Source organism: Myxacorys sp., assembly GCF_059501405.1.
The window spans coordinates 90,160-205,502 of the sequence record NZ_JCACCM010000087.1 but is presented as its reverse complement, the minus strand read 5'-3'; the positions used below and the strand labels follow the sequence as shown (position 1 = coordinate 205,502).

At 48.9% G+C, this 115,343-nt stretch carries 104 protein-coding genes, 1 other RNA gene and 3 pseudogenes (1 of these 108 running past the window's edge); 59 read left to right on the top strand and 49 right to left on the bottom strand.

Annotated elements, in window-relative coordinates; genetic code table 11:
• Together AC5I6P_RS10220 and AC5I6P_RS10215 are read right to left on the bottom strand one after the other, a co-directional pair.
• Window positions 1-1,249: the 5' portion of a hypothetical protein gene (locus AC5I6P_RS10220; protein WP_495693645.1), read on the bottom strand. Its footprint begins 137 nt before the window's first position; the window shows 1,249 of its 1,386 coding nt (coding positions 1-1,249); it begins with the start codon at window positions 1,247-1,249; its stop codon lies off the left edge, out of view.
• 78 nt (window positions 1,250-1,327) lie between these two features.
• A complete protein-coding gene (locus AC5I6P_RS10215; protein ID WP_495693644.1) occupies window positions 1,328-2,560 on the bottom strand; it encodes a glycosyltransferase family 4 protein in 1,233 nt (410 codons plus the stop codon).
• A 128-nt stretch (window positions 2,561-2,688) separates the two neighbouring features.
• Between AC5I6P_RS10215 and AC5I6P_RS10210 the strand changes: the two genes are divergently transcribed.
• The 3 genes from AC5I6P_RS10210 to AC5I6P_RS10200 all read left to right on the top strand — a co-directional run bounded on the left by AC5I6P_RS10210 (window position 2,689) and on the right by AC5I6P_RS10200 (window position 5,490).
• Window positions 2,689-3,711 carry an Npun_R2821/Npun_R2822 family protein gene (locus AC5I6P_RS10210; protein ID WP_495693643.1) on the top strand — a complete coding sequence of 341 codons (1,023 nt, stop codon included), beginning with the start codon at window positions 2,689-2,691 and terminating at the stop codon, window positions 3,709-3,711.
• 9 nt (window positions 3,712-3,720) lie between these two features.
• Window positions 3,721-4,692, top strand: coding sequence for a glycosyltransferase family 2 protein (locus tag AC5I6P_RS10205; protein WP_495693642.1), 972 nt, complete (start codon window positions 3,721-3,723; stop codon window positions 4,690-4,692).
• Window positions 4,693-4,932: 240 nt separating this feature from the next.
• Complete coding sequence (locus AC5I6P_RS10200) at window positions 4,933-5,490, top strand: HPP family protein (RefSeq protein ID WP_495693641.1); 558 nt, start codon at window positions 4,933-4,935, stop codon at window positions 5,488-5,490.
• Between the two features lie 59 nt (window positions 5,491-5,549).
• On the opposite strand, the gene AC5I6P_RS10195 is transcribed toward AC5I6P_RS10200, so the two are convergent.
• The gene (locus AC5I6P_RS10195; RefSeq protein ID WP_495693640.1) at window positions 5,550-6,014 is read right to left on the bottom strand and encodes a hypothetical protein; all 465 of its coding nucleotides are present in this window, start codon (window positions 6,012-6,014) and stop codon (window positions 5,550-5,552) included.
• 162 nt (window positions 6,015-6,176) lie between these two features.
• Between AC5I6P_RS10195 and AC5I6P_RS10190 the strand changes: the two genes are divergently transcribed.
• Window positions 6,177-8,012 (top strand): S8 family peptidase, encoded by a 1,836-nt coding sequence (locus AC5I6P_RS10190; RefSeq protein ID WP_495693639.1) that lies wholly within the window; start codon window positions 6,177-6,179, stop codon window positions 8,010-8,012.
• A complete protein-coding gene (locus AC5I6P_RS10185) occupies window positions 8,009-8,224 on the top strand; it encodes a hypothetical protein (RefSeq protein ID WP_495693638.1) in 216 nt (71 codons plus the stop codon). Before AC5I6P_RS10190 ends, AC5I6P_RS10185 begins: the two co-directional genes overlap by 4 nt.
• 70 nt (window positions 8,225-8,294) lie before the next feature.
• Here the strand turns inward: AC5I6P_RS10185 and AC5I6P_RS10180 are convergent, their stop codons facing one another.
• A complete protein-coding gene (locus AC5I6P_RS10180; RefSeq protein ID WP_495693637.1) occupies window positions 8,295-8,606 on the bottom strand; it encodes a thioredoxin family protein in 312 nt (103 codons plus the stop codon).
• 159 nt (window positions 8,607-8,765) lie between these two features.
• On the opposite strand from AC5I6P_RS10180, the gene AC5I6P_RS10175 reads away from it, so the two are divergent.
• Entirely contained in the window at window positions 8,766-9,359 is a 594-nt protein-coding gene (locus tag AC5I6P_RS10175) for a DUF2854 domain-containing protein (protein ID WP_495693636.1), read from the top strand.
• Window positions 9,360-9,410: 51 nt separating this feature from the next.
• Here AC5I6P_RS10175 and AC5I6P_RS10170 read toward each other — a convergent pair whose 3' ends face one another.
• Window positions 9,411-9,668, bottom strand: coding sequence for a CRR7 family NDH-1 assembly protein (locus tag AC5I6P_RS10170; protein ID WP_495693635.1), 258 nt, complete (start codon window positions 9,666-9,668; stop codon window positions 9,411-9,413).
• A gap of 143 nt (window positions 9,669-9,811) precedes the next feature.
• On the opposite strand from AC5I6P_RS10170, the gene AC5I6P_RS10165 reads away from it, so the two are divergent.
• The 5 genes from AC5I6P_RS10165 to AC5I6P_RS10145 all read left to right on the top strand — a co-directional run bounded on the left by AC5I6P_RS10165 (window position 9,812) and on the right by AC5I6P_RS10145 (window position 17,482).
• Complete coding sequence (locus tag AC5I6P_RS10165; RefSeq protein WP_495693634.1) at window positions 9,812-10,771, top strand: YegS/Rv2252/BmrU family lipid kinase; 960 nt, start codon at window positions 9,812-9,814, stop codon at window positions 10,769-10,771.
• A 178-nt stretch (window positions 10,772-10,949) separates the two neighbouring features.
• Entirely contained in the window at window positions 10,950-14,168 is a 3,219-nt protein-coding gene (locus AC5I6P_RS10160) for a PAS domain S-box protein (protein ID WP_495693633.1), read from the top strand.
• Window positions 14,156-15,106 (top strand): diguanylate cyclase domain-containing protein, encoded by a 951-nt coding sequence (locus tag AC5I6P_RS10155; protein WP_495693632.1) that lies wholly within the window; start codon window positions 14,156-14,158, stop codon window positions 15,104-15,106. The genes AC5I6P_RS10160 and AC5I6P_RS10155 overlap by 13 nt, the downstream gene beginning before the upstream one ends.
• Window positions 15,107-15,758: 652 nt before the next feature.
• Window positions 15,759-16,289 (top strand): outer membrane beta-barrel protein, encoded by a 531-nt coding sequence (locus AC5I6P_RS10150; protein ID WP_495693631.1) that lies wholly within the window; start codon window positions 15,759-15,761, stop codon window positions 16,287-16,289.
• Between the two features lie 281 nt (window positions 16,290-16,570).
• Window positions 16,571-17,482: a histidine kinase gene (locus tag AC5I6P_RS10145; RefSeq protein ID WP_495693630.1), complete on the top strand. Its 912-nt coding sequence runs from the start codon at window positions 16,571-16,573 to the stop codon at window positions 17,480-17,482.
• Window positions 17,483-17,532: 50 nt separating this feature from the next.
• Here the strand turns inward: AC5I6P_RS10145 and AC5I6P_RS10140 are convergent, their stop codons facing one another.
• The 6 genes from AC5I6P_RS10140 to AC5I6P_RS10115 all read right to left on the bottom strand — a co-directional run bounded on the left by AC5I6P_RS10140 (window position 17,533) and on the right by AC5I6P_RS10115 (window position 23,739).
• Entirely contained in the window at window positions 17,533-19,374 is a 1,842-nt protein-coding gene (locus AC5I6P_RS10140; protein WP_495693629.1) for a M61 family metallopeptidase, read from the bottom strand.
• Between the two features lie 74 nt (window positions 19,375-19,448).
• Window positions 19,449-20,138, bottom strand: a complete 690-nt coding sequence (locus tag AC5I6P_RS10135; protein WP_495693628.1) for a Crp/Fnr family transcriptional regulator — start codon at window positions 20,136-20,138, stop codon at window positions 19,449-19,451.
• A 182-nt stretch (window positions 20,139-20,320) separates the two neighbouring features.
• Complete coding sequence (locus tag AC5I6P_RS10130) at window positions 20,321-21,187, bottom strand: 3'(2'),5'-bisphosphate nucleotidase CysQ family protein (RefSeq protein WP_495693627.1); 867 nt, start codon at window positions 21,185-21,187, stop codon at window positions 20,321-20,323.
• An 85-nt stretch (window positions 21,188-21,272) separates the two neighbouring features.
• Window positions 21,273-21,626: a DUF1257 domain-containing protein gene (locus AC5I6P_RS10125; protein ID WP_495693626.1), complete on the bottom strand. Its 354-nt coding sequence runs from the start codon at window positions 21,624-21,626 to the stop codon at window positions 21,273-21,275.
• A 154-nt stretch (window positions 21,627-21,780) separates the two neighbouring features.
• Window positions 21,781-23,289 (bottom strand): stress-responsive protein Ycf46, encoded by a 1,509-nt coding sequence (gene ycf46 / locus AC5I6P_RS10120; RefSeq protein ID WP_495693625.1) that lies wholly within the window; start codon window positions 23,287-23,289, stop codon window positions 21,781-21,783.
• A gap of 102 nt (window positions 23,290-23,391) precedes the next feature.
• Entirely contained in the window at window positions 23,392-23,739 is a 348-nt protein-coding gene (locus AC5I6P_RS10115) for a slr0373 family blue light stress response protein (protein ID WP_495693624.1), read from the bottom strand.
• A gap of 157 nt (window positions 23,740-23,896) precedes the next feature.
• Here AC5I6P_RS10115 and AC5I6P_RS10110 point away from each other — a divergent pair, with 157 nt between their 5' ends.
• The 5 genes from AC5I6P_RS10110 (at window position 23,897) to AC5I6P_RS10090 (ending at window position 27,854) form a co-directional block, all read left to right on the top strand.
• Window positions 23,897-24,469, top strand: a complete 573-nt coding sequence (locus AC5I6P_RS10110) for a hypothetical protein (protein WP_495693623.1) — start codon at window positions 23,897-23,899, stop codon at window positions 24,467-24,469.
• Window positions 24,470-24,611: 142 nt separating this feature from the next.
• On the top strand, window positions 24,612-25,382 hold the full coding sequence (gene hisF, locus AC5I6P_RS10105) for an imidazole glycerol phosphate synthase subunit HisF (RefSeq protein ID WP_495693622.1): 771 nt from the start codon (window positions 24,612-24,614) through the stop codon (window positions 25,380-25,382).
• Between the two features lie 131 nt (window positions 25,383-25,513).
• Entirely contained in the window at window positions 25,514-25,849 is a 336-nt protein-coding gene (locus AC5I6P_RS10100) for a hypothetical protein (RefSeq protein WP_495693621.1), read from the top strand.
• An 86-nt stretch (window positions 25,850-25,935) separates the two neighbouring features.
• A complete protein-coding gene (locus AC5I6P_RS10095; protein ID WP_495693620.1) occupies window positions 25,936-27,234 on the top strand; it encodes a RuBisCO small subunit-like domain-containing protein in 1,299 nt (432 codons plus the stop codon).
• Window positions 27,235-27,275: 41 nt separating this feature from the next.
• Window positions 27,276-27,854 carry a Uma2 family endonuclease gene (locus tag AC5I6P_RS10090; protein WP_495693619.1) on the top strand — a complete coding sequence of 193 codons (579 nt, stop codon included), beginning with the start codon at window positions 27,276-27,278 and terminating at the stop codon, window positions 27,852-27,854.
• Here AC5I6P_RS10090 and AC5I6P_RS10085 read toward each other — a convergent pair whose 3' ends face one another.
• Both AC5I6P_RS10085 and AC5I6P_RS10080 read right to left on the bottom strand, forming a co-directional pair.
• The gene (locus AC5I6P_RS10085; protein ID WP_495693618.1) at window positions 27,855-28,772 is read right to left on the bottom strand and encodes an alpha/beta fold hydrolase; all 918 of its coding nucleotides are present in this window, start codon (window positions 28,770-28,772) and stop codon (window positions 27,855-27,857) included.
• A gap of 16 nt (window positions 28,773-28,788) precedes the next feature.
• Entirely contained in the window at window positions 28,789-29,349 is a 561-nt protein-coding gene (locus AC5I6P_RS10080) for a 2'-5' RNA ligase family protein (protein WP_495693617.1), read from the bottom strand.
• Between the two features lie 127 nt (window positions 29,350-29,476).
• On the opposite strand from AC5I6P_RS10080, the gene AC5I6P_RS10075 reads away from it, so the two are divergent.
• From AC5I6P_RS10075 to AC5I6P_RS10065, 3 genes are all read left to right on the top strand, one after another.
• Window positions 29,477-29,743, top strand: a complete 267-nt coding sequence (locus AC5I6P_RS10075) for a YciI family protein (RefSeq protein WP_495693616.1) — start codon at window positions 29,477-29,479, stop codon at window positions 29,741-29,743.
• A 36-nt stretch (window positions 29,744-29,779) separates the two neighbouring features.
• Window positions 29,780-29,876, top strand: an RNA gene (gene ffs, locus AC5I6P_RS10070) — signal recognition particle sRNA small type.
• A gap of 126 nt (window positions 29,877-30,002) precedes the next feature.
• On the top strand, window positions 30,003-30,365 hold the full coding sequence (locus tag AC5I6P_RS10065) for a phasin family protein (RefSeq protein WP_495693615.1): 363 nt from the start codon (window positions 30,003-30,005) through the stop codon (window positions 30,363-30,365).
• Window positions 30,366-30,845: 480 nt separating this feature from the next.
• On the opposite strand, the gene AC5I6P_RS10060 is transcribed toward AC5I6P_RS10065, so the two are convergent.
• On the bottom strand, window positions 30,846-31,166 hold the full coding sequence (locus tag AC5I6P_RS10060; RefSeq protein WP_495693614.1) for a hypothetical protein: 321 nt from the start codon (window positions 31,164-31,166) through the stop codon (window positions 30,846-30,848).
• 289 nt (window positions 31,167-31,455) lie between these two features.
• On the opposite strand from AC5I6P_RS10060, the gene AC5I6P_RS10055 reads away from it, so the two are divergent.
• A complete protein-coding gene (locus tag AC5I6P_RS10055; protein WP_495693613.1) occupies window positions 31,456-37,320 on the top strand; it encodes a HAMP domain-containing protein in 5,865 nt (1,954 codons plus the stop codon).
• A gap of 202 nt (window positions 37,321-37,522) precedes the next feature.
• Window positions 37,523-39,229 carry a response regulator gene (locus AC5I6P_RS10050; RefSeq protein WP_495693612.1) on the top strand — a complete coding sequence of 569 codons (1,707 nt, stop codon included), beginning with the start codon at window positions 37,523-37,525 and terminating at the stop codon, window positions 39,227-39,229.
• Between the two features lie 122 nt (window positions 39,230-39,351).
• On the opposite strand, the gene folE is transcribed toward AC5I6P_RS10050, so the two are convergent.
• From folE to AC5I6P_RS10035, 3 genes are all read right to left on the bottom strand, one after another.
• On the bottom strand, window positions 39,352-40,041 hold the full coding sequence (gene folE, locus AC5I6P_RS10045) for a GTP cyclohydrolase I FolE (RefSeq protein WP_495693611.1): 690 nt from the start codon (window positions 40,039-40,041) through the stop codon (window positions 39,352-39,354).
• A 70-nt stretch (window positions 40,042-40,111) separates the two neighbouring features.
• Entirely contained in the window at window positions 40,112-40,837 is a 726-nt protein-coding gene (locus AC5I6P_RS10040) for an SDR family oxidoreductase (RefSeq protein WP_495693610.1), read from the bottom strand.
• 263 nt (window positions 40,838-41,100) lie between these two features.
• Window positions 41,101-42,096, bottom strand: coding sequence for an acetyl-CoA carboxylase carboxyltransferase subunit alpha (locus AC5I6P_RS10035; protein WP_495693609.1), 996 nt, complete (start codon window positions 42,094-42,096; stop codon window positions 41,101-41,103).
• Between the two features lie 292 nt (window positions 42,097-42,388).
• On the opposite strand from AC5I6P_RS10035, the gene AC5I6P_RS10030 reads away from it, so the two are divergent.
• Complete coding sequence (locus tag AC5I6P_RS10030; RefSeq protein ID WP_495693608.1) at window positions 42,389-43,348, top strand: M48 family metallopeptidase; 960 nt, start codon at window positions 42,389-42,391, stop codon at window positions 43,346-43,348.
• A gap of 10 nt (window positions 43,349-43,358) precedes the next feature.
• On the opposite strand, the gene AC5I6P_RS10025 is transcribed toward AC5I6P_RS10030, so the two are convergent.
• Window positions 43,359-44,975, bottom strand: coding sequence for a serine/threonine-protein kinase (locus AC5I6P_RS10025; protein WP_495693607.1), 1,617 nt, complete (start codon window positions 44,973-44,975; stop codon window positions 43,359-43,361).
• Window positions 44,976-45,396: 421 nt separating this feature from the next.
• Here AC5I6P_RS10025 and pheT point away from each other — a divergent pair, with 421 nt between their 5' ends.
• Complete coding sequence (gene pheT / locus AC5I6P_RS10020) at window positions 45,397-47,838, top strand: phenylalanine--tRNA ligase subunit beta (protein ID WP_495693606.1); 2,442 nt, start codon at window positions 45,397-45,399, stop codon at window positions 47,836-47,838.
• Window positions 47,839-47,867: 29 nt separating this feature from the next.
• Here the strand turns inward: pheT and AC5I6P_RS10015 are convergent, their stop codons facing one another.
• Window positions 47,868-48,605 carry a dienelactone hydrolase family protein gene (locus AC5I6P_RS10015; RefSeq protein ID WP_495693605.1) on the bottom strand — a complete coding sequence of 246 codons (738 nt, stop codon included), beginning with the start codon at window positions 48,603-48,605 and terminating at the stop codon, window positions 47,868-47,870.
• A 451-nt stretch (window positions 48,606-49,056) separates the two neighbouring features.
• Here AC5I6P_RS10015 and AC5I6P_RS10010 point away from each other — a divergent pair, with 451 nt between their 5' ends.
• Window positions 49,057-50,043 carry a GntR family transcriptional regulator gene (locus tag AC5I6P_RS10010; RefSeq protein WP_495693604.1) on the top strand — a complete coding sequence of 329 codons (987 nt, stop codon included), beginning with the start codon at window positions 49,057-49,059 and terminating at the stop codon, window positions 50,041-50,043.
• Window positions 50,044-50,260: 217 nt separating this feature from the next.
• Here AC5I6P_RS10010 and AC5I6P_RS10005 read toward each other — a convergent pair whose 3' ends face one another.
• The 7 genes from AC5I6P_RS10005 to AC5I6P_RS09975 form a co-directional block, all read right to left on the bottom strand.
• Entirely contained in the window at window positions 50,261-50,935 is a 675-nt protein-coding gene (locus AC5I6P_RS10005) for a hypothetical protein (protein WP_495693603.1), read from the bottom strand.
• A 269-nt stretch (window positions 50,936-51,204) separates the two neighbouring features.
• Window positions 51,205-52,065, bottom strand: coding sequence for an SDR family oxidoreductase (locus AC5I6P_RS10000; protein WP_495693602.1), 861 nt, complete (start codon window positions 52,063-52,065; stop codon window positions 51,205-51,207).
• Window positions 52,066-52,170: 105 nt separating this feature from the next.
• Window positions 52,171-52,527: a hypothetical protein gene (locus tag AC5I6P_RS09995; RefSeq protein ID WP_495693601.1), complete on the bottom strand. Its 357-nt coding sequence runs from the start codon at window positions 52,525-52,527 to the stop codon at window positions 52,171-52,173.
• Between the two features lie 147 nt (window positions 52,528-52,674).
• Window positions 52,675-53,205, bottom strand: a complete 531-nt coding sequence (locus AC5I6P_RS09990) for a DUF2231 domain-containing protein (RefSeq protein ID WP_495693600.1) — start codon at window positions 53,203-53,205, stop codon at window positions 52,675-52,677.
• Window positions 53,206-53,240: 35 nt separating this feature from the next.
• Window positions 53,241-53,972, bottom strand: coding sequence for an LmeA family phospholipid-binding protein (locus tag AC5I6P_RS09985; RefSeq protein ID WP_495693599.1), 732 nt, complete (start codon window positions 53,970-53,972; stop codon window positions 53,241-53,243).
• A gap of 328 nt (window positions 53,973-54,300) precedes the next feature.
• Entirely contained in the window at window positions 54,301-54,744 is a 444-nt protein-coding gene (locus AC5I6P_RS09980) for a single-stranded DNA-binding protein (RefSeq protein WP_495693598.1), read from the bottom strand.
• A 105-nt stretch (window positions 54,745-54,849) separates the two neighbouring features.
• The gene (locus tag AC5I6P_RS09975) at window positions 54,850-57,390 is read right to left on the bottom strand and encodes a sugar phosphate nucleotidyltransferase (protein ID WP_495693597.1); all 2,541 of its coding nucleotides are present in this window, start codon (window positions 57,388-57,390) and stop codon (window positions 54,850-54,852) included.
• 494 nt (window positions 57,391-57,884) lie between these two features.
• Between AC5I6P_RS09975 and AC5I6P_RS09970 the strand changes: the two genes are divergently transcribed.
• Genes AC5I6P_RS09970 through AC5I6P_RS09960 form a run of 3 tightly spaced genes read left to right on the top strand, consistent with a single transcriptional unit; the run spans window position 57,885 to window position 59,534 of the window.
• Entirely contained in the window at window positions 57,885-58,061 is a 177-nt protein-coding gene (locus AC5I6P_RS09970; protein WP_202925177.1) for a hypothetical protein, read from the top strand.
• A gap of 4 nt (window positions 58,062-58,065) precedes the next feature.
• The gene (locus tag AC5I6P_RS09965) at window positions 58,066-58,746 is read left to right on the top strand and encodes a class I SAM-dependent methyltransferase (protein ID WP_495693596.1); all 681 of its coding nucleotides are present in this window, start codon (window positions 58,066-58,068) and stop codon (window positions 58,744-58,746) included.
• Window positions 58,743-59,534, top strand: coding sequence for a cobalt-precorrin-6A reductase (locus AC5I6P_RS09960; protein WP_495693595.1), 792 nt, complete (start codon window positions 58,743-58,745; stop codon window positions 59,532-59,534). Before AC5I6P_RS09965 ends, AC5I6P_RS09960 begins: the two co-directional genes overlap by 4 nt.
• On the opposite strand, the gene AC5I6P_RS09955 is transcribed toward AC5I6P_RS09960, so the two are convergent.
• Together AC5I6P_RS09955 and AC5I6P_RS09950 are read right to left on the bottom strand one after the other, a co-directional pair.
• Complete coding sequence (locus AC5I6P_RS09955; protein WP_495693594.1) at window positions 59,531-59,800, bottom strand: YciI family protein; 270 nt, start codon at window positions 59,798-59,800, stop codon at window positions 59,531-59,533. The genes AC5I6P_RS09960 and AC5I6P_RS09955 overlap by 4 nt on opposite strands.
• 357 nt (window positions 59,801-60,157) lie before the next feature.
• Complete coding sequence (locus AC5I6P_RS09950; protein WP_495693593.1) at window positions 60,158-60,421, bottom strand: hypothetical protein; 264 nt, start codon at window positions 60,419-60,421, stop codon at window positions 60,158-60,160.
• A 202-nt stretch (window positions 60,422-60,623) separates the two neighbouring features.
• Between AC5I6P_RS09950 and AC5I6P_RS09945 the strand changes: the two are divergent.
• Window positions 60,624-61,205 (top strand): annotated as a pseudogene (locus AC5I6P_RS09945) (DUF547 domain-containing protein).
• On the opposite strand, the gene AC5I6P_RS09940 reads toward AC5I6P_RS09945, so the two are convergent.
• Both AC5I6P_RS09940 and AC5I6P_RS09935 read right to left on the bottom strand, forming a co-directional pair.
• Window positions 61,187-61,987 (bottom strand): TIGR04283 family arsenosugar biosynthesis glycosyltransferase, encoded by an 801-nt coding sequence (locus tag AC5I6P_RS09940; protein ID WP_495693673.1) that lies wholly within the window; start codon window positions 61,985-61,987, stop codon window positions 61,187-61,189. The pseudogene AC5I6P_RS09945 and the gene AC5I6P_RS09940 sit on opposite strands and share 19 nt — an antisense overlap.
• 114 nt (window positions 61,988-62,101) lie before the next feature.
• Window positions 62,102-62,563: a rhodanese-like domain-containing protein gene (locus AC5I6P_RS09935; RefSeq protein ID WP_495693592.1), complete on the bottom strand. Its 462-nt coding sequence runs from the start codon at window positions 62,561-62,563 to the stop codon at window positions 62,102-62,104.
• Window positions 62,564-62,726: 163 nt separating this feature from the next.
• Between AC5I6P_RS09935 and AC5I6P_RS09930 the strand changes: the two genes are divergently transcribed.
• From AC5I6P_RS09930 to AC5I6P_RS09920, 3 genes are all read left to right on the top strand, one after another.
• Window positions 62,727-63,014 (top strand): fertility inhibition FinO-like protein, encoded by a 288-nt coding sequence (locus AC5I6P_RS09930; protein ID WP_495693591.1) that lies wholly within the window; start codon window positions 62,727-62,729, stop codon window positions 63,012-63,014.
• Between the two features lie 349 nt (window positions 63,015-63,363).
• Window positions 63,364-64,812: an efflux RND transporter periplasmic adaptor subunit gene (locus tag AC5I6P_RS09925; RefSeq protein WP_495693590.1), complete on the top strand. Its 1,449-nt coding sequence runs from the start codon at window positions 63,364-63,366 to the stop codon at window positions 64,810-64,812.
• Window positions 64,813-64,826: 14 nt separating this feature from the next.
• The gene (locus AC5I6P_RS09920; RefSeq protein ID WP_495693589.1) at window positions 64,827-68,216 is read left to right on the top strand and encodes an efflux RND transporter permease subunit; all 3,390 of its coding nucleotides are present in this window, start codon (window positions 64,827-64,829) and stop codon (window positions 68,214-68,216) included.
• A gap of 175 nt (window positions 68,217-68,391) precedes the next feature.
• On the opposite strand, the gene AC5I6P_RS09915 is transcribed toward AC5I6P_RS09920, so the two are convergent.
• Complete coding sequence (locus AC5I6P_RS09915; RefSeq protein ID WP_495693588.1) at window positions 68,392-69,873, bottom strand: alpha-amylase; 1,482 nt, start codon at window positions 69,871-69,873, stop codon at window positions 68,392-68,394.
• A gap of 287 nt (window positions 69,874-70,160) precedes the next feature.
• Here AC5I6P_RS09915 and AC5I6P_RS09910 point away from each other — a divergent pair, with 287 nt between their 5' ends.
• From AC5I6P_RS09910 to AC5I6P_RS09895, 4 genes are all read left to right on the top strand, one after another.
• Window positions 70,161-71,396, top strand: a complete 1,236-nt coding sequence (locus AC5I6P_RS09910; protein WP_495693587.1) for an MFS transporter — start codon at window positions 70,161-70,163, stop codon at window positions 71,394-71,396.
• A gap of 94 nt (window positions 71,397-71,490) precedes the next feature.
• Entirely contained in the window at window positions 71,491-72,237 is a 747-nt protein-coding gene (locus tag AC5I6P_RS09905; protein WP_495693586.1) for a DUF3891 family protein, read from the top strand.
• Window positions 72,234-72,797, top strand: coding sequence for a GAF domain-containing protein (locus tag AC5I6P_RS09900; RefSeq protein ID WP_495693585.1), 564 nt, complete (start codon window positions 72,234-72,236; stop codon window positions 72,795-72,797). The genes AC5I6P_RS09905 and AC5I6P_RS09900 overlap by 4 nt, the downstream gene beginning before the upstream one ends.
• Window positions 72,798-72,874: 77 nt before the next feature.
• Entirely contained in the window at window positions 72,875-73,987 is a 1,113-nt protein-coding gene (locus AC5I6P_RS09895) for a hybrid sensor histidine kinase/response regulator (protein WP_495693584.1), read from the top strand.
• A 75-nt stretch (window positions 73,988-74,062) separates the two neighbouring features.
• Here the strand turns inward: AC5I6P_RS09895 and AC5I6P_RS09890 are convergent, their stop codons facing one another.
• From AC5I6P_RS09890 to AC5I6P_RS09880, 3 genes are all read right to left on the bottom strand, one after another.
• The gene (locus AC5I6P_RS09890; RefSeq protein WP_495693583.1) at window positions 74,063-74,659 is read right to left on the bottom strand and encodes a sulfite oxidase-like oxidoreductase; all 597 of its coding nucleotides are present in this window, start codon (window positions 74,657-74,659) and stop codon (window positions 74,063-74,065) included.
• 77 nt (window positions 74,660-74,736) lie between these two features.
• Complete coding sequence (rpmF, locus tag AC5I6P_RS09885; RefSeq protein WP_495693582.1) at window positions 74,737-74,907, bottom strand: 50S ribosomal protein L32; 171 nt, start codon at window positions 74,905-74,907, stop codon at window positions 74,737-74,739.
• Between the two features lie 73 nt (window positions 74,908-74,980).
• Window positions 74,981-75,730 (bottom strand): phosphoadenylyl-sulfate reductase, encoded by a 750-nt coding sequence (locus tag AC5I6P_RS09880; RefSeq protein ID WP_495693581.1) that lies wholly within the window; start codon window positions 75,728-75,730, stop codon window positions 74,981-74,983.
• Window positions 75,731-76,044: 314 nt separating this feature from the next.
• Between AC5I6P_RS09880 and AC5I6P_RS09875 the strand changes: the two genes are divergently transcribed.
• The 9 genes from AC5I6P_RS09875 (at window position 76,045) to AC5I6P_RS09835 (ending at window position 85,105) form a co-directional block, all read left to right on the top strand.
• Window positions 76,045-76,524: a M67 family metallopeptidase gene (locus tag AC5I6P_RS09875; RefSeq protein ID WP_495693580.1), complete on the top strand. Its 480-nt coding sequence runs from the start codon at window positions 76,045-76,047 to the stop codon at window positions 76,522-76,524.
• A 27-nt stretch (window positions 76,525-76,551) separates the two neighbouring features.
• Window positions 76,552-77,730 carry a molybdopterin-synthase adenylyltransferase MoeB gene (gene moeB / locus AC5I6P_RS09870; protein ID WP_495693579.1) on the top strand — a complete coding sequence of 393 codons (1,179 nt, stop codon included), beginning with the start codon at window positions 76,552-76,554 and terminating at the stop codon, window positions 77,728-77,730.
• Between the two features lie 104 nt (window positions 77,731-77,834).
• Window positions 77,835-78,458: an urease accessory protein UreG gene (gene ureG, locus AC5I6P_RS09865; protein WP_495693578.1), complete on the top strand. Its 624-nt coding sequence runs from the start codon at window positions 77,835-77,837 to the stop codon at window positions 78,456-78,458.
• Window positions 78,459-78,765: 307 nt separating this feature from the next.
• The gene (gene urtA / locus AC5I6P_RS09860) at window positions 78,766-80,085 is read left to right on the top strand and encodes an urea ABC transporter substrate-binding protein (RefSeq protein WP_495693577.1); all 1,320 of its coding nucleotides are present in this window, start codon (window positions 78,766-78,768) and stop codon (window positions 80,083-80,085) included.
• 49 nt (window positions 80,086-80,134) lie between these two features.
• On the top strand, window positions 80,135-81,289 hold the full coding sequence (gene urtB / locus AC5I6P_RS09855) for an urea ABC transporter permease subunit UrtB (RefSeq protein WP_495693576.1): 1,155 nt from the start codon (window positions 80,135-80,137) through the stop codon (window positions 81,287-81,289).
• 124 nt (window positions 81,290-81,413) lie between these two features.
• Entirely contained in the window at window positions 81,414-82,595 is a 1,182-nt protein-coding gene (gene urtC, locus AC5I6P_RS09850; protein ID WP_495693575.1) for an urea ABC transporter permease subunit UrtC, read from the top strand.
• Complete coding sequence (urtD, locus tag AC5I6P_RS09845) at window positions 82,555-83,316, top strand: urea ABC transporter ATP-binding protein UrtD (RefSeq protein WP_495693574.1); 762 nt, start codon at window positions 82,555-82,557, stop codon at window positions 83,314-83,316. Before urtC ends, urtD begins: the two co-directional genes overlap by 41 nt.
• 48 nt (window positions 83,317-83,364) lie before the next feature.
• Window positions 83,365-84,117 (top strand): urea ABC transporter ATP-binding subunit UrtE, encoded by a 753-nt coding sequence (gene urtE, locus AC5I6P_RS09840; RefSeq protein WP_495693573.1) that lies wholly within the window; start codon window positions 83,365-83,367, stop codon window positions 84,115-84,117.
• Between the two features lie 40 nt (window positions 84,118-84,157).
• Complete coding sequence (locus tag AC5I6P_RS09835; RefSeq protein WP_495693572.1) at window positions 84,158-85,105, top strand: 50S ribosomal protein L11 methyltransferase; 948 nt, start codon at window positions 84,158-84,160, stop codon at window positions 85,103-85,105.
• Window positions 85,106-85,214: 109 nt separating this feature from the next.
• Here the strand turns inward: AC5I6P_RS09835 and lipA are convergent, their stop codons facing one another.
• Window positions 85,215-86,153, bottom strand: coding sequence for a lipoyl synthase (lipA, locus tag AC5I6P_RS09830; protein WP_495693571.1), 939 nt, complete (start codon window positions 86,151-86,153; stop codon window positions 85,215-85,217).
• A 369-nt stretch (window positions 86,154-86,522) separates the two neighbouring features.
• Here lipA and AC5I6P_RS09825 point away from each other — a divergent pair, with 369 nt between their 5' ends.
• On the top strand, window positions 86,523-87,059 hold the full coding sequence (locus AC5I6P_RS09825) for a response regulator (RefSeq protein ID WP_495693570.1): 537 nt from the start codon (window positions 86,523-86,525) through the stop codon (window positions 87,057-87,059).
• A gap of 70 nt (window positions 87,060-87,129) precedes the next feature.
• Here the strand turns inward: AC5I6P_RS09825 and recR are convergent.
• The 4 genes and pseudogenes from recR to AC5I6P_RS09805 form a co-directional block, all read right to left on the bottom strand.
• A pseudogene (recR, locus tag AC5I6P_RS09820) lies at window positions 87,130-87,711 on the bottom strand (recombination mediator RecR); the annotation flags it as partial.
• An 89-nt stretch (window positions 87,712-87,800) separates the two neighbouring features.
• Entirely contained in the window at window positions 87,801-88,151 is a 351-nt protein-coding gene (locus tag AC5I6P_RS09815; protein ID WP_495693569.1) for a histidine triad nucleotide-binding protein, read from the bottom strand.
• A gap of 98 nt (window positions 88,152-88,249) precedes the next feature.
• Window positions 88,250-88,921 (bottom strand): annotated as a pseudogene (locus AC5I6P_RS09810) (response regulator transcription factor).
• Entirely contained in the window at window positions 88,899-90,350 is a 1,452-nt protein-coding gene (locus tag AC5I6P_RS09805) for a sensor histidine kinase (protein ID WP_495693568.1), read from the bottom strand. Before AC5I6P_RS09805 ends, AC5I6P_RS09810 begins: the two are co-directional and overlap by 23 nt.
• A gap of 427 nt (window positions 90,351-90,777) precedes the next feature.
• On the opposite strand from AC5I6P_RS09805, the gene AC5I6P_RS09800 reads away from it, so the two are divergent.
• The 4 genes from AC5I6P_RS09800 (at window position 90,778) to purB (ending at window position 97,394) form a co-directional block, all read left to right on the top strand.
• Entirely contained in the window at window positions 90,778-92,334 is a 1,557-nt protein-coding gene (locus AC5I6P_RS09800) for a SulP family inorganic anion transporter (protein ID WP_495693567.1), read from the top strand.
• Window positions 92,335-92,652: 318 nt separating this feature from the next.
• The gene (locus AC5I6P_RS09795) at window positions 92,653-94,179 is read left to right on the top strand and encodes a YifB family Mg chelatase-like AAA ATPase (protein WP_495693566.1); all 1,527 of its coding nucleotides are present in this window, start codon (window positions 92,653-92,655) and stop codon (window positions 94,177-94,179) included.
• Between the two features lie 117 nt (window positions 94,180-94,296).
• Window positions 94,297-95,742: a C1 family peptidase gene (locus AC5I6P_RS09790; RefSeq protein WP_495693565.1), complete on the top strand. Its 1,446-nt coding sequence runs from the start codon at window positions 94,297-94,299 to the stop codon at window positions 95,740-95,742.
• 356 nt (window positions 95,743-96,098) lie between these two features.
• Window positions 96,099-97,394 carry an adenylosuccinate lyase gene (gene purB / locus AC5I6P_RS09785; RefSeq protein ID WP_495693564.1) on the top strand — a complete coding sequence of 432 codons (1,296 nt, stop codon included), beginning with the start codon at window positions 96,099-96,101 and terminating at the stop codon, window positions 97,392-97,394.
• A gap of 189 nt (window positions 97,395-97,583) precedes the next feature.
• Here the strand turns inward: purB and AC5I6P_RS09780 are convergent, their stop codons facing one another.
• Entirely contained in the window at window positions 97,584-98,342 is a 759-nt protein-coding gene (locus AC5I6P_RS09780; RefSeq protein ID WP_495693563.1) for an SH3 domain-containing protein, read from the bottom strand.
• A 216-nt stretch (window positions 98,343-98,558) separates the two neighbouring features.
• On the opposite strand from AC5I6P_RS09780, the gene petP reads away from it, so the two are divergent.
• The 5 genes from petP to psb35 all read left to right on the top strand — a co-directional run bounded on the left by petP (window position 98,559) and on the right by psb35 (window position 104,248).
• Entirely contained in the window at window positions 98,559-98,843 is a 285-nt protein-coding gene (gene petP / locus AC5I6P_RS09775) for a cytochrome b6f subunit PetP (RefSeq protein WP_495693562.1), read from the top strand.
• A 125-nt stretch (window positions 98,844-98,968) separates the two neighbouring features.
• On the top strand, window positions 98,969-100,063 hold the full coding sequence (locus AC5I6P_RS09770) for a Get3/ArsA fold putative tail anchor-mediating ATPase NosAFP (RefSeq protein WP_495693561.1): 1,095 nt from the start codon (window positions 98,969-98,971) through the stop codon (window positions 100,061-100,063).
• A 16-nt stretch (window positions 100,064-100,079) separates the two neighbouring features.
• Window positions 100,080-101,120, top strand: coding sequence for a chlorophyll synthase ChlG (chlG, locus tag AC5I6P_RS09765; protein ID WP_495693560.1), 1,041 nt, complete (start codon window positions 100,080-100,082; stop codon window positions 101,118-101,120).
• A 309-nt stretch (window positions 101,121-101,429) separates the two neighbouring features.
• Complete coding sequence (locus tag AC5I6P_RS09760; RefSeq protein ID WP_495693559.1) at window positions 101,430-103,793, top strand: transglycosylase domain-containing protein; 2,364 nt, start codon at window positions 101,430-101,432, stop codon at window positions 103,791-103,793.
• Between the two features lie 236 nt (window positions 103,794-104,029).
• Window positions 104,030-104,248, top strand: coding sequence for a photosystem II assembly protein Psb35 (psb35, locus tag AC5I6P_RS09755; RefSeq protein ID WP_495693558.1), 219 nt, complete (start codon window positions 104,030-104,032; stop codon window positions 104,246-104,248).
• 73 nt (window positions 104,249-104,321) lie between these two features.
• On the opposite strand, the gene AC5I6P_RS09750 is transcribed toward psb35, so the two are convergent.
• The 8 genes from AC5I6P_RS09750 to AC5I6P_RS09715 all read right to left on the bottom strand — a co-directional run bounded on the left by AC5I6P_RS09750 (window position 104,322) and on the right by AC5I6P_RS09715 (window position 111,518).
• On the bottom strand, window positions 104,322-104,738 hold the full coding sequence (locus AC5I6P_RS09750; RefSeq protein WP_495693557.1) for a tellurite resistance TerB family protein: 417 nt from the start codon (window positions 104,736-104,738) through the stop codon (window positions 104,322-104,324).
• Window positions 104,735-106,078 carry a 16S rRNA (cytosine(967)-C(5))-methyltransferase gene (locus AC5I6P_RS09745; RefSeq protein WP_495693556.1) on the bottom strand — a complete coding sequence of 448 codons (1,344 nt, stop codon included), beginning with the start codon at window positions 106,076-106,078 and terminating at the stop codon, window positions 104,735-104,737. The genes AC5I6P_RS09750 and AC5I6P_RS09745 overlap by 4 nt, the downstream gene beginning before the upstream one ends.
• Window positions 106,079-106,175: 97 nt before the next feature.
• On the bottom strand, window positions 106,176-107,336 hold the full coding sequence (dprA, locus tag AC5I6P_RS09740; RefSeq protein ID WP_495693555.1) for a DNA-processing protein DprA: 1,161 nt from the start codon (window positions 107,334-107,336) through the stop codon (window positions 106,176-106,178).
• A gap of 101 nt (window positions 107,337-107,437) precedes the next feature.
• The gene (hemJ, locus tag AC5I6P_RS09735; protein WP_495693554.1) at window positions 107,438-108,016 is read right to left on the bottom strand and encodes a protoporphyrinogen oxidase HemJ; all 579 of its coding nucleotides are present in this window, start codon (window positions 108,014-108,016) and stop codon (window positions 107,438-107,440) included.
• 152 nt (window positions 108,017-108,168) lie between these two features.
• Window positions 108,169-108,375, bottom strand: a complete 207-nt coding sequence (locus AC5I6P_RS09730; RefSeq protein ID WP_495693553.1) for a DUF2811 domain-containing protein — start codon at window positions 108,373-108,375, stop codon at window positions 108,169-108,171.
• A 659-nt stretch (window positions 108,376-109,034) separates the two neighbouring features.
• Window positions 109,035-109,352 (bottom strand): DUF3082 domain-containing protein, encoded by a 318-nt coding sequence (locus tag AC5I6P_RS09725; RefSeq protein WP_495693552.1) that lies wholly within the window; start codon window positions 109,350-109,352, stop codon window positions 109,035-109,037.
• Between the two features lie 28 nt (window positions 109,353-109,380).
• A complete protein-coding gene (ispE, locus tag AC5I6P_RS09720) occupies window positions 109,381-110,355 on the bottom strand; it encodes a 4-(cytidine 5'-diphospho)-2-C-methyl-D-erythritol kinase (protein ID WP_495693551.1) in 975 nt (324 codons plus the stop codon).
• Window positions 110,356-110,774: 419 nt separating this feature from the next.
• Window positions 110,775-111,518 (bottom strand): hypothetical protein, encoded by a 744-nt coding sequence (locus tag AC5I6P_RS09715; RefSeq protein WP_495693550.1) that lies wholly within the window; start codon window positions 111,516-111,518, stop codon window positions 110,775-110,777.
• A gap of 164 nt (window positions 111,519-111,682) precedes the next feature.
• On the opposite strand from AC5I6P_RS09715, the gene nblD reads away from it, so the two are divergent.
• From nblD to AC5I6P_RS09690, 5 genes are all read left to right on the top strand, one after another.
• Complete coding sequence (gene nblD, locus AC5I6P_RS09710) at window positions 111,683-111,871, top strand: NblD family protein (RefSeq protein ID WP_495693549.1); 189 nt, start codon at window positions 111,683-111,685, stop codon at window positions 111,869-111,871.
• Between the two features lie 80 nt (window positions 111,872-111,951).
• On the top strand, window positions 111,952-112,902 hold the full coding sequence (locus tag AC5I6P_RS09705) for an AAA family ATPase (protein WP_495693548.1): 951 nt from the start codon (window positions 111,952-111,954) through the stop codon (window positions 112,900-112,902).
• A gap of 9 nt (window positions 112,903-112,911) precedes the next feature.
• The gene (locus AC5I6P_RS09700) at window positions 112,912-114,222 is read left to right on the top strand and encodes a DUF58 domain-containing protein (RefSeq protein ID WP_495693547.1); all 1,311 of its coding nucleotides are present in this window, start codon (window positions 112,912-112,914) and stop codon (window positions 114,220-114,222) included.
• A gap of 225 nt (window positions 114,223-114,447) precedes the next feature.
• Window positions 114,448-114,669: a hypothetical protein gene (locus AC5I6P_RS09695; RefSeq protein ID WP_495693546.1), complete on the top strand. Its 222-nt coding sequence runs from the start codon at window positions 114,448-114,450 to the stop codon at window positions 114,667-114,669.
• Window positions 114,670-114,743: 74 nt separating this feature from the next.
• Window positions 114,744-115,109, top strand: coding sequence for a hypothetical protein (locus AC5I6P_RS09690; RefSeq protein ID WP_495693545.1), 366 nt, complete (start codon window positions 114,744-114,746; stop codon window positions 115,107-115,109).
• A 49-nt stretch (window positions 115,110-115,158) separates the two neighbouring features.
• Here AC5I6P_RS09690 and AC5I6P_RS09685 read toward each other — a convergent pair.
• The coding region (locus tag AC5I6P_RS09685; RefSeq protein WP_495693544.1) for a hypothetical protein at window positions 115,159-115,343 on the bottom strand (185 nt) is incomplete at its 5' end.

Genomic DNA, 115,343 nt, shown 5'->3' with positions numbered 1-115,343 from the left:
TTCTCAGGGCAGCCCATGTCTGCACCTCGGTTCGGGCAGGATTAATTTGCAGCGCCGCGTTAATCCGCTTTTGAATGCGCCCTGAATCGAATTTCAGCAGATCTAGCACTTCGTTCCGATCTGCTGCCGACAGTTGAATCACCTGAGTTGACTTTGCCCAACGCCCATCAATCAGATTGGCAAGAACCTGCTGACTGACGCTCGCCCAAGGCTGATCCGCTTGCGTTTTGGTGACCTTGGCATGGCGAGCGACTAAATCGAGTTGAGCTTGGGCCGTGTCTGTCCATTCGTCGATGCGTTGCTTTCGCACAGATTGCATGACGGCTAACGCAGGTGACCACAACCCGTTGCGGGCTAACAGCAACGCATCGGTAAATGCGCCACTGTCGATCGCAGCTTTATTTAATGAAATCGGTCGGAGTTGGAATGGGGTGGACTTAGAACCAGTTTGAAGCTGATAAACCTGAAAGTCTGGCTCTAGGGCAACCGTTCGGTTGACTAGCAGTTCGGGTGCTCGACCTTTAGAGACTTTCTGCCAAGATGGAGATTGACCAGCGGGACTTGTCCAACTGATCAAGCCGTTGATTGTAGTGGAGACAGGGCTGTAGTAAACCACCGATCCATAGGCAACAGTAGAATCCCCTTGGCGGAGAGTCCCCATCAAGTCGAGCCAAATGCCTTGAGTGTTGTCGTAGCGCTCAACAGTAGTGTAAGGAAGCTTACGATCGCTGCTGCTTGCCTCTATGACTCGTGCATTGGCTAACGGCTCTAAGACAAACGATTCTTCGACTTCATTGATCTCTAAAATATTGATAAATTGAAGCGCTTCCTTTTTTTGAGGAGTGGGGTTGAGAATTTTGCGATAGACGCGCAGTTCGCTCAGGCGATCAGCACAGTTGTCCGAACATTTTGTCTCAAGGCGAAAAACAGGTAACAGCAGATCAACTGTACGCTTTGCAGATTTTGCGCCGCTTTCTACTCGAATCGGATCGCCTGCCCGTAACCCTTTCTTTCTCAGGTCAGCCTGAACCTCTGCCATCGTTTTTGGGTCATCCCACGCAGACAAAGGAATTCTCGCGCCTTCAGGTAGGTAGTGATTCATCCAAGCCACAGATTTCGGATCTTTGATGAACTGAAAGCTCATCCAGGCGCTAGTCGCTACCAATCCCGCCGCACTGGCAATCGTAAGAAACACTCCTAACGAGCCGAGGTGAGGGATAGAAGAGACCTTGGGAAAACGTAATCTCATGACTGAATCGGATCAACAGTATGGGCGGAGCATCGGTTCAGTACACCCCTGCTTGAATGGTATATGGGGCGAGAAGAATTAAAACGTTTTTTCTCTAAGACTTTTTTGCTCTAGGACGCTCAAGTATCGATGACCCGCACGTTCCCAAGTGTACTCCGACTGAACGAGCGATCGCGCATTTTGAGAAAGCTGCGATCGCAGATCATCATCTTCAAACACTCGTGAAATAGCATCAACATACTCCGAAACAGAATTCGCTCTGAGCGCTCGCTGTGGATTCTTGCCGTCTACCGCCAGACCTTCTAAACCGCGATCGCTGGCAATGACTGGAGTTCCAGCTGCCATTGCTTCTAGCGTTTTATTTTTGATTCCGTATCCGGTTCGCATTGAAATCACACAGGCGGTTGCTTGGTGCAAATACTCAGCCATTGAGGGCACGCGTCCGGTGACGGTAATTCCGGGTTGCTGACTGAGTTCTTGCACCTCTGCGGTCGGGCGGGAACCTACGATCGCTAAAGTCGCATCGGGATAGCGGTTTTGAACAGCAGGCAAAATTTCTAAACTTAGAAATCGGGCGGCGTCGATGTTGGCGAGGTTATCCATTGCGCCGATGAACACGAGATGGTGTCCCCCCGGATCAGACGTTCGATAGGGAAAGGTCGAAAAATCAACTCCGTTAGGAATCACATCGATCGCGGCGGTCGGGTTGAATTGGGAGAGTTGATTGCGATCGTCATCAGTTGTAACAACGATATTGAGAAATTTTTTGCAGTAGCGTTGTTCGTACCGTTTGAGGAGCGGCAGATTTAAGCGATCGCGCCATGCATTCTCAGATGTTTGAGTATGCAGTTGATTCTTGCACGAGCCGTACACAGAACTATGCACATTCACGACGGTTTGAATATGCTGACGAAATTCGGGGCGGATATAAGATTCATTGACGCTATGTTCGCAGGTGATCACATCAAACTTCTGATCTTGCATCGCGCGGTCAATCCACGCCTGCATTTCAACAGAATAACTAGATAAGACGCTAGGCGGCGTTCCTTGCTGCAAGAAGGTTGCAAACCGAGCGGCTTTTCCGGCTAGTCCTGAGGATGCAGTGGGCTGAGGACGCGGAAAAACAACTAGTTCTGTTACATGCTCACGCAGAGCGGCAACATCGGCGTCGGTGACATCGTCAGTTCGTTGAGTGAGAACGGTGACATCGTGGGTCTGTTGTAAGTAATTCAACAGGTGAAAGGTTCGGACTTGAGTTCCGCCTTTAGTCGGGGGGTAAGGAAAGGTAGAGGACAACATCAAAATATTCATGGGGACATTTCCTTGAGAATTCCGTGAGACGAATCGTTATTCACGGGAATACTGACGATATCCAGGGTTCCCAATAATTTGTCGTTTTTTGAGTCGTGACTTGATTTCAACCTGATAGGAGATTTGATATGCCTTCGTTTGGGCTGTATACGCTGGCTAATGATACTGTATTTGATCAATTTGTCGCTTTACTCAATAGCATTGAGCAAAATGTTGGTTCAGATATTCCTATCTGTGTAATTCCCTACAATCGCAATATTGAGAAAACACAACGCGAAATCAATACTCGTAAGAACGTAACGCTGTTTGATAATTGGTTGGCGATCGAGCGATGGGATAACTTTTTTAATAGCGTTTGGCAGTTTCATCCCCGCGCAACCGGCTCAAAGTCAAGTCGTCCGGGCTGGTATGGCGGATTTGTGCATCGCAAATTTGCCGCGTTTGATGGCGGATTTGATCAATTTATCTTCTACGATGCGGATACATTAGCGATGAAGCCGATCGACGATGTGGTAGGTCAGCTTCAACATTACGACCTGATTTTTAACGATTGGGAACACGCAAAACGTCGTGATCTGACAGAACTCAATCTCGATGTGATCGAACCCGGGATTAGATTTCAAGAAGCAGAAATTCGTCCGTTATTGCACTGTGATAGTTTTTTTGCAGCGCGGCGCGGCATGTTTAACGATGCAACGCTGATGCAGTTAAAAAAACGCTTGGTGGACGATCAAGAACTCAACTGGATTCGCGATCGCTCGTGGTGGTCAAGTTCAGCCATGTTTAACTATCTGACCTTGGCTCAAGAGTGCACGATGTTTAACTTTACGCTTAGCCCTAACGGCTCCGATCGGACGGGCAACTGTGCTAACGCTGATCCATTTATCAATCGAGACAACATTCTCTACAACAAAGATGGATTAAAGCCGATTCACCGCATTCACTATATGAGCTACGCTTCGAGAGATTTTGCTCGGTTGTGTGGGGGCGAAGATGTGGATATTCCGCACAAAGATGTCTTTCTGCACTATCGCTTTCTCAAGTCGCCAGAGCAGAAACCGAAGGCACTGATTGCTCCGACTGCAACAACTAAAATGATGCGATCGCTGCACACCAACGTTTCTAAACTCAAAAAACTCGTTCAGGCATAATATTCTCCGATGCCCAAAATTAGCGTTTGCATTCCAACCTTTAACCGTGCCCATCTGCTGCCATTTGCGATCGAGAGTGTTCTCCAGCAAACGGAGCAAGATTGGCAACTGATCGTCTGTGACGATGGCTCGACAGACCACACATCGGAATTAATGACAACGTATCAGGATTCTCGCATTCGATATCTGCGTCATGCTCAAAATGTGGGCAAAAGTAACAACATGCGCTCTGGATTTGAGGCCGCGATCGGGAAGTATTTTATTAAATTTGACGATGACGATCGCCTAACGCCCGATTTTTTGTCTAAGACGAGTCAAATTCTAGATCGCTCGCCGAACGTCGATTTTGTTGGAACCGATCATTGGATCATCGATTCAAACAATCAGCGCGACTCATCGGCAACCGAACAAAATTCTCACAACTGGGGCAGAACGAACTTACCTGCGGGTCTAGTTTCTAACTTGCTAGATGTTGTGTTTGTGAAACAGAGTTTTCAGATTGGAGCAACGCTATTTCGGCGACAAGCATTGCTTGATGTGGGTTATATGCGTCCCAATATTCAAAACTGCGAAGATAACGATTTATTCGTTCGGCTAGCGTTGCGAAGCAATTTCCCCTCTGGGGTAAACGCGCATAAACAAGCTTACTATTTGCCCGAACGCCTGATGGAATACCGCGTTCACCCGGAGCAACAAGGCATCGATCGCGCCATTCCTTATCTAAAAGACAAATTAACGTACTTACAGAACTTCCAATTTGAGCAGCAAGAATTAGAAAAAGTGCGGCGATCGCGCTTAGCCGAAACTCAATTGTTGCTCGGACTAAGATTAGTCGAAAAAGGCGAAATGCAAGTTGGCAGAGAACTTGTACAGGCGGGAAGATCTGCTTCATCTGCTAAAGCGTATGCAGGAATGGCGCTTTCTGTGCTGCCACGTGGGGTGCGATCGTACGCCTTTAACTTAATTCGTCAGACCAAGTAGGTTTAATACGCGTAAATTTAATACGGCAGGACGCAGAAATAAGCAGCCCGTTGGACACTTCTTGCAAGGTGTGTTCTCGTTTAAACACGTCTTCAGTCACTAAACCGAAGCAATGAAATAAGGAAAATCTGTGTATTTGAATACTTTTTGGAGCGTTTTTTAAGAAATGTCATGGTAGTATAACTTTTAGTAAAGCCTTTCATTCAACTTAAGAAGCAGGGTTATCGGGCGGTTCATTTTATGATCGAGTATAAAAAAATTCGGTTGAAATGGGAAAGCTATTGGTTCAAAACCTTGGGAAGATGGCGAGCCTGTCCTTTAACCTGTCCTGTTGATCGACCTCATCATCGGCATGTTTTTTGGAGTTGGTTCGGTAGTTTCTTAGCCATTACCGCAACGTCTTACCTGGCTTTGAAAACGAATTCTCCTCTGCTGATGGCTCCCTTTGGTGCTACAAGCGTATTAATCTTTGGTGTCCCTGAAAGCCCTTTGGCTCAACCTCGTAATGTCATTGGGGGCAACCTCTTAGCAGCTCTCGTGAGTCTGATTATTCTGCATCTTCTCGGCTCTTCTCCCTGGGCAATGGGAATGGCTGTTTCTAGTGCGATCGGAATTATGCAGCTTACCGGAACTTTACATCCTCCCTCAGGAGCCGTTGCATTAGTCGTAATGATGACAAGACCGGACTGGCAATTCCTGCTGGCACCTGCCTTGGAGGGATCGCTGATCTTGGTGCTATGCGCTGTGGTTTTTAATAACCTAGCTGAAGAAAGGACGTATCCAAAACACTGGCTATAGCAATTGCACTAAGCCAAGACACAAGTGGGCCAAGATACGAGCGATGCTGTTGTGCAGCATTACGACCCGTTAGAACCAGACAGAGACGATTCTTCAGAACTTGGCGGAACCAATTGCAGCTTCCCCCAATCTTTCAACAAAACTTCCCCCCACTTCGCCGCCAAATTTATCTGCGTGAACGGCACTCGCACCGACGCGTTAGACATTTCAAACTCTAATTCGATCGCTTTCCCGCGTTCTGGTGGGGCTTGCAAGTCCACGGCTTGACCATCCACCAGCAATCGAATCGCTTGCACATCGTTTAGCGAAAACGTTTGAGGCTGCACGATTCCTTTACGAGTTGCCTTTCCCCACGTCAACTGATCGCCCTTCTGAGCTAATACTGAGTAGATGTCAAACTTGGCGCGATCGTAACTATCTGCCCACTGACGATATGTTTCTAGCTTTTGATATTCGTTCCAGCCTGCCCACGCTAGCCCAATAAAGACGGCAAGCAAAGGGAGCCATAGAAGACCGTGGATCATAGGAATGAAGGATGAGGGTGAGCGATGAAAAAGATAAGCCTCTATACGATCATGGTATCGCGTTGAAACATTTAGTTTTGCTTCATCCCTCCTCCCTCATCCTTACATCCCTCTAGCACCTGCGTTATCTTGGAGTTCAACTCCGACTTTTGATAGAGGGCTATGAGAAAGTTTCTGATCATTGGCTTGTTTTTGCTCGGTTTGGGATGGGCGGTTTCTAACTTTTCAGGACTCGCCGCAAAGGGCACATACGACAGCATTGTGCTGGATTTTAGAGAAGACAGGGGAACCGCTGAGATCGAGAATCAAGTCAATGCGATCGCGGCTCAGTTCAACGTTCGTCCTCAGCTCAATAGTCGCTTTTCAGAAGCCGATCATCTCTATGTCGTAAAGGGCGATCGTCAGTTGCTTAACGCGCTCAAACGCTCCAACATTTCTAAATACACTGAATATATCGAGCCTGACTACATCTACAGCATTCCAGAAGCGTCTCTATCAGGAGTCGTTGATGCGTCATCGGCACAGCCAAGCGGCGGACAAGCCCCAAACGATCCGCTCTACAGCAAACAGTGGAACCTCCACAATATCAGCATTGAATCTGGCTGGGCAGAAACGAAAGGAAGCGGCGTCACCGTTGCCGTGATTGACACGGGTATTTCTCAAGTGCCAGATCTCAAGGAAACCAAGTTTGTCGCTGGCTATGACTTTGTAGGCGAGCAAGAGGATGCCAAAGACGATAACGGACACGGAACCCATGTCGCAGGGACGATCGCGCAATCAACCAACAATGGCATTGGCGTCGCCGGAATTGCCTATGAAGCCTCTCTCATGCCGCTCAAAGTCCTCAGCGCCAGCGGCGGTGGAACGGTTGCTGACATTGCCGAAGCGATTCGATTCGCGGCAGATCATAACGCCACTGTGATTAACATGAGCTTGGGTGGCGGCGGTGAAAGTAGTGCAATGCAAGAAGCGATCGCGTACGCTCACAAAAAAGGAGTGGTTGTGATTGCGGCGGCTGGAAACTCCGGTCAAAACGCGGCTAATTATCCGGCTCGCTATCCGCATGTGATCGGCGTTGCAGCCTTGGGTGCTTCTGGCGAGAAAACGCCCTACTCCAACTTTGGTGCAGGCGTAGATATTTCGGCTCCAGGAGGAGACACATCGAACGGAGAAGCAGGCGGCATTCTGCAAAATACGCTCAACCCCCAGACCGGAGAATCAATTTTCGCAGCGTTTCAAGGCACAAGTATGGCAGCTCCTCACGTGGCAGGAGTTGCGGCTCTCGTACAGTCTGCTGGCGTTAAAGATCCAGACGAAGTGGAAACTGTTCTAACTGAATCGGCTCGTAAAGTTCAAGACGACACCTTAAACCAGTTTGGCTCAGGGAAACTTGATGCCGCTGCTGCCGTTAATTTGGCACTTAGAGGCAAAATTACATTCAACGATTTCTTCCGGTGGTTGCGAGACAATGGCTACCTCAACCCGCGCTTCTGGATTGATGGCGGAGCGGTTGCCCTACTGCCTAAACTGGCGATGGTACTTGGCTCTTATCTTCTTGCCTGGTTCTTACGCAGCTACTTTCCATTTACGTGGAGTTGGTCACTGGCAACCGGATTAATTAGCGGCAGTTCTGGTTTCTTTTTCCTGAAAGGACTCTACCTATTTGATGTGCCTCAATATCCCTTCCGCCTTTTGGGAAGTTCGCTGCCTGAGCTAGGTAGTGCCGTGCAGGGCAGTAGTGCGCTCAATCCAATTTCTGCCAGTGTTCTGATTCCAGGTCTTCTGCTTGCGCTACTGTTGGGACATCAGCAGTGGAAGTGGTTTGCGATCGGGTCATCCATTGGTGTTTCAGTGTGTCTAGCCACCAGTGCTGCGATCGATCCGACCTTAATGTGGATTGGCGGCGGCGCGATCGCTCGCATCTACCTGATCGTCAACGCTCTGCTCTGCTTCGGCTTGGCTCGTCTTGCTATGAAACCAGAGGACAAAATCGTATGACTGTAACGGGTGTTATTCAACACAAAGGCTTTGGAACCGGAACTTGGGCACTCGACGCCGAGGATGGCAAATCTTATGAACTCCACAAGCCGCCGAGTGAGCTTCAGAAAAAAGGTCTCAAGGTTGAAATTGATGGTGAAATTCGAGACGATGTGATGACGATCGCAATGATTGGCCCGGTTTTAGAAGTGAAAACATTTAAAGTTCTTTGAACTCACTCTAAATCAAGAACGCTCCAGAAAGTTCAACCTTCTGGAGCGTTCTTGATTCAACCTTCTCCAATTACGCCTGATTCAACACGTTCTGCATCTTCGTCCGAAATTCTCCTTTCGGATGTCCGCCTTTTACCTCACCAATAATCCTGAAATCTCCTTCGGGTGAGTCGCATACGATATAGGTGGGCCATCCCATCTCTGCCTTATCCGGATATTGGGCTAGAAGAACCTTTCGATATTTCCGATAGGTTGCCGTATCTTGCATCTTCACATCGATAAACTGTAGCCCCAGCTCCTCTGAAACCTTCTGGTCATAAAATGCCATTTTGTGGCAAATGCCACAATCTTCCGAAGAAAATTTAATCACTGCACGAGTCATAACTGTCATGCCAACACGTCTGCATTAACCAGCGTAGAGGATTACAGAGCGTTCAAAACGGTTTTAGCAAGATTTTTTAGGGTTGTCCGCTCCGTGCCACAACAATGTCCGGAAACAGGGATAATAAGCCTAATTACGTTTGCCTTACCAATACCGCTTATGTTCCGTAAACTCCCGTTCGGACTGCTATTACTTTCTGCCGGTGGTGTCGTCACCGTGATCGGGATCGCTGCTTATCTGCTCGATTATGCCGCGCTCAACATGATCGGCTTTTTCTACGGCATTCCGTTGTTCTTAGGTGGAATTGCGCTCAAGATTACTGAGTTAAAACCTGTTCCATTCATGACGCAGACGACGCCAGAGGTGCTAGCGCTGCGAGAAACGCAAGCGACTAAGACTCAGACCCAAATTCTTAATGATGTAACTCGCTTTCGGTATGGGCAAAAAGCACATTTCGATAGCGCCTTAAGCTACTTAGGACTCAGCCCAATCGAGAAACAACGTCCTGAACTGATGGCAGTCCGCGAAGAAAGCACCTATGGAGCTTATACGTTGGTTCTCCTGTTTGATTCCTCCTATTTGCCATTTGAAGTGTGGACGCAACGACAGGAGAAGATGACCAACTTTTTTGGCCCAGGGGTGAAAGTGAAGTTGGCACAGCCTGAGGAAGACGAGGTGGAAGTGTCCATCATTGCAACTCCCGATTCGCCTGTGGCAACTCCCGATCCGGCTGTGGCGACTTTAGAGCAATAGCTTGGGATCAATAGAGATCGCTAGCTTGCCAGAATAATCTAAAAAATTGTCTCACTTCTCTAGACGGACAGCGTACCATTGCAAGTACTGTCCTGGAGCCAAATCAAATTCACAGGTTGTATTAATTAAGTAAGCGACTTGCTGCTCAACAGAGGCGAACTGCTGCAAATCTTTGGGCAACGCATCTTGTTGAGCGGCAAGGAGCGATCGCAGCTTCTGCGTCAGTTCCTCGGCAGTCAAAATCTGCTCTGGCTGATTGGTTTCTAGCACCACAAAGTGGTCTTCTTGATACATTAACGAATCTGGCATCGTTTAATCTCATTTCAATACGTTCTATTGTGACGCTTTCTCTTCCACTCAAATCTCCCGTAGGTGAGAACTAGAAGCTGCTTCAGATATGTTATCTAAGGCATATCATTTCTTTGATACCCATTTTAAGGAATCGTGCCCCTATGTCGCGTTCTGTCCGTCTGATTTTCAATCCTGTGGCGGGTCAGGGCGATTCCGAACAAGAATTAGCCTTGATTAAGAGTTTGCTGGCTGATCTCAATTTAGACGTTTGTTTGACCTCTGAAGACGTAGGAGCCGATGTCCTAGCTCAAGAAGCGGTCGAACACGGGGTTGATGCGGTCATTGTGTCTGGAGGCGATGGTACTGTGTCGGCGGCGGCAAAAGCGCTTATGCAGACGGAGGTTCCGTTAGGCGTGATCGCACGGGGTACAGCAAACGCATTTGCTAATGCCCTAGAAATTCCCACCACGATTGAGGGAGCCTGTCAAACCATCTTAAAGAACTACACCCAAAAAATCGATATTGCGTCCTGTAATGGACACCCGATGGTATTGCTTGCCGGAATTGGGTTTGAAGCAGAAACCGTTGCAAAAGCAAATCGGGAGGCGAAAAATCGATTTGGGATTTTGGCATACGTTCTAGCAGGCTTACGACAGTTGCGCGACTTAGAACACTTTGAAACCGAAGTCGAAACCGATGACAAGATTATCTCTTTCACAGCATCTGCTCTCACCGTTGCAAACGCGGCTCCCCCCACGTCTGTGTTAGCCCAAGGCCCATCCGGGCTCGTGGTAGATGATGGACTATTAGATTTAACGATCGTTGCTCCCGCCAATCGCGCCAGTGCCATCACCGCAACGTATCATTTATTTCAATCAGCGCTGAGTGGCAATCCCGCCGATCGCGACGATATTGGCTACCTGCGATCGCGCCGGTTCAAAATCACGACCAATCCACCCCAGAAAGTTGTTCTCGATGGCGAGATGAGCGGCACAACTCCCCTCGATATCTACTGCATTCCCGCAGGCTTAACGGTCTTCTTACCGCCGCCCAACGAAGAAGCTGCCGCAACCGAAAAGCTGGAAGGACTGCCAGATTTAGTAATTGAATCTAAAGATTAGATAGAGTCCTGACCATTGTGCTGATGCGATGGAATATATAAACAGTAGGAGCTGCTATTTTAAGTGAGATCTAAAATGCATCAACTGGGATAGCATTTCGGAGATGACTAGGATTTGGACATTACTCCCAGAGGGAACTGCAAGGCAACCGCAGGTTTGGTCAACGATAGGATAGCGAATGTCAGTGAGCGTAGAGTGGATTCCTTTAGGTACGAATGCAGTTGCGATCGCAGGCAGTATTGCTTTAACCGTCTTTCTGCATCGCCTTAAGCAGAAATCAGCCGTGGGCAAGCTGTTAATCGAGGTCCCTGAATCTCTGTCAGATCAACAGATGCAGGAAGCTCTATGGCGACAGTCGATCGTCGTGGAAGCGGCGCTTGATGGAATTGCAATTTTAGATGAACATGGGCAGTTTCTCTACCTCAACGACGCTCACTTACGCATGTTTGGCTACCGTCCAGGAGAGTTAGTCGGCAAAAGTTGGCGAGAACTCTACTATCCCGAAGAAATTAGCCGCATTGAGCGTGAAATTATTCCACTGCTAAAGCAAAATGGACAGTGGCGTGGCGCAGCGGTTGCCAAACGCCGAGACAGCAGCACATTCTTTGAGGAAATGTCGCTCACGTTAACTGAAAAAGGATTTATTAACGTCTGTCGCGATGTGACCGAAACAAAGCAAGCCGAAATTCGCCTCCGAATTTTGGAACGGGCCATGCGGGCAAGCAGCAACGGCATTATCATCACTGACTCCACTCGTGCTGACAACCCGATAGTGTATGTCAATCCTGGATTTGAGCGGATGACAGGCTATTCGGCAGATGAGGTGTTGGGTAAAAATAGCCGCCTTCTGCAAGGAGGAGAGACCGAGCAACCTGCATTAGAGCAGTTGCGCCGAGCTTTTCAAGACGGAGAAGACTGCACGGTCACGCTGCGGAACTATCGCAAAGACGGCTCTCTCTTTTGGAATGAGCTGTCCATTTCTCCGGTGCTCGATGCAGAAGGACGGATCACGCATTACGTTGGTATTCAAACCGATATTAGCGATCGCAAGCACACAGAAGAAGCGCTGAAACGACAATATCAACGGGCGCTGCTGCTCAAACAACTCACTCAAGAGATCCGGCAAAGTTTAGATACGCAACAAATTTTTCAGACAGCAGCGACTCAAGTTGGGCGTGCCTTTAACGTCAATCGCTGCCTGATTCATGCCTACGTATCGATTGCAGATCCGATTCTGTCAGAATTTGAGTCTTTGCAGAACGAAGCTGAGTTTCCTCAAATTCCGATCGTCGCGGAGTATTTAGAGCCGGGTTGGAGCGCCTTAACCGGATTGAAAATTCCGATCAGCGGCAATCGGCATATGGAAACCGTGCTCAGAACAGATAGCGCGATCGCATCTCCCAATGTCTACACTGACCCCCTCCTGCGATCTCATCACTCGATCTGCCAGCAGGTTTCGCTCCGATCAATGCTGGTGGTGCGAACGTCGTACCAAGGAGAACCAAACGGGGTCATTTGTCTGCATCAGTGCGATCGCGATCGCCACTGGAGCCAAGATGAAATTGAACTGCTAGAAGCTGTTGCCGATCAAGTCGGAATTGCTCTCGCTCAAGCTCGGCTCCTAAAGCAAGAAACCTTGCAACGCGAAACGCTCACCAACCAAAATGTTGCTCTAGAACAGGCAAAACATGCTGCAGAAGCCGCAAATCGAGCGAAAAGCGAATTTCTAGCCACCATGAGCCATGAAATCCGCACTCCCATGAACGCTGTAATTGGTTTAACAGAATCGCTGCTTGCGATGGCTTCTACTCCTCAACAGAGGGACTTTCTAGAAACTATTCGCAGTAGCGGAGATACTCTACTGACCCTCATCAATGACATTCTAGACTTCTCAAAAATTGAATCAGGCAAGCTAGACGTTGAGCAACAGCCGTTTGATGTGCAAACCTGCCTCCATGAGTCTATTGAGTTGATAACGGTCAACGCAGCAGAAAAAGGCATCCATATTTCCTATAACATCTCTCCGCACATCCCAGCTGCGATCGTGGGCGATGGAACTCGGCTGAGGCAGATTCTAGTGAATTTACTCAGTAATGCGGTCAAGTTTACGGAGCAGGGGCAGATCGAGTTGACGGTTAGCATCAAGACTGAAAACGAGATACCTATACCTTGTCCGCCGTTCTCTGAATACTGTTCTAACCTCACCTCTAAGCTCAACCCTACGTCGGGCTTCCATCTGCTATTTGCCGTACACGACACAGGCATTGGCATTCCCCTGTGCCGCATGGAGCGCTTGTTCAAATCATTTAGCCAAGGAGATTCCTCGACCAGCCGGCAGTATGGAGGAACAGGACTTGGACTCGCGATCAGCAAACGCTTGAGCGAGATCATGGGCGGACAAATGTGGGTCGAAAGTGAAGGTAGACTGGGCGGCGACCCACCTCAGGGCTTCAAACCAGTCAGATCAACTCACGCTAAGGGTTCAACGTTCTACTTCACAATCTGTGCTGTCGCTGCGGAATCGGGTCTTACCCGAATTGCTGATCAAAACTTCACTCCAACAAAGACCAAATCGCCGATTGATTCGTCTAACGTCAAGACCAGTCTCACCAATCAATCTGCTTCAGCAAACGGATCTATTGAGCCGCGATCGCTACGTGTTTTATTGGCAGAAGATAATGTTGTCAATCAGAAAGTCGCGCTGCACCTCCTGCAACGATTAGGGTATCGTGCGGATGTTGCCTGTAACGGGTTTGAAGTATTAGATGCGCTGCGGCGTCAGCCTTATGACGCTGTCCTTATGGATGTTCAGATGCCAGAGATGGATGGGCTGGAGGCAACTCAGACCATTTGTGCAGAATGGGCGATTGAGCAACGTCCACGAATAATTGCAATGACTGCCAACGCTATGCGAGGCGATCGCCAACTCTGCCTTGAGGCCGGGATGGACGATTATCTCAGCAAGCCAATCCGTCTGGAGGCACTGATGCGTGCGTTAAGTAAATGTCAGCCCCGCTTTCCGAGCCTCACGCCTGCTGAAGCCACCCTCAATGGGCGGACTTTAGCAGGGAGATCTGTTTTGGCAGCCGATCAGGGCACAGAAGCGTTGCTCGACACTATTTCTAACTATCTCCACGATGCGCCCCAGCTCGTGCAAACAATTCAATGCGCGATCGCTCAAAGAGATGCCCTTTTGTTGCAACAAGCGGCTCATACTCTCAAGTCCACCAGCGCTGCTGTCGGAGCAACGGGGTTGGCAGACTTGTGCCAAGAGTTAGAAACCTGCGCCCGCATGGGAAACCTAGATCCAGTAGTCCCCCGCATCTGCCAACTGGAGGCTGAATACGATCGCGTTCAAGCCTCGCTACACACGGAACTTCAGCAATGCCAGAGATAATTCCCTCAAATCACAATCCTCCTCTGATTCTGGTCGCTGATGATGACAAGATTACCCGGATTGGGTTGCGGCAAGCAATGGAGCAAGAAGGCTACCAAGTGGTCGAAGCGAATGATGGTGAGGCTTGTCTAGCAATCTACGCCCGAATGCGTCCAGATATCGTATTGCTCGATGCCATCATGCCTGGAAAAGATGGATTTACCTGCTGTGTGCAGATTCAGCGGATGAACGGTGGAGGACGGACCCCGGTTCTGATGATCACCGGCTTAGAAGATCAAGAGTCTGTCGATCAAGCGTTTGCAGCCGGGGCTGTAGATTACATCACAAAACCAATTCATTGGGCAGTGCTACGCCAACGGGTTCGGCGCTTGATTCAGCAAGTCAGGCTCTATCAGCAGCTAGAGCAGGCGAATCATGAATTGCAACGCCTCGCGTCGTTTGATGGCTTAACACAAGTAGCAAATCGGCGGCGGTTTGATGAGTATTTGCAGCAAGAATGGAAACGGATGCTGCGCGATCAGACCTCGCTCTCGCTGATTATGTGTGACATCGACTGCTTCAAGCGGTTTAATGACACCTACGGGCACCAAGCAGGCGATAACTGTTTACGACAGGTAGCCAATGTGATTCAGAATGCGGCGAAGCGATCGCTCGATTTACCTGCTCGTTATGGGGGAGAAGAATTTGCGGTAATTCTGCCCAGCACTGACCAAGAAGGGGCAATTCAAGTTGCACAAGCCATTCAGATCGGTGTAAGAGAGCTTGCCATCGCTCACTCTAGCTCGACAGCCAATGCGATCGTCACAGTGAGCTTAGGCATTGCTACTACCATTCCCAGTCCAATCACATCGCCAGGACTATTGATTACCGCTGCAGACAAGGCGTTGTATCAGGCGAAGCATGAAGGGCGCGATCGTTACTCCGCCTGCGTCAGTTAGTCAGGAACAAATCTTTGTCATTTGGCATCATTAGAGCTACTCAGCATGATATGGCCGACAAGTCCATATGAGAGATCAGCTAGCTAATCAGGCGTGCAGGCAGCCAGTTCATCCTTCTGTAGAAATAATACGTTCTTCTGAACAAGCTTAGGCGGAAAAGGCGAATAAATTGTTTTAATAGGTTTCGGAATTAGCAGCAATTAACGTGTATTCCTAACAATAGGCCTCTATCCATAGACCAATGTCAGCTTAAAAATCACTCAAATTTATTATCAAAAATAAAATCTAGAAGTACTGTTTTAGCGAACTAAGCTAACAGCAACTCCTAGATTTTATTTGTTTTATTTAAGACAGCAAATATCTGGCACAAATAAACTGTGACACTTATGGAAGAGACCATTATCGAAAGAAACTCAACTGCAAATTAGATATACCTAAGTTATGAGAAGTCACAAATGTTTTTCGGTGATAACTCTAGAACTCTCCAGTTAGTTCAACGGCTTCTAATATCAAGTAGAGACTCTTTCGGTTCATCCAAAAATCCCTTGATTAACTAGAACATTTGTTGAGAAACTCTGGAACTTTTCCAACCCATCTTACGACTAATAAGTAAGAGAACAACAATCAATCTTAATCTCCTAGGGACACAACAATGAAACTCTCTCTTAAGTCTTTCGCAACTCTTTCTGCTGTTTCTGCACTCGTTGTCGCTCCTCTTGTTATGGGTGCAGGTTCTGCTTCTGCGCAACCCGTTCGCTTCGACGGCAGCTACGTGGGTGCTGGTGTTTCGGCTGGTGTGACCAATGGCGGCAGAGACAATGATGCTGCAAATATCGGTGGTACCATCCAAGGCCGTTTTGCTGTTCCTACCGCTCCCGTTTCTGTTCGTGGTGCAGTAAGTTTCAACGGCAATAATAGTGCAGTGATTCCTACTCTGTCTTATGATCTTCCTGTTAACAAAAACACGAACGTCTATGCAGGAGCAGGTTACTCATTTGTGCAGAAAGATGGTCAAGCATCTCCGCTTGGAAACAAGGATGCAGCCGTACTGCAACTAGGTGTAGAATCTGAAGTCACTAAAGGCGTAGTGCTTTTTGGCGATGCGAAGTACGGCATTAATGCCTACCAAGGTAGCAAAGCAGGTGCAGTTGGTTTGCAGGCAGGTGCTGGTATTCGCTTCTAATGCAATATCCGCTTCTAATTAGCAATTCATACTGATCTCTACGTTGGTGATTTGAGTTAAACAGCGATTAAGTTGAAAATGGTTCCTGACTTAACTAAAGTCAGGAACCATCTTTTTTTGAGCTTCCTATCTTAAGAAAGAGGTTATTCAGAAATAATTTTTGTAAGCATAGAGATGGTAACGAATTGAAATTTCTATTTCAATCTTGAGAAGCCGTATCAATTGCTCTTTTGATGACAATCCCTAATTAAGTTAAAAAGAATCTAAGGTAGAGGTCAATTATGGCTAATTCGGTCAAAGAAAAAATTTCATCCGATTTGAAGCAGGTTAAAGAAGTCGGACAGCTTCGCCGCGATCGCATTCGTGACATCATTCAAGGGGCAATCTCTCAGGTGATGTCGGAAGTGAAGGGCGGATCGGGCGAGGTGCGATCGATTGTCAAAGATGCGTTCTCATCGGCAATTGAGAGTATTCAAGAAAATAGTTCACATGTCAAAGAAGAAGTATCTGCCTCGGTTGAAGGGGTGATCGAGGGCATTAGCCATGCCCGTCACAAGCGGATTTCAGAGACAGAATCGGAAGTCAACCGCTTGCAAGCTCAGCTTGATCAGCAAGAAGGAGAACTGGAGAAGGACGTAGAAGAAGGACTGGCAGGGCTGAAAGAGGCGGGTAAGGATTTGTCGGCAGAGATGCGGGAACAGATTGACCACGCGATCGAGTCTATCCGCAACAGCGAAGAAGCATCTCTGCTGAAACAGCGATACGCGCAGTTGCAAGCACAGATGTCAATCCTTCGTGCTAATCTGGCGGCTCGCAGCGAAGTTTACTACGATCGTGCTCAAGGACATCTAGAAGACGCGAAACGCTGGTATGACCAAGCTCGTCCGCAGGCAGAAGTTGCAAAAGCCAAAGCCGATCAAAAAGCAGAAGAGTTTGATGCCAGATTAGGCGAGGCCGGAACGGCATTGGCACGGCGGGAGCGGAAAGTTCGTCAATTGCTGCGGGACTTGCTCAAGCAGGCAAGTGAAATGCTGAAAGACGATCATTCAGAAACGAAGGACGACCGTCCCCTCGCAGAACTTCCTAGCTCTAATCAAAAATTCTCTAGCCCTAGCCAGGATCTGTCTAGCGATCGCAATTTAGGAACATTGCCGCCTAGCGAAGCTGAAATAGAAGACAGCAATATTCGCTAAGGCGTTTGGGACGGTTGAAGCTAACCGTCTCATTAAAGAAGCATTGATTTTTAGTGGACTGTTGCTAAAGAAACGCCAAGCCACCCTTCAAAGTTCTGTTGTTGAAGGGTGGACGGGTGTTCTATAGCTTCAAGATGATATTGAGTGGCGCGAGGCGGAGCAAGAGTGAGCGATCGCGTCTTTAATTCATCGCTGTGGAACACCGTAACTTCAATAGTGTCGCCCGCTTGATAGTCCTTCAGACGCTCATCTAACTGCCCTGACCCGACTCGCAACCCATCGATTGCCACTAATTCATCGCCTGCATCGATCGCGGCTCGCTGTGCGGGTGAATCTGTCTCGACAAACTTCACGATTTCGCGCCCGCCTTCAGTTCTGAGTGTCATACCGATCGCGGGTACTCCTGTCTCTCTGTTGGATACAACACGTAAGCCAAAGCCAACAAGATACTCATCAAACGGCAGTTCTTCTGTACCGTCAATGTAGCGATCGTAGAAATCTGTCAGATCAAATCCTGCAACTGCTTCCAACACAAGTTTCAGTTGTTCTTTGGTAAACCCAACTTCAGCTTTACCAAACTGCTCCCACATCTGGCGCATCACATCGTCAAGCGATCGCTGATTCTGATGCTTAATCCGAATTGCTAAATCAAGCAACAGCGATACCATTTCGCCTTTCAGATAGTAGGAAATTTGAGAATTGGCGCTATTTGCATCAGGACGGTAAAGCTTAATCCAAGCATCAAAGCTCGATTCACTCAGGGGTTGTACGAGCCGTCCTGGAGTGGTCAGATAGCGAGAAATTTCTCGACTCAGAGCCGTTAAATAGGTTTTTGCGTCGTAAATGCCTGCTCGCAGCGGAATGAGCAAATCGTAGAAACTGGTCGTCCCTTCGCTAAACCATAGGGAAGGTGTGTAATTCTCGTGTTCATAATCGAACACTTCTAATCCTTTAGGACGAATTCGCTTCACGTTCCACAGATGGAAGAATTCGTGAGCTACAAGCTGCATAAATCGCTCATACTTGTCTTTTGTCCGAAATCCAAGGCGAGAATAAATTAGCGAACAGCTATCTTTATGTTCTAACCCACCAAAGGCTTGAGAGGCTAAATGAAGGAAAAAAATATAGCGATCGTAGGGCAGCCCACCAAATAGCTCCGCTTCGACTTCTATAATTTTTTGGGTATCACGAATGATGCGATCGACCTCTAAATTTCCTCGTCCCCAAATTGCAAACTCGTGCGGCTTACTCAGTACCTCAAAAGGATGAATCTGGTGCTGTCCAATCTCAAACGGACTATCAACCAACGCATCAAAGTTCTGCGCTTCAAAGGTGTTCACTCCCACACGGGGTAAAGCCGTTGTCACAACCCAATCGGCTGGCGGCAAAATCTGGATGCGAATGGGAACCTGTTGAAACCCTGGTACAAAGAAGAACAGCGCTGCTCCATTGAAGTAGCCATGAGTTTCATCAAGATGGTTTGTCCGAACCGTCAACTCATTTGCAAATACTCGGTAGCAAACTGCAATTTCCGACCTACCCTGCGTCTCAATCTGCCAATGATTTTTGCCCAGCTTTCGCCAATTGAGCGACGTTTCAGCACCATAAAACGCTTCAAAATCCTGCAAATGCCGTGAATATTCCCGTACCAAGTATGACCCTGGCGTCCACACGGGCATCTTTAAATCAAGGGTCTTCGCCTGCCAATTCTGAATCCGCAAAGTCACCTCAAACAGATGCGACTCGGGATGAGACATCGCGACTTGATAAAACAGAGCGAGATCTTGTGAGAGTGGGGTGTCAATCAAGGCGGCTGAGGATGTTCCGATCGGTTGTGACTCGCAAGGCAACTCTTCAATCGATTGGGTCAATTCAAAATCCTCACGGTTCATAAATTTACCCCACAGTAGTAGAGAACAACAATAGAGAGTTCTATCCCCTATCATGCCTCATTTCAATTTCTCTATCACCGCTTAGTCCGCAGTTGATTTAACTGTTTGAGATTCATTAGGGAGATAATCTGTTGCTCTGTATTTACTTTGAGCCACCCTTTGTCACTCAGCTTTTCTAGAATCTTCGTCGCTTCCTCAACGGTGATATCTGTAACATCCGCTAAATCCTTGGCTGGAATATTAAAGATGTCTGCTCCCTCACCAATCTTATCGCCGTAGTTTTCTCCGAGCAAAGATAAGGTGTTGACTAACTTCACAGCAGGCGGTTGATTGCGAAGCTGAAAGCGGATATTAGTTTGCCGCAAGCGTCTCACCATCAATTGCAGCATCCGGTGATGAAGTTGAGGATCTTTAAACAGGGTTTGAATGAATCGTTGAGCGGAAATACTAAGTAAATGTACATCAGAGAGCGCAATCACATCTGTTGAGCGAGGCGATTCATCTAGAATTGCCATTTCTCCAAAGAAATCACCCCGACCTAGAATAGCCAGTGTGGAAACGTCTTCCCCGGTGCCAGAGTGCCGTCGAACTTTTACCCAGCCCGATACAACAAAATAAACTGCATTTCCCCAGGCATCTTCCATCAAAACGGCTCTGCCAGTTGGGTACTCGTGCTCAGTCGCAACGGATAGTAGCCAATCCAGCGTTTCTGGATTGGCCGCTGCCAATAATGGAAATAACTCACTGAAAGCTTCAGTCTGCATGACAGATCTTCAGAGATGGACGTGTATGGTAGAGGGTCACTCGTCAAACATGTCTATGTAGACACTATATCTATATGCCAAAACGCCCACCAATTTACCAAATGGCAAATTGAGTCCGTTCTGATGGTCCAGAGATTGACGGATCAGCCGAACTGCTCAGAAATTGGAGAGAACACAGGCAACTAGGGAGCAGCCGATAACATCGCACTCCTCAAGCGAGGAAGTAGTAACTCTACATAGGATGCCCATCCAATTACGATGGATTGATGATGAGCTAAAGTTTCTAAATTAATCTGATCAGATGCATAGCTGATCGGTTGCCCCTCTAAATCGCAGCAAACCAGTCCAGCGGCCTGCGCGATTGCAATGGAGGCGACTGTGTCCCAAACCTTCACTCGCTTGTTGAAATACACATACAAATCTGCTTCTCCTAGGGCGGCACTCACGACTTTTAATCCGAAGCTACCCGGAGCGCGCACAAATTCAATTTCTGGAATTGCTTGACTAAGCGCACTTCCAAAGTTGGCAAAATCGATTTCTCCAATCATTACTTTAGGACGATCGAACCGAGAGGATGCCACAGGGTTCAGCAACTTAGGATCAGCATCCCCTTGAGTACGCCAAATTCCTGATTCTGGCGTACTGTGATACATCAGGTCATACTCCGGAGCATAAATCCATCCAGCGCTTGGCATTGCTGACCCCGGAGAACCCGCATTCTTCTCTAGAACGCCAACTAAAACTGAATAGTTGCGATCGCCCTGAATAAAATCCTTGGTTCCGTCTAACGGATCAATACACCAAAGGCGCTGATCCTGCTGAAAGTGAGGTCTTGAGGTGGGATTCTCCTCTGAAACAATGTAGTCTTGAGGAAAAAGGGTAGTGAATTGCTCGGTGAGTTTACGATCAAGAGCCTGATCGACGCTCGTGACAAAATCATCAGGACCCTTTTCAGAAACGTCAAACCTTTGGGTTGCAAGATACTTTGCGTGTTGTCCGCAAGCTCGAATAATGCGGCGGATCTCAGTATCTAACAATAAGTCAACCATAGCGAATCCTCACAGCAGTGCCATTTTGACACAAAAAACGGGCTAACTCTAAGTTAACCCGCCAGCTTGGGAACGCGCAGAGAAACTACTTTTGAACAACCAACTTGACGTTAGCGTTTTGCAATCCGGGGCGCTTCACTTCAGCCAAGGTCTTGTTCACAGCATACTTCTGGTTGATCGAGTTGATCAATTCAGTCTGGTTGTGCTTCTTGGCAACACCCCAGAGATCAGCAATCAAGTCGAAGGAACCATCTGCGTTGCGAGACCAGCCCAAATCGTATTCGCCTTCGAGGACAGCAACAATGTCAGCGCGAACACGCTGTCCGTTGTAGCCACGAACATCAGCGTCGGTCTTGGTCGAAATACCCAAATCACGCAGAGAGGACGTGAGGATTTCGGATTCAGTAATCTTGGTGCGTAGAGTGCTAAAGTGAGACATTAGGGTTTCCTCCGTGGAAAGTTGAATACAACGACAACGTTTTGCTTGTTGAGAATCGCAATCAGCGTTCAGTGGAAACCTGAAGCCTAATTGCTTGTTTGGCTGCTGGCGCATGGAACCAGCCTTTCCTCCTGTTGGGAGCAGGAGAAAGCTTTTAGAACTCAAGTCGCTGATACTCAGCAACTGAGGACGCTGCAGGTCGCGCTCGCTGCCTAGCCCAGTCCCGTAGGGCTGTTACCTGCTCGGTCATTGTCTTGGATAGCGGCATCGTGGCTCGACATGCCGCAATAATATCCAGTTGGGTAAACTCGCGGTCTTGAGCAAAAGCGTCATACATTGCAGCGACTAACGCTTGCTCAATTTCTGCCCCCGAGAAGCCGTCACATACATTGGCTAGCTGATCTAAATCAAAGCGAGTAATGTCTCGACGACGCTTCACGAGGTGAATATTGAAAATTTCTTTGCGCTCTTCGGCGGTTGGCAAGTCAACGAAGAAGATTTCATCAAAGCGTCCCTTCCGCAGAAACTCACCCGGAAGCCGCTCGACTCGGTTTGCGGTCGCCATCACGAAAACAGGAGAGGTTTTCTCTTGCATCCAGGTGAGGAAGGAACCGAAGATCCGGCTAGACGTTCCACCATCTGAGTCGGATGACCCAGTACTGCCTGCAAACGCTTTATCCATCTCATCAATAAAGAGGATAGCTGGAGAGATCGACTCGGCAGTTTTCAGAGCGTTCCGTAAGTTCGCTTCGGAGCGACCCACCATCGACCCGTCGTACACCCGACCCATATCGAGTCGAATTAATGGCAGTCCCCACAGACGAGAAGTGGTTTTCGCAATCAAGGATTTACCGCACCCTGGAACCCCTAAAATCAGCATTCCTTTTGGTTGAGGCAACCCATACTCGCGTGCTCGCTCTGTAAAGGCGTTAGAGCGCTGCTTTAGCCAACGCTTTAGCTCTTCCAAACCACCGACCGACTCGATCGTCTCATCCTCCTCCATGAACTCTAGGATGCCGTTGCGACGAATAAGCTGCTTCTTCTCAGAAAGAACAATATCAACCTCTTCTTCGGTCAAGCGCCCCGTAGTGACATACGCCTTGCGATAAACTTTCTCCGCTTCGTCACGAGTTAAACCTAGTGCCGCTTTCAAAAGCTTTTCGCGAGTCTCCGTTGTGATTCGCCGGGCGCGGGTCAGATCGAGTTGGCTTGTCAGGACTTGATCGAGTTCTGACATATTAGGCATCGCAAAATCGATGACCACTACCTCTTTCTCAAGCTCAATAGGAACTTCTTGAACCGGAGACATCAACAGGATCGACTTCTGAGTGCCTTTGAAGCTTGCGATCGCGTCACGCAACCATCGCTTCACCGCAGGAGAGTCAATGAAAGGGTGCAAATCTTTGAAAACAAAGAGTCCAGGCTCTCTTTGTCTCATCACCCATTCAATCGCAGCTTCAGGAGAAACCGTATTGTGCTGAGTGACATTGCGAGGCTGCCCGTACTCAACGATGCCGTGAGTGACAGTCCACAAAAAGACTCGACGGTGGGGCTTGGCTTGTGCGATCGCGGCGATCGTTTGCTCTGCCCGCTCCTCTTCGGAGGTCACTAGATAAATTAGAGGATATTGAGCCTGTACGAGAATATTTAGCTCTTCTTGCATAGCCACTGACCTACCTGAAACGGCGCAGAAAAATAACCAGCTTCCCAATCCAACATTGTAGAAGACTTTAGCTAATCACTTAATCAATCCAAGTTAGCAACCTTAACAGGGAACTAGCGTCTCCTGATTGGAGGATTCGCTTGCCGCACCAACCTGAACTTTCGCAACAGGAAAACTTTCCTCTACTAAGACTTCAGATGGCTGACCAAGCGGTGCCAACTCACCATCCCGCAAGACAACAGGGGTCGTGCATCCGGGACAGTTGTAAACTCGATGCGCTTGTCCATGAGCCTCTTCCACTTGCTCCACTACATCGGGATGAGTTAGATAGAAGATGAGCGCCTTCTCCGCAAGGGTTGACATCGCTTCGGAGGCAACTGCCGCTCCAATTTTTAGTTGGCGGTGCAGTTCTGGTGGAAGATACAACGTAACTTTCTGCTTGTCTTGCATATCTCTTTCAGTCGTTTTACCCGGGTATGTAAGAACAATATCTAGGGAATCTCGGACTGTCAAGCCAGAAAACCAGCATGACGGCAATATTGTTACAATTCTTTACAACATGAATCGATTTAATTGGAATTGGAGCCTGAAACACGACGTTAGACAGATGTCAAGAAGAACAGCGTGGGGAGCATGTTTAGCGATCGCGCTGTTTAGCTGCGGCTCCTCGGATGGTTTACCAGACCGATGGGAAACGTATCGAAATCCTCGTTATGGATTTGAGTTCCCTTACCCTGCAGGATGGCAAGCGGCTGATTTGCCAGAGAATCGAGATGGTGCTGCCTTTAGAAACCCTCAAAATCAACAAGTTGAGATTCGTGGATGGGCAAGCTTTCTTCGAGTCCCGAAAAATTCTGGAACAGCAGCGCCTAAATTGGCCTCATCACCGACTCCATCGGTTCGTCTAGCGAAACCCTTTTCTTCTAAAGCTCCTCCGACTCAGGTTCCTTCTCAACGTTCGAGCAGTCTACCTCCTGCAAATTTCACAACTGAACAAGGCATTCAAGGGAGGCTCCAAGCTAATATTGAAGCCCAAACAAGTTCTCTTACGCTTGTTCTAACTCACGAAAATGTCCAATACTATTTGCGGGGAAGCGCTCCAAGCCAGCAGTTTGATGCGTACTATCAGTTCTTCAATTACGTAGCGCGTCGCTATCGAATTCCAATAAGCCGAAATTAAGCTCAACCGTCTTAAAAATTTCAAAAATAAAAAATTTCAAAAATAGAGCATCTAATAGAGCATAGAAATATTTCCTTGCTAGACTCCATTCAATGTTAGAGGTAGGATTCTGACTCATACTTTTCTCAAGGGTTAGACTGCAATGCTGGCAAAAAGAATCTTGCCTTGCCTGGATGTGAAAGCAGGACGGGTTGTGAAGGGCATAAATTTTGTTGATTTACGCGATGCTGGCGACCCAGTTGAGCTTGCTCAGGTTTATAACGAGGCGGGGGCAGATGAATTAGTTTTCTTAGATATCACCGCAACTCATGAAGACCGCGACGTGATTTACGATGTGGTTTATAAAACGGCAGAACAAGTCTTTATTCCACTAACTGTCGGGGGTGGAGTTTACAGCTTAGACGTGATTAAAAAATTGCTGCGGGCTGGAGCCGATAAGGTGAGCATTAATTCGGCGGCAGTGCGTGACCCCGATTTTATCAATCAAGCAAGTCGGCGGTTTGGTAATCAGTGTATTGTGGTCGCGATTGATGCGAGACGACGCCCAGATCCGACTAATCCGGGTTGGGATGTCTATGTACGAGGTGGACGAGAGAATACGGGAATTGATGCGATCGCGTGGGCGAAAACCGTAGAACAACGGGGAGCTGGAGAACTACTCGTGACGAGTATGGATGCAGACGGAACGAAAGCAGGATATGACCTTAGTTTGACGCGTGCGATCGCTCAAGAAGTGCAAATTCCTGTCATTGCGTCGGGAGGCGCAGGAACCTGTGAACATATTTACGATGCTTTAACGGACGGGAAAGCTGAAGCGGCCCTGTTGGCATCACTGCTTCATTACGGTGAACTAACGGTTTCTCAGATTAAGACATTCTTAACGGAGCGTAACGTTTTGATTCGCGATATTTAGCTGAAAACTCTACTTCTAGAGTCGTTTAATCACTTCATGCAGTTTTCGGCAAGTACTATGATAGGGACTTGTGCTGTTTACATAGCTAGACAGAGACAATTTGTCTAATTATCTGTTAAGATATGTAAATTATGATGATACCCATTCTAATTATTGCGATCGGTCTTGTTGCTTGGTCACTGCATCTGATGCAAGAAGCAGTTGAGCAGCGACAATTCTCTCTGATGCTAGCTGGCACACTAGTTGCAACAGCGGCAGCGGCAATGGTTAGTGTTTATTTTCTGATGGGAAATTGTATGGGATATCTCACTCGGATTCCCCATGACATCGCATATAACCAGGAAACCTACGAATCGGTTGTACAGTACTTGCGAGAGCAGGAATTAGCAGACGCTAAGATTTATCTAAGTGACTCTTCAACTCCGTCAATGCCTTCTATTAAAAAGCTTGATCAGTCTGTCCACTAAGATTGGTTATTATCAGATTTAGCCTTTGTTGAAGCAGGGTAAGGACGGCTTACCCTGCTTTGCTTTGTTCTTCTTAAATGGTTCCTATGAGTTATTACATCGCTCCTCGCTTTTTAGATAAATTGTCGATTCATATCACAAAGAATTATTTGAATTTGCCTAATGTAAAAGTGCCGCTCCTTTTGGGAATCCACGGGCGCAAAGGTGAGGGAAAGTCTTTTCAATGCGACCTGGTGTTTGAGCAGATGGGCATAGAAGCGGTTTACATGTCGGCAGGGGAGTTAGAAAGTCCTGATGCTGGCGATCCGGCGCGTTTAGTGCGACTGCGATATATAGAAGCGGGTGAACTGGTGAAGGTGCGCGGCAAGATGGCGGTTCTAATCATCAACGATATTGACGCTGGCATGGGACGAGTGGATCAATTCACGCAATATACCGTGAACACTCAACTGATTCATGGCACGTTAATGAACATTGCCGACAATCCAACCAACGTCCAGCTTCCTGGAAGTTACAACACCGATCCAACGCAGCGCATTCCAATCATCGTGACGGGAAATGACTTAGCGACGTTGTACGCTCCACTCGTTCGAGATGGGCGAATGGACAAGTTTTATTGGGAACCCGATCGCGCCGATCGCATTGGAATTGTGAGTGGCATTTTTGAGGTTGATCAGGTCGCTCACAGAGACATTGAGAAGCTGGTCGATACATTTCCTGAGCAAGCGATCGACTTCTATGGTGCACTGCGATCGCGGCTCTACGATGAGCAAATTCAACAGCTAATTCAGGAAGTTGGCGTGAATCGAATTTCTCAGCGCGTGGTCAACAGCAAGCAAGCGCCGCCAGAATTCCGTAAACCCGATTTTAGTTTGCCTCACTTGATCGAAGTCGGTCAGGCATTGGTACGCGAACAGAAGCGTCTGCAAGAATTGCGCCTGGTTGAGGAATACAATCAAACGATCGGTAATCGCGGATTAGGTGAGATTAACATGGTGGCGCATCGTTCTGAACCGACCCAACCTCCAACGAATTCATCACCAAAACCAGCGGCTCCTCCGACCAATCGTACTCCGACTGCGAGTTATAACGGACAGTCTTCTGGTACTCGTCTAAGCCCAGAGCTTGTCAGCCAGGTGAATCAAATTTTAGGACAAGGGCTACGACTAGGCATTGAGTATGTTGATGAACGCCGATTTCGGATGAATTCGTGGAACTGTTACGGCATGTTTCAAGATGATGGAGCGGGCGCATTATCGGCTCTCGAAGCGTGTCTTGGCGAACACGAAGCCAATTACGTGCGTTTGGTCGGCATCAACTTTAGCGATCGGCGTAGAGTGGTAGAAACGATTGTTCATCGTCCGATGGGTAAAGCAGCCCACTAGGAAACTTGTCAAAGCTGATTCTTAGAACTTGGAGATGAGTTATGACTCAAGCCAAACCTCGATTTTCAACGTTTGAGGAATATTTAACTTACGATGATGCAGACAACAGTCGCTATGAACTGATTGACGGGGAGCTAGTTGAATTGCCGCCAGAATCTGAACCAAACGATTGGATTGCTTTAAACCTGCGCGATGTTTTAATTCAACTCATAAACCGTCGATTGGTTCGACTTCATAATTGTGAGATTCAAGTTCCCGTATTAAAAAAGGGTGATGCTCAAAATCGCTATCCTGATTTGGTTGTTCTTCGAGAAGAGCATTTAGCGCTGACGCAAAAACGACTCACGATCAAACTTGACATGCCGCCACCACAGCTAGTTGTAGAAGTTGTGAGTCCAGGGCAACGCAACCGAGAACGCGATTATAAGCGTAAGCGCGACCAATATTGCCGAGTCGGGATTCCTGAATATTGGATTATTGATCCTGAGCAGAAAACCGTTCTGGTCTTGATGTTAGAGGGCGACGTTTATGTTGAAGTCGGTCAGTTTCAAGGAAGCAGCCCGATCATTTCACCACTGTTCTCCAATTTAGCGATCGCGCCTGAACAGGTCTTTCAGTAATTATTGCAAGGCTTGAATGAACGGCGCAATTGCAGTTACAAATGCCCCAGTTGATTCGTAAGGCAACACATTTCGTCCCTCAATTTTTACGCCTTGAGCATTTGGAAATGCTTCTAAGTATTCTTCTAGTCGCTGATCCAAGCTTTCAGGCTTGCCTTCTTGACTAATGCTAGTTGCTTGGTTGCCTAACACAATCAGGGTGGGCTGGTGAGCTTGCGCAACTCGAGCAGTGTAATCTTGCCGCCAAAAGCTAGAGAGAAACGAGAAAACCGCATGACGGCTATCGAGATTGCTCGCTCCAGCCTGCAATATGTTGAGCCAATTAGAATCGACTTGAGTTTCGCGAGCAAAGAGTTGACTAACTGAGAATTGTTTCAGAAACTGCGATCGCCGTGCATACCGATAAAATGCACTGCCCAACGGTGAATCGAACAAGTTCCAGGCGATGCGATGTTGCAGATCAGAAGTATTTCGCGCAACCAACGTCCACGCGGGCGGACCGCTTAAGATCAAACCTTTCACTAAATCGGGTTGCAGCGTTACTAGATCAACGGCAACGGGAAACAATGCACCTTGCGCCACTACGACACACGGCGTTTTTACAACCGTTTGCAGAAAGAATTGTAGTTGTTTTGCCCAATCGATCGGATGATACGCGACACGCGGCATATCGCTTTCGCCACACCCCAGTAAATCGGGATTGTAAATTGGGTTGCGGTGTCCTGACTCAATCCAAGCTTGGTTAAAGCGTTGCCAAAAGCCGCGAGACAGCCCAACCCCGATTGGATGGATTAACACTAATGGAACGCCTTGTCCTTCGTTCAGCACATCGTAGGCACAGCGATATCCATTCCAGGTGTAAAACTGTGTTGCGGTTCCGTCGGGGTGGCGCGTTGCGTCCATCGCAAACTGTTGCATACTTTGCCTCATCACTTCATCTATTCACCATGCTAAACGGAAATTCTTTGTGAACCTCCCACCTTTGACCTGTATGAATGAGGAGAGCTAGGTGAGATGCGGTGAACTCAAAATGCAGCGACTTTTCTTTAAAGTCGTTCCATGCCAGTTTGAAATTTTGCTTGGTTAAGTCTCGGAAAGCCACCGTCATGTGAGGTGCATACGAGCGCGACTTTTCTTTTGGATCAACTAACCCTATTGTCACTTCCAAATGTTCAATGAAAGCTTGATGCAAGGTTAGGAGAGGTTGGGTGCGATCGACATGGATGTAAATGACTCGTGGTGGAAAGGCTGAAAATCCGTCTAGCGTGATGGAAATCGGAGATTGAGACTGAGCAAATGATGAAAGCGAGTGGTGCAATTCATCTAGTCGTTCTGGCACCCACTTAAACGGTGGTTGCAACGTAATATGCGGAGGAGATTTAAGCGCATGACGGCTGTTGTATCGTTCGGCGATGTAGTGCTTAATCTCTGTGGCATATTCTTGAATCGATTGCGGCGGCAGAAGCGCAACGAAAAACAGCGTTTCTTTACTCATGTAATGCCGTAGTAACAAAAAATTGATTTTTGAATCTTAGATGGGTCAAAGCCTTATTCTAATGGCGTATCTCTAGCGTTTAAGCTACAGAATAGATCCTGATTGATAATGAAGGAAGAATGCAGTAATGCCTTGGTTTGTCAAAATCGAAGAAGGAGTCGTTGATAGGCCGACCTTCGATCGGTATGTTCCTGCTCATAAAGCGTTTGTCAAAGAGTTGATCACAAAAGGTCATGAAGCCCGAACGGGATATTGGAGTTGTTTCGGTGGCGGGATGTTGCTATTTAAGGCGTCGTCGATGGAAGAAGCGAAAAATATCGTCGCTCAAGATCCGCTCGTGCGGAATGGGTGCGTGCATTATCAACTTTATGAATGGAAGATTGTAGTTGAATGAGCTTGAACTGAGCAGGAAAGTGTTATCTTAGTAAGTGACTCGGATCTATGCGATCGCGACGCCCAAACTTTGTCAGGACCGGAAGGTAGCAGCAATACGGGATGCTCACGATAGGCGTAGTCTCCGGGTCACCTTGTTTTAAACCACTTTTGTTTCCAAGGTGTAGACGGTTTTCTCTACAGCAAATCAACCGTTCTCTACTGGGCAACCCGATCAATTCTGCGTATCTTGGAATTATTCAACATGGAGCTTGAAAACTATGGGTTTGGGAGATCTGGTTCAAAAAGCGGTTTATTTAGGAATTGGCGTTGCCTCTTATGCGGGCGAGAAGGCAGGAGAGAAGTTGACTGAACTGCGATCGCAGGTTCAGAAATTAGCCGATGAAATGGTTGAGCGTGGCGAGATGAATGCAGAAGAAGCTCGTCGGTTTGTGGATGACATGGTTCAGAAGGCGCAACAGCAGCAGCCGACGGTAACGTCTGATCCATCCCGTCCGGCAGAGCCTCGTAAGATTGAAATTCTAGATGACGACGAACCAACCCCAGCTTCAACGAGCGTGGATGAGATGCGTCAGCAGGTTACGGATCTGCAAGAGGAATTGCGACGGCTCAGACGCGACTGATTCGGGCAATTTAGGGTTTAGTAGCTAGTAGGGGCGTTCTGACAGACGCCCCTATGTTGTTTTAGCGATGTTGAAGTTTTGGCAGAGTCACAAGGTTTGATCAAGACTCACGCATTGGCAGCAAATTTCATAGCGGCGGATTTGGTAGTAGAGGATCAACTCTTTATCAGTGAAGGCTAAGCCTGAGTTAGTTCACCTCAAACATTCACGAGTGATGGTTAGACATTCAACGCTGAACCTTCAACATTCACTCGTGATGCTCAGACCTTCACGAGTGATGCTTAGACATTCGTTCATCTAGCTTAAACATTCACGCACGATGCTCAAACATTCAGCGCTGAACCTCCAACATTCACGCGTGATGCTCAGACATTCGTTTACCTAGTTTAAACATTCATGCCCGATGCTCAAACATTCACGCGCGATGCTCAAACTATCATCGACAACGCTTTGAGATTCAACGAGACAGGTAAAAGGCAATCATTGCAACTCTGCCATCATCACATTGATTCGCTCTGCTACATCTGCCCTGCCTTCTGGATCGGCATCTCGCAGAAAGACATCCACAATAAACCAGCGACACAAGGTTGGATCAATCTGCACCAGTTCTAGCATGACCTGATTCAGAACCTCGGTCATTACCTGATCTGGAAGACGATGTAACTCATCTCGAATAACTAGAGCCTCGTCAGGATTCTGTGTCTGCTTTGCCTTCAGCACGACTTTTACCACAGCCTTCACCAACTGACTGAGATCGATCGCTGGCTCACTGCCGCTGTTATTAGGTGATTGATCTTGCAAGAGAACGTCCTGTAGAGGTTAATTAGGTCAAGCTATTCGAGAAACTGATCAAAAAAGCATTTAGAGCATTCTAGCTCTGCTAAGAAGAACCTTCAATCTACTGAAGTGACGTAATTCAAAATCTATCTAAGGGCAGGAGATTTAGTGGTAGCAGTTAGTTCTGAAGATAAAATTGTAGCAATGACCAAATTCTAGACAATCTTGCAGGCTTCAATCTCTAGGTAATTCATTACACTATAGATGTATCCCGAGATGTATCTCACGCTCGCTCTTCCGTCAGAAATACATTATGCCAACTGCACCTGCTACCAGCGATACCGATAGCTTGGATCTCAAGCAAATTCTCAGGACCCTCGTCGAGGTGAAAAAAGGTAACTTTTCTGTGCGAATGCCCACCGATCAAATTGGCGTCGCAGGCAAAGTTGCCGATACCCTCAACGAAATCATCGAGATGAACCAACAGATGGCAACGGAGCTAGAGCGAATTAGCACCGTCGTTGGTAAAGAAGGCAAAATTTACGAACGGGGGTCAGTTGGAGGTGCGAAAGGCGCTTGGAAGGCGAGTGTTGAATCGGTCAATACGCTAATTACAGACCTCGTGCAACCGATGGCAGAGACGACTCGGGTGATTCGAGCGGTTGCCAATGGTGACTTGTCTCATACGATCGCTACTGAAATCGAAGGCAAACCATTGCAGGGTGAGTTTCTACAAACGGCTCAAATCGTGAACACGATGGTAGAGCAGTTGAACTCTTTCGCTTCAGAGGTAACGCGGGTCGCGCGGGAAGTGGGAACCGAAGGAAAACTCGGTGTACAAGCGGATGTACAAGGCGTTGCTGGAACCTGGAAAGACCTCACCGACAGCGTGAACTCAATGGCAGGTAACCTCACCGCTCAGGTGAGAAACATTGCCGAAGTGACAACCGCTGTAGCAAACGGTGATCTTTCTAAAAAAATCACGGTCGATGTTAAAGGCGAGATTCTCGAACTGAAAAACACGATCAATACGATGGTGGATCAGTTGAACTCCTTCGCTTCAGAAGTAACGCGGGTGGCGCGCGAGGTGGGAAACGAAGGGAAGCTCGGTGTACAAGCGGATGTACAAGGCGTTGCTGGAACTTGGAAAGACCTTACCGACAGCGTGAACTCGATGGCAGGTAACCTCACCGCTCAGGTGAGAAACATTGCCGAAGTGACAACCGCTGTAGCAAACGGTGACCTGTCCAAAAAGATCACCGTTAATGTTAAAGGCGAGATTCTCGAACTGAAAAACACAGTCAACACGATGGTGGATCAGTTGAACTCCTTCGCCTCAGAAGTAACGCGGGTGGCGCGCGAGGTGGGTGCAGAAGGAAAACTGGGTGGTCAGGCAGAAGTGCGCGGAGTTGCGGGAACCTGGAAAGACCTCACCGACAGCGTGAACTTCATGGCAGGTAGCTTAACGGATCAAGTGAGAAACATTGCTGAAGTAACGACGGCTGTAGCAAATGGCGATCTTTCTAAAAAAATTGCAGTTGATGTTAAAGGCGAGATTCTCGAACTGAAGAACACCATCAATATCATGGTGGACCAGTTGAACTCGTTTGCCTCAGAAGTAACGCGGGTGGCGCGGGAAGTGGGAAACGAAGGAAAACTCGGCGTACAAGCAGAAGTGCGCGGAGTTGCCGGAACCTGGAAAGACCTCACCGACAGCGTGAACTCGATGGCAGGTAACCTCACCGCCCAAGTGAGAAACATTGCCGAAGTGACAACGGCTGTGGCAAACGGTGATTTGTCGAAGAAAATCACGGTCGATGTTAAAGGCGAGATTCTTGAACTGAAAAACACGATCAATACGATGGTGGATCAGCTCAGTTCCTTCGGCTCAGAGGTAACGCGGGTGGCGCGGGAAGTGGGGTCTGAAGGAAAACTGGGTGTACAGGCCGAAGTGCGCGGAGTTGCCGGAACCTGGAAAGACCTCACCGACAGCGTGAACTTCATGGCAGGTAGTCTGACCGCCCAGGTGAGAAACATTGCTGCTGTGACAACGGCAGTAGCAAACGGTGACCTGTCCAAAAAAATCACGGTCGATGTTAAAGGCGAGATTCTCGAACTGAAAAACACAGTCAACACGATGGTGGATCAGTTGAACTCGTTCGCTTCAGAGGTAACGCGGGTGGCGCGAGAGGTAGGGTCTGAAGGAAAACTCGGTGTACAAGCAGAAGTGCGCGGAGTGGCTGGAACCTGGAAAGACCTCACCGACAGCGTCAACTTCATGGCAGGTAGTTTGACTGCCCAAGTGAGAAACATTGCCGAAGTGACGACCGCTGTAGCAAACGGTGACCTGTCCAAAAAAATCACGGTGGATGTTAAAGGCGAGATTCTCGAACTGAAAAACACGATCAACACGATGGTGGATCAGTTGAACTCGTTTGCCTCAGAGGTAACGCGGGTCGCGAGAGAGGTGGGAACCGAAGGAAAACTCGGTGTACAAGCCTATGTCAGAGGGGTAGGCGGAACTTGGAAAGACCTCACCGATAACGTCAACCTGATGGCAGGTAACCTTACCGCCCAGGTGAGGAACATTGCTGAAGTGGCAACCGCGATCGCAAACGGCAACCTGTCCAAAAAAATCACGGTGGATGTCAAAGGCGAGATTTTGGATCTGAAAAACACCATCAATACGATGGTGGATCAACTCAGTTCCTTCGCCTCTGAAGTAACGCGGGTCGCACGCGAGGTGGGAACTGAAGGCAAATTAGGAGGTCAAGCCCAAGTCACAGGCGTTGCCGGAACTTGGAAAGACCTCACCGACAACGTGAACTCGATGGCAAGTAACCTCACTGCCCAAGTGCGAGGCATTGCTAGAGTTGTAACGGCCGTTGCAAATGGCGACTTGAAGCGCAAGCTCATGCTCGATGCAAAAGGTGAGATCGAAACGTTGGCAGATACGATTAACGAAATGATCGACACCCTGGCCACGTTTGCCGATCAGGTGACGACTGTAGCGCGCGAAGTGGGTATTGAAGGCAAGCTGGGAGGTCAAGCGAAAGTTCCGGGTGCATCAGGAACCTGGCGGGACTTAACCGATAACGTAAACGAACTGGCGGCCAATCTCACGACTCAGGTAAGAGCGATCGCAGAAGTCGCAACGGCGGTGACGAAGGGAGACTTAACCCGCTCGATCTCGGTTGAAACCCAGGGTGAGGTCGCGATTCTCAAAGACAACATCAACCAGATGATTGCCAACTTGCGCGAAACCACCCAAAAGAACACTGAGCAAGATTGGCTCAAAACGAATCTGGCGAAGTTTACGCGCATGTTGCAAGGTCAGCGCGATCTCGAAACCGTTTCCAAACTGATTCTGTCGGAACTTGCTCCTCTAGTTTCCGCGCAACACGGAGTCTTTTACCTCATGGAAACGGGCGACGCCCATCCTGGTTACCTGAAATTACTCAGCACCTACGCCTATCGGGAGCGCAAAAATCTCGCAAACCGGTTTGCCTTGGGCGAAGGACTCGTAGGACAATGCGCCTTAGAAAAAGAGCGGATTCTGATTACAGAAGTACCGCACGATTACATCAAGATCAGTTCAGGGCTAGGCGAAGCAGCGCCGCTCAATGCGGTCGTTCTACCCGTTTTATTTGAGGGACAAGTGACGGCGGTGATCGAACTTGCCTCCTTCCGCCGCTTTAGCGAAATTCACCTGACCTTCTTTGACCAGCTGACCGAAAGTATTGCGATCGTGCTCAATACGATCGCCGCGAGTATGCGAACGGAAGAATTGCTGAAGCAATCGCAATCGTTAGCAGAAGAACTACAAACTCAGCAAAAAGAACTCACCGGAACCAATCAACGGCTAGAGCAGCAAGCGCGATCTCTAACAGCATCAGAAGAATTGCTCAAAAATCAGCAGGAGCAATTGCAGCAAACCAATGAAGAACTACAGGAGAAAGCAGAACTACTAGCCGTACAAAATCGCGAAGTGGAACGCAAGAACCAAGAAATTGAGCAAGCAAGGCAATCGCTAGAGGAGAAAGCCGAACAACTTGCTCTCAGTTCTAAATACAAGTCCGAATTTTTGGCAAACATGTCCCACGAATTGCGGACGCCGCTCAACAGCTTGCTGATTCTATCGCGGCTTTTGTCTGACAACAGCGAGAACAATCTAACGCTAAAGCAAGTGGAGTATGCCCACACCATTTACACATCAGGTAATGATCTATTAGGGCTAATTAACGACATTCTCGATCTAGCAAAAATCGAATCGGGAACGATGTCGATCGAGATTGAGCCAACGTCCTTTGCTGACCTACGGCATCACCTTGATCGCACCTTTAGCCAAGTTGCACAAGACCGCAAACTCGACTTTCAAATTCATCTAGACGATTCTCTGCCTCGCACGCTCTATACCGACTCAAAACGCTTACAGCAAGTGTTGAAGAACTTGCTATCGAATGCGTTTAAGTTCACCGAGCAAGGGCGAGTGGCACTGGATATTAGTCTAGTGACTCACGGTTGGAGCTATGACCATGAAGCCTTGAATCAGGCTGACGGGGTGCTGGCGTTTGCTGTCTCGGATACCGGAATTGGCATTGCCCCCGACAAACAACATGTGATTTTTGAAGCCTTCCAGCAAGCTGATGGCACTACGTCTCGTCGCTACGGCGGAACGGGGTTAGGCTTATCGATTAGTCGCGAAATTGCTCGTCTACTAAAAGGTGAGATTCGCCTCACGAGTGAACCCGGACGGGGAAGCACCTTCACGCTGTATCTACCCCAGACGTATTTAGTGCGTCGAGAAGTTGGGGTGGAAAACGCAGATAGGAGAGAGAGAATGCAAGCGCTATTCTCCTCTGGGACAGGAGCTACGGCTCAACACGTCCCGCCTGCTGCGACTTCTACAACGACCCTACCTTCTGACCCTACGCAATCGGCATCTATGCTTGACATCGCCCTACCAATCGTGATCGAGGACGATCGCGAAATCCTGCAACCCGGCGATCGCACCTTGCTGATCATTGAGGACGACCTCAACTTTGCCCGAATCTTGCTCGATATGGCACGGCAAGAAGGCTTTAAAGGGTTAGTGGCAACCCGTGGCAATGTCGGACTGGCAATGGCGCAGCAGTTCAGACCCACAGCGATCATGCTCGATATTCGGCTACCCGTTCTCGATGGCTGGACGGTGTTAGATCGCCTCAAGCACGATCCCAATACCCGCCACATTCCAGTTCACATCATGTCGGTCGAAGAAGGGCTACAACGCTGTCTGCGACAAGGCGCGATCGCCTGTCTGCAAAAACCTATCAGCAGCGATGTTCTCTTAAATGCCCTCGCCCGCATTCGAGAGTTTGTCGATCGCCCCGTCAAGGCACTGCTAATTGTTGAAGACGACGAAGTTCAGCGTGACAGCATTACAGAACTCATCGGTCACGATGATGTGGATAGCACAACTGTGGGAACTGGCACAGCAGCACTAGAAATGCTTATGTCCAACCACTTCGACTGCCTCGTTCTGGATCTGAATCTGCCCGATATGAACGGATTTGAGCTAATCGAGCAAATTAAACATAGACCCAGCCTTGGTTACTTGCCCATCATCGTCTACACCGGTCGAGAGCTAACCTCCCAAGAGGAAACGGAACTGCGCTGCATCTCTGACACCATCATCATCAAAGATGCGCGATCGCCAGAACATTTGCTCGACGAAACCGCCCTGTTTCTCCATCGCGTTCAGGCAGATTTACCTCCTGCCCAGCGACAGATGCTAGAGAACCTCCAGCAAAACGATCCGATCTTGCTCGGCAAGAAAGTGCTGATTGTGGATGACGATGTGCGAAATATCTTTGCCCTCACGAGTCTGCTGGAGCGCTATCAAATTCAGGTTCTCTATGCTGAAAACGGTCGCGATGGCATTGCTAGACTAAACGACAATCCAGACATCAACCTGGTGCTGATGGATGTGATGATGCCAGAGATGGATGGCTACGAAACGACACAATCGATTCGCCAAATTGACCGGTTCGCGACGTTACCGATTATTGCGCTGACGGCGAAAGCGATGCTGGGCGATCGCGAAAAGTGTCTCGAATCGGGAGCTTCGGACTACATCACAAAGCCAGTCGATACCGAGCAACTGCTCTCGCTGATTCGAGTGTGGCTGCATAAGTGAGAACGGCATGATGCGATCGACCTGAACGCAACTCTGAAGGAATTGGCCTTGCCAAGCTCCAATCAGGTTCTCAAAACTCAGGTTCTCAAAACAAAGTCTAAAGGATCGCCAAAGGCGATCCTTGACCCAATAAACTTATCGTCAAGGAGGAAGGGAACTCGCCCCTCAAGCTGCTCCTTCAACCCTCTAGCTCTACGTGCGTATGCAAGCTGAACCCAAAGCAACTGTCCTTCTAGTGGACGACCATCCTGAAAATCTGATTGCCCTAGAAGCCACCCTCGACGGATTGGGGCAAGACTTGGTGAAAGCTCATTCAGGGGCACAAGCTTTAAAGTGTTTGCTCGACCAAGACTTTGCACTCATTCTGCTAGATGTGCAGATGCCTGGAATGGATGGGTTTGAAACCGCAGCGCTGATCCGGCAACGATCGCGATCGCGCTCCACACCAATCATTTTTCTCACTGCATTCAGTGACGCGGATGCTCTTCGATCAAAGGGATATGCGCTCGGCGCAGTGGATTACTTGCTCAAACCTATTGATCCGGTGATTTTGACCGCAAAAGTGGCTGTATTTGTTGATTTGTTCAAAAAAAATGTTGAGGTTCAGCAACAAGCCCAGCAACTTGTTGCCAAAAACCTTGAGATTCTGCGGGTAGAAGCCGCTCGCAAGCAAGCGGAAGACGCGAACCGGATCAAAGATGATTTCTTAGCCGTCGTTTCTCATGAACTCCGTACGCCCTTGAATTCGATCCTGGGGTGGTCGCAATTGCTGCTGAGCAAAAAATTTGATGAGGCTAAAACGGTGCGGGCGTTAGAAACGATCGCCCGTAACGCGAAATCGCAAGCCCAACTGATCGAAGACATTTTAGATGTTTCCAAGCTGATGCGGGGCAAAGTCCGACTGTCGCTCCAGCCTATCAACGCGATCGCGATTATTGAATCGGTGATTGAATCGGTGCGCCCATTAGCTGACGAGAAAGCGATTGAGCTAGTTGCTCAACTAGATGAGACAGGACAACTGATTTCTGCTGATCCAGAACGGCTGCGGCAAATCATCTGGAATTTGCTCACGAACGCCATCAAGTTCACCTCTAAAGGCGGACAGGTTACCGTTAAGTGGTCGATCGCACATGAACAGAATTCTGCTCACCTGCACGTGATCGATACCGGAATTGGCATTTCTCCCGATTTTCTTCCCCACATCTTTGAGCATTTCCGTCAAGCCGACAGTTCCTCGACGCGATCGCATGGTGGACTAGGATTAGGATTGGCAATTGTAGATCAGCTAGTGAATCTTCACCAAGGCAAAATTTTTGCTTACAGTGAGGGTGAGGACAAAGGAACCACTTTCACGGTTCACTTACCCTTAGCAACAACTCAAATTAGCAATGAGCTGGACTCCACCCTAGCGGCTAAGACCGAGAATAGAGGAGAGATGTCTCTCGATCATATACAGGTGTTAGTGGTTGAAGACGTTGCTGATAGTCGCGACTTTATTAAAGCAGTGCTAGAACAAGCCGGGGCCGATGTGATCGCAGTTGCTTCAGCGAACGAAGCGATCAAGTGTCTGAAACATACCACTCCACATATCTTAGTTAGCGATATCGCGATGCCTGGAGAAGATGGCTATTACCTAATTCGCCAAATTCGTGAACAGGAACAACAGCGCGACGTACCCAATTCGGCAATTTTCAAAAAAGCGCGCCATATTCCAGCGCTCGCGCTTACCGCAAGCACAAAACCCGAAGATCGAGCACAAGCGCTATCGGCTGGATTTCAAAACCACATTTCTAAACCTGTTGACCCACAAGTACTGGTGGCCGCGATCGCAAAACTGGTTCGCGATCGCGAACCAGTTTTGCCCCTTCGCTTTTCAGATGGCGATGTCTTAGACAGAGGAGCTTGTTAAACCACCCGCCTAAACCCAAGATGTGATGTAGCTAGCATCTTCTTCTTTAGACTTCACGAAGCCATTCAGGATTCAAGGCGCGATCGCACAACTATCTCACCCATTCAGTCTTTAAGCCCCAACTACCAGAACGACGGCTGGTGACGAATCAAATTGAGATACTCCTCACGCGTCTTCTGATCGTCTTGAAACACTCCAACCATTGCACTTGTCACTGTCCAAGACCCTGGCTTTTGAACGCCCCGCATTGTCATACACGTATGTGTCGCCTCCATCACCACTGCGACGCCCCTCGGCTCCAAAATTTCTTGAATTGCTTCTGCCACTTGGCGCGTCAAACGCTCTTGCACCTGCAATCGACGGGAGTACATCTCCACAATCCGAGCCAGTTTGCTCAACCCGACCACTTTCTGATTTGGAATGTAGGCTACATGAGCTTTTCCCATAAATGGCAGCATGTGATGCTCGCACAAGCTAAAGAAAGTGATGTCGCGCACCAACACCATTTCGTTATGTCCCTCATCAAAAATAGCGCCATTCACGAGGTCATCCAACGACTGAGTATAGCCACTGGTCAAAAAGCGCATTGCTTCTGCTACACGCTTCGGCGTTTTTAGGAGACCTTCACGTTCTGGGTCTTCGCCCACACCAACTAACATGGTTCGCACGGCATCTTTCATATCCTCAAGATGCTCGTCGGTGGGAGGTGTGATTTTGACCTCTTGCCCGTTTTGAGTGTTGCGATCGGGTCTCGCTTCTAAATTTTTCTTAGGACTGGAAGCATCTGAACTATTTGGGGAAGTAATTGCCATAGTAGATCGAAGTGAATGTGTGCAAAAAGTCAAAACACGAACATAAAGTCAAACACGAAAATGACGCCCGCTAAAACGTACCTGCGTTGGGCATCAGGATTAACTCCTCTACCACAGCGTGAGTGGGCAAAGTTGCGGCATGAAGGATCGACTGAGCCACCACGTCAGGCGTCAGCATTTGGCTGCGATCGAAGTCAGCTTGCACAGTGTCTGTATCCCAAATCGGGGTATTGACCGATCCAGGGGAAACCGTCACCACACGAATGCCGTTGGCGCGTTCTTCCGCCGCCAAAGTTTTAGACAGCGCCAGCAAGCCAAACTTACTCACACTGTATGCGCCCCAGTTGGGAAACGCTTGATGGGCCGCAATAGAGGCGACATTGATGATCGTGCTGCTCTGCTGCCGTCGTAGGGCGGGTAGACTGCCTTGGATGACCTGAAAAACGCTGGTGAGGTTTAGATCAATTACGCGCTGCCAGTCTGCTAAAGACGTCTCCATCACGGTTCCGGTGTAGCCCATGCCAGCGTTGTTCACGAGGATATCAATCGCGCCAACCTTCGATGTAATGGCTTCGATGCGCGATCGCACCTGATCCACCTCCGCTAAATCGATCGCATCTGTGCGAACCTCGACACCGAATTGACGAGCGGCATCTGCCACCGATTCCAACTTAGCCGCAGAACGGCTAACCAATGCTAAATGTATACCTGCTTTGGCAAAGGCAAGGGCAGTCGCCTCACCGATTCCACTGCTTGCCCCTGTGATCAGAGCGTAGTGTCCTTTGGAAGCAGTCATGAAATACTCATCCGGAAAAAACAATGAGGTGAACCGATCAAACAGTGAGATGAAAGCTGTGAGTGAATGGATTGCGCTACAAACTGAAACTCAAATCCAACTCATCGATCTAACAACGGTAACGTCAGTAGAACGAATCTCCTCTCTAGGGCTGAACTGACTTGATAAGCCAAAAGAGCTGCCTCAACAGTAGCGACAGCAGAAAAATAAGAAACTGTTAACAATTGTTAATTATATCGCGAAGAAGTTCATTTCAGCAGCACTCAACCTACATGCGTCATGCCAGCTTCGACGAAGACGCCAAAATTGCGAAACTTTCGATAGCGGAGGTCGCACCGTTGCTCAGGCGTGAGCTGATCTAGCTCAGATAAATGTCTTAGAATCGCTTTCTTTAAGGTTTCTGCGGTGGTCAACGGGTCAGAATGAGCGCCGCCAATAGGTTCTGGCAAAATTTCATCTAAAATCCCCAAACTCATCAGATCCTGGGCCGTGATTTTCAGGGCTTCTGCGGCTTGCGGCGCTTTAGCGGCATCTCTCCACAAAATAGAGGCACATCCTTCCGGGCTGATGACGGTGTAGACCGAATGTTCAAACATCATCAGGCGATCGCCAACCCCAATTCCCAGCGCACCACCCGATCCTCCTTCACCAATCACCGTACAGATAATCGGCACTTCTAAGCGAAACATTTCGCGCAGATTATATGCGATCGCTTCTCCCTGTCCCTGTTGCTCGCCTTCTAATCCCGGAAAGGCTCCTGCTGTATCAATAAACGTGATGATTGGCATTCCAAAACGGCTCGCGTGATCCATCAGCCGCATCGCCTTGCGGTAGCCACTTGGAGACGCCATGCCAAAGTTCCGAAACACGTTGTCTTTCGTATCTCGTCCTTTTTGCTGCCCCAGAATCATCACCGGGCGTCCATCGATTTGCGCTACCCCGCCCACCATCGCCGCATCATCTCGCCCGCCGCGATCGCCGTGTAACTCCATCCAGTCGTCACTGATCGCCTGAACATAGTCCAGCGTGCTAGGGCGGCGCGGGTGGCGGGCAACCTGTAGCCGTTGCAAGGGCGTCAAGCTGCTAAAAATTTCCTGGCGAAGCTGCACCGCCCGATCCTCAAGCAAACGAATCTGATCAGAAACATCGACCTCGTTTTCTTCGGCAAGTTCCCGAATTTGGGCAATGCGAGTCTCTAGCTCTGCTAAGGGCTTTTCAAAATCAAGCAGGATGGGGCGACGATCGGAGGAATTAGCCATGCTGAGAAATGCTCTACTTTAGGGAGACTAGATAGACAAATCTTTGGTCTAGATTACTGGGATCGAGGAGAGATCACAAGGGCATCTCCCTAGCCTAGCAATTATGATTGTCGGGATATCTATACGGTTTAGCATTTTTTACTTTGGTTAAGCTGACGCAAGTTCACCTACGATCGTGCAGCTTAATCAAGCCAAGAAGATTCTTCTTTGCAAAGCACTGTCAACAGCGTCTCTCTTTAATCGAAGCAACTGACCTGTTACCTTAGAATCACCGCCCTACCATTGTTCATCCATGCCCTCCTATCCCGGAATTTCTAGCGCTGCCTTTCGTCACCCGTTAGATTACCAAGCCGAACAAGCCCTCCGCAGCGTCCCTGGCTTTGATCTTGTCGCCCGAAAGGTTATCGAGTTTGTCTATGAGCGTCCGCGCCTAGTGTATTTAACGGGAAACAGCATTCAAGTCGGCGTCCGCCAATATTCAAGCGTTTATCAAATCTTTCGCGAATGCTTGCAGTCACTCGACATCGCCTCAGAACCTGCTCTCTTTGTGTCTCAAGCGCCGCTTGTCAACGCTTATGCTCTAGGACAAGAGCGCCCCTGCGTCGTTTTAAACACCGCGCTATTAGACTTACTGAGCGAAGTAGAACTAAAATCTGTGATTGCTCACGAACTCGGACACCTCAAATGTGGTCATACTACGCTGACTCAGATGGCAACGTGGGTCAACATGGCGATCGCAGGCTTAGCTGACCTGACCTTTGGACTGAGCAATTTGATCAGCACCGGATTGCTACTCTCGTTCTATGAATGGCTCCGCAAAGCTGAATTGTCTGCCGACCGGGCAGCGCTATTGGTCATGGATGACCTCAATCCCGTGATGCACAGCATGATGCGTTTAGCAGGCGGAAGCCATAAATATGCTCATGAATTAAGCGTCGAAGAATTTGCAAAGCAGAGCGATCGCTATCAAAATCTTGACCAAGACAATCTCAATCAGGTCTATAAATTCTTCCTCTATAACGACGTGTCGAGCGGCATCTTCCTCACTCATCCGTTCACCGTCGAGCGCGTCCGCTACCTGCAAGAGTGGTCTACTTCATCTGACTTTCAACACATTCGTCAAGGCAATTACACTCGAACTGGGTCAGAAGGTGCGGTCAACGTAGACGCCCAAGCTGAAGATGCCGACCATCTCCGACAACAGATCGAAGCCTTACAGCAAGAGATCGATCGACTCAAACGCGATCAGTAAGCGCTACGAACTACCAATTTCCACGCTTTCCACTCGGACGAACCGTTAACCAGTTCGTCCGAGCTAATGCCAGTTGTTCCTCACTCAGTTTCGCTCCAGTCAAATTTGCCCCACACAAATTTGTGCCACGAAGATTGGCATTTAGCAAATAAGCGTGACTCAAATCTGCTCCGCGCAAGTCTGCCCCTTCTAGATCGGCATTGCTTAGATATGCTCGTACCAAGTTTGCGTCTCGAAGATTGGCATGATTAAGACTCGATCGCCCAAAATCGGCATTAGACAAATTTGCACCTTGAAGATTGATCTGGCGGAGATTAGATTGATGGAATACTGCGCCTGACAAATCGGCTTTGGGCAACTTTAGCATCGCCAGATCATGTGCTGCAAAGTCTCGCTTGCCTTTGGCGTAATAGCTTTGCAGCCCTTGAGCATCTAGCTTTTGCTCAGATGCAACTGATCGCTGCCCCGTCAGGTCGGTTTGTCCAATTGTACCTTTGGTTCGTAGCGTCGTCGTGGTTGGCTTCGCGGCAATTACGCGACTACGTGCCAAACCGGGCTGTAAACTTGTGGCATCGGAGCGCTGTTGCTGCCGTGCCCGAATCGCCATCGCCGCCCGGGCGGCAGGAGATGAAGAATCTTGAGAATCGTACCCCCGCTCTTTAGCATCGCCTTTGGCACCGTCCGTCCTTGCAGCTACGCTGTTCATGCTGCCAGCTAGACTGTCGAGATAGGGTTCTAAATCTAGCGCTCGAAGAATCTCACTAGATGATTGATAGCGATGGCGCACAGATACTTCCAGCATTTTCTTCAGAACGCTGGCGAAGTGGTCGCTAATGTGGACATGCTTTTCCCACAGCAGTTCACCCGTTGCTGGATCGTAATCGAGGTCTTTTGGAGATTTGCCAGTGAGCAAATAGATGCATGTTACTCCCAACGCATAAATATCACTGGCGTAGACCGGACGCATTGCCATTTGCTCAGGTGGTGCAAATCCTGGAGTTCCGATCGCATAAGCAGTCAGTGCGGTTTGCTCGGTGACACTGTTAGCAACGGCACTGACTTGATTTTTAACGGCTCCAAAATCAATCAGCACCAATTTGCAGTCGTGCGATCGCCGAATCATGTTCGCGGGTTTAATGTCCCGGTGAATCACTTGATTGCTGTGAATATATTGCAGCACAGGCAGCAGTTCGCTCAAGAATTGCTTGGTGCTAGCTTCACTGAGCGGACCCGATCGCTTGATTTCTTGCTGAAGCGTTGAGCCGCTGACATATTCTTGAATCAAATAAAATTCTTGATTTGCCTCAAAATAATCTAACAATCGTGGCACTTGAGGGTGATTGCCAATCTTGCCCAACGTCTGTGCCTCTCGCTGAAACAGTTCTCGCGCCATCTGCATTACATGCGGAGCCGTGGCGGTCGGACGCAATTGTTTGATCACACAGTTGGGCTGACCGGGCAGCACCTCATCGCGGGATAAAAAGGTCGCCCCAAACCCTCCTTGACCCAACGCCTGAAGAACTCGATAGCGATCGCGCAACAAGAGCTTAGAGCCGCACGCCTGACACAGTTCTGTGTTGGCTAAATTTTCGGGATGAGGACAAACCGGATTCAAGCAGTAGCTCATTCAGCATCACCCGCTTCGATCGAAATGTGGACAAATGTGCCCCTACCGTTTGAGTGGCATGGGCAAGTCGTGAGGCTAGAGGCAGGGAATTTTGGCAAGACATTGAAGCTGTACATTAAAGTTGGCGTTTGTCTCACGTCCTGATAGACGACCTAAAATTGACCCTCCCTTAGCCTCCCAATTGAGAGTACCCAGAGAGAAAGCTGAAAAAAACAATGGAGTGTATCCCCCACCGTTTCTAATCAGTTACCAGAATTATTTATGAGCGACGAATGATTTAGCGAAGCGATCCTTCGGAGTTTGGCGGAGCCAATCGTAAGTGCTCATTTCACTACTTTCTATCTTCCAAATGACCAGTTAAGAATTGTCAATACGAATTAGGTAGAATGATTCAGATTGGCGTCGCTTAGGATTGGGCTGAATGCGGATTTCTCTGAACTGGTTGCAAGAGCTTGTTGATATATCCCTGTCACCGGAAGCCTTAGCCGACATGTTGACGATGGCAGGGTTTGAGGTCGAAGAGATTGAAGATCGGCGCACGTGGGCAGATGGCGTCGTTGTCGGAAAAGTGTTAGACCGCCAACAGCACCCAAATGCCGATCGTCTGAGTGTGTGTCAGGTGGATATTGGCGGTGAAGCTCCGTCTCAAATTGTTTGCGGCGCGGCAAATGTCCGAGCCGACATTTACGTTGCTGTGGCGACGTTAGGAACGTACTTGCCCAAAGTAGATCTAAAAATTAAGTCTGCCAAACTGAGAGGTGTACCGTCTGAAGGCATGATCTGTTCGCTCTCAGAGGTCGGGTTAACAAAAGAATCGGACGGCATCCACATTTTCGATTCGTCTACAGTCGGGTCAGTCAAACCTGGAAGTGACGCCCGATCGCTGCTAGGACTTGATGATGTAATTCTCGACCTGACCTCTACCGCCAATCGAGCCGATGCCCTGAGCATGGTTGGCATTGCGCGGGAGATTGTCGCTCTGACTGGCAGCCCCCTACGGTTACCTGACGCTCCCTCTGTTAAACCGACCAAGAGCGGCTCGTTAGCACTCAAGATTTCTGAACCGCAAGCTTGCCCAGCCTATATTGGAACAGTCATTGAGGGATTGACGGTTGCGCCGTCTCCTGCTTGGCTACAGCAGCGATTGCAGTCTGCTGGGGTTCGCTCAATTAACAACGTGGTGGATGTTACCAACTACATCATGTTGGAATGGGGACAGCCGCTGCATGCGTTCGATCGCGATCGCTTGGTCACCGTAGCCGGGAGTGAACCGTTGACGATGGGCGTCCGGTTTGCGCAGCCAGGAGAAGTGGTAAAAACCTTGGATGGCAACGATCGCAAACTGCTAGAGCAAGCGCTTTTGATTACGGCTAATGATCGGCCGACGATGCTAGCAGGCATTATGGGCGGCGAGGAAACCGAAGTGTATGACGGAACGCAGAACGTGATGCTGGAATCAGCCATTTTTGATTCGGCGGCGATTCGGCGTTCGGCTCGCGCTCAGGGCTTACGAACGGAGGCCTCTGCCCGCTATGAGCGAGGCATTAATTTAGCCGAACTCGAAACAGCATGTCGTCGGGCGGTGAAACTCATCACCGAGCTGGCGGGAGGACAAGTTGTTGCCCAAGAAATGGTAGATACCCGTCCGAGTGGGGGGGCCTTAACCCGATCGATTGAGTTGCGCTTGGAGCGAATCAATCAAGTTTTGGGCATGGTCGAAGTGGAAGACGATTTGGCCGAACTTCAATCGACTGATGTTGAACGGACGTTGAGTGCTTTAGGTTGTCAATTGGAGATCAGCGCTCCCGGAACCTGGACAGTCACCGTTCCGCCCTACCGCTACCGCGATTTAGAACGGGAAATTGATCTAATTGAAGAAGTGGCGCGGTTGTACGGGTACAACAACTTCTACGATAGTTTGCCAACTAAAACGGAGGCAGGATATCTCTCGATCGAGCAGTACGTGACGCGGCATCTGCGGGAAGCGTTTCGAGGAGCAGGATTGACCGAGTTAATTCACTATTCACTCGGCAAACCCAGTAGCGAGCGTCAAATCATTCTGGCAAATCCTCTTTTTACCGAATATTCTGCACTGCGAACAGATTTGATTGACGGCTTGATCGATGCCTTCCAATACAATCAGGAACAAGGCAACGGCGCACTCAACGGATTCGAGTTTGGGCATGTGTTCTGGAACGAAGAAGAAGGGCTGACCGAATCGGAGTATTTAGGAGGCATTTTGGGCGGCGATCCGAGCCAAGGCAAGTGGATTCGGGGCGGCAAAGACCAACCCCTCACCTGGTTTGAGGCAAAAGGTTTGCTTGACGGCGTGTTTGAGCGAGTCGGGTTGCCCGTCGAGTATCAGCCCGATCGCCGGGATGAGCGATTGCATCCAGGACGGACAGCCTCGCTCTGGGTTAGAGGCGATCGCTTGGGCACCTTTGGACAACTCCATCCGCAACTCCGTCAAGAACGCAGTCTACCCGATGAAGTGTATCTCTTTCAACTCGATTTGGGAATTGCGATTCGGCATCTAGAAACGGATGAAGCCCTCGTGCCAGTGTTTAAGCCTTACTCCACGTATCCGGCATCTGATCGCGATATTGCCTTCTACGTTTCGACTAAGGTTGCGGTTGCAGACCTCCAACGCACGATCACAAAAGCGGGCGGCACATTGTTAGAGTCTGTGGAGTTGTTTGACCAATATCGAGGAGACCGAGTGCCAGAGGGGCAGCGTAGTTTAGCGTTTCGATTGGTGTATCGAGCCATCGATCGCACGCTGACCGATGAGGATGTTGATCCAGTTCACCAAAAAGTCCGGGATGCGTTGGCGGAGAAGTTCCAAGTCGAACTTAGAAGCTGAAGATTGAGGGCTGATGGCACGTCTTTAAATCACGATCGCTTGAGTTGTCCAAACAGCTCTTTGACCTGCTCCCAAGCATTCGTTGCTGCGATCGCGCTATAGCTATCACGCTGATCGCAAAAGAATCCGTGTCCCGCAGGATACCGGAATAGTCGGTGACGAATGCCGTGAGCTTGCAGAGCAGCCTCGATTTGATCGATCTGTTCGGCTGGAATGAGGGGATCTTGAGTACCAAAAAATCCGTAAACCGTTCCTTTGATGTCAGGAGTCCGAGCAATTGTTGGAACTCCTCCTCCCGGCGTCATCACAGGAATGCCAGCGCCATAAAAACAAGCTGTCACCTTCACATCTGGTAAAGTGGCGGCTAGATAAGCAACGTGTCCACCAAAACAAAACCCGATCACCCCGATCGCATCTTGCTGAACCGAGGGTAAGGCTCTGAGATGGGCGATTGCGCTTTGGACATCGCTCAATAACTGCTCTGCTGTCGTTTGGTCTTTGTGAGAGCGACCAAGCTTTAGCTCTTCATCGCTATAGCCGACCTCAAATCCGGGGGCGGTACGCTGATAGATCGCAGGCGCGATCGCGACATACCCTTCTCTGGCGATGCGCTCCGTGACCTCTCGAATGTGAGCATTGACGCCAAACACTTCTTGAATCACGACGATCGCAGGGTACTGTCCTGCCTCAGTCGGTTCTGCAAGATAGGCATCGATTTGCAGGGAACCGTTAGAAATTTTGGGATGAGTTGAGCGAATTTCAATCATTGTGCCTTGAACCGAGCGTAAATTAAAGGGTGCTGACGCAAGATTAGCTTCATGATAGTAGCGAGCGTCAGTTTAGAAGCTTGCCATACTCTGAGGATGAGTAAACTGAGATGAGTAAACAAAACTTTTTGTTTCTAAAAAACTCTATGAACTTGAAAATTTCTTCTCCGTACTTTAGCGCTAAAGGTAACCGTAAATCACCGTATAGAAACACCTTGGATTTATAGTGATATCCCTCGAAACATCTAACCCTGCTTAACTTGTAGGGAACATTTCATACGTTTAACCAAAGTCAGAAAAAATACCGACTAGAGGTGGTAAAGCGGGTTAGAGACCAGAGAAAACACTTAACTTCACAATCAGTCTGTCACCTAAGATGGTAGGAATATTAAGCGAATTCCAACGTCGGAATTCCCTGATAAATTAGGTGAGCAAGTCTTGAGGCGCTGGCATGGTGCAATTTCAAATTCAGCCAGATAGCGATATCCCGGCATCCAATCAACTTTACAATCAGATTTTGTTTGCGATCGCCTCACGGCAGTTTCCGCCTGGACATCGCTTACCGAGTACCCGTCAACTCGCGATGCAAACCGGACTGCATCGCAACACCATTAGTAAGGTTTATCGGCAGTTAGAAGATGCTGGTGTCGTTGATGCCCATGCTGGATCAGGAATATATGTTCGAGATCAAGGACATGATGCGGCGATTCACATCAAATCTCCCTTACTTGACCAGTATCCCTTAGCTCACAAAATTATTCAAAATAGCCTTGATGATTTGTTGAAGCAGGGCTGTTCTCTCGGTCAAGCACGGGAACTGTTTCTAGCAGAAATTGATTGGCGATTGCGCTGTAGCGCTCAAGTGTTAGTCACAGCGCCGATGCACGACATTGGTAATGGTGAAGTGCTACTGCGCGAACTAGAACGGGCGCTCAATATTCCGATGCAGCTTGTGCCGATGGAAGAACTGAGTCAAGTTCTTGATCAGACTCGTTCTAGCACCGTTGTGACGAGCCGCTACTTTATTGCTCAGGCAGAAGCGATCGCAACGCCAAGAGCGGCTCGTGTGATTCCGATTGATATTTATGATTTTGAAAAAGAAATCAAAATTGTCAAGGCAATGCAGAAAGGAACCTGCCTTGGTATCGTCAGCCTCAGTTCCGGCACAGTCGGCGTTGCGGAGGTGATCATTCACAGTTTGCGGGGTGATGACTTGCTAGTCATGACGGCACAAGTCAACGACAAATATAAGCTCAATGCGATCGTTCGTAGTGCCCAAACCATCTTTAGTTTCGATGAGATGAGTTGTGCGATGGTCAAGGCTACGGTGTCGGCAGCACGAGAAGATATTATTCGCCCACCTCAAGTGATTTGTTGTGAGAACTTTGTAGTCAGCAAGTCGGTGAGTCTGCTTAAACGAGAACTCGGACTAGAGTAGCGCTAACCTGCTGATGAGCGCAAAAAAAAGGTGGCACAGTATTTCGTGCCACCTAGTCACCTTCACCTACAAATTTGGCGTCACCTCATTCTGCTTAACTATTAGCGTTTTCTTCGCCAACGGTTACAGCTTGATCAGCTTCAGAATTTGATTGGCATTATGTATACTACTTTACCGTTTTAGCTCGTAAACGAGCATAAGAAAGATTAAGACTGTGCTAGTTAGATGACTGAACTAATAGATGGGCACAGATGTCATGAGAATCCCATTGCAGTTCTGCAAGCAGTAGTGCACTAAATCCAATCAGAACGCCGGTCACAACGAATTGCCATACTCCGACATAGGGAAGGACTGCAATTCCAGCAAGGTGCATTAGGCCCATCAGGCTGAAGGCGCGCGATCGCATCTTCCAGCTACTGTAGAAATACCCGATCGCGTTCAGCACCAGCCACATTGCACAAAGAGAAGCGAGAACCTGTCCCCAACCCAAGAAAATACTTAAATCTGTGATGACGATACCGAGCGTCATTAGCCGAGCCCAAGCACTCACCACTTGACTGATGGGTTCAACGGTTCGCCAAACGTACGATCGCTCTACCATAACGATCGTGCCTGCTAACGTCAGCACCGACCAGAGAATCGCCTGAGTACTCCAGTCAATCAAGGCAAACTGAGCCGTAAAGAAAATAATCGCAGAAATGATGCCCCACAAGAAGCACGCCTGATCAATGCGTGTGTAAAAGGTTGAAATGATAACAGTGTCGCCTAGCTGCCAATGAATGCGCCGCAGTCCAGGTGAATCTTCGATTTCATAGGCAGATTGCTTTCGTCGTAAAAGGGGAAGGTCGTCACTAAAAAAGTTGTTTCTATTAAAAGGCAGGTCTTGAACCATTTGCTTAACATTACTTAGCAATTATTCTAAGCATACGACACGATCGCTTCGCTGAGGTGCTAAGTAGAGCAAATGTGCCTGAAGGAATTGTTGAGAACCTAACTAAATTGCCTGAAAAATCGCGTTTTTACTTTTTATTTCTACTGTCGCCATTTCTACTGTCGTCGCAAGCCGTATTTCGCCCAATAATACCGATTTCATTCACTGCTAGACGAAAGCACGTAAGTAAGGGCACATTGCGGTGCCCTTACCGACTGCGCCCAATCGCGTTATCCATTTACAACGTTGCCGCCATTAGGATGTAAGATTTGACCCGTCATGTAGCTAGAATCATCAGACGCAAGAAACACATAAGAGGGAGCTACTTCTTCGGGTTGCCCCGCCCGCTGCATAGGCACTTGCTGACCAAAGCTTTTCACTTTGTCTTCGGGGAAAGTTGAAGGAATCAGAGGCGTCCAAATCGGACCTGGCGCGACTCCATTTACACGAATACCCTTCTCGACTAGGGATTGAGAGAGAGACCGAGTAAAAGCAACGATCGCACCCTTTGTTGAAGAATAGTCCAGTAGCGTCGAGCTGCCTTGATACGCAGTAACAGACGTGGTGTTGATGATCTTGCTACCTGGTTGCAAATGAGGCATTGCCGCTTTGGTCATGAAAAACATGCCAAAGATATTGGTGCGGAAGGTACGCTCTAGCTGCTCTGCCGTAATATCTTCAATGTTGTTCTGAGGATGCTGCTCTGCAGCGTTGTTCACAAGAATATCTAGATGCCCAAACTGATCGATGGTTTTCTGAACAGCTTGCTTACAGAACTCTTCGTCACCGACATCACCTGCGATCGCAAGACACTGACGCCCTTCCTGCTCAACGAGTCGAACGGTTTCCTTAGCGTCGTCATGCTCGTTGAGATACACGATCGCTACATCTGCCCCTTCTTTGGCAAAGAAAATAGAAACTGCGCGACCAATTCCGCTATCGCCGCCTGTAATAAGGGCAACGTTATTGAGTAATTTGTTGCTTCCAGCGTACTTAGAATCTGTACTACGTGGCGTTGGATCCATTTCTGATTCCAATCCAGGTCGCTGGTCTTGGTGTTGCTTTGGCTGAAGTTGTTCTGATTGTGTCATTGCTTTTTCCTAGTATCGCTACAACTTTTTTATTCTTGAAATGAGACTATAAAGACGGGCCACATCGTAGATGTTCTACAATATGGCCCGTCCTAAAATCACGCTCTATCGCCAAATCTGATTGCCATTTTCATCAATTCGCGCTTGACGAATCACATCAGAAATCTCTTCTGCATCTTTGACATGGTGGAGGGCTTTCTTCTCCCCATCCGGTTCATCAACCACAAAATATTCCGGTACAACGATGTGGTCACCAGTAATGTCCGGAGCGTCAACTGCGACCTGTTTCGCCTTCTCTTCTACCGATTGACTTGAATCGATGCGATCGCCAGGGTTAGACGCTAGAGTTTCTTTATCCAACTCTCGTTTTTGGTCAAGCTTCTGTTTAGGATCAACCTCTTCAGCCGTCATCGGTTGATTAATACCCGGTTCGTTATAAGCAGGTTTTGCATCTTGATTCATAATTTTTACCCTTTAAACATCAATACGGTAAATGCTAAAAAAAAAGAGGCTTTAAAGCCTCTTTCATATGAAGTAATCTTGAATAGGTCAAAAGCATGAAGATAACCACGCCTACAGCCTACTCATTTTAGCCAATGACTTTGAGAACTACCGTAGCGTCGGCTTGCCGTTAGGGCCGTTACCAATAACAGCAACTTTGTGACGGTAAACGAGTTCTGCACCATACCAGCCAGTCACTCCTATCAGCGTCGCTACAAACAGTGAAATCAGAAGCCCAGTTGGCACAACGCGACCAATCGGATCGTCCCAGCGTAACCAAAGATTCGCAGAGGTTAACGCTAATGCGGCAATATTGCCTACCATGTGTGCCCAGCCTGCACTATGCTCTCGCACCCGACCGATTCTAAGAAAGTCACTCATGCCAGTAGCTGCTGCCACTAGACCTACAATGAGACCCGCTAGAAGCAACCAGAAAGAGGCTCTTGCCCAGAATTCATCGCGTAGAAAGAAATAGGCAGCATCGGTAAATAAAGCTCCCGTGAGAAACGCGATCGGAAACGTCACAATTAAAGGATGCAAGGGATGTTTCACAACATGAACGGTGCTGGGTACACCGCTATCGAGATATTCCGCTTCATCACTTTCAACTAACAAGGGAATGTCGGGAGTCTCAGGCATTTTTTTCTCCTAAAGAGCTTATGCGTCGTTCACCCTTAGGATGAAGGAAACTGCTCAATATGCGCCTCTGACTGAAGAACGAGTTTGCCGGTTTGCACATCTAATTTCTTTAGCCGAAGGGACATGCCTTCAAGCTCAAAGTTTCGCAGATCTAATAATTCGCTGGCTTGCTGTAGCAAGGCATCAGTCAACTCGGGCGATAATTCTTGTCCGTCAGCGTATTGCACATCTCCTAAGACAACTTTCTGACCCGCTTCCCCAATAGTAGGAATGGCGGTGAAAGAAACCTGCTTCTTCTCGTTAGAATTCTGCAAGATCACGTCTGTGCTAAGAGCGACTTTGCCTTCGCCCGGCAATCCAAACTTAAGGCTTCGAGTGTCGACTGTGGCTAGTTCTCCATTCACATGCACATCGAGATTTTGCATCTTAGCTCCCACAAAATCGGAACTAAAAGCGCGATTGATGTCTGACTCTAGTAGGGTCACAATGGTCTCTGCGTCTGTCGGCTGAGTTAACTCAACCTTACCAAAGGCAATACTGAGCGGATTGATCGAAACACTTCCGGTTTCTAGCTCCATTTGCTCAATTCGAAGGTCTTGCTGCATGACCATGCCTTCTCCTTTGACAGAGACCTGATCAACGTTGCCAGACATTGCCTTTAAAGGGTCAGTCTTGATTTCAACTTCTACATCTTCAACTTCGTCAAGCTGGCTCTTAATTCCAATTTCTGCGGCTTTGTTGATCGCCTGCTCACCTAAATCCGGCATACCTGTCCTCTCGTAGTGTCCTATGGCGCTACTTTAGGTCATACCTAGAAGAATTGTATCTGTACGGTGAGAGAGAGGCCCTGCGATCGCGCTCTACCTTTGCGTAGAAAACGTTACTTTGCAGAAGATAGAAGCCCAAAGCCTTTCACTGCAACAATTACGAAGACTAAGACGAGTGGGGAACGACTTGACAAGTTCATCATTTTGCTAGATGAGATCACTGAGGGCTTCGCTGTTGCTCTTATGCATCCGAGCGAGTTTCTGCTCCTTACTACCCGATCTCATGAGTTCATCTCCAATTCTCGCCACAATACAGGATTCCACAGCTTTAGAAGGGAATGTCATCAAGTTCGGGTTGATCGACTGGAGCAGGTGCAGCAGGTGCTTTTGTGGCTTTGGGCTTAGCAGTGGGAGGAGCGCTTGGAGCAGGTGCAGGAGCAGATGCACTGGAAACCGATCCGATTGATGCCCCATCTAAACTGTAGATTTTCTGAATCGTCAACTCTGCCCGCTTCTCCTTAAAGCCTTCAGGACGATCGACCGTGTTCATACCAAGCCGACCTTCAAGAATGACGCGATCGCCTTGGTGATAGTTACCTTGAATCTCTTGCGCCATGTTGCCCCACCCTACCGCTTTTACCGTAGCGGGCGGATCTTCAGGGCGCAGCCCCGCAAATTGCACCTGCATTTCCGTGATCGGGGTTTGGTTGTCGGAGGTGTAGCGCAGTTGGGGTGCTTCAATAATTTCGGCGAGAAGAATGCAGCTATTCATAGAACAATACGGGGATGGGTGAATGGAGTCAAAATCGCAAGCGTTTATTCTACTGCCTATTGCGTAGTTCTATTCTACAAATTTCAGCTCCAAACCCGGAAGAAACTAGTACACTTTTTCTACTCGAATCTCTTCCACACCCTGCTCGTGATAGACAAATTCTTGCACCCGCAGCCGATATTCTCTCAACGTTTCATCCACCCAACCGCGATCGCTACTATTGGCGTAAATGTGAACTATGGGTTCACCTGCATCGGGCAAAATCAAGACCCAACTATCGCGCTGATGATTGAAAATCTTCACTCCATCAATCAATTCCAAATCTTCAGTCGCATGAGTTTCGACCAAGTGTCGCATCAGCGCACCTTTGACCGTCCAAGGACAGCGCACTGAGTAGGCTTTGTGAGAGACACGGGGACACTCAGAGCGAATTTCGGCGAGGGTGCGTTCTTGCAATGTCAGCGTTTCTATCAGCTTGGCAATGCAAAACATGGCATCAAAACCGGGATGCAGCTGCGGAAAGATAAAGCCCATTTCTCCACTACCTCCCAACACCGTGTTGGAGTTGGAGTAGCAGGTTTCCATCAAGGAGGTGGGATTCGCCTTTGTACGGATAACTTTGGCATCGTGGCGACGAGCAATCATTTCGACTGCACTAGAGGCATGAACTGGAACGACAACCGTACCACGCGGATTTGAGGTGAGAATCATATCAACCATGAGTGCCGTCAACGTCTCTCCGCGAATCGGACTGCCCGTTTCATCCACCAGAATTAACTGCTCTCCGTTTGCCGACACTTGAACGCCAAAGGTAGCTTTTAGGGCTTCCACCACATGTCCTAACTGATTCAGCAGACTTTCTCGGTCGGCCATCGTTGGAGCCGTTTGGGTCAAGCTGGCATTCAGCACCACCGCATCACAGCCAAACTTGGCGAGGAGTTGCGGCAACACGGCTCCTGACACAGCGTAGGCATAGTCGATCACAACTTTTGAGCTGCTGTGCTGAACGGCTTTGAGATTGAGATGCTTCTCAAAGCCGCGACTGTAAAGCTCGATCGCGTGAGTCACAGTCGCGACGTTGCCAATTTCTTGAATCGGGGCACGCCGGAAATCTTCCTTAAAAAATGCGCCCTCAATTTTCTTTTCTGCCCCTTTGGATAAATTAATGCCTTTTGGGTTGAAAAATTCGATCAAAATGTGATCAGATTTGTCGGGATGAACGCGGACATGAATGCCGCCCGCAACGCCCAACGTCGGAGCGACAGAACGGGCGACGGGAATGGAAGTCGCTTCTAGATTCTGAACATGGATGCCGACCGACATTAATCCGGCAATCAGCGATCGCGACACCATCCGCGAAATCGTGCGTTGATCCCGCGACACTGATACCTGTGATCTGGGCTTTAAGGTTGAGCCATACGCCGCACCTAACTTGACTGCAAACTCTGGAATCACATCGACGTTTGCCAATCCTGAAACGCCACGTTGCCCAAACAAATTGCGATGCGCCGTGTATCCCCAAATCAGGTTGGTGTTTAAGGTTGCACCTGATTCAACGCTTTTACTGGGCCACACGCGCACTTGGGGACTGATGAGCGCTTCTTCTCCCACACTGGAAAGCGATCCGACGACCGCACCCTCTAGCACATGTGCCCGACGATCAATTCTCGCCCCACGTGCTACGACACAGGCCCGCAGATTGACCTCATCGCCAATCATTGCGCCATTCCAAATGATCGGACGCTTTAGATCGGCGTCTGCTCCGATCGTCACGTTGTCGCCGATCGTAGTTCCGGCATCAATGGTAACTCTTGACCCAATCCGGCAATTATTGCCAATAATGGCGGGCGTTTCGATCTTGGCCGTGGAATCGATAAAAGTGTTTTCGCCCACCCATAATCCGGGAGATCGCTCGGTGTAGACAAAGTTCAAATTCACTTTGCGCAATAATCCGTCATACTGCGCTTCCCGGTAGGCATCTAAATGTCCAACGTCACACCAGTACCCATCTGCAATGTAGCCAAACATAGGTTCGTTTTTCGCAAGCAAAATGGGAAACAAGTCCTTGGAAAAATCAGCTTCTTGATTGGGGGGCAGATACTCCAACACTTCAGGCTCAAGAATGTAAATGCCTGTATTTACGGTGTCCGAGAACACTTCGCTGGTGGACGGTTTTTCTAAGAAGCGGCTAATCCGATAATTTTCATCAGTGATTACGACACCGAATTCGATTGGGTTGGGAACACGCGTGAGAACGATGGTGGCTTTTGATCCTTTGCGCTGGTGAAACTCGATCGCGGCACTGAGATCAAAATCGGTGATGCTATCGCCACTGATGACCAGAAAGGTTCCATCTAGTAATTCAATAATGTTTCTGACACAGCCTGCGGTTCCAAGAGGCTGGTCTTCTTCAACCGCATAGGTTATCTGTACCCCAAAGTCGCTTCCATCCTGGAAGTAATCGCGCATGACATCGGGCAGGTAATGTAGCGTCGCAATCACCTCTCGAATTCGATGTCGTTTTAATAGATTGATAATATGCTCTGCAATGGGGCGATTGAGGATCGGAACCATTGGTTTTGGCAGATCACACGTTAGCGGTCGAAGTCGCGTTCCTGAACCACCTGCCATTAGCACTGCTCGCATATCATCTCCTTGTAGGTGCGCGTTTAACTTATAGAGAGGTAAAGATCTAAAGATCTATAGAGTAAAGAAACAGAGATCAATCAAAGAGAGGTAGAGATTAAGGTGAAGGTCAACAGGTTGGAGGCAAATTCCTGCGGTAGCTTCTCTCACCTGCTCCAATCCGTGGTTTTATGTGACAGGGTTTTAATAGTGTCCTACTAAACTCAAAAGTCTGATATCTGCCAAGAGACAAAACCTGGCGTGTTCTTAACCTTATTTGACCCTGCCTGACGGTATCTAGTCTTGAATCTAACAATTTTTATTAAAAGTTTGATTGGTTTACGGTGTATAACCCTTGATTAGCAACGTGTGATTTGTCATCCTCTACCAGTATGCAAATTAGGATTGCTAAAATTTAAAGAACGTTCTGCGCTAATCGCACATTGAAGAACGTTGTGCGATTAGCGCACAGTGCAAAACAGTGCAAATTCCGAAGGAACCGCGAGGGTTAGAAGATGAACTTTCTTGTTTTTTCATTACTGGTCGTGTATGTGGTGGGTGCGTTCAAGTTCTGGTCGGGCTTTCGACGCACTAATTTTAGTCAAGGAAAGCTGTATTTGACGGCATTGTGGCCCGTTCTGGTGTTGAATAAATCTTACCGTCAGAATTTTACCAAAGCACTGAAGGGCTAAGACGTTGCAACATTCACTAGACTGGCAAACGCAAATTAGTGCGGTTGCCGATCGCTTCAATCGAGAATATCGAGGTGAGTCAGCTGATCTGCCGGATGAGGTTCAGGCGATGCCTATCTTTCGAGAACGGGTGTCAGGGTTGCTGCAAGCAAAGCTCACCTCTCCGTTTTGGCAGCTTGCTCAGCCGCAGAAGAATCAGCATTGTCTCGACATTGGCTGCGGGGTTAGTTTTCTGATTTATGATTGGCGGGACTGGAACGCTTTTTTCTATGGTCAGGAAGTTAGCACCGTGGCTCGTGAGGCATTGAATGCTCGCGCCCCGCAGCTCAACTCAAAGTTGTTCAAAGGCGTCAAACTTGGCGCAGCTCACGATTTGCAGTACGAGGCAAAGCAGTTTGATCTGGCGATCTCGACCGGATTCAGTTGCTATTACCCTCTTGACTATTGGAAGTTAGTATTATCTGAGGTTCGACGAGTCCTCAAACCGGGCGGCGTTTTCGTGTTCGATGTATTGAACCCGGATGCCGAACTTGCCGAAAGTTGGGCAATTTTGGAAACCTATTCCAACGCAGAAGTCTTTCTAGAGCCGCTAGACGAGTGGCGGAAAATGATTGGCTCTGAAGGCGGAAAGATTTTGAAAACGCACTCGGGTGAACTGTTTGAACTCTACAAAGTCTCGTTTTGAAACGGATTTGGCTCATTGGCGGAACTGGGGAAAGCGTGATTTTGGCACAAGCGATCGCTCATGCTCGTCTTCCCTGTATCGTTTCCGTGACAACTCAATCCGCAACCGCACTTTATGACTTTGCTCCAGAAATTCAAGTTCATATTGGTAAACTTGATTCTGAAGAATTATCTAATTTTCTAACGAAATATAATATTGGTGTTGTATTAGATGCTTCTCATCCGTTCGCGGTTGACATCTCAAAGAATGCCATTAGCGCTGTGCATGATTTAGGAGGGGTAAATTCTCAGACCATTGCTTATCTGCGATTTGAACGTCCCGCTTTAGAGAGTGAGAAAACCAGCGATGAAACTACGGTTTGGTTCGTAGACACGGTTGAAAACCTGCTAGAAACGGATTGGCTGCAAGGGCAACGAGTACTACTCACGATCGGGTATCGGTTCTTATCGTTGTTCAAAGCATGGCAGGATAGAGCAACACTGTTCACTCGAATTTTGCCGTCTCCGGTTGCTTTAGAAGCCGCGTTGGAATCAGGATTTAGCAGCGATCGCATCATTGCCCTGCGTCCGCCGATCACGTATGAACTGGAGCGATCGCTCTGGCAACAGTGGCAAATTTCAACCGTTGTCACCAAAGCTTCTGGCACACCGGGCGGCGAAGATATTAAGCGCAAGCTTGCTGGGCAGCTAGGCATCCGGTTGATCATCATTGATCGTCCAATCATTACTTATCCCCAGCAGACAAGCGATGTTGAGCAAGCCTTACAATTCTGTCGGCAATTTCTCTAGAATGCTTGAATCCACTCTTTGACCTCGTACTCTGTCCAAATTCCGTTTTGCCAAAACGGATCAGCCTCAACAAGAGATCGCACTGCCGATTCACTTTCAGCTTCGTAAATACCAAAGACCTTTGTAACATCTTTAGTTGGGCCGATTGTAATCAAAACGCCATCATCTTTCTGTTTGGCTAACCCATCTAAATGCGCTTGGCGATAAGGCTCTCTTTTTTCGAGAACATTCTCACAATAGCTGCCCCACATCACATATTTCGTCATTATTCGTTCTCCCACCAATGCTTATCAATCTGTCAGGACTATCTGTCAGGACTAGATTAAGACAAATAGCGGGGATAATGCTAGTTCTGATCCTTTCTTCCTTGTCAAAACGAGAAAAATTTCGGAGGCGATAAAATAATTTCTCGAATCCGCTCAGAACTGATTCGCAACGAATCAAGGAGTTTTGCAGATCTAAGCGCAAAAGATCGAGGTTAATGTCGTTATTCTTGAATTTCTACGGCAGGCTCAGAATAGTGCTTTGATATGGGTCGATTAAGTCAAGTGTGATGGTAAAGATAGTAAGAAAGCGGCTGAAGCTACTGGCTTCAATGACTAGTTAATCAACCAAAGAACAGATTAGGCAAGAACAAAAGACACTAAGGAATTAACGCCAAGTGCATACTCTAAGTCATCAATGCAGGTGTAATCGCGCCACTCGTCTAAAACAGAAAGGAGCGATCGCACCGCCAAATCGCGTTGAATCAGCTCTACAACAGCTTGCCATGCTTCAGTAGGGGTTGTGAAGTAGCCGAGTTGAATCATGCCGCCTTCATGCCACCAAACTCCAACCCAACCGGGATCTTGCTCGGTAATTTCTACATGCTGTCCAAGGTATTTCATAATTTTTAATCCTTAAAATATGTAGAGAGCTTTTAGTGAGCTTGATGATAAAACTAAATTACTTGAATCTTAGCTAAATCACCTCTACTGAAGGGCAAAGAGAGCGCAAACCTATTCTCCATCTGGAGAGGCAATTTGAATGAGCATTATGATGGAAAGAGCCTAATGGCAGCGCGAACAACCCACTGCGATCGCACAATAGATTTCACAGATTTCTACGTTAGAACTCAAGTCTCAGAGCGTTGACGAACAACTCGCTTTATGGATTAATCTCTACAATGCTTTTACCATTGATAAAATTTTAGAGCGCTATCCAATTCGCTTGATCCAATCCATAATTTTAGGATTGCCAAATTGGTTTACGTTTCTGTGGTTTTTTATGCACCGAAACCATTCTATGTTTGATCAGCAATACAGGCTTGCTCAGATTGAGAACCGAACTCTATGACCATTGCAGGAACCTCGCATTCATTTTGCGATCGCTTGTGCATCAATTGGCTGTCCGCTGTTGCGAAACACGGCATATGAAGCAGAGTATGTGCGCCAGCAACTACAGGAAGATGCTGATCGCTTTATCAATAATCCAAACAAAGTTCGATACGACGCTCAAGAGAATGTGTTGTATTGCAGCAAAATTCTGAAATGGTATCGCAAAGACTTTCTTAGCGTTGCTCCATCGATTCCCCAGTACGTTGGAGCCTATCTCAAACAGTCCTTAACGGCGACAACACCCATTGTCTACTTGGATTATGATTGGAGCTTAAATCAGCGGATATCATCGTAAAACTGCTTGAGATACGTTGCTGAAACTCCAACTCCCCACAAAATTCCAACATACAGATAGATTGCGGTGGCCTTCCAAGTGCCCCAGTAAACAACACGTCGATCAGAACTATGAACAACGCGATTGATTTGTTGAATTCGTCCTTTTTTCGCGAGTTTGAGACACAAATCGCCATCTTCCATGATGGGCAATGCTTCATCAAATCCACCGCATTGCCAGAAATCGGAGCGACGGCAGAACATCACCTGATCTCCGAATAACAAACGCAATCCTTTGAAGAAGTGACGCGGTCGAAATAGCAGAGGAGCATAATAGGTTTTAAGGACATTATGAAGTGAGATTCCCCAGCGCGTTGTTTCTGCTCCAGACATCAATGAGATAAAACCACCACATGCGATCGCAGGATCATTCAACGTTTTCTCAATCACCGCGATCGTATCATCGGGAATTCGGGTGTCAGCATGCAGGAAGCAAAGAATATCCCCAGTTGCGGCTTTTGCGCCGTGATTTAACTGAGCTGAGCGACTCCTACAATTTTCCCCTTCCACTCCTTTAGAAAGGCCGTAACTTAAAACACGACAATCTAAACCAAAGTGTTCAACTGATCGCTTAGCAATCTCAATAGTGTTGTCTGTGCTATTTCCATCTACGATAATAATTTCATAAGCAGGCGGATTCAAGATCGTCAATTGACGAAGAGTACTCTGTAGAGTTGCGGATTCGTTGAAGGTTGGAATAATAATGGAGACGCGAGACATTAGCGGAGCGGGTGCTGCAAGCAGTAGAGTTACGAATTAAACTTGTCTAAATTCTAGAAGTTAATGAATAAACATGCGCTAGTCATTGAGCCATTGAATAGCTTCAGCTACAGCTAGACTGCACTACTAGCGGCATTTCTAAGGGCATTGAGCGCGGTGGTGAGCATTTAACAACTTACCCCACGTATCGTTGTAGGGATGCACAAGCGATGTTAATCGATCCGCTTGATAGACAGGACGTTCTTCATTTGCCCACTGAAAAATGCTGCCTTCCAAGTTGAAAACACAAGCGAACCCTTGCTGCTGAAGCTGCTGGGCAAGCTTGGCACTGCGATAGCCAACAGAGCAATACACAACGATCGGAGCATCTTTTGGAAGCGTTTCTAAAATTGGGTTATGAGATGAGTTTGAATCAATGAATTGTGCTGTCGGAAGATGACTGACAGCAAACTCTGGCGGGGTTCGAGCATCGAGCAAAATCGGCTGAGGTTGAGTCGAGCTTTCGAGCCACTGAGCAAGGTCAGCCGTCTGAATTGGACGAACCGTTGGAAACTGAAGCCGAATAAATTGTTTGATTAGATTGAATAGACTAGTTTGCATCCAAGACAAATCGTTTCTCACAGCAACTTCTATTAAGGTAGCGTTACTTGATGACTGGAAATCAAAACGCGCGATCCTTTGGAGCTTGGTTGAGCCAATCGCGTCAAGGAAACCTCAAAACCTAGTAATATCGCAAGAGATACTCGTTCAGTTCGCAGCGTCGATGGCTTCTATTGCTGGTCAGCTTGATCCCCTCACTATCAAAATTTCAGCATTGCCCCAGGCTCAGGAGATTGAGAATGGGTGGCAAGAATTTACCGTCGATATTGGAAGTGCGATCGTAACGGTCCAAGTCAGACCGCGAATTTGGCGCAACTTAGTCGAGGGATCCCAGCGATACTCGAACTGGATGGCCATCATTATTGGAAAGATGGGCAAACTCACCGATACGGGTTTTATTCTCGAACAACCCGGCATCCAAATTTTTGAATCTAAAACTCCTGAATCTTAAAATTCTTGAATTGCAACTAGATAAGGTGCACATAAGATTCGCTCTGCTCATCTTAAAAGGTCTGCGAAGCGCTAATCGCGATGCCTTCCATAAAGTGCTGTAGAAGGTTCGGTTCATGCTTTGACCCGTTCCATAAAATCACTTTTGAGGAAAAGTTTTCGTTTAATTGAACCTATTTACCTACTCAAGCAGTCCAACAGAAATGGCTGTCGCAACCTCAGATCTTTCTCTGAGATTTCTGATATTTCTCTCGTCCCCTAGACTGATACATTTAGGGTACTAACTGCTTTACAAACATTAACATGCCAGTGTTTGCAGCCTTTATCCCTTCTAGAGTCAGTGAAGAATTATGCCGCCTTCTCCTTTACAGTTAGCGCTACGGAAACCACATCGTTTCACGCACACGGCTCTGATTAGTCAATTGAGTTTTATGGGGCTGCTCTTCCTTGGAACAGGATGCAATCTCATTCCTTCTGGCGACGCTCAGACCCGGCCCAACGCCCAATCTCAGGGAGGCCCCGTGGCGGTTGATGTGGCGATCGCACGCCAATCTTCCTTAGAATCCTCGACTGAATATACGGGCACAACCCGGCCGTATCGAGAGGTTTCGCTGCGATCGCAAGCTGAAGGGCAACTCACGGATTTAAATGTCGATGTAGGCGATCAGGTCACACGAGGGCAGACGCTAGCCCGAATTGATAATCGGTTATCGGCAGCGGCGGTGGCTGAAGCACAGGCAGAGGTAGCCGCAAGAGAATCGGAGGTCGCCAGCCTGCAAGCCGATGTCGATGATGCGCTGACACAGGTGGAGCGATCGCGCTTAGAGTTACAGCAAGCTCGCTCAGATGCGGCTAGACAAGCTCAACTCTTTCGCTCTGGTGCGATTTCTGAGCAACAGGCAGAAACGAGCCAAACCAACGCTAAAACGGCGGAGCAGACGCTTCGTTCTGCCGAACGGCAGGTGCGCAATCGTCAACAAGCAGTCGCGGCGGCACAGCGACGAGTGGTGTCACAGCAAGCGATCGTCGCCCAAGAGCAAGAACGCCAGTCCTACAGCACGCTGACGGCTCCAGTTAATGGCTCAGTGCTAGAGCGGCTGACTGAACCTGGAAACTTAGCGCAACCCGGAAGCGAAATTTTAAAGCTGGGCGACTTTAGCCAAGTGAAGGTTGAGGTGCGCGTGTCGGAGTTAGAGCTTGCAGGCATTCGAGAAGGGCAGCCGGCACAAGTTCGGCTCGATGCGTTGAAGAATCAGACGTTAACTGGAAGAGTATCCCGCATTTCTCCGGCGGCTGATCCGCGATCGCGCCAAATCCCAATTGAAGTCACGATTCCTAATGAGGGTGGGCGCATTGGCAGTGGGTTGCTAGCGCGAGTGAGCTTTAATGTGCGGCAGGCGCAGAACGTCGTGATTCCAGAAGCGGCAGTGCAAAAGCCAGGAAGCAAATCTTCAGGAGCACCGGGAGGGAATTCTAGCGATCGCGGGCGCTCTCAAGTGCAAGGTGCAGGTAATAGCGGCGCTCCTTCGGAACTTGGCGGAGCCAATCGCAACGCCTCACAAGATCAAAAGCAGCCTAGCAGTGCCACCTTGTATGTTGTCAACCGCAACGGAGAGCAATCGACGGTAGCAGCCCGTCAAGTGCAGGTGGGCGATCGCAAGAATGGACAAGTCGAGATTCTGTCGGGTTTGAATCCGGGTGAATCGTTTGTGGTTCGCAGCAGCGGAGAGTTAAAAGAAGGCGAACCCGTCCGACTGAGTTTGATTTCTGAGCAAACTGACGACAACAAGAGAAGCTAAGGTAAGCAATTGCTATGACATCATCTCCTCAGCCGCGTGGATTTAGTATTAGCGGCGTAGCGGTTCGCCAGCATATCGGGACGCTCATGCTATCGCTGGCGATCGTCGTGATCGGCATCTTTTTTCTACTCACGATTCAAGTTGATCTGCTGCCCTCGATCACCTATCCCCGCATTGGGGTGCGGGTTGACGCCCCTGGCATTTCACCAGAAGTGGCGGTTGATGAAGTCACCCGACCTTTAGAAGAAGCGTTAGCAACCACGGAAGGGGTAGTGCAAACCTTCTCGCGCACCCGTGAAGGACAGGTCAGCGTAGACCTGTTTTTTCAGCCAGGAGGAAACATTGATCAAGCCCTCAACGATGCGACGGCAGCCTTCAACCGCGCCCGTGGTCGGCTTCCTGACACAATCGAGGAGCCGACCTTGTTCAAAGTCGATCCGTCTCAATCCCCAGTTTATGAACTGGCGCTAACCTCCGACTCCTTGGAATCGGTTGATCTGCGAGTGTTTGCAGACGAAGAACTGTCGCGGGAACTCGGCGTGGTGGAAGGCGTGGCGGCAGTCGATGTGGCAGGCGGAGTAGAAGAAGAAGTCAGGGTAATTCTTGATCTCGATCGCCTGCAATCGTCGGGCGTGGGATTGAACGATGTGTTGACAGAACTTACCGAGGCGAATCAGGACGTGTCTGGCGGACGAATTATCGGGCGAAACTCCGAGCCGCTAACGCGAGCGATCGGGCGGTTTCAGGAAGCGTCCGAAATCGAGAATCTTTCGTTCACAGTCGGTCAAGCTTCACCATCTGGCACATCGCAATCGTCGTCAGGCAGCAGTTCATCGGGTAATGCATCAGGCAGTTCTTCCACCACGACTACGCCAGCAACCTCATCTAGCCGCGTTTATCTAAGGGACTTTGCCAAGGTTAGCGACGGCACGCAGCAGCAGCGTATTTTTGTATCGCTGAATGGCAAGCCTTCCGTCAAGCTGAGTATTCAGAAACAGCCTGATGCTAACACCATTCAAGTCGTAGAAGGGGTGAAGAAACGGATTGAGGAACTCCGACGCTCAGGGGTTGTTCCCCAAGACATGCAGTTGTTCCCCACGTTAGATGAGTCGGTGTTTATTAGCAACTCGATTTCTAACGTCACCAGTTCCGGTTTGATTGGAGCAGGACTCGCTGCGATCGCAGTGCTGCTGTTTCTCGGCTCGATTCGTCAGACGCTAATCATTGTGTTGTCGATTCCACTTGCCACATTGGTCGCCATTATTTTCATGCGATTGTTTAATCTGTCGCTTAACGTCTTTAGTTTAGGCGGTTTGGCCTTGGGAGTTGGCATCGTCGTGGACAACTCGATTGTGATGCTCGAAACGATTGCCGATGGAGTTGGCATTAAGCTAGGTCAACAGACCAACACAGACCTCAGTTCACAAGAATTGATGGATAAATCGGTTGAGAGCAGTCAATCGGTTGAATCGGCATTACTAGCGTCCACAAGTACAAACTTAGTGGCTGTTCTACCATTTCTGCTTATTGGTGGATTCATCGCACTCCTGTTTAACGAGTTGATTCTAACCATTAGCTTTTCGGTTGCCGCTTCCATTCTCGTTGCTGTAACGATCGTTCCGATGATGGCATCTCGACTCTTAGCCATCCAGTGGTCGAGCCGAGTGGGACAAACCTGGCTAATCGGTGGCTTCAATCGACGCTTTGAAGCGGCAATTGGCAGCTATCGATCGCTGTTAAATAAAGTGTTACACCGCCGCGTATTGGTTGTTGCGCTGACCTTTCTAATTTTGGGTGGCAGTAGCCTCTTTGTCTTGGGTCGCATTCCGCAAGAAATCTTGCCGCGCATCAACACAGGGCAAGCCAATCTGTTTGCTCAGTTTCCGCCCGGAACGCCGATTGAAACCAGCCGTAAAGTTATGACTGAGGTGGATAAACTCCTGATTGAGCAACCGGAGACAGAATATGTCTTCACTACCGTGGGCGGATTTCTATTTGGCAGCAATACGAGCGAAAATGCCTTGCGGAGTTCGAGCAACATTACGCTCAAGCCCAATACTGATGTAGAAAAATTTGTCGAGCGCGTCACTCAATCCTTCAACCAACTCAACTTGGTCGATATCACTTTGCGTCTGAGTCCGGGTCAAGTCCGGGGTTTGATTTTGAGTAACTCTCCAGTACGGGGTGCAGAAGTTGACGTAGTGCTGCAAGGCAATAACGCCGATCAGCTAGAACAAGCCGGACGCCAAGTTTTGGCAGCCTTGAGCCAACAAGCAAAACAAGCGCGATACCGTCCAGATGCCGACCAGCGACAGCCCGAAATTCAGATTCGGCGCGATCGCGAACGAGCAGCAGAACTCGGACTGAACATTCAAGACATTGGGGATACCATTCAAACGGCGCTTGAAGGCTCAGTTCCAACTCAAATTCAACGGGGAAATCGGTTGGTCGATGTACGCGTTGAATTAGATGATTCTGTGATTCAGGATGCTTCTCAACTCGCTGAATTGCCGCTATTTACAGAAGATAGACAACTTATCAGACTCAGTGATGTTACCCAAATCGAAACCGGACAAGCACCGGGAGAAGTCCAGCGAATTAACCAGCGTCAGGTCTACCAGATTGCAGGGACGTTAAATGAGGGCGCAAGTTTGGGAGGAGCGCTCGAAGAAATTGAGCGTGTATTCCAACAGATTCAGCTACCGGAGGGCGTGAGTCGGCTACCCAGTACGGCGGCGCAAAGTAATCAGCAGATTCAGTCTGCACTGCCACTATTAGGAGGGTTAGCTGCGTTTCTCGTATTTGTCGTGATGGCAGTGCAATACAACTCTCTTGTTGATCCGTTAGTCATTATGTTCACAATTCCCTTAGCGTTAGCGGGTGGAATTTGGGGACTGTTCATCACTAATACTGCGATCGGGGCAACGGTGGTTGTAGGGGCTGTGCTACTCGTGGGAATTGTGGTGAACAACGCCATTATCATGGTGGAGTTAGCCAACCAGATTCGAGCAAAGGATGGCGTCGGACGGCGAACCGCCATTCTGCAAGCCGCACCTCTGCGTCTGCGTGCCATTCTCATGACGACCATCACAACCGTTTTGGGGATGTTTCCACTGGCGTTGGGTTTAGGTCAAGGGGGCGAGTTTCTACAGCCGCTCGGCATCGTAGTTTTTGCCGGATTATCGTTGGCAACATTTCTCACGTTGTTTATCATTCCTTGCTTCTATCTATTGCTCCATGAGATGTTTGGTCGGTTAGGTGGAATGGGCAGGAAGGAGAGGAATAAGCGAAGCCTTTATCGCGATCCGCTCACCCCTGAAGGAAATGCAGAAGAGCCGCCCGTTCACGAGCCAGTGGATTCATCCCCGGTTCGGAGTTCGGAAGAGAGCTTGCCCCGAAAATAGAGCGTAGTTCTCGACTTGATAGGAGTTGATACAGAATCGCAAAGCTAGGTTTCATTCTTTGAACCAGGCAGCGATTCTGTTTAGGTTTGTAGAGAATTATTTTAACGAAAATAGAGGCGGTCTGGAAGACTGCCTCTACGAGGAATGCTATTAAAGATCTAGCAATACGTGCGGCTTAAGCAACCTCTACCCACACGGACACGGACCCGCCATCACATCTAAATTCACCCCAGCCTTTATCATTCGTTTGCACTGGCTCTGGAACGTGTTCAGTCAAATCGATGAAGGTTGTGTTTGGCTTACCCACTTCCATCCATTTTTTACCCTCTGCCCCATTGCTCAAGATGACCGCCATCGCTTGAGGATGCTCTTCATCTCCTAGGCATGTCCAGCCAATTGTATTGGGGTGATCAAAGTAATCGTACTGCGCACCGTAGGTATAGCGCTGACGTGCATCCAAGAATTTATCGATCAGCCATTGGTGTGACGGCATGATCACCTTATGTATCTGCCCGTCCTGTCCTTCATCCTCATACTCTGTTCCGTAATAGTCTGGATAGAACACACACGGATAGCCATCTTGACGCAGCAAAATAATGGCATAGGCCAATGGCTTAAACCAGGGTTCGACCACCGACTCCAACGCTTGCAGCGCTTGAGAATCATGATTAGCAACAAATGTAACCGCAAACGCGGGCTGCTTTTTCACCAATGTGCCGTCTAAAATTTGCCGCATATCATAGCGATCGCCCTCCTGACTCGCACTGTGAAAATTAAAGTGAAGCGGCACATCAAAGAGGGCTACTTTACCTTGAGTGTTGTGAATATAAGCTTCTAGAGCTTCAACGCTAAATTCCCAGTACTCAGCAACCGCGAACAGCGGCTCTCCAACCACCTGATTCATTGCCTCTAGCCAATCTGGGAAAAACCAGGCAGAAATATGTTTCGCTGCATCAATCCGAAACCCATCTACATTCGTTGTTTCAACATACCACTTGCCCCATTCGACTAGCTGATCGCGGACGGACTCTTCTCCAAAATCTAAGTCGCAGCCCATCAAATAGTCAAAATTACCCTTCTCAAGCGCGACATAATCATCAAACGATTTTCCTTCAAACACGAAGATAGTAGAGTCGTCGTCTGGGTTGTTCGCGTTGTAGTCCACCGCGTCGAAATGCCACCAGTGCCACTCGAAGGAGGAGTACTTGCCTTGACGAGCCGGGAAGTTGAAGTGCGTGTAGGCTTCGATCTCGTGTAGCTCTCCTTTCGGATTGAGACGATTATCACGGGGGTAAGGAATCGCTTTTACAGCTTCGACTTGATCGCCGCCCATCATATGGTTTAGAACAATATCTGCATAGGCACGAATGCCATTCGCTTTGAGGGCTTTAAGAGCATCTAAATACTGCTCGCGAGTGCCGTATTTAGTCCGAATCGATCCCTTCTGGTCAAATTCGCCCAAGTCATAGAGGTCATAAACACCATAGCCAACCTCACTTTTTCCACCCACACCTTTGTAGGCAGGGGGCATCCACAGAGATGTAAATCCTTTCTCTGCCAACGTTTGCGCCTCGTCTTTGAGCCTATCCCAATGCTTCCCATCATCGGGAAGATACCAATGGAAGTACTGCATCATCGCGCCTTTCTGATATGACACGTTATTTTCTCCGGATAGGGTTATTGAAGATTAGAACTCTTTCTGACACGCAAATCAGAATTTACATTAGATGCTTGTTCGAGTTGCGGCACAAAGCTAAGGTTGGGCAGACGATTAATGTCATATTACTTAACGTAATATTGCTTAATACTCTATCAGGAAAGTATTTGCAGTTGCTATCACTCACGGGATAGATAAAACCTAAACTTTGATGACACACTGAGGGCTCACAGCCACAGGAATCAGGATACACCAATCCTGATTTTGAGCTTTTAAGGCTAAACAATATGGTCAAACAATGGTTGCAGCGCTTTACGGCTTGGATCAGTCAGTCGCCCACTCCTCGTGATGCCCGCCGCTCTCAGCACCCAGCTTGGATTGGGATTGCTCTCTCCCTCTATGCGTTCATTGCGATCGGTGTGGCAGAAGGAGGATTAGGCGTGCTGCTGCCGTCCATTGTGACGACCTACAATCTCACTCCGGCAACAGTCACTTTCCTATTCGTTAGCCAGATTGGGGGATACGTCACTGCTGCGATCGCTAGTAGTCTGCTTAGCGCTCGTATCGGACTTGCCCGAATGCTGTTACTCGCTGGCGTCCTTCTAAGCAGCGCAGTGCTGATTTACGCTCTATCTCCGTTTTGGTGGCTGATGGTTATCACAGGAGTAGCGCTAGGATTGGGCATTGGGCTCATTGACGCTGGAATTAATACCTATATTGTGAGCGATTCGCAGAATGCTAATTTGATCGGCATTCTGCACGGATTTTATGGCATTGGAGCATTGTTAGGGCCTGCGATCGCAACGACTCTATTAGCCTTGGGATTCGATTGGCGATTAGTTTATTTAGTCATTGCCGCTATTGTTGGCATATTTGTGCTGGCTGTGTTGTGGATTGTATTATCCAACTATCGCCCTATGAGTATTCGCACACTCAATTCCCATGACAGCAATTCCTCTAATTTACGGTTGGCGTTACGAATTCCAGCCGTATTGCTCACTGGATTGCTTTTACTCGTGTATGTGGGAACAGAAAGCGCAGTTGGCAATTGGGCATATACGGTTGAAGCGGTCAGCCGGGGAACGTCTACGCTAATTGCTGGATACAGTGTCAGTGCTTATTGGTTGGGCTTAACGTTAGGGCGGTTCAGCTTGGGCTACTTTCTGGCAAAGCTAGGGGCGAGTCGTACCATTAATCTCTCACTCTTGGTTCTGACAATTGGGTTACTCCTTTGGTGGTTAGTGCCCGGCCAATGGCTCAGCCTGCCCTTGATTGGGTTTGCGCTAGCGCCAATTTTTCCAGCCACCATTTGGCTAATGCCGCAGCGAGTGCCGAGTGTATTAGTTCCAGCAACGATCGGATTTGTAACGAGTGTGGCGAGCTTGGGCGCAGCGACGATTCCGACGGCGTTAGGATGGATTGCGGCCTCAATCGGCTTAACCAGCATTCCTGTCGTACTGGTTGGACTTGCGATCGCGCTCCTGCTGATCCAACATCAACTAACGCGATTGCATCGTGCCTAACCCGGTCTATCGATCGCAGGGTAGATTTAAGTCTTCTGTTAATATCAATACACTTTGAAGAAGTGTTAACTTTTGGGTTTCTAATTTTACTTCTATGATCGTACATCCAACTCAAACGGGGTGGCAGGTGATTTACCATCGTGCCCATGCTCTGCTGGCTGCCCAAATTGCAGGTCAATGGCGCAGAAAAGAGGCCCCTCCAAGACTGTATGAGACGCTTGCGGCAATTTCGCACCACGATGATTTAGAAAGAGAGTGGGAAGAAAACAACCTTACAAAAGCTGGTGCGCCGATGGACTTTACTCAAGATCAGGAAACGTCGTTTCCTCGATTGAGAAAGCACTTGCAAGATTCACTCTATCGTGGTCGATGGGTTGCTCTCCTAACGTCGATGCACATGTCCCGGTTGCTGGAATCGCAGCGCGGAACCTCGAAAGAAGCTGATGAATTCTTAGATGACCAGATCGAAGATCAGAAGCGGTGGTGTCAAGAGCTAGGGATTTCCAAAGAGGATGCTTCTAGCGCCTATGACTTTTTGCAGTGGTGCGATCGCTGCTCTCTCATTCTCTGTCAAGCTCAGCTTCCAGAGGACGAACGCGCCCTTGAAGTGAGCAAAGCCCACGACGGCAAACGCTACGACATTCGGCAGTTTAGCGATGGAACCGTGACGATCGAACCGTGGTGTTTTGAGAACGATCGTTTTACCGTCAATGTCGAGGTTTCTAATCTCAACCAGATTAAGTTTGAGAATAATGCCAGTCTCACCGCTGCCCTCAAAGAAGCACAGCGCCAATTAGTAGAGTGGACATTTGTTAAGAGCAAAAATAATAGCAAGAAATGATAAATACGATTCAATTACCGAGCCAGATTGCTGAAGTTTTGGCGAGTGAGCGATCGCCAGAAGAGCGCTTTTCTGACCTGATGGGCGCGATCGCAGAATTTTTGCAGTGCGATCGCTGCTTTTTGTATCTGCGACAGCCCCAAACGCGCCTGGGTAGAGTACCCTTTTGTTGGGTTCGCTCGTCTGATGTTCCCACAGTTTATGATGAGGAATGGAAGCCCGAACCACCTTCGTTACCTGATGAAGATCCGATGTTTGCTGCTGCTCTAAGAACCGAACCATCTCTGTTTATTGAGGACGTTGAAACCGCCAGTTCTGATCAATTAAATCGACAGTTTGAGCAAGAAAATTTTGGTCATCGTGCCCTGATTCATGCTCACCTCTGCCAAGATCAGCAACTTTGGGGCGTACTGCAACCTTGCCTAATGGCGCGATCGCGCCGCTGGACGGAAACAGAACGCCAAATCATAAATCAAATTGTGCAGCATATTACACCGATTGCTGTGGAGTACGTCAACTCCTACACGATAGAAAAATCAAAAGATCACTCGCAGGAATGAGGTTAGATCTAACGAAAGTAGTGTTTATTACACTATGAACCCATATTATAAGCCCATGCCCTCTTCATTAGAGGCGCATGAATTATAGACCTCTTACCCAAACTCGTAACGTGGATCGAATTCTCGTTGTAGACGACACACCCGACAATTGTCTGCTGATCCAAGCGATTCTCCAAGATGAAGGCTACGAAGTCGAACTTGCAGAAAGCGGCAGAGAAGCACTAGATAAAATCGATCAGGCTCCGCCTGATTTGGTACTGCTCGATGTCATGATGCCTGGCATGGATGGCTATGAGGTGACTCGTCGAATTCGCGACAACATCAAGCTACCGTTTATGCCGATTCTGCTCACGACGGCTTACGATCAGCCAAGCGTGGCGCAGGGTCTAGATACGGGAGCAGATGATTTCATCCGTAAGCCTGTTCACTTTGATGAGCTTTTGGCGCGAGTCCGGGCCTTGCTGCGCCTAAAACATAGCGTCGATGAGCGGGATCAGATTGCCCGTCAGCGAGAAGATTTTGTCTCTCGCCTCACCCACGATTTACGCACCCCGCTTGTTGCTGCCGATCGCATGTTAGATCTGCTGGCACAAGGCGTGATGGGAGAGCTATCCAATGATGTGCAAGAAGCAATCTCGATCATGGTTCGCAGCAATCAAAACTTGCTGACCATGGTGAACATGCTGCTTGAGGTCTATCGCTACGAAGCAGGACGCAAAACTCTTACTTTCTCACCTGTTAACTTGTTAGATCTAACCCAAGAGGTGATTGAGGAATTGTCGCCGCTGGCGATCGACAAACAGCTAGAACTCCTATTTGAATCGGGTAATCCTAGCGAAGACTATTCGATTAAGGGCGATCGCATCGAATTGCGGCGCGTTCTGACCAACCTGATCGGAAACGCCATCAAATTTACAGATCAAGGTTCGGTAACGGTACGCTTATCTAAAACCCATATGTCTTCAACGGCAGCCGTTAAGCTTGAAGTAATCGATACGGGTCCTGGCATTCCCTTAGAAGAACAAAGCACACTGTTTGAGAGCTTTAATTCAGGTAAACACAAGCGATCGGGAAGCGGTCTTGGACTGCATCTGTCGCGCCGAATTGCTCAAGCTCACAACGGCACGATCAGCGTCCGCTCTGGTGCCGGTGAGGGAAGTACTTTTACAGTTCTCCTGCCCATTCACTAACCACGTAACTTCTGTTTACAAAAAGGCTATCTACAAAAAAGGTCGGGGTGTCATCACCTCGACCTTTCTGCATGATTACCGACCGCTATACCGTTCTTCTTTCCAGGGATCTCCGCGATGGTGATAGCCATTTCGCTCCCAAAAGCCTAGCTCTTCTTTAGACAGAAACTCTAAGCCGTTAATCCACTTGGCGCTTTTCCAAGCGTAGAGATGAGGAACAACGAGCCGAAGCGGCCCTCCGTGATCTGGCGGAAGCGGTTCACCAAACACTGTGTGAGCAAAGAAATTCTCCTCACGCAAAAAATCGTCCATTGAAATATTGGTGGTGTAGTCCCCGTAGCAGTGTTCCATGATGTGAACAGCGGCGGGATCAACCTCGACGTGCTTCATAAAATCAACGACTTTCACACCTGTCCACTGCACGTCTAGCTTTGACCAAGTGGTAACACAGTGAAAATCAGCCGTAAAATCAGTCTGAGGCATTGCCATCAACTCTGCCCAGCTAAAGGTAGTTTCCTTTGCCAAGCCCCAGACTCTAAACTGCCAGGTGTCTCGGTCAACGTGGGGAGTTCCGCCATAGGTCAGCACTGGGAAGCCATTGGTCAAATGTTGACCTTTGGGGACACGATCGCCGTACTCCGATCCTGGCTTTGTAAAAAACTTTCCCGCCATGCCTTTGTCCTACAACAGCACTTAAATTAAGTAACAGATTCAAGTTCTGAACGAATCCCCACTTTGATAGAGTGGCACTATTCTTCCTCTTCCTCATTGGCTGGGTAGACAAAACCCTGTGCCCGTCCTGTTAGGATGGATTTCCCAAGGGAGAGCGCCCGCTGAGCCTGAAGAGTAGCTTTGTGCTTCCAGGTGGCTTTACGCTTATCTCGCTTTGATTTTGATGTTTTCTTCTTAGGAACTGCCATGACTTCGCCTGCGATCGTAATGTAGACAACCTTCCTATTCTACGGCATTATTTCCTGCTGAGCGATCTGTGCATTAAGCTTCAGATGGGTTAACCGCGTGCAGACCGCATTCTTTCTTGGTCGCCTCTTCCCACCACCAGCGTCCTTCTCGTTCGTGCTGATTGGGAAGAACAGCGCGGGTACAGGGTTCGCAGCCAATGCTGATGAATCCGCGCTCGTGGAGAGGGTTGTAAGGTACGTCATACGAGCGGATATACATCCAGACATCTGCTGATGACCAACTGGAGAGGGGGTTGAATTTGATTAAGTTGTGATCATCACTGGAAAACGCTGTATCGACTTGTACAACTGGAACGCTCGCACGCGTCGATGGACTCTGATCTTTGCGCTGTCCAGTAATCCAGGCATCTAGGGTTGAAAGCTTGCGCCGCAGGGGAGCGACTTTACGAATGCCGCAGCATTCTTGATGCCCGTCTTCGTAGAAGCTAAAGAGTCCTTTGGCATTAACCATGGCTTCGAGTCGAGCCGCATCGGGAGTCATAATGTCGATCGCAATGCCGTAATGCTTTCTGACGCGATCGATAAACTGATAGGTTTCTGCGTGCAAGCGTCCAGTGTCAAGGCTGAAGACTTTAATGTCTTTTCTGATTTTGTGAGCCATGTCGATCAAGACAACATCTTCCGCTCCACTAAAAGAGATGGCAATGTTATCAAACTGACTCAAGGCACATTCGAGAATTTTTTGCGGACTTTGGCTTTCAAGTTCCGCATCGAGGCTAGGAATATCAAGTCCGCTTGTAGGTTGTGCGGTAACTTGTACCATAATGTGTTCTCTCCCAAAGAGGATCGGCTGAATTGCATTCTCTATTCTATCTGCCTTGGGGTCTATCTGCCTTGGCGGAGCGACGCCTACGACAATCCTGTGATAGCAATTCTGTGATAGTTCAGAAGGATAGGTAACACGTTTCGCGACAGTTTCATGGCTTGTTTTGACATGCCTGTTTTGAGCTGAGCTAGAAAAGGCGTTCAGAGTCCTATATTCCTATCCTATATTCCTATATTCCTATCCTATATTCCTATATTCCTATCCTATATATAGACGGTTAACGCGGACGGTTCGATCCTGTCTTACAATAGGTGTCTGTCTTATCCAAAGATCATCCTGCCGTGGTTCTCAGCCTCGACTCTCAGCATTTGGCGAGCATTCAAGCTCATGCCAACCGCACCTATCCCGAAGAGTGCTGTGGTTTGCTGTTGGGCACGAGTGACCCCACTGGGAAAACCGTCATGGAAGTTCGAGCGACGAACAACATTTGGAGAGAGGAAGCCCAGTCTGACCTGACGAAGAAGCGCCGTTATTTGATTCCACCCGAAGCAATGCTGGTGGCAATGAAATACGGACGGACTCTTGGTTTAGATATCATCGGTATTTATCACTCTCATCCTGATTGTCTGGCTGAACCCTCGGAGTACGATCGCGCCGCTGCTTGGCAGCACTATTCATATCTGATCGTCTCTGTACCCCAAGGCAAAGCAGGCGATGTCCGTAGCTGGAGCCTCAACGATCAACAGGTTTTTCACGAAGAGGACGTGTTGATTCTCCAAGACAGTCCCTAGCACTCTGTTCATCTCAGCAAACGCACCATGCTAAATCCCAATCTGGATGATATCCAGTTAACTCAAGACGATATTGCGCGCTATTCGCGCCATTTGATTTTGCCGGAAGTTGGCGTTGAGGGTCAAAAACGGCTCAAAGCTGCCAGTATCTTGTGTGTCGGAACCGGAGGACTCGGTTCTCCACTGTTGGTCTATCTAGCAGCAGCGGGGATCGGGCGGCTCGGAATTGTCGATTTTGATATTGTTGATAGCTCTAATCTGCAACGTCAAATCATTCATGGAACGTCTTGGGTCGGTAAACCTAAGATCGAGTCTGCTAAAAACCGAATTCTAGAAATCAATCCTCACTGTCAAGTCGATCTCTACGAAACGAGTTTTAGATCTGACAACGCTTTAGAGATTGCTGAACCCTACGATATTGTGATTGATGGAACGGATAACTTTCCCACTCGATATCTAGTCAATGATGCCTGTGTCATGCTGGGCAAACCCAACGTGTACGGTTCTATTTTCCGATTTGAAGGACAGGCAACGGTCTTCAACTACGAGGGCGGACCCAACTATCGCGATTTGTACCCAGAACCCCCGCCACCCGGACTGGTTCCTTCTTGTGCAGAAGGGGGCGTTTTGGGTGTGCTGTGCGGCATTATCGGCACGATTCAAGCGACCGAGGCGATTAAAATTATTTTGGGAGCTGGAAACACTCTCAGCGGGCGACTGTTGCTCTACAATGCGCTGGAGATGAAATTCCGAGAGCTAAAATTGCGTCCCAATCCAGAGCGTCCGGTGATCGAAAAGTTGATCGATTATGAGGAGTTCTGTGGCATTCCTCAAGCGAAAGCGGCTGAAGAACAGGAGCGTAAAAACGTGCAAGAAATGTCTGCAACTGAGTTGAAACAGCTAATTGATAGTGGCGCGATCGGCAGTGAATATGTGCTGCTCGATGTCCGCAATCCAAACGAAGTCGAGATTGCTAAAATTCCAGGTTCTGTCTTGGTTCCACTCCCTGATATTGAAAACGGATCAGGCGTTGAAAAAGTCAAAGAATTGCTCAACGGCCATAAGCTAATCGCTCACTGCAAAATGGGCGGGCGATCGGCGAAAGCGTTGGCGATTCTTAAAGAAGCCGGAATTGAAGGCACAAACGTAACGGGCGGCATTACGGCTTGGAGTCGCGATGTTGATCCTTCTGTACCCGAATACTAAACTTAGCCCAAATCCTAAAACTACTTTGTGATTCACGATTCGTAATTCAGAATTGAGGTAAGGTCTCAATTGTGAATTACGAATTTTTTTAGTTGGGGCAGGGTATGAATGCGTTTCGAGTCGGAGTCGCAGGTCCAGTTGGTTCAGGAAAAACCGCTTTAGTGGATGCGTTGTGCAAAGCGATGCGATCGCGCTATAGCATTGCGGTGGTGACAAACGATATTTACACCCAAGAAGACGCACAGTATCTCGTGCGATCGCAGGCATTAGAGCGCGATCGCATCATTGGCGTTGAGACAGGCGGCTGTCCCCACACCGCGATCCGAGAAGACGCTTCAATGAATTTAGCGGCGATCGATGACCTCGAAGGGCGGTTTCAAACCCTCAACTTAATTCTGGTTGAAAGCGGAGGGGATAACTTGGCCGCAACCTTTAGCCCAGAACTTGTAGATCTCAATATTTATGTGATCGATGTTGCAGGAGGCGACAAGATTCCGCGCAAAGGTGGGCCAGGAATCACAAAATCCGATTTGCTCGTGATTAATAAAATCGATCTCGCGCCCTATGTTGGGGCAGATTTGTCTGTGATGCAGCGTGACGCCCAAAAAATGCGAGGCAGCAAACCGTTTGTCTTTACAAACCTCAAAACTGGGGACGGGCTTAATACAATAATTCATTTCTTAGAAACCCACTCAGGACTGATTTTAGAACCAGAGAGCATCGGCTAAACAGTAGTTTGTAATTTTCAATACATTTTCCCGGCGAAGCGAAGCCCTAATATCTCAGAGTTATCACTGAGTCTGCTTTAGCTATTGATCAAAACACGTCTGAAGAGGACTAGAACGCGGGTCTAATTTGCCCAGTTGAAGCGATCATTCGCCCTACAAAGCAAGTGTTCTCTGCCTCGGATTGCTTGATTCGCAATCGAGCGCGGCGCACCCTCCCGAAAGAACCGCTCAGCCGTGATGACGAATAGATAGCTTGAAGAGTCGGATTGAGTTAAGCGCACTATTCCCGTGGAGAGCAACACTAGATATGACAAAATCGTTCGGTCGGCGTGAATTTATGATTCTAGGCTCCACTGCCGCTGGGAGCATTCTTCTCAAAGCCTGTGGGAGCGATCCTTCCACAACGGCTAGTCCTGGAGCGTCGCCTGCTGCTTCGACCGCTGCCTCCACATCAGCGTCGGGCAACACCGTTAAGGTGGGAATTTTACACTCGCTGAGCGGCACGATGGCGATTAGCGAAAAGAGCGTCGTTGATGCCGAGAACCTGGCGATCGAAGAAATCAACCAAGCGGGAGGCGTTCTCGGTAAGCAAATCGAAGCGATTATCGAAGATGGCAACTCCGACTGGCCCACCTTCGCTGAGAAGGCGAAAAAACTGATCGATCAAGACAAAGTGGCAACGGTGTTTGGTTGCTGGACATCGGCAAGCCGCAAAGCCGTCTTGCCTGTGTTTGAGTCAAAGAACAGCCTGCTATGGTATCCGGTGCAGTATGAAGGGCAAGAATGCTCGAAAAATGTCTTCTACACGGGTGCAGCGCCGAACCAACAGATCGAGCCTTCGGTCGATTGGCTGCTAGAGAACAAAGGCAAAGAATTCTTCCTAGTCGGCTCAGATTATGTCTTCCCTCGCACCGCCAACACCATTATCAAAGCGCAGTTAGCGGCAAAAGGTGGTAAGACGGTTGGCGAAGACTACGTTCCGCTCGGCAGCACAGAAGTCAAATCGGTGATTCAAAAGATCAAGCAGGCGTTGCCGAATGGCGGCGTGATCTACAACAGCTTGAACGGTGATAGCAACGTTGCGTTCTTTAAAGAACTGCAAGCATCTGGTTTAGGCCCTGATAAATATCCGTCGATGTCGGTCAGTATTGCCGAAGAAGAAGTCAAAGCGATCGGGGTGGATTATCTCCAAGGGCACTACGCCGCGTGGAACTATTTTCAAACGGTCAATTCGCCTGCTAGTACGAAGTTTGTGGAGGCATTCAAGGCGAAGTATGGCAGCGATCGCGTGGTTAACGATCCGATGGAAGCCGCTTACATCATGGTGTATCTGTGGAAGCAATCGGTTGAGAAGGCGGGAACGTATGAGGATCTAGAAAAGGTGAAAACCGCCGCTTACGGTCAGACCTTCGATGCGCCACAAGGCAAGATCACGATGAATTCAAACCATCACTTGTCTAAGTTCGTTCGCATTGGCGAAGTGGGTGAGGACTCGCTGTTTAAGATTGTCTACGAAACCAAGGAAGCGGTGAAGCCCGTGCCGTGGAATCAGTTTGTAACCGATACGAAAGGATTTGCGTGCGACTGGTCTGATCCAGCTAAAGGCGGTAAGTACAAGACGACGTAAGAAGAAGGGACGCCTTTCAGCGTCCCTTATCCATCTTTAGGAAAGCCTTATGCTATCAGGACTACTAGACGGAATTTTTAGCGGCATCAGCCTCGGATCAGTGCTGTTACTTGCCGCGTTGGGTCTTGCGATCGTATTCGGACTCATGGGTGTGATCAATATGGCACACGGTGAGTTGATGATGCTGGGCGCATATACCACCTACATGGTGCAGAATGCGCTGAAAGGAACACCTCTGTTTGGCATCTACATTTTTATTGCGCTGATCGCCGCGTTTATCGTAACGGCGATCTTTGGCTTGGTTTTAGAGCGAGGCGTCATTCGCTATCTCTATGGGCGACCGCTCGAAACGTTGCTGGCCACTTGGGGCGTCAGCTTGATTTTGCAGCAGCTTGTCCGCAGCGTCAGTTGGCAACTTGTGACGATCGTGGCTCTATTTTGCCTGCTGTTCTTTGGAGCGATGTGGATCGTCGCCCGTCGCACTGATTTTGAGCGGGCACGCGGTTGGTTTCTAGCGATCATGATTCCGCTATCGGCAGCCGCTGCGATCGCGACGGGTAACGTTCTCGGCACACTCTACAAACCTGCTTTTACAAAACTGTGGTTTGACGCCCGCAATGTGGACGTAACCGCGCCGAAATGGTTAAGAGGGGGATTTCCCATCGCGGGAACGCAGTTTTCCTACGCTCGCATTTTTATTATTGTGCTGACGATCGCGTGTGTCGTCGGAGTGTATTGGTTTTTAAACAACACGCCGTGGGGTTTACGAATTCGCGCTGTGACGCAGAATCGCACTATGAGTGCTTGTCTTGGCATTCCCACTAAGAAAGTCGATGCGCTGACGTTTGCCTTGGGGTCTGGATTGGCAGGACTGGCAGGCTGTGCGGTGAGTTTGCTCGGATCAGTTGGACCGAATACAGGACAGAACTATATCGTAGACACCTTCATGGTGGTGGTCGTGGGCGGTGTTGGGAAACTGGCAGGCAGCATTATTGCCGCTCTTGCGATCGGCACCGCCAACTATCTGATCGGCTCGAACACGCTGGTTGATCTGACTGCCCCGATTAAGCCGCTGTCAGACACATTTGCCTTCTTTTCAACCATTAGCATGGCGAAGGTATTGGTGTTCGCGTTGATTATTGCGTTTCTACAGTTTCGTCCTGGTGGGCTGTTCCCGCAAAAAGGACGAACAGTGGATGCTTAAACTGATAGTCGTAATTTAGAACGGTGCTAAGTTGAGTCGCGGTTTGCGCCACTCGCTACAGTTTGATGATCCTAGCTCACAGAAGCTTAGAGGCAGGCTCCCTTCAGTTGTTGGAGATAAATCAGTGGATGCACTCATACAATCTAAATCCAAAGCTCGACAGAGGCTTTTGATCGAAGCAGGCATCGTCGCCGCGATCGCACTGCTGCTGCTGTTCGTGATTCCACCGATTTTAGTTGGTTCGGGTCAAGGATTTCGCGTGAATCTGCTGGGGAGATACTTAGCCCTGGCGATCGCAGCACTAGGCATTGACCTGATTTGGGGATTCACCGGAATTCTGAGTTTAGGTCAAGGCGTTTTCTTTGCCCTCGGCGGCTATAGCTTGGCGATGTTTCTGCTGTTGCAGCTTCCCGATGGTCAATTGCCCGACTTCTTCTCGCCCTACGGCGTGACAGAGCTGCCATGGTTGTGGCAGCCGTTTTATTCGCTGCCGTTTACCCTATTTGCGATCGTCTTTATTCCGACGATCGTGGCCGCGACTCTCGGCTATCTCGTGTTCCGAAACCGAATCCGAGGCGTTTATTTCTCGATTTTGACTCAGGCCGCGCTGATCGTATTCTTCAACTTCTTTAATGGTCAGCAGAAATTGATCAACGGAACCAACGGTCTGAAAACGGACACCGCTACCATTTTTGGGCAGACCGTAAGTTCACCCCCAGTTCAAGCATTTCTCTATACACTGACTATTTTGCTGCTCGTGGGCGGCTACGCCCTCAGCCGCTGGCTCACAAGTGGACGTTCCGGACGGCTACTCGTGGCCGTGCGAGACGATGAAGCCCGAATGCGGTTTTCAGGCTACGATCCCACGATGTTTAAGGTGTTGGTGTTTGCCATTTCTGCCGGACTTGCCGGAATTGCGGGCGCACTCTACACCGTGCAGTCGGGCATTATTACCCCGCAAGCGATGAATATTGCCTTCTCGATCGAGATGGTGATTTGGGTGGCTGTCGGCGGACGCGCCACGATCGTTGGTGCCATTCTTGGCACACTGATTGTCAATTTTGCCAAAAGTATCTTGAGCGAAAGGTTTCCGCAATTTTGGTACTTTTTCCAAGGCGGACTGTTTCTGATCGTTGTGACGGTGTTACCCGGCGGCATCCTTGGCTGGCTGCGAGAGGATGGCGTCCGGCTCGTGCGATCGCAGATCAACAAGCGGCGTCCGCTCCAAACCTATCCCAGTTTAGAAGAAGACCCAGGCGTGCAGTATGAGCGAAAAAATCTTGCAAATCGAGAATCTGACGGTTGATTTCGATGGCTTTCGGGCACTCAACAACCTTAACTTCAGTTTAGACACAGGCGAGCTACGGGTGATTATCGGGCCCAATGGCGCGGGCAAAACAACCTTCCTAGATGTGATTACCGGCAAAACAAAGCCCACAACCGGACAGGTGACGTTTAAGGGAAAATCAACCAAGGGCAACGTCGAGTATCAAATCGCTCGGTTGGGTGTGGGGCGAAAGTTCCAAACGCCACGGATCTATTTGAATCTGACGCCACGAGAAAATTTAGAACTGTCTTGCAACCGTTACAAGAACGTCTGGAATGCTTTGTTTGGCAAGCCTTCTAGCGCAGAACGGCGAACGGTAGCAGGCTTGATTGAAACAATCGGCTTAGACGCAAAAGCCGACCTTAAAGCGGCACTGCTCTCTCATGGGGAAAAGCAGCGCTTAGAAATCGGCATGTTGGTCGCACAGTCACCGGATCTTTTATTAGTCGATGAGCCTGTTGCCGGACTGACCGATGAAGAAACCGAGAACGTCGGGAACCTATTGCTTGCCTTAGCCGAGAGCCATTCCATTATTGTGATTGAACACGATATGGAATTTGTGCGCCAGATTGCTCGGAAAGTTACGGTTCTGCATCAAGGAACAGTTCTGTGCGAAGGCTCGATGGATGAAGTCCAGAACGATCCGCGAGTCATTGAAGTGTATCTCGGTAAGCAAGAGGACGATCGCGCTGCGGCTTGATTGCCTAACCTCATAATTCTCTCTATTACAACGCTCTATTACAACACCATGAGTTACGCCAATGCAACGCTAGAGCCAACGAAACCCGATACAGACTTACCAATGCTGGAAGTCAAGGATCTCAACGTGTATTACGGAGAAAGCCACATTCTCCGCAACGTGAATATGACCGTTTTTCCGGGCAAAATGGTCTGTCTAATTGGTCGCAATGGAGTTGGCAAAACCACAATGTTAAAGACGCTCATGGGTATCCTCAAACCCCGGAGCGGCAACCTGAAGCTAGACGGACACTCGATTATTGCCAGAACAACCGACCAACGGGCAAGATTAGGCATCGGATATGTTCCGCAAGGCCGGGAAGTGATTCCTCGACTCACCATTAAAGAGAATTTGATTTTAGGACTAGAGGCGTTGCCAGAGCGCCCGAAAAAGCAGGAGATTCCCGAAGAAATATTCGAGCTTTTTCCGGTGCTGAAGACGATGTTGTCTCGTATGGGGGGCGATCTGAGTGGCGGACAGCAGCAGCAGCTTGCGATCGCCCGCGCCCTGATGGGTCGTCCTCGCTTGCTGGTTCTCGACGAACCGACTGAAGGCATTCAGCCTTCAATCGTTCTGGAAATCGAAGCTGCCGTCCGGCGGATTATTGAAACAACCGGTATTTCTGTGCTGCTTGTGGAGCAACATTTGCATTTTGTGCGGCAGGCAGACTGGTACTACGCCATGCAGAAAGGCAGTATGGTCGCATCGGGCCCGACGAGTCAATTGAGCAATGATGTCATTCAACAATTCCTAGCAGTGTAGAAAAGAGGGTAGGATCGCAAAAAATCTCAAGAGAAATGCTATGTCATGGATTGAGTTGAGCCTTGATGCAACGGCTGAGGCGGTTGACTGGGTTCGGACGCTGCTGGCTGAACATCATTACACGAATGATCTTCGCGTTGTAAATTACAACAGAGCAGGTCAGGCTACAACTGAAGCGAGCGAACTTTGGGCGTTCACGATTCGTTTTTATCTACCTGACAGAATGCAGGCGAAAGCACAGGTGGCAAAAATTAGTCAGTTGCTCTCTCCACTGCATCGAACCGGACAAACCACTGCTCTAGAAGTCGCGATCGTAGACGAAATAGCGCCTGACACCGAAGCTGCTTTAATTCACCGAGTCGGACGATTTGTAATCCTTAGCTCCAATGCGCCGTTTACCACAAAGGAAAACGATGTTCCACTCCGCCTGAAAACAAGTTTGAGCTTTGGCAGTGGGCTGCATCAAGCGACGGTACTAAGTTTGCGCTTGATCGAGCGACACGTTACTCCTTCGATGCAGGTGTTAGATCTAGGCTGCGGCTCTGGAATTTTGAGTGTCGCGATCGCAGGCCTCAACGCTCAGGTTCTTGCCCTCGATAACGATCCAACCGCTGTGGAAGCGACGCAAGATGCCGTCGATCGCAATGGCGTTCAAGACCGCGTTACCGTGATGCAAGGCAGTTTGGGTCGAGGCAGCCAGTTGGGTCATTGGATGGGCGGAACCCTTGATACCGTCACCACCCTTGAACCGACTGCTCGCTTTGATCTGATCGTTGCCAATATCTTTGCGCGGGTACACATTGATTTGGCAGAAGATTACGGGCGATCGCTCCGCCAAACCAATGCTCACTCTGGGCTTCTGATTACCTCTGGATTCACTGCCGATTACGAAACTGAAGTGACTACAGCATTAGATAAAGCCGGATTTAAAGCAATTGATCACGAGCGATCTGGTGAATGGGTCGCAATTAGCTTTGCTAAGCTGTGAAGATCGCACTTGAGCCGCGATTCTTCGGAGCTTGACAAAGCCAATCGCAAGCCGTTTCCAATTAAGCAATAGGCCCATTGGAAAAGCGATGTTGGGCAAAGTCGCTCTGCTACCCTTCTTCCCCCGCATGGTAAGAACTTCTGACTAACGGGCCTGATCGCACATGAGAAAATCCCATTTCGCGGGCGATCGCGCCTAGGTTCTCAAACTCATCAGGATGCCAGTATTTCTGAACGGGAAGATGGGCCAATGAGGGACGCATATATTGACCGAGGGTGACGCGATCGCACTCCACTGCCCGCAGATCGCTCAACGTTTCGATCACTTCTGCTTCGGTCTCCCCGTGTCCCAACATCACACCTGACTTAGTAGGAATGGTCGGATCAAGTTCTTTTACCAATTGCAGAACTCGGAGCGTGCGATCGTACTTCGCTCCTCGTCGCACCGGAGCCTGCAACCGCTTCACCGTTTCAATATTATGGTTATAGCAAGCGGGTTTCGCCGCTACAACTGTCGCAATTCGCTGCTGCTGCAAGTCTTCCGGCGGTGTTCCATCGTCTCGCCCGCCCCAAAAATCTGGCGTCAACACCTCAATTTGCGTCTCTGGATTCACCTGACGGATCTTCATCATGGTTTGAGCAAACCAACCTGCTCCTTGATCGGGCAAGTCATCCCGCGCCACAGAGGTTAGCACAACGTAGCGTAATCCCAGCGATCGCACTGACTCAGCAACCTTACGAGGTTCATCAGGATCAAGCGCCATCGGAGCGTGACCCTTATCAACCTGGCAAAACCCACACGACCGCGTACAGGTGGGCCCCATGAGTAAGAAACTAGCAGTTCCTTGGGCGTAACATTCACCTCGATTCGGGCAACGTCCTTCTTCGCAGATCGTATGAATGTTGCGCTGTTTGATAATTCTCTGAACGGTTGAAATCTCACTTGCTTTGCCAATGGGCCGCCTTAACCAATCGGGCATCGCGACGATTTCAGGTGGGCGGCGTGAGAAAGATTCCGAAGAAAGGGTGGAATTCGTTTCAGGTGACATAGAGATGGGAATACTAGGACTCAGTTCAGTAAATTTGCTGGCAAGTGCGGTATTTAGGCTTGTGGGCTAAACCAGAGCTAAATCGGGAACTCATCACTCTAAGAGTAATGCAGAACCCTTCGTTCAATTCCAAAGTTAGGAGCTACACTAAGTCGTGTTTGGCACATCTTAATACCGAATTTACCATTGTCGAGAGAGTAAGAAGGGCATCTGTCAAGCTCCTTCTGGACATCTTATTTCTACTTGTAAGAGTTCTAGGCTCAGGATGTCCGCTTTATTTGGCTCACCAAGTGCCCGCATCAGATCCCGACACTATTCCCTGACGATATTAAAGTTGTTCTCTCAGTACCGTTAAACAGGAGTCCAGTTGTGGCAGGTCACAAGATTTTAGTTATCGACGACAGCGCCGTGATTCGCACGATGGTGCGAGACATGCTGCCAAAAGGAAATTTTGAAGTCCTAGAAGCCAAAGATGGCGTTGAGGGCATTAACAAAATTCGGCAGGAGCGCCCGACTATTATTATGTTAGATTTCTTGCTACCCCGCATGAGCGGTTGGGAAGTCTTTCAGCAAATTCAGGGTCAAGCCGATTTACAGACCATTCCTCTCGTGCTGATGTCCGGCCGAAAGGAAGAAGTGGCTGAAAAATTCCGAGAACCGTTCGACTATTTTGAATTTGTCCAAAAGCCGTTTGACCAAAAAGGGCTAATTGAAGCCATCAAAGCGGCAATGACAAAAGCAAAACGCCGCCCTGCTGCCGCTCCAACCGTTCCACCAACAGAAGGTGCGGGAGCCGCAGAAATCCAAGCGCTCAACATCAAGATCGCTAAGATGCAGGTGGAAATGGATGCAATGAAGAAACAAATGGCTCAAATCTTGGCGTTCATCAAGCAAAAGATGAAGTAGTCCAACGATCGCTATTGGTCATACAACCTCTTCTAGAAATAGGAAGGACGTTCCGAGGAGCGTCCTTTTTTTACTCCAATTCGCGCCGGCCTTCTAACGCACGTGCCAATGTCACTTCGTCGGCATATTCTAAATCGCCTCCCATCGGCAACCCGAAGGCAATCTGAGTCACGCGAGTGAAGGGTTTTAGAAGCCCACCAACATACATAGATGTCGTATCACCTTCTGTGGTAGGGCTAATGGCTAAGATGACCTCTTCCACCTTTTGCTGACTGACTCGACGAACCAGGGCTTTGATATTGAGCTGGTCAGGACCAATGCCATTGATCGGAGAGAGGACGCCGCCCAAAACATGGTACTTGCCGCGATATTCCCGTGTTTTCTCTAATGCAATCAGATCTCTCGAATCCGCCACAACGCAGATCGTTTTACTCTCCCGATTAGGGGCACGACAAATTTCACAAACAGGCTCTGCGGAGAGATGACCGCAGACCGAACAGTAACCCACTTGCAGTTTGGCTTCAACCAAAGCCATTGCCAGAGCTTTGACTTCTTCTTCGGGGCGCTTCAAGATGTGCAGAGCTAAGCGCTGGGCCGATTTTGGACCAATGCCAGGTAAATGTTGAAGATGCTCAATTAATCGAGCGAGGGGGCGTGTGTAAACCGTTGTCGTTCCTCCAAATCTCTATCTCGATCGTAGCGTAGCCGTTCGCACTTCGCAGAGTTTAGTAGATTGATTCGTTAGCCTGGAGGCCATGCCATTGGACGTCCTCCCAGTATATGTAAATGAAGGTGATCGACGGTCTGTCCGCCGTCGTTTCCTGTGTTGATGACCAAGCGATATCCGTTTGTCAGCCCAACTTGCTGAGCAACCCGTTTTGCGGTCAGTAACAAATGCCCCATCAACGCATGATCCTGGGATTCCGCATCAGAAAGTTTCGCGATCGCTTGCTTGGGAATTACCAAAATATGCACCGGAGCCTGCGGATTCACATCCCGAAAGGCAAGCGCCAAGTTATCTTCGTAAACAATGTCGGCAGGAATTTCTTTACGAATAATTTTGCCGAAAATGGTGTCGTTGGGGTCGCTCATAACACTTTAGATCAGGTGGTGAGAAATTTAGACGAATGGTCGTGGGGACTAGGGATTAGAATTCAACTGCTGGATTATTGTAACAGCCGCACCTTGCGTTAGATTCGCAGACGATACCCCCTGCCGCGAACTGTTTCGATCAACTGGTTGCCTAGTTTTTTACGCAGATAGCCGACGTAGACATCGACAATGTTAGACCCTGGATCATAGGCATAACCTCACACATGATCTAGAAGTTGTTGCCGACTCAACACCTGTCCGGGATGCCGAAAGAAAGTTTCTGCTAAGGTAAATTCGCGGGCAGGCAATTCGAGGCTACGATCGCCGACTCTGACTTTACGGGTTCGCAAATCCAGTACGACATTGCCTGCTTTTAGCACCATCTCTTCTCTGACATACACAGAAGATGCTGCGTTCCTTAAACGCGCTCGGATGCGTGCCAACAGTTCTTCAAACCGGAATGGCTTTGTTACATAGTCATCTGCACCCAGTTCAAATCCTGTCACTTTGTCGGTAATATCATCGCGAGCCGTCAGAATGATAACTGGCAATGATTCACCCTGTCCGCGCAACTCTTCCAATACTTCTAAGCCATCTTTGCCTGGAAGCCCCAAATCAAGAATGAGTAGGTCAAACTCACTTTGCCGAATGAGAAGTAAGGCTTCCTCTGCGTCAGTTGCGATCGTCGTGGTAAATCCGCATGCCCGTAGTCCTTCTTCGACAAACGCCGCAATGCGAGGTTCATCTTCAGCGATGAGAATCCGATGCATGAGGCATAGTCTCCGAGGATGGCTCCAAAGGTAAAACGAGGGTGAAGGTTGCTCCAGTTCCAGGACGGCTACACAGGGTCACACGCCCGTGGTGAGCTTCTGCGATCGCTTGCACAATTGGCAATCCTAAACCCGCTCCTTCTGAACGGCGACGGCTATGGGCAGCGCGGGCAAACCGTTCAAAAATTCGCTGCTGATCGGCGGGGTCAATGCCTTCCCCTGTATCTCGAACCCAAAATTCAATGTGGTGTTTAGTAACGGCTGAGCCCAAGGAGATGCGATCGCCCTCGCGAGTGTGCTGAGTGGCGTTTTGGGCAAGATTCATCACTGCTTGCGTAATGCGCTGGCGATCGCCAACCATTTGACCTTTTCCAACGGCGTCAAGTTGCCAGTCTCGATCGGCGAGTGCCCTCGCTTTTGCAAGCAACTCTTCGGTCAAAACACCAACGTTCACGGTCTCCAACTGCAAGAAATCAGGTCGCTCTGCCTTCGTCAATAGCACCAAATCTTCAACAAAGCGGCTCAAGCGATCGAGTTCATCTAACACCAGCGCTTGAGTTTCTTTCTGTTCGATCGGATCGTCTCCGATCAATTCTAAATGTCCTCGAATAATGGTGATGGGTATGCGAAGTTCGTGTCCGGCGTCATTGATAAAGTCCCGCTGACTCGCAAACGCGGCTTGGAGTCGATCCATCATGTCATTAAACGTTGTTGCTAACTCTGCAAGGTCATCGGTTCCTTGGACGGAGATTCGTTCAGTGAGGTCAGACTCGCTGATAGAACGAGCAGTTGCGGTTAAAACATGCAGGGGTGCTAAGACTCGACCTGCCGCAAGCCACGCTAGCACAAATGAGAGCGTTAGCACTACTACCATCACTTCAATAACGACTGTAATCACATCATGAAGTTCTCTGCGTTCCCTCGTTGTGGTGCGAACAACTGCAACCACGCCCACTACTTTTCGATCGACGATGACAGGTTCGACCCGATACAGAATGGCTCCCATGGGCGTGGACAATTCACCCCGTTCAGTCTGGGTAGCTTGTGCCCAGCGCCGAATGAGAACAGAGTCCGCTTGAAGGATGCTTGGCAAGACTTTGGGGTTAGATTTATACAATTGGCCGTTAAGCAGGGTCAGGAGAAATTCACTTTCATCGGGAATGTTTCTAGATAGAAAAACGTTGAAAAGCGCCGCTGAATCTTGACCAAAGGGTTTGCTTGTATCAGGATTACGCCCTTTGCGCAACCGGTAGAATTCTTCAACTTCTTGGTTAATGGATTGCTCAATGCGCTCCTGAACCCGAACAAACAAGATTTGGCGAATTGCTGGAATGGAAACCAGCATGAAGAAGACCATTAACACGACATACCAAACCAAGATGCGTGTTCGTGCTTCGCCAAGAGGTTTCCGCCAGTTCCCTAACTTCATTCGCGTGTATAAAGAGAAAGCTTATCGCTTTGGCAAGCATTCATGAGAGATTTCTCACGAAAAGCTTATCTTTTTTTCATGCAAATTCATTAAATTTAAGAAGAATTAAGAAATCTAAATACTTAGGAGGTGTGGAGCACGATATCTCAACAACGTTCTGAGGATTATCCTCTCCTTCTACTATTAAGGTTCATGGCGATGACGGCTTTTAAGTTTACCTGAAGTTTTTATCAGACGGCATTTTAGATTTCTGTGGGCTAGCCCCCTCAACCTTTGAGTAGCTGAAAGTGAGTAGCTGAAAGCACTTAATTCATTGGAATCATCTGAGTAGTCAAAGTGGAGCGTTGCCAGTCAAAGCGGTTCTGGCTGGAACTGCGATCGCGGTTCGATGGATGTAAATCTTGCAACATTTTCACTGGAGAAAAACATGGGAACGTTACTAAACATCATCGGTGGCAAAGTAGACAGGCGATCGTTGATCAAAGATTTTTTGGCGTCCTTCGTAGTCTTTCTGGTCGCGCTGCCCCTATGTATGGGAATTGCGATCGCGTCCGGTGTTCCTCCTGCCCTCGGCTTAGTAACCGGAATGGTAGGGGGTATGCTGGTCGGAGCAATTTCAGGATCTCCCTTTCAAGTCAGCGGTCCAGCAGCTGGATTAGCAGTCGTGGTGGCAGAACTTGTGCGAGATTACGGCATTGAGATGGTCGGTCCGGTGCTGATGTTAGCGGGTTTGATTCAACTCCTAGCAGGTCGGTTTAAGCTAGGTCAACTGTTTCGCGCCATGTCTCCTGCGGTGATCTACGGCATGTTGTCGGGAATCGGTGTGTTGATTCTCGTGTCTCAGTTCCACGTCATGATTGACGACAAACCGCGGGCTCATGGTCTTGAAAATTTGATTTCCATCCCGAATGCGATCTACAAAGCATTCTTTCCAATCAGTGGCAGCAACCATCACCTTGCAGCGTCGATCGGTGTGTTTACCATTGTGACGCTGGTGCTGTGGGAGAGGTTTAAGCCGACACGGTTACGGCTATTGCCTGGAGCGCTGATCGCAGTGGTTTTGGCAACGACGATCGCAACCGTACTGCAATTGCCCATTCAATACGTAGATGTACCTGCTAATCTGCTGGAGACGCTTCGACTTCCAACACCGGGCAATTTCATGACTTTGATTCAAGCGCCGCTACTTCTAGAAGCGATGGTGATTGCTTTTATTGCCAGTGCCGAGAGTTTGCTCTCAGCTGCTGCGGTCGATCGATTGCATCAGGGACCAAAAACTGACTTTGATAAAGAGTTGAGTGCGCAGGGAATTGGCAACTTAATTTGTGGAGCACTGGGAGCACTGCCAATGACGGGTGTGATTGTGCGTAGCTCAGTCAATGTAGAGGCAGGGGCGAAAACTCGACTTTCAGCAATGCTGCACGGTGTCTGGCTATTACTATTGGTCGTAGCCGCACCTACTTTACTCAGAATGGTTCCTACCTCTAGCCTTGCTGCCGTTCTGGTTTTCACTGGCTACAAACTGATTGAGATAGAACACATCCGTCACCTCAAACGATACGGGCGAATTCCGCTGATCATTTTCTCTGCGACCTTCATCGGCATCGTCGTAACAGAACTGCTGACCGGAATTCTTATTGGAATTGTATTAACGGCAATCTTTGTCATTTCTAAAGTGTCTCGTTTGAACGTTCGTATCGAGCATGACGAGCACGACCAACGGATTGATATTCACCTAGAAGGCGCTGCTACGTTCGTTCGTTTGCCTGAGTTGGCCTCTGCTCTAGAAAAGATTCCTCCCCAAACACGATTACATATCCATCTCGAAAAGCTGGTCTATGTTGATCACTCGTGTTTCGACTTGCTTTCTATGTGGGCATGTCAGCAGGAGGAACGAGGCAGCACCATCGTCGTGGAGTGGGAAGGCTTAACTGACCGGTATCGCAGACCGTTTGCTTCTCGATCGACAAACGCAGTTGCGTAGAACGTAGTTTCACACCGTCTTCTGCTTTAGTTTCATTTTATCCATGCATGGCAAATAGCATTGCCAAGGGTGAGTTTAACCATAACAACGCTTTCCGTTCCCTTTAATTTTGCATATGACTTTTACTATGCGCTAGAGCTGGCGGATTCACATCCCGAAAGGCAGTTAATATCCCATGCTCCAAACAGTGTTGCATTAAATCGTTACTCAACTTTTTACGCAGACAATAAAACTAATATAAATGCACTCTAAACATTCATCTTGTTGGTGCATTCAGAATGCAGGGCATTCTACCGACAAGAATGATTAGGAAAAAACATGCTAGCAAGAGTTTGGAGTGCGGCGCTAGTTGGAATCGACGCAGTGAAAGTTGGCGTTGAGGTAGACGTTGCCAATGGACTCCCCGCGATCGTTGTGGTCGGACTTCCCGATGCCGCCGTTCAAGAATCGAAAGAACGAGTCAAAACCGCCATCAAGAACGCAGGCTATCTGTTTCCGATGAAGCGGATCGTCATTAACCTGACGCCTGCTGATCTAAGGAAAGAAGGCCCAAGTTTTGATTTGCCAATTAGCGTTGGCGCTCTAGCCGCTTCAGAACAAGTGAGCGCAGACCTGTTGGAAGAGTATTTATTTTTGGGCGAAGTTTCGTTAGATGGCAGCCTTCGTCCGGTGGCAGGAGTCCTCGCGATCGCGGCTGCCGCCAAACGGCTCGGCATTTCAAGCTTAGTCGTGCCTGCCGATAATGTTCGAGAAGCTGCTGTGGTGCAGGGCATTAAGGTTTACGGCTTCAAACATTTATCGGAAGTCGGACAGTTTTTGAGTGATCCATCCTCAGTGCTGCCAGCTCAAGTTGATGGCGAGGCTGAGTTAACGCAAGCGCAAATTACTGCCCCAGATCTGCGAGATGTTAAAGGTCAAGCTCACGCACGCCGAGCGTTAGAAATTGCGGCAGCTGGGGGCCACAATTTAGTCTTTGTTGGACCTCCGGGAAGTGGAAAGACGATGTTAGCCCGGAGACTTCCCAGCATTCTGCCGCCCATGGCATTTGCAGAAGCATTGGAGGTGACCCAGATTCACTCGGTCGCGGGCTTGCTAAAGAATAAAGGCTCATTAGTCGCCACTCGTCCCTTTCGCAGCCCACATCACTCAGCATCTGGGCCGTCTCTGGTGGGTGGAGGTAGCTTTCCGAGACCCGGAGAGATTTCGCTCGCCCATCGGGGCATTTTATTTCTTGATGAATTAACTGAATTTAAACGGGATGTGCTGGAATTTCTACGTCAGCCTTTAGAAGACGGCACGGTGACGATTTCTCGAACGCGACAATCCGTGTCATTTCCGGCGCAATTTACTCTGATTGCCAGCACGAACCCTTGTCCTTGCGGATACTATGGTGATACCGTCCAGCCGTGTACCTGTTCACCGAGACACAGAGAGCAATATTGGGCGCGGCTATCGGGTCCATTGATGGATCGCATTGATCTGCAAGTCGGTGTGAATCGACTGAAGCCAGAAGAAATTACGCAGCAGACCACTGGGGAAGATTCTGCGACGGTGCGATCGCGAGTACAGGCAGCCCGCGATCGCGCCTGCGATCGCTTCCAGAACACATCGCTTCGCTGCAATGCCGAGATGCAGAGCGCTCACTTGAAAAAATGGTGCAGCTTAGACACTGCAACTCGCACCTTACTAGAGAATGCGATTCGCAAATTGGGGCTGTCCGTGAGAGCGAGCGATCGCATTCTCAAAGTGGCACGGACGATCGCGGATTTAGCGGGCGAGGAGAAGTTGCAAACGTCACACGTTGCTGAAGCAATTCAATATCGTACGATCGACAGAATGCAGTGAGATCAGACTCACCACATTGCCAAAACGATTCACTCCCAGACGAGCGATCGCATAACTTAATTTCTGGGAAGCATACGGTATAACTTCAGGCTCTGAGTAAAATGCTCGGAGTTTTTTATGTCAAAGAACTATCGTCGTGTTCGTAAATCAACGGTTGTCAAAAATTCGATCGGGCAACACTTTAAGCTCGGCGGCTACCGCCCTGAAAAGCAAGATTCCAACGACAAAAAATATAGTGCGAGTCGCGATCGTCGAGAACCTCTACCCTCCAAGATTGATCTGCGCTCCTACCTAACCCCTGTAGAGAATCAAGGTGATACCAATAGCTGCACCGCTAACGCGATGGCAGGCGCTTATGAATATCTCGCTAATCGGCTATTGAATCGATCGGACGATGTGAGCCGTCTATTTATTTACTACAACGCTCGTGAATTAGATGGCGATGTCGCCATTGATGAAGGCACTTATTTAAAAAGCTGCATCAAGGTTCTGCGGAAGCATGGGGCTTGCTCTGAAGCAACTTGGGCATTTAATCCAGCACAGATCTTAGAACAGCCTCCCACTGAAGCCTACGAAGAGGCAGCAAACTTTGTCATTGAAGATGCGTATCGAGTTAAGGTCGATCTTTACGAGATGCAAAGCTGCCTCGCTGACGGCTACCCGTTTGCCTTCGGATTGCAGCTATTTTCGTCGTTTCAGGCAGCAGGGTCTAACGGACTCGTTCCCATGCCCGACCCAGACAACGAGAAGCACGATGGCGGTCATGCCATGCTGTGTGTCGGTTATTCAGACCCCGATCAAGTCTTTATCGTTCGCAACTCGTGGGGCGAGGAATGGGGCGAGCAGGGATACTGCTATATTCCCTATGACTACATGACGAAGCCTCATCTCAATGGAGATTGCTGGGTAATTCGGCAGGTCAGTGATTTTGATTTAAGCCAAGACATCCAAGGCAATTCTTCCTCCTTGTTTGATGGCGCGACGGCTGCGATCGCGTCCGCCTTCCAATCGCCAGGCGCGATTCGTAATTCCGCGATCGTCGATCTCTTTAATAATTTCTACACCGTTGAATACGAAGAAGAACTCGTCTATGTCGAGAAAGGACTCTTGTCCGTCGATGCGTGCGAAGACTTGGAATCTCTCTACTACCAAGAGTATGACGAGGATGAAGAATCATTAGAAGACGAAGAAACCGAAGATAGCTACGAAGAAGACGAGATTGAACCTGAAGATAGCTACGAGGAAGAGGAAGAGTACGAAGAAACTGAAGACGAAATCGAAGACAGCTACGAGGAAGACGAAGAAACTGAAGACAGTTACGAAGAAGAGGACAGCGAGGACGAAACTGAAGAGGACGAAACTGAAGACAGTTACGAGGAAGACGAAGACGAAACCAAAGAAACTGAAGACAGTTACGAAGAGGACGAAGACGAAACCGAAGACGAAAAAGAGTACGAAGAAACTGAAGACAATTACGAGGAAGACGAAGAAGAGGACAGCTACGAAGAAGACGAAGAAGCTGCGGACAGTTACGAAGAGAGCGAAGACGAAGACAGCGATTGAGCCGTCAACCACTTTGTTAAAAGTATAGGATGCCTGCACCCTTAGCGCAGGCATTGTTTTCAATATCCACCTCAACGACCAAGTCGAACGGCGACGAAAGAACGACAACGCTAGACGAAGAGCCTGCTAGCCGTCCCTTCCAAAATAACTGCTATTGCCGCCGCGATCGTTGCAGTAATAACTTTAGGCTTCATCGCCCTTGACTTACCTCTACAATTACTTGAATCGTACTTGATCTTGCACACAAACACATGGCTTTGAAACCACTGCCATGCCCCAGAATACAGCGAGATAACTTCATCATTAGCGAGCTAAATTAGGCGCTACAATGTGACCGTTGTATTCTGCGGCGAGCCTTGATAGAGCGTTATACCCTGCCCGAAATGGGCAACCTCTGGACTGAAGCCTACAAGTTTAAAACTTGGCTAGAGGTTGAAATTGCTGTCTGCGAAGCCCAAGGTGAGCTTGGCTACATCCCCGCCGAAGCTGTCGCAGAAATCAAAGAAAAAGCGAACTTTGACCCCCAAAGAATTCTAGAAATCGAGGCAGAAGTTCGCCACGACGTAATCGCCTTTCTCACCAACGTCAATGAATATGTGGGCGATGCAGGACGCTACATTCACCTCGGAATGACCAGTTCTGATGTGCTAGATACGGCACTGGCATTGCAGATGGTAGCAAGTCTCGATGTGATCATGAGTCACGTTGAAGCGTTGATTCAAGCGATTCGTTATCAAGCGCAGCAGCATCGCAGCACCGTGATGATCGGGCGATCGCATGGAATTCATGCCGAGCCCATGACATTTGGGTTTAAATTAGCAGGCTGGTTAGCCGAAATGCTGCGTCACCGCGATCGCTTATGCCAGCTCAGAAAAACGATCGCAGTCGGACAGATTTCAGGTGCAGTGGGAACTTACGCCAATATTGATCCCCGGATTGAAACCTTGACCTGTCAAGCTTTGGGATTAGAGCCTGATCCAGCATCGACGCAGGTGATTTCTCGGGATCGCCATGCTGACTTCATGAATTGTCTGGCACTCCTAGCTGCCTCAATCGAACGATTTGCGGTTGAAATTCGTAACCTCCAACGCACAGATGTATTGGAAGTCGAAGAATTTTTCTCAAAAGGTCAGAAAGGCTCCTCTGCCATGCCCCATAAGCGCAACCCGATCCGCTCAGAGCGGCTAACAGGGATGGCGCGGCTGATTCGAGGCTATGCCGTAGCTGCTCTAGAGAACGTCGCCCTGTGGCACGAACGCGATATTTCTCATAGTTCTGTTGAGCGTGTCGCGTTGCCCGATGCCTGCATTCTGATGCACTTCATGCTTGTCGAGGCGACCAAACTCATCAAAAACTTGCTGGTCTACCCCGACAACATGGCGCGAAATATGAATGTTTATGGCGGCGTTGTGTTTAGCCAACAGGTACTTCTAGCGCTAGTGAAACAAGGATTCAATCGAGAAGAAGCCTATATGATCGTGCAGTCCTGCGCTCACCAAGCTTGGAATACAGCCGACGGAGATTTTCGCCAGCTAATCAGCACCGATCCACGGGTGACGGCAGTTCTTTCTCCAGCAGAAATTAATGACTGCTTCGATCCTCTGCATCATCTGAAAAACCTCGATCAGGTTTATCAGCGCTTGGGCATTTAGGAAGCTAGAAAGAATAACCTGAACCAATTTCTGCTGAAATCGCTTTGTCTTGCTGCTTGCATCAGAAAAACGTTCAACTTATTTCTTCTAGGCTCCTTGGGAAGCGTTTTCCTCAACTGTAACCTTCAGGAGGAAAACTTTCACTCCAATTCCGACGCGATCGCGAAGCTCTGAAGGCTGTATAGGTGGTCATAAGCTAGACTCGCTTGCCTTGAGATAGTGCTGTAAGAGGGTTGCCTTCTTGACAATCGGTGCAAGTTCTTGCCTCCAATAGCGAATATCCGGGTATTCAACTGCCACTTTCAAAACATCACTCCATCGGCTCTCATCGAGTGCCTGTTTGGCGATCGCGTACTTCGACTTGGCTTGATTCCACTTCTGCGGCATTGTTCTTAGCGCCACTTGAGCCTGATCGTAAGCCGCACTCTCAATCGAAACCGATTTGGCAAGCGCGATCGCACCTTCTAAATTTCCAGCTTGATAGTGATCCGTTGCTGTTTTTAGCAGCCGCTTTCCTTGATCTATAGACTGTAGCGAATCTGATTCTTGTGTTGAAGGACTGGTAGTAGCCACTCGATTGGATGCTCCGCAATCGGTTTTAGTTAAGTTTTTGTAGACCCAACCAGACGTTGGCGCGCTGATTTGATACCATCCATCTTTTTCAAGCAGAATCGTCAACTCTGTACCGTTCGCGATTCCACCAATGATGTTACCTTTCTGCTCAATGGGTGCAGAACGGACATTAAGTGGCGGTTGTGGATCAAAAACAATGGTTTTGCAAGCGTGTCCTTTTAAAGGTTGCCAAACATTAGAGGTTAGGGAGACAGAGGTAGAAGTATCTTGACGCGGATGTGTCAGTGCATAAGCGGTTCCTGCAACAGTCACAACCGCTGTGATGCACACACCGATTGCCAAGGGCGATCTCGATCGCTTTTCACTAACCCTCATGGTGATGCCTCCAAAAAATCTACTAACAAAAAATAAAAACTGAAAAATAAGGACTATGCTGGACGTGCTTTCTATTGGATAGCTTGCCCTATCTATAGGTGAAAAGTATTCAGAAGTTCCCGATGATCTTCTAGTCACGCCCTTGGTCAACTCAACGTAATCCCTCCCTTGACAATCTCGGCAAATAAATTTTAGGTGCAGTGATGCGGGTCGGGGATGGCTCCAATTCTTCTTCTGGGTCAGCCAGCGTTCAAACCGCGTCAACATGCTGGTAAACTTTGGAATGGTCATGTATCAGTAGATGTGATGGAAATTGGTCAGAAAGTGCGCGTGCGTCGGTTGCGCGATCGTGTTCCCCCGGCAGTGGTGAAAAAGCTTGGACAAGTCGGCGTCGTGCGCGATTTTAAAGTGGTAGACGGAAAGGGTCTTGGACTGTTGATTCAGTTCGATGACCAATTTGCGACGTGGTTTTTTGAAGATGAGCTAGAGCAATATAATTAGGCGATCTTCACGTCCAGGCAATCGATACCATAGAGGTGTGAAGGTAGGGGATATGGAGCATGAAAGAGAATTCTGAACCTCCAGACCCCATACTCTACGCCCTATATTTCTCTTAAAGACTGGACATGGCTTTTATTCTGACGTTTCTCGGCAAAGGTGGGACTGGACGAACAACGCTGGCGATCGCCGCCGCTAAAAAGTTCGCAAGTCAAGGCAAGCGGGTCTTGCTGATTGGGCAAGATTCAAGTCCTGCGTTTGGGTTGGCGCTCGGCGCGACCATAGGGGCTGAAGTTCAAGAAATGGCTCCAAATTTGCAGGTCGTTCAGCTTCAGACGGCGCTTTTGTTGGAGCGGAGTTGGGAAGAGGTTAAAAAGCTCGAAGCGCAATATCTCCGCACACCGTTCTTCAAAGAAGTGTACGGGCAAGAGTTGGGCATCTTTCCGGGTATGGATAGTGCGCTGGCCCTCAATGCGCTGCGCGAATATGACGGGAGTGGACAATACGATGTGATTGTCTATGATGGTACAGGCGATCAGACGACATTGCGGATGCTGGGCATGCCAGAAATTATTAGCTGGTACATTCGGCGGTTCCGGCAAGTATTTACGGAGTCTGACTTAGGAAAAACCTTGTCACCATTTATCCAGCCCGTGGCGAGCGCTGTATTGACCAACGCGAGTTTTGCGGGGGATAACTTCGCGCAGCCAACGGGTCAGGTGAATAACCTGCTAGAGCAGGGCAAAGAAGCGGTTAACGATCCGAAGCGGATGGCGGCGTACTTGGTGACGACCGACGACCCAAGCGCGATCGCAATGGCACGATATCTATGGGGCAGCGCTCAGCAGGTGGGGCTAACCGTCGGCGGCGTGCTGCTGAATCGGTCAAACCAGCTCAGTGACGCTGAGGCGTTTCAACCGCTTCCGGTTTCAGCGATTCCAGAACAACCCGTGAATGATTGGCAGCCGTTGATTGAAGCGTTGCCAGACTTCGACCAAGCCACGCAGGCTCCTCGCCCCATGGCAGTAAATGTGGCAGAACGCAAGGTCAGCCTGTTTTTACCAGGATTTGATAAAAAGCAAGTCAAACTGACGCAGTCGGGTCCGGAAATTACGATTGAAGCGGGCGATCAACGCCGTAATGTGTCTCTTCCACCCGCCTTGAGAGGACAACCTGTAAAAGGTGCGAAGTTTCAAGATGGCTACTTAATTATCTCCTTCTAACGTTTTAGATGCTGTTATGACAGATTCCACAACTCCAGACCTGCCAACAGATTCCAATGCCTCTACACCGATGCCCGTGAGTGCCACTCCTGCGGAGCTGCGCGACGCGAACCGTGCTAGAACCCGGCAAATGCTGGGCATGAAAGGCGCTGATGTGAAAGGAGCGTCCATCTGGAAAATTCGCCTCCAATTGATGAAGCCGATTACCTGGATTCCTCTCATGTGGGGAATTATTTGTGGTGCAGCGTCGTCAGGGCAATATACCTGGTCGCTAGAAGATGTCTTGAAGGCCGCAACCTGTATGCTGCTGGCAGGCCCTCTGATGACGGGCTACACCCAGATCATGAATGACTACTACGATCGCGAGATCGATGCGATCAATGAGCCGTATCGACCGATTCCGTCGGGAGCAATCTCCCTGCCTCAAGTGGTGACTCAGATTTGGGCACTACTGCTCGGCGGAATTGGAATTGCCTACGTGTTGGATCGCTGGGCAGGACATTCTTTCCCGACGATTACGGCTCTCGCGATCGGAGGTTCTTTGCTCTCCTACATCTATTCCGCTCCGCCGTTAAAACTAAAGCAGAACGGCTGGCTGGGCTGCTATGCCTTAGGGGCAAGCTATATCGCGATTCCGTGGTGGACAGGACATGCGCTGTTTGGTGACCTAAATCCAACGATCATCGTGCTGACCCTGTTCTACAGCTTGTCAGGCTTGGGAATCGCTATTGTCAATGACTTTAAGAGCGTTGAAGGCGATCGTCAATTGGGACTGAAATCTCTGCCAGTTATCTTTGGGATTTCTACTGCCGCTTGGATTTGTGTCCTGATGATCGATGTGTTTCAAGGCGGCATTGCTGCTTACTTAATTAGCATTCATCAAAATTTATACGCAACGATTTTGATGTTGATGATTATTCCTCAAATTACTTTTCAGGATATGTACTTCTTGCGTAACCCCGTGGAAAACGATGTGAAGTATCAAGCCAGCGCTCAGCCGTTCTTGGTGTTAGGCATGCTAGTGACAGCCTTAGCCCTCGGTCATGCAGGCGTCTAAAGGGGTTTAGCTCCTTATTTTCTAAGCAATGGGGTAATTAGGGAGGCAATCTCGATTACCTCTTTGTTTTGGCTCATCCTTCCGAAATTCGTTTCAAACGTCGTCGATCTTCTTAAATCTCGTGTAAACTAAGCTCAGTAATTTTACGAGTGGGACGACCGTTTCTCAGTTGCAGTCTATGCGCCGCCCCGAAGTTATCGCACTTTGGTGGTACGGTTGACTCATTTGACACTTTCCGTCACTGTAAGTCACAGGCAGGTAACTCCACTGAGAATTGAAGTGATAGCTTTTGTGTGATGAGGCACGAATGTGGCAAAGTATAGCTCGAACCGCCGAGGGCTTCCAACTCGTCTTAATCGTTCCCGGCTGGGGCAAGATGCGATGACTGACGGAAGTAAGAAGCAACATCGTTTGGGAACGCAACATCGCTCTCGTATCGGTCAGGGCATCGCTCGGTTGCTCGAACACCCCCGTATGGCAGGAGTTCGGGGTGCCTTAGATACTGCTACGGCGCGGCTAGAACGATTCGAGCGCCGTCTGCCACCCCCGCTCAAAAATCCAAGAGTCCGTCAGCGTCTGCTGTGGGTTGGTGTCGTCGTGGGCGGGATTGGAGCGGTAAAGCTAATCTCGTGGCAAATCGATCGCAGCCTCCCTGATCCGTCAGAGATTCAAACGTTTGCTCGGCGCGGCACGCTCACAATGCGAGCTTCCGACGGCACAATTTTGCATCAGTTAGGCCCAGCGACGCGCGAGAAACTGACGATTGATCAGATGCCGAAACGCTTGGTAGATGCGTTTATTGCGTCAGAAGATCGGCGATTTTATGAACACAAGGGCATTGACTATCAGGGTATTGTTCGCGCGATCGCACGCAACATCACATCGGGCGGCGTGGTCGAAGGCGGCAGCACACTGACACAACAGTTGTCTCGAATTGTCTATCTCAACAACGATCGCAGTATAATCCGCAAAATTCGAGAAGCCCTAATCGCGCAGAAATTAGAGCGATCAGTGGATAAACGGCAACTGCTAGAAAAATATCTCAATCTGATTTACCTTGGCTCTAATGCTTATGGGGTGGGCGATGCAGCTTGGATCTACTTTAGTAAATCGACAAGCCAGCTAACGCTCTCAGAAATGGCAACGATCGCAGGACTGCCCCCGGCACCGAGCGTTTATTCACCCCTAGAGAACCCGGAGAAGGCGAAGCAACGACGCAATAACGTCCTCGACAAAATGGTTGAGGCGGGCTACATTTCCACCACTGAAGCTCAAACGGCAAAAGCAGAAGAACTGAAGGTAAAGCCGAGTGAGCCAAAGAAAATTCAAAGCGACGCGCCTTACTTTACCTACTATGTGCAGCAGCAGTTGCCGAACTATGTATCCAAAGAGGCGATCGCGGCGGGGGGACTGACGATTGAGACGACGCTAAACGCTAAATGGCAGAAGGCAGCGGAAAAAGCGATCAAAGATACGATTGAAATTGATGGATCAGCTGCTAGTTTTAAGCAAGCCTCGCTCGTCGCGATCGATCCAAGAAATGGAGAAATTCGCTCGATGGTCGGCGGCTACGACTTCTACAAAGAAAGTCAATTCAATCGAGCAACTCAAGCGCAGCGGCAGCCGGGTTCGACGTTCAAACCGTTTGTGTATACTGCTGCGATCGCGGCGGGATTCTCCCCCTATCAGTCTTACCTTGATGAGCGGTTTAAAGTTGATGGCTACCAGCCGAAAAACTACAGCAATAAGTATTCTGGCTGGATGACGATCAAATCGGCGCTCACGAAGTCCGTGAACGTGATTGCTGTTAAAACCCTAATCGATATCGGATTTGCGCCAGTGATTAAAATGGCGCAGAGCATGGGCATTCATTCTAAGCTAGAACCTACCTATGCGATGGCGCTGGGCGCGTACGAAGTGAATCTGTTGGAGTTAACCAACGCTTACGGGACGTTAGCTGCGCAGGGCAATGCTGTCGATCCGCATGGAATTCGTCGAATTGTCGATCGCAAGGGCAAGGTTTTGTATCAGTCTGACTACAAGCAAAAGCGGGTGCTAGATCCGGGAACCGCATCGATCATGACATGGATGATGCGGGGAGTCGTCACTGACGGAACCGGACGATCGGCGCAGCTTGATCGCCCTGTCGCGGGCAAAACGGGAACCTCTGAAAAGGCACGAGATCTCTGGTTTATTGGCTTTATTCCTCAAGTCGTTGCTGGGGTGTGGCTTGGAAACGATGATAACTCGCCGACGTGGGGTGCAAGTTCTACGGCAGCCTTTACTTGGCACGAGTTTATGAAAGAGGTCGTGAACGGAATGCCGGTTCAAAAGTTTCCTGAAATTCCAGAGAATTTGGACACCCGAAAGGGTAGCATCAAAGCCCAACCTGTGAAGCCAAGTAGCTCTCAATCGTTAGGTACAGCTCCTGATCCAGCTGAGTCTCGCAGCGAGAGCAGCTACGAAGAAGCGCCCGCAGAACCGAGTTATGAAGAGCCGAGTTACTCTGCGCCGAGCTATGCCGAGCCTGAACCAGAGCGAGCCTATGAGCCGGAGCCAGAACCCGAAGCGCCTGCCCTCCCTCAAGCAGAAGCACCGCCCCCTGAATCTGAGCAAGCTCCTGATCCAGCCCCTGCTGGAGGATCTGATCCCCTACCACCTTCAGGAAACTAGTAGGCAGTTGGCTGGTCTTCAGAGATCATCCCCCTAGGGGCGTGGAAGACAGAGCCCAGAGAAGAGGAATCTCTACTTTTAGAATGAGGTCGGTTTACCCTTTTCTATTCTTGTATTCCTCTTATTGGCAGATTTTTTGGCTCAATTTCTACCCGCGAATTCGGACTCTTGAAGGATGACTTAGGATACTCGCGCTAATATACTAGCGATAATGAAAATTTCAAAGGAGCGTTTTTATGATGAATATTCTATTACAAGCAGCAACGGAAACGGCAACCAAGCCAGGCATGCAGTTTCCAACATCGTTTACACTGGTGTACGTGCTTGGATTCATTGCAGCTGTTACATTCGGCTCGATCACTTGGTATAACTCAAAGCGTCCAGTGGGTTGGGAAGACAAAGACCGTCCCGACATTGTTCCGGAAGTTAAAAAAGAAGAAACGCCCGGTTTATAAAACTTTCTAAAGCTGAGAATTTATTGACTCTGAGTATGGTTTTATTCAGAGTCATTGTTTGTTTGTAATGTGGTTAGCCAATTTGCGAGGCTCCGCGTTGATACAGCTTTCTGATGACCGATAGCAGTTTGGCGTGCAGTGAGTCTGAGGCGTTGCCCTCAGCGGTCACTAGCTGCAAGCGAGTTAACAGCTTTGCTTCTTCGTCTGCGATCGCGCCATCGCTGTAAACTAGTCCACTAATAGCTTCAATCAAATTTTGGCAGGCGTCCGAGGTTGGGTGATCGCCCAAATACTCTTGTACCCACTGATAGCATTCATTCGGTTTCACCGATCGCAACTCATGCAGCAAAGGTTGTATCTCTTGATCGTCAGCGACTCCCTTTTCTTTGGCAACTTGATATAAATATTGCCGCTCCTCAGGCTGAATTTTGCCATCAAGCCAGGCTGCGCCAATCAGAATTTTAACGAGAGTTTTAACGTCGTTTGTCATACATCTTGGCGCTTTAGTCGCACCATAAAGAACCCATCCATTCTATGTTGATGAGGCAAAACTTTGATCCATCCCGCTTCGGTCACGAACGGAGCCGTGGGTGATGCTGCTTCAGGACGATCAATCCTCCAGTTTTGATGTAAATTGAGAAACTTCTGAATCACAGACTCATTTTCTAACGGATGCAGCGTACAGGTTGAGTAAACGATTACACCTTGAGGCGCAGTCCAAGAAGCGGCAGCAGCCAAGAGCTCTTGTTGAAGCTGCGAGAGGTCTTGAACGCTGTCTGGAGTTTGTCGCCAGCGAGCATCTGCATGACGGTTTAAAGTGCCTAAGCCTGAGCAAGGAGAATCGATCAAGACTCGTTCACACTTACCTGTAAAGTGCGGTAAGTTGCGGCTATCGCCGACTTGGACTTGAATCGACTGCAAACCGAGACGATCAACGTTTTGTTGCAGCTTTTTGAGCCGAGATGGCGTGCGATCGCAGGCCCAAACGGTTCCGCGATCGCCCATCAGCTCCGCCAGATGCATTGTTTTTCCTCCTGGAGCCGCACAGGCATCGACAATTGTTTCTCCGGGCTGCGGATCAACCAAGTATGCGACTAATTGGGCGCTACTGTCTTGCACAATCCACCATCCCTCTTGGTAACCCGGAAGATTTTGAATCGCGCCCGCGCTGGGTGGAAGTCGCAGCGCTTGAGGCAAGTGAGGGATCCGGCTGACCTCCACTCCAGCGGAGGTCATCGCAGCTTGGACTTGATCTACACTGGCTCGGAGGGTATTGACCCGTAAATCAATTTGCGGCGGTTGATTCATCCAGGCGCATAGACGATCTGTTTCTTCTGCCCCAAACTGATCGACCCAAACTTGCACTATCCAATCAGGTAAACTGTGCAACGTTCCGAGCCGTTCGACTGGATCGGTTGGCAGCCGCAGCGGATCGCCCGTCTCGCTAGACCGGAGATATTGCCGCAAAACTCCGTTTACAAATCCGGTCAGTCCGGCAAAGCCATTTTGTTTCGCGAGATCAACGGTTGTATTAACCGCCGCAGAGGGTGGAATTTGGCTTAGATACCGCAGTTGGTAGAGTCCTAGATGCAAGATGAGACGGAGATCGGGCGGCTGTTGAGACGCTTTCTTTTTCGCAAATTGATCAATTAACGCATCAAGTGTGCGCTGGCGACGAGTCGTGCCGTACACAAGCTCAGTTAGGAAGCGACGATCGAGAGTTGTGAAATTACTGTGATGCAGCGCTTGATCAACGGCGATGTCGGCAAATGCGCCCTTGTGAATCGATCGCAGCGCCATCAGCGCCAATTGGCGAGGAGTTTGAGTCAAATTCTAAATGTAAGCTAAGATGCCTTATTTAGAATAGCAATCCAAAAGCAGGAATGTCGCTTCAGAGCACTCGGTTGATCGTGATCAAGTTACTCGATTAAACATTGCAATAGCTCATTCCTGGTAGTTGTTTAATCAGTCCTAGCAATTCTAATTGTAATAACGCGCTCGATACTGATGGTGTTTCCAGTTTTGTTTGCTCAACGATTGCATCAAATGGTGCAGAACTGTGATGTTGAGTAATGGAGAGAATGGCTTGTAGAACTTGAGAGAGTTCGTGACTTAGATCAAGCAGCGATAACTGCATTTCTGAAGAGTTGGATTGATCAAGTTTTGGCAATGTTCCTAGCATTTCTAACAGTTCTGTTTCTCCTAAAATCATTTGCGCTCCTTTGCTCAGCAGGGCAAGACAGCCCTCAGATTTAGAATTATCCAAACTCCCGGGAAGCGCATATATGTCTCGTCCGTAGTCATTGGCTAAATGAGCCGTGATCAGAGCGCCCGATTTCTTAGGCGCTTCGATGACCAAAACGGCACGGGATAATCCTGCAACAATCCGATTGCGGCGAGGAAAATGGGTGCGATCGGGCTGAGTTCCTGCCGGATATTCGCTGATTGCCAACCCAGTTTCTAAAATCTGATTGTATAACTGGCGATTTTTCCACGGATACACCAGATCGACTCCGGTTCCCAACACGGCAATCGTCGTCCCCCCGGCATCGAGACAACTGCGGTGCGCTTCGCCATCAATGCCGTCGGCTAGACCTGACAAGATCACAAAACCGCTTTTCGCTAAGGTCGAACTCAGCTTCCGCGTCCAGCGTTTGCCGTACTCAGACGGGTGGCGTGTGCCTACTAGCGCGATCGCAGCTACAGCGTCTAGATCTTGAAGCAGGGTGATCTGCCCTCGGTAGTACAGCACAGGGGGCGGATCGGGAATCTCAAATAATAACTGAGGATAATGCGGGTCACTAGGAGTAACAAAGTGAGGATTTTGGCGCTCGTGGGTTTCGAGTAAGTCTAAGGGATGGAGAGTCGTGCGTTCTGCTGCAATGGCGATCGCGCTGTGATGACCAATTCCTTCCACCTCTGCCAATTCACCAGCAGGGGCATTCCAAGCGACAGATAGTTGCCCAAAGTGTAAATATAATCGCTTCAGTAAAACTGGGCCAATTCCTGGAATTTGTGACCAAGCCAACCAAAAACCGCGTTCCATTCGCTCCTCACCCCATGCTGTCACTGCTTTAAGTATTCCCATGGCAGCAACAAAACCAGGTGATGGCGTTGGTTTGTTCGGCTCCACTCAGTCAAAAGCGATCGCACCCCGACATAGATGAGATCGCTTCATTAATTCAAGTTTTAAGCTCCAACTTCTGAACCGGATTGTACGGCTTCTTTCTCTTTTGCCAATCGACGTTTGCGGGCATAAAGCTGAATGAATGCTGCCATCGCAATTACCATCGCGAAAATTCCCCAAGCGGTGACGCTAGTCGGCAGATTGTTCTTAAAGATCGCTAACATCACTACAATCACAAAGAACACCGTTGGAAACTCGTTAAACCAACGGAACTGCTGCCCAGTCAGCTTGCATCGATTTTCGGCAAACTGCTTCATGATCCGGGCGCAAACATGGTGATACGCCACCAACAGCGCGACAAGGGCAAGTTTAATCTGAAGCCACGGCTGCTTTAGCACATCTGGCTCGGTTGAGATTAGCCCAACTGCCATCGCGATCGTCAGAATCATCGCGGGCGTCATGATGATGCTGTAGAGGCGTTTCTCCATGATCTGATATTGGTTTTGCAGAATGGTGCGAGCGGGTTCGGGCTGCTCGCGGGCTTCGGCATGGTAGACGAATAGCCGAGGCAGATAGAACATTCCGGCAAACCAGCACACAAATCCAACAATGTGAAACGCCTTAAACCATAGATAAGCCATAGAAAAATGCGGTTGTAGGGTGAGGTGAGATTAAACGATCGCGCGGAGCGATTAGCGTCAAAGAATTGCTCTACACTCTATTCTCGAACAAAGCAACGCAAAGTCGGCTGTAGTTTGTAATTTGTAGCTTTGTAATTTGTAGCGAAAGGCGGTTAGGCGCAATTGTTAAATAGGGTGTTGAGATAGGTACGAGCGGCTTGACTATTGCGATCGCAACCACTGTGCATGAGAAAGAAGGACAGCGCGGCTATCAACACTTGGTCTTGATCCCGATCAGGATGATGTTCGAGATAGTCAGCTAAGGTTTCGTGAAGTGATTCGGGCAGTTCGGTAAGAATGCTAACCGTTGAAGAGGACATAGATGGATGCTTCTGCCAGAAATAACGATTGAACAAATAACGATCTAAACAGCCTGTGGAAAACCTCAAAATAGCGCGTTACTATTCAGCCGATTAAGAAACGCTGAACAGTTTGACCTTAATTCGCTGAGAGTTAACATATGTACTGGTTTCAGAGCATCGAGTCGATTTTTCGGAGTGTGAACCGCGTGATTCGTATTCTGGTTTAACGGAGAATTTATTAATGTGTAAAAGATTTTACTTTTTGCTTCAGATTACGGGCACTACAACGAGAAAACAGGGCTTAACCCCTGTTTCCGTCACAAAACTTTAAACTCTTCGCAATAAAAATGACTCGGTGTGAAAGTTTTCCACAGGCAAGATGAGTTTCAAGGCTTATGCTTGATGGCCTGTGGAAAACTTATCTTTTCTGTGGAAAAGCGCTCAGCAGATCAAGCTTAAACGGCGAGATCTGGCTTAAAGTTATTGGTCGCTAAAAATAACTAGCATAAAAACAAGCTACGAAGGGGTTGAATAATCTATTCCTGTGAATTAGCGCGTTAAGGTACTCCGCCGCGTGTCATAGAGTTCGATTAAATGTCGATCGCGTGCTGGGAGATGTAGCTCAGTGGATGAAATCTATGAGCACAGGTTTTATATCCTATCCTGAAATGGCAAAATTATTCGGCGGCTGAATCGTTTGATTTACGCAGTAGAAGCTGAATGCCTAGACCGAATAGCCCTACTGACGCTAAACTCGTCACGCCCGTTGCTAATGCCGTGATTCCCACGACTAAGGTACGAACCGCAACGGTGATGTTGACCACCGTGATGTTGCTGGACTGAATCGGTTTTGAGGCGAATGAAAGGGCGATCGCATGCATCAGGTTATAAGCGCCAAACGCGATCGCAGCGGCAATGAGTGACCCAATCAAACATCGCAGCGGACTGGGCATTGTGGAATCGGAAACTGTGGAATTGGAAGGAGTGTCAGCCATAAAATCAAAAAATTTAAGATCAAAAAATTTAGTTGTTGCTTAAACGCACACCAGATTGACAAAATTTTGTCACCCAGAAATCGAGATTTGAATCAGGGGTCGCGCGGCTCATTTGCGCCTTAACTTGCTCTGCTTGAGCCATCGACTCAACTAGGGCAAACACCGTTGAGCCTGACCCCGACATCATCGTACCGAGAATGTCCAACCTTTGAAACTCGTCGCGCAACTGTTGAACTTTGGGATACGACGGCAGTACGACTCGCTCTAGATCGTTGTGGAGAAGATTCGCCATTTGCTTGACATCGTGATGGGCGATCGCGCTCAAGATCCCTCCGGCTTTCTGCTTGGCAGCGTCCCAAGCAGCGGGGGTAGTGGGATAGGTGTGCCCAAAGGTTTGTCGATAGGTTTTGTAGGCCCAAGGGGTCGAAACCGGAAGATCACGATACTTCGCTAACACGACATATAAATTGCTCAGATCGGGCAAGGGGTCAAGTTTTTCTCCGCGCCCTGTTGCCAATGCGGTTCCGCCACTAATACAAAACGGAATATCAGACCCCAGCATTGCGGCTAGATCGTGCAGTTCGCCTTGGGTCAGTCCCAGATGCCACATCATGTTGATGCCCACGAGAACGGCAGCCGCATTAGTCGAGCCGCCCGCCAATCCTGCCCCCATTGGGATTCGCTTGTGAAGATCAATCTCAATGCCGCCAAACCTAGCGTACTCGTCAGAGAACTCGCGAATCATCAGATCGGCGGCGCGGTAGGCCAGGTTTGTTTCATCGGTCGGAACATCAGGGTTATCGCAGTGCAAGCGGATGCCGTCGATGGCGCGCGATCGCACCGTGACCAGATCGGCTAAATCAATACTTTGCAGCACCATCACGAGTTCATGAAACCCATCGGGGCGATCGCCCAAGATTTGCAAATAAAGATTGATCTTTGCGGGTGCAATTAGAGAGTAAGAGCGCATGAGACAGGGTTGAGTGTCTGGTTCACTCATCATAGGTCAAGAGGGATGAAGGATGATTAACTCTTTGTCGTTGATGATCAAACATTCGTTGATGAATATTTAACCTGGGTCAGCCCACCTTAGACATTCGTCGTCGAACCTCAGACCTGGATCAGTCCACCTCAAACCTGCGTTTATCCACCTCAAACATTCGTCGTTGATGATCAAACATTCGTTGATGAATGTTTAACCTGGGCCAGCCCACCTCGGACATTCATCGCTAATGATCAAACATTCGCCAGTCCACCTCAGACATTGCGTTTGCTCAATACAGGTAAGGGATACGGTTCTTCCGCCAACGGAATGAATTGCTGCTTGGTGGACGATTGAGATTGGCATCAAGATAAACCTCGGTCGGCAGCCGCGCAACACCCGTGTTGGGTTGTTGCAAAAATTGCGTCTAAGGCTGTGCCTCAGTTGGAGAGATCCGTCGGTTTTCCGCTGGTCGTCTGTGTCTCAGTCGGAACGGCAACGCGCAATGCTTGAGGAAACGCGGGCTGAATTCGGGCTAGCCACTGCCGCGCAGATTTGATCAAGGCTGTTGCCCTAACCGTCGAAGTGGGAGTATCAGACAAAACGGGTCGCACGACAGGTCGTTGAATGGTTGTGCCGATGATCGTACCTTCCGGAAGGTCGAAAACCAGTGAATTATCTTGCGGCATCGTTTGGGAAGCGCTAAGACTTGTAGCGCGCGATCGCGGAGCGAGCTTCCCCTGTCGCGGCGGAGCGGCAATGCCAGAGCGACGGGCAAGATCTTTTCGCAGAATCTCTAGATTTTCGCCAGCAAAATACAATCCGCAATACACCTGCCCTTGAGCTAGATCGACCGCATCCGTTCCAGCCACTTCCCCGTTCGGCGACAAACAAAATACGCTCGGGTTCGGATAGTTTGATTTGAGAAAGCGATCGACTGCCCAAGTCTGCAAAAACAACTGGCCTTGAAGCGATCGCAGGCGATTTGGCTCGGCACTTGTCAAAGACTGTTCAACTCGGCTCAACAACAGCAACTGGTCTTGAGTCAGCTGCTGCGCTTCTAGCCAATACGCTCGTGATGGATCGTCAGACGGACTAGAACGAACGCTTGCTTGGAGCGCAGTGGGTTGAGCCAAGCTGAAGCAAATCGTTAGCGCTCCTAAAAAGCGCCGTATATTACGCATATTAAAGGTTCCTTTCACACCGCTCTATTTTCCCATTGTCAAGGGGAATTGGGATGAAATTTGAGTAAGGATTTCTCCCAGTTGCATCAATAAATGTGTCATTCGTACTGAATCCGATCAGCTTTGTCAGAGACTAATCACAAGCCATTGATGAATAAGCGCATATGAGTCAAGGTCAAGTGCAGGTGTGTCCGGTTTGCAGTGTAAAAATTCTCAAACTGGTTGGAGAAGATCGAGTGATCTTTTCGACTGGCGCATTTGGAACGCGAGAAATGTTGCGATCGCGGGTGTGTCGCCACGTTCAGAAAGCAGGCTGTATCAATAAAGACGCCTCAAGCGGCACGAAGCTCTAATCGATTCGTCCGCTAAACTGCCTCATTTCAAGCATCAGAACGTAAGATATGGTTGCCTACGTTCCAACTTGCTAACCGATATGTCTGACCTGCACGCTAAGTTTACGCACCTCAAACAAGCTCTCGATCAGATTGTGGTGGGTCAAAGCTCGCTCGTTCAACAGTTAATTGTCGCGCTGCTAGCCGGAGGCCACGTCATTTTGGAAGGCGTTCCGGGCACGGGCAAAACGTTGCTGGTCAAAGTGATGGCGCGGTTAGTCGAGGCCGATTTCCGGCGAGTTCAGCTAACGCCTGATATCCTGCCCTCAGACATTTTGGGAACGAGCATTTTTGATCTCAACACACGCGATTTCACCCTAAAAAAGGGTCCTGTTTTTACACAGATTCTTCTAGCAGATGAAATTAATCGAACGCCACCGAAAACACAATCGGCATTGCTAGAGGCAATGGAAGAGCAACAGGTGACGTTAGACGGTGAGAGTTTGCCGTTATCAGATTTATTCTGGGTAATCGCAACGCAAAACTCGTTGGAGTTTGAAGGCACATATCCCTTACCCGAAGCCCAACTCGATCGCTTTCTGTTCAAACTAGTGGTGGCGTATCCTGACTTAGCCGCAGAAAAGCGAATGCTCCTGAATTCTCAGGCGGGCTTTGGGGCAAAGCGACTCGACCTAGCGAAACTGAAACCGTTAGCCACCGTTGAACAGATTCTGCACGCTCGAAAAGCGGTCAGCGCGATCGCAGTCCAAGAGTCAGTTTTAGATTACTTGCTTGCCGTGGTTCAGAAAACCCGTCAACATTCTGATCTCGCGTTGGGTGCATCGCCGCGATCGGCGGTGGCATGGCTCAACGTCAGCAAAGCGCAAGCGTGGCTTTCCGGTCGAGAGTTTGTCACACCCGATGACATCAAAGCCGTTGCTTCTCCCTTGTTGCGCCATCGCCTGATCCTCCGCCCCGAAGCACAGCTTGACGGCATCGCCATCGAGTCTGTCATCAGCGCTGTCTTAAATCAAGTTCCTGTCCCTCGCTAATCATCCCTCATGATTCCGTCTCGCCGCACCTATGGACTGTTGCTGTTCGGGCTTGCGATCGCAACCGCTCTTGCCTTTCTGTTTCCCTCGCACCTGGCGCTCACTGTCATATTTGTGCTGATGTTTGATGCGATCGTCCTCGCGATCGCGGCGCTGGATAGCAGGCGGGTTCGGTCAAAGCGCGTCAGAGTCAACCGTCAAGAACTATCCCGCCTCTCGATCGGACGGGATAATGTCGTGAGTCTAACGGTCGAGTCTAGCAAGCCAGCCATCATCAGGCTCCACGATCACTATCCGCTGAAATTCGGCGTCTCATCCATGCCGTTGGCAGCCGCGATTGACACGAATAGCACACAAGAGCTGAGCTACACGGTGCATCCGACTCATCGCGGCGAATATGAGTGGGGAGCCATTCAAGTGAGGCAACTCAGCCCGTGGAAACTCGCGTGGCACGATTGGAGAATTCCTCAACCGCAAAAGGTCGCGGTGTATCCCGATCTGATTGGACTGCGATCGCTCTCGATTCGTCTCACGTTGCAATCGTCGGGCGCAATGAAACGAGCCAAACGCATCGGCATCGGCACAGAATTTGCCGAACTGAGAGAATACGGGATTGGAGACGATCCACGTTTTATTGATTGGAAAGCGACGGCTCGAAAAGGAGTGCCGCTGGTCAGAGTGTTAGAGCCAGAACAAGAACAAACGCTGATCATTTTGCTCGATCGGGGTCGGTTGATGACGGCTCAAGTCAACGGGTTAGCTCGATTTGATTGGGGATTGAATGCCACGTTATCGCTTGCATTGGCGGGATTGAATCGCGGCGATCGCGTCGGAGTTGCCGTGTTCGATCGTCAAATTCACACATGGATTCCACCTGAGCGAGGGCAGAATCATCTCAATCGTCTGATCGAACGCCTGACACCGATTCAACCAGAGATTCTTGAACCCGATTATTTAGGAGCTGTCACAACGGTTGTCAATCAGCAAACTCGCCGGGCGTTAGTCGTTGTGATTACCGATATTGTTGATAAAACGGCTTCGGCTGAGTTATTGGCCGCGTTGGGACGGTTGGCCCCACGTTATCTGCCGTTCTGTGTGACGTTGCGCGATCTTGCTGTCGATCAGCAGGCACACACGCCGACTGAAGATGTTCCATCCACGTATGAACGAGCGGTGGCGTTGGATCTGTTGGCTCAGCGTCAGGTGGCGTTTGCAGAACTGAAGCAGCGAGGAGTGTTGGTACTAGATGCACCCGCTAATCAAATTACCGAAGAACTTGTCGATCGCTATTTGCAACTAAAAGCAAAAAATCAGCTTTAACTCTGTAGGAATGACAAACAATCAAACGCTGTTTCAACTTAAACCGTATCTCAGGGCTGGCGATATTGTGACGCTAGGAGCGCGGTTTTATCAAGCTAACTTTAAGCAATATTTATGGTTAACATTCAGCGCCCATCTCTTGTTACTCATTCCGATCTACGGAGGGCGAGGTTCTGTGAAATTTCTGCACTCTTGTCAGGCTTAACATTTGCAAATCTCGCTGCTATGCCTGCTGGAGAAATTCAGGCAGTCTATGGACAAGCAAAGCGAAAAAAGTGGCGGCTTTTGAGCGCTAACATTCTGACAAGTTTGATGACTGTTCTGGGGATCGTGCTGCTTAGTCTTGCTCTCTTTATAGCCACGATCGCACTTACTTTTGTGGCTATTACCGTGTTCTCTTTTTTTCTTGGTAGTTCACCTACTCAAGAAAAGACGATCGCGACCTGATGGGCTACGTCCTTGGAGTCCTAATTTTGGTTTTACCTCCCGTCCTTAGCGTTTGACTACAGTGTCGATTGTTTGTGACCGAAATTTCGCTGCTGTTGGGTCATAGATTGAGCGCGATCGCGGCTCTCAAACGTAGCCGAACTCTCACAAAGCGATTTACATCTCAAATTGGAGGAGTAATGACGACTGCGGTTTGCTTAACGATTCCGATCGCTCTTTTAGTGCAGTTTATAGGACTTGTTGCCGCAGGTATTTTTGTTCAACTCATCTGGAATGATCAGCAAATCTATAATCAGCTTGGCGGTGTTGTGTTGATCGTATTGTCATTCATGTTGAGTGTAGTTACTATGCCATTTTGGCAATCTATCAAAGCGGTGACCTATTTCGAAGTGTTGAGGCGGCAAGAAGGATTTGGACTGCGATTGCGCGAACAGGATTGAAAAGCAAAAAATCAGCTTTGATCGGTTCCTTTGGAGTTGCGCTCTGCGCTCATGGAATCAGACACAAGTCAAAGAATACGATTGGCTGTGAATACGTTTGGCTGCACGTGGGATGAGCTTCTAGAAATTGAGGGAGATAATTCCTTAAATTGATATGGCTTGACATAGGACTGATACAAATCAGCGCAATATCTTCAAACATCGTCTCGTTCGTAGCAAACATCGTTTCGTTTG

Coding starts and splice junctions, on each gene's coding strand:
- AC5I6P_RS10215 (WP_495693644.1), bottom strand. CDS start 2,560: ATGAATATTTTGATGTTGTCCTCTACCTTTCCTTACCCCCCGACTAAA.
- AC5I6P_RS10210 (WP_495693643.1), top strand. CDS start 2,689: ATGCCTTCGTTTGGGCTGTATACGCTGGCTAATGATACTGTATTTGAT.
- AC5I6P_RS10205 (WP_495693642.1), top strand. CDS start 3,721: ATGCCCAAAATTAGCGTTTGCATTCCAACCTTTAACCGTGCCCATCTG.
- AC5I6P_RS10200 (WP_495693641.1), top strand. CDS start 4,933: ATGATCGAGTATAAAAAAATTCGGTTGAAATGGGAAAGCTATTGGTTC.
- AC5I6P_RS10195 (WP_495693640.1), bottom strand. CDS start 6,014: ATGATCCACGGTCTTCTATGGCTCCCTTTGCTTGCCGTCTTTATTGGG.
- AC5I6P_RS10190 (WP_495693639.1), top strand. CDS start 6,177: ATGAGAAAGTTTCTGATCATTGGCTTGTTTTTGCTCGGTTTGGGATGG.
- AC5I6P_RS10185 (WP_495693638.1), top strand. CDS start 8,009: ATGACTGTAACGGGTGTTATTCAACACAAAGGCTTTGGAACCGGAACT.
- AC5I6P_RS10180 (WP_495693637.1), bottom strand. CDS start 8,606: ATGACTCGTGCAGTGATTAAATTTTCTTCGGAAGATTGTGGCATTTGC.
- AC5I6P_RS10175 (WP_495693636.1), top strand. CDS start 8,766: ATGTTCCGTAAACTCCCGTTCGGACTGCTATTACTTTCTGCCGGTGGT.
- AC5I6P_RS10170 (WP_495693635.1), bottom strand. CDS start 9,668: ATGCCAGATTCGTTAATGTATCAAGAAGACCACTTTGTGGTGCTAGAA.
- AC5I6P_RS10165 (WP_495693634.1), top strand. CDS start 9,812: ATGTCGCGTTCTGTCCGTCTGATTTTCAATCCTGTGGCGGGTCAGGGC.
- AC5I6P_RS10160 (WP_495693633.1), top strand. CDS start 10,950: ATGTCAGTGAGCGTAGAGTGGATTCCTTTAGGTACGAATGCAGTTGCG.
- AC5I6P_RS10155 (WP_495693632.1), top strand. CDS start 14,156: ATGCCAGAGATAATTCCCTCAAATCACAATCCTCCTCTGATTCTGGTC.
- AC5I6P_RS10150 (WP_495693631.1), top strand. CDS start 15,759: ATGAAACTCTCTCTTAAGTCTTTCGCAACTCTTTCTGCTGTTTCTGCA.
- AC5I6P_RS10145 (WP_495693630.1), top strand. CDS start 16,571: ATGGCTAATTCGGTCAAAGAAAAAATTTCATCCGATTTGAAGCAGGTT.
- AC5I6P_RS10140 (WP_495693629.1), bottom strand. CDS start 19,374: ATGAACCGTGAGGATTTTGAATTGACCCAATCGATTGAAGAGTTGCCT.
- AC5I6P_RS10135 (WP_495693628.1), bottom strand. CDS start 20,138: ATGCAGACTGAAGCTTTCAGTGAGTTATTTCCATTATTGGCAGCGGCC.
- AC5I6P_RS10130 (WP_495693627.1), bottom strand. CDS start 21,187: ATGGTTGACTTATTGTTAGATACTGAGATCCGCCGCATTATTCGAGCT.
- AC5I6P_RS10125 (WP_495693626.1), bottom strand. CDS start 21,626: ATGTCTCACTTTAGCACTCTACGCACCAAGATTACTGAATCCGAAATC.
- ycf46 (WP_495693625.1), bottom strand. CDS start 23,289: ATGCAAGAAGAGCTAAATATTCTCGTACAGGCTCAATATCCTCTAATT.
- AC5I6P_RS10115 (WP_495693624.1), bottom strand. CDS start 23,739: ATGCAAGACAAGCAGAAAGTTACGTTGTATCTTCCACCAGAACTGCAC.
- AC5I6P_RS10110 (WP_495693623.1), top strand. CDS start 23,897: ATGTCAAGAAGAACAGCGTGGGGAGCATGTTTAGCGATCGCGCTGTTT.
- hisF (WP_495693622.1), top strand. CDS start 24,612: ATGCTGGCAAAAAGAATCTTGCCTTGCCTGGATGTGAAAGCAGGACGG.
- AC5I6P_RS10100 (WP_495693621.1), top strand. CDS start 25,514: ATGATGATACCCATTCTAATTATTGCGATCGGTCTTGTTGCTTGGTCA.
- AC5I6P_RS10095 (WP_495693620.1), top strand. CDS start 25,936: ATGAGTTATTACATCGCTCCTCGCTTTTTAGATAAATTGTCGATTCAT.
- AC5I6P_RS10090 (WP_495693619.1), top strand. CDS start 27,276: ATGACTCAAGCCAAACCTCGATTTTCAACGTTTGAGGAATATTTAACT.
- AC5I6P_RS10085 (WP_495693618.1), bottom strand. CDS start 28,772: ATGCAACAGTTTGCGATGGACGCAACGCGCCACCCCGACGGAACCGCA.
- AC5I6P_RS10080 (WP_495693617.1), bottom strand. CDS start 29,349: ATGAGTAAAGAAACGCTGTTTTTCGTTGCGCTTCTGCCGCCGCAATCG.
- AC5I6P_RS10075 (WP_495693616.1), top strand. CDS start 29,477: ATGCCTTGGTTTGTCAAAATCGAAGAAGGAGTCGTTGATAGGCCGACC.
- AC5I6P_RS10065 (WP_495693615.1), top strand. CDS start 30,003: ATGGGTTTGGGAGATCTGGTTCAAAAAGCGGTTTATTTAGGAATTGGC.
- AC5I6P_RS10055 (WP_495693613.1), top strand. CDS start 31,456: ATGCCAACTGCACCTGCTACCAGCGATACCGATAGCTTGGATCTCAAG.
- AC5I6P_RS10050 (WP_495693612.1), top strand. CDS start 37,523: ATGCAAGCTGAACCCAAAGCAACTGTCCTTCTAGTGGACGACCATCCT.
- folE (WP_495693611.1), bottom strand. CDS start 40,041: ATGGCAATTACTTCCCCAAATAGTTCAGATGCTTCCAGTCCTAAGAAA.
- AC5I6P_RS10040 (WP_495693610.1), bottom strand. CDS start 40,837: ATGACTGCTTCCAAAGGACACTACGCTCTGATCACAGGGGCAAGCAGT.
- AC5I6P_RS10035 (WP_495693609.1), bottom strand. CDS start 42,096: ATGGCTAATTCCTCCGATCGTCGCCCCATCCTGCTTGATTTTGAAAAG.
- AC5I6P_RS10030 (WP_495693608.1), top strand. CDS start 42,389: ATGCCCTCCTATCCCGGAATTTCTAGCGCTGCCTTTCGTCACCCGTTA.
- AC5I6P_RS10025 (WP_495693607.1), bottom strand. CDS start 44,975: ATGAGCTACTGCTTGAATCCGGTTTGTCCTCATCCCGAAAATTTAGCC.
- pheT (WP_495693606.1), top strand. CDS start 45,397: ATGCGGATTTCTCTGAACTGGTTGCAAGAGCTTGTTGATATATCCCTG.
- AC5I6P_RS10015 (WP_495693605.1), bottom strand. CDS start 48,605: ATGATTGAAATTCGCTCAACTCATCCCAAAATTTCTAACGGTTCCCTG.
- AC5I6P_RS10010 (WP_495693604.1), top strand. CDS start 49,057: ATGGTGCAATTTCAAATTCAGCCAGATAGCGATATCCCGGCATCCAAT.
- AC5I6P_RS10005 (WP_495693603.1), bottom strand. CDS start 50,935: ATGGTTCAAGACCTGCCTTTTAATAGAAACAACTTTTTTAGTGACGAC.
- AC5I6P_RS10000 (WP_495693602.1), bottom strand. CDS start 52,065: ATGACACAATCAGAACAACTTCAGCCAAAGCAACACCAAGACCAGCGA.
- AC5I6P_RS09995 (WP_495693601.1), bottom strand. CDS start 52,527: ATGAATCAAGATGCAAAACCTGCTTATAACGAACCGGGTATTAATCAA.
- AC5I6P_RS09990 (WP_495693600.1), bottom strand. CDS start 53,205: ATGCCTGAGACTCCCGACATTCCCTTGTTAGTTGAAAGTGATGAAGCG.
- AC5I6P_RS09985 (WP_495693599.1), bottom strand. CDS start 53,972: ATGCCGGATTTAGGTGAGCAGGCGATCAACAAAGCCGCAGAAATTGGA.
- AC5I6P_RS09980 (WP_495693598.1), bottom strand. CDS start 54,744: ATGAATAGCTGCATTCTTCTCGCCGAAATTATTGAAGCACCCCAACTG.
- AC5I6P_RS09975 (WP_495693597.1), bottom strand. CDS start 57,390: ATGCGAGCAGTGCTAATGGCAGGTGGTTCAGGAACGCGACTTCGACCG.
- AC5I6P_RS09970 (WP_202925177.1), top strand. CDS start 57,885: ATGAACTTTCTTGTTTTTTCATTACTGGTCGTGTATGTGGTGGGTGCG.
- AC5I6P_RS09955 (WP_495693594.1), bottom strand. CDS start 59,800: ATGACGAAATATGTGATGTGGGGCAGCTATTGTGAGAATGTTCTCGAA.
- AC5I6P_RS09950 (WP_495693593.1), bottom strand. CDS start 60,421: ATGAAATACCTTGGACAGCATGTAGAAATTACCGAGCAAGATCCCGGT.
- AC5I6P_RS09935 (WP_495693592.1), bottom strand. CDS start 62,563: ATGCAAACTAGTCTATTCAATCTAATCAAACAATTTATTCGGCTTCAG.
- AC5I6P_RS09930 (WP_495693591.1), top strand. CDS start 62,727: ATGGCTTCTATTGCTGGTCAGCTTGATCCCCTCACTATCAAAATTTCA.
- AC5I6P_RS09925 (WP_495693590.1), top strand. CDS start 63,364: ATGCCGCCTTCTCCTTTACAGTTAGCGCTACGGAAACCACATCGTTTC.
- AC5I6P_RS09920 (WP_495693589.1), top strand. CDS start 64,827: ATGACATCATCTCCTCAGCCGCGTGGATTTAGTATTAGCGGCGTAGCG.
- AC5I6P_RS09910 (WP_495693587.1), top strand. CDS start 70,161: ATGGTCAAACAATGGTTGCAGCGCTTTACGGCTTGGATCAGTCAGTCG.
- AC5I6P_RS09905 (WP_495693586.1), top strand. CDS start 71,491: ATGATCGTACATCCAACTCAAACGGGGTGGCAGGTGATTTACCATCGT.
- AC5I6P_RS09900 (WP_495693585.1), top strand. CDS start 72,234: ATGATAAATACGATTCAATTACCGAGCCAGATTGCTGAAGTTTTGGCG.
- AC5I6P_RS09895 (WP_495693584.1), top strand. CDS start 72,875: ATGAATTATAGACCTCTTACCCAAACTCGTAACGTGGATCGAATTCTC.
- AC5I6P_RS09890 (WP_495693583.1), bottom strand. CDS start 74,659: ATGGCGGGAAAGTTTTTTACAAAGCCAGGATCGGAGTACGGCGATCGT.
- rpmF (WP_495693582.1), bottom strand. CDS start 74,907: ATGGCAGTTCCTAAGAAGAAAACATCAAAATCAAAGCGAGATAAGCGT.
- AC5I6P_RS09880 (WP_495693581.1), bottom strand. CDS start 75,730: ATGGTACAAGTTACCGCACAACCTACAAGCGGACTTGATATTCCTAGC.
- moeB (WP_495693579.1), top strand. CDS start 76,552: ATGCTAAATCCCAATCTGGATGATATCCAGTTAACTCAAGACGATATT.
- ureG (WP_495693578.1), top strand. CDS start 77,835: ATGAATGCGTTTCGAGTCGGAGTCGCAGGTCCAGTTGGTTCAGGAAAA.
- urtA (WP_495693577.1), top strand. CDS start 78,766: ATGACAAAATCGTTCGGTCGGCGTGAATTTATGATTCTAGGCTCCACT.
- urtB (WP_495693576.1), top strand. CDS start 80,135: ATGCTATCAGGACTACTAGACGGAATTTTTAGCGGCATCAGCCTCGGA.
- urtD (WP_495693574.1), top strand. CDS start 82,555: ATGAGCGAAAAAATCTTGCAAATCGAGAATCTGACGGTTGATTTCGAT.
- urtE (WP_495693573.1), top strand. CDS start 83,365: ATGAGTTACGCCAATGCAACGCTAGAGCCAACGAAACCCGATACAGAC.
- AC5I6P_RS09835 (WP_495693572.1), top strand. CDS start 84,158: ATGTCATGGATTGAGTTGAGCCTTGATGCAACGGCTGAGGCGGTTGAC.
- lipA (WP_495693571.1), bottom strand. CDS start 86,153: ATGTCACCTGAAACGAATTCCACCCTTTCTTCGGAATCTTTCTCACGC.
- AC5I6P_RS09815 (WP_495693569.1), bottom strand. CDS start 88,151: ATGAGCGACCCCAACGACACCATTTTCGGCAAAATTATTCGTAAAGAA.
- AC5I6P_RS09805 (WP_495693568.1), bottom strand. CDS start 90,350: ATGAAGTTAGGGAACTGGCGGAAACCTCTTGGCGAAGCACGAACACGC.
- AC5I6P_RS09800 (WP_495693567.1), top strand. CDS start 90,778: ATGGGAACGTTACTAAACATCATCGGTGGCAAAGTAGACAGGCGATCG.
- AC5I6P_RS09795 (WP_495693566.1), top strand. CDS start 92,653: ATGCTAGCAAGAGTTTGGAGTGCGGCGCTAGTTGGAATCGACGCAGTG.
- AC5I6P_RS09790 (WP_495693565.1), top strand. CDS start 94,297: ATGTCAAAGAACTATCGTCGTGTTCGTAAATCAACGGTTGTCAAAAAT.
- AC5I6P_RS09780 (WP_495693563.1), bottom strand. CDS start 98,342: ATGAGGGTTAGTGAAAAGCGATCGAGATCGCCCTTGGCAATCGGTGTG.
- petP (WP_495693562.1), top strand. CDS start 98,559: ATGGCTCCAATTCTTCTTCTGGGTCAGCCAGCGTTCAAACCGCGTCAA.
- AC5I6P_RS09770 (WP_495693561.1), top strand. CDS start 98,969: ATGGCTTTTATTCTGACGTTTCTCGGCAAAGGTGGGACTGGACGAACA.
- chlG (WP_495693560.1), top strand. CDS start 100,080: ATGACAGATTCCACAACTCCAGACCTGCCAACAGATTCCAATGCCTCT.
- psb35 (WP_495693558.1), top strand. CDS start 104,030: ATGATGAATATTCTATTACAAGCAGCAACGGAAACGGCAACCAAGCCA.
- AC5I6P_RS09750 (WP_495693557.1), bottom strand. CDS start 104,738: ATGACAAACGACGTTAAAACTCTCGTTAAAATTCTGATTGGCGCAGCC.
- dprA (WP_495693555.1), bottom strand. CDS start 107,336: ATGGGAATACTTAAAGCAGTGACAGCATGGGGTGAGGAGCGAATGGAA.
- hemJ (WP_495693554.1), bottom strand. CDS start 108,016: ATGGCTTATCTATGGTTTAAGGCGTTTCACATTGTTGGATTTGTGTGC.
- AC5I6P_RS09730 (WP_495693553.1), bottom strand. CDS start 108,375: ATGTCCTCTTCAACGGTTAGCATTCTTACCGAACTGCCCGAATCACTT.
- AC5I6P_RS09725 (WP_495693552.1), bottom strand. CDS start 109,352: ATGGCTGACACTCCTTCCAATTCCACAGTTTCCGATTCCACAATGCCC.
- ispE (WP_495693551.1), bottom strand. CDS start 110,355: ATGATGAGTGAACCAGACACTCAACCCTGTCTCATGCGCTCTTACTCT.
- AC5I6P_RS09715 (WP_495693550.1), bottom strand. CDS start 111,518: ATGCGTAATATACGGCGCTTTTTAGGAGCGCTAACGATTTGCTTCAGC.
- nblD (WP_495693549.1), top strand. CDS start 111,683: ATGAGTCAAGGTCAAGTGCAGGTGTGTCCGGTTTGCAGTGTAAAAATT.
- AC5I6P_RS09705 (WP_495693548.1), top strand. CDS start 111,952: ATGTCTGACCTGCACGCTAAGTTTACGCACCTCAAACAAGCTCTCGAT.
- AC5I6P_RS09700 (WP_495693547.1), top strand. CDS start 112,912: ATGATTCCGTCTCGCCGCACCTATGGACTGTTGCTGTTCGGGCTTGCG.
- AC5I6P_RS09695 (WP_495693546.1), top strand. CDS start 114,448: ATGCCTGCTGGAGAAATTCAGGCAGTCTATGGACAAGCAAAGCGAAAA.